This is a genomic window from Streptomyces sp. HNM0574 (assembly GCF_012726235.1).
GTDB lineage: Bacteria > Actinomycetota > Actinomycetes > Streptomycetales > Streptomycetaceae > Streptomyces.
The window spans coordinates 172,119-271,313 of record NZ_JAASAH010000008.1 but is presented as its reverse complement, the minus strand read 5'-3'; the positions used below and the strand labels follow the sequence as shown (position 1 = coordinate 271,313).

The 99,195-nt window shown below is 73.6% G+C and carries 73 protein-coding genes (1 of these 73 cut by a window edge); 33 read left to right on the top strand and 40 right to left on the bottom strand.

Features of this window, described 5'->3' with window-relative positions:
- Positions 1-35 precede the first annotated feature (35 nt).
- From HCC30_RS16575 to HCC30_RS16565, 3 genes are all read right to left on the bottom strand, one after another.
- The gene (locus HCC30_RS16575) at positions 36-1,109 is read right to left on the bottom strand and encodes a lactonase family protein (RefSeq protein WP_169443310.1); all 1,074 of its coding nucleotides are present in this window, start codon (positions 1,107-1,109) and stop codon (positions 36-38) included.
- Between the two features lie 152 nt (positions 1,110-1,261).
- Positions 1,262-2,752: an FUSC family protein gene (locus HCC30_RS16570; RefSeq protein ID WP_169443309.1), complete on the bottom strand. Its 1,491-nt coding sequence runs from the start codon at positions 2,750-2,752 to the stop codon at positions 1,262-1,264.
- A gap of 274 nt (positions 2,753-3,026) precedes the next feature.
- Positions 3,027-3,461, bottom strand: coding sequence for a VOC family protein (locus HCC30_RS16565; RefSeq protein WP_169443308.1), 435 nt, complete (start codon positions 3,459-3,461; stop codon positions 3,027-3,029).
- Between the two features lie 127 nt (positions 3,462-3,588).
- Here HCC30_RS16565 and HCC30_RS16560 point away from each other — a divergent pair, with 127 nt between their 5' ends.
- On the top strand, positions 3,589-4,287 hold the full coding sequence (locus HCC30_RS16560; RefSeq protein WP_169443307.1) for an HAD family phosphatase: 699 nt from the start codon (positions 3,589-3,591) through the stop codon (positions 4,285-4,287).
- Here the strand turns inward: HCC30_RS16560 and HCC30_RS16555 are convergent, their stop codons facing one another.
- Entirely contained in the window at positions 4,288-5,310 is a 1,023-nt protein-coding gene (locus HCC30_RS16555) for a hypothetical protein (protein WP_169443306.1), read from the bottom strand.
- A 97-nt stretch (positions 5,311-5,407) separates the two neighbouring features.
- The gene (locus HCC30_RS16550; RefSeq protein ID WP_169443305.1) at positions 5,408-6,163 is read right to left on the bottom strand and encodes a LysR family transcriptional regulator substrate-binding protein; all 756 of its coding nucleotides are present in this window, start codon (positions 6,161-6,163) and stop codon (positions 5,408-5,410) included.
- A gap of 81 nt (positions 6,164-6,244) precedes the next feature.
- Between HCC30_RS16550 and HCC30_RS16545 the strand changes: the two genes are divergently transcribed.
- On the top strand, positions 6,245-6,637 hold the full coding sequence (locus HCC30_RS16545) for a DUF5997 family protein (RefSeq protein ID WP_169443304.1): 393 nt from the start codon (positions 6,245-6,247) through the stop codon (positions 6,635-6,637).
- A gap of 156 nt (positions 6,638-6,793) precedes the next feature.
- Positions 6,794-7,798, top strand: a complete 1,005-nt coding sequence (locus HCC30_RS16540; RefSeq protein ID WP_169443303.1) for an alpha/beta hydrolase — start codon at positions 6,794-6,796, stop codon at positions 7,796-7,798.
- 25 nt (positions 7,799-7,823) lie between these two features.
- On the opposite strand, the gene HCC30_RS16535 is transcribed toward HCC30_RS16540, so the two are convergent.
- The 8 genes from HCC30_RS16535 to HCC30_RS16500 all read right to left on the bottom strand — a co-directional run bounded on the left by HCC30_RS16535 (position 7,824) and on the right by HCC30_RS16500 (position 15,887).
- Positions 7,824-8,483: a 1,4-alpha-glucan branching protein gene (locus HCC30_RS16535; RefSeq protein ID WP_169443302.1), complete on the bottom strand. Its 660-nt coding sequence runs from the start codon at positions 8,481-8,483 to the stop codon at positions 7,824-7,826.
- Positions 8,484-8,534: 51 nt separating this feature from the next.
- Positions 8,535-9,329, bottom strand: a complete 795-nt coding sequence (locus tag HCC30_RS16530; protein WP_169443301.1) for an SDR family oxidoreductase — start codon at positions 9,327-9,329, stop codon at positions 8,535-8,537.
- Positions 9,326-10,951 (bottom strand): hypothetical protein, encoded by a 1,626-nt coding sequence (locus HCC30_RS16525; protein WP_169443300.1) that lies wholly within the window; start codon positions 10,949-10,951, stop codon positions 9,326-9,328. The genes HCC30_RS16530 and HCC30_RS16525 overlap by 4 nt, the downstream gene beginning before the upstream one ends.
- Positions 10,948-12,798 carry an NAD(P)/FAD-dependent oxidoreductase gene (locus HCC30_RS16520; protein WP_169443299.1) on the bottom strand — a complete coding sequence of 617 codons (1,851 nt, stop codon included), beginning with the start codon at positions 12,796-12,798 and terminating at the stop codon, positions 10,948-10,950. The genes HCC30_RS16525 and HCC30_RS16520 overlap by 4 nt, the downstream gene beginning before the upstream one ends.
- 120 nt (positions 12,799-12,918) lie before the next feature.
- Positions 12,919-13,119, bottom strand: coding sequence for a ferredoxin (locus HCC30_RS16515; protein WP_169443298.1), 201 nt, complete (start codon positions 13,117-13,119; stop codon positions 12,919-12,921).
- Positions 13,116-13,805 (bottom strand): TetR/AcrR family transcriptional regulator, encoded by a 690-nt coding sequence (locus HCC30_RS16510; RefSeq protein WP_169443297.1) that lies wholly within the window; start codon positions 13,803-13,805, stop codon positions 13,116-13,118. The genes HCC30_RS16515 and HCC30_RS16510 overlap by 4 nt, the downstream gene beginning before the upstream one ends.
- A 48-nt stretch (positions 13,806-13,853) precedes the next feature.
- Positions 13,854-15,071 (bottom strand): cytochrome P450, encoded by a 1,218-nt coding sequence (locus tag HCC30_RS16505; protein ID WP_169443296.1) that lies wholly within the window; start codon positions 15,069-15,071, stop codon positions 13,854-13,856.
- Positions 15,072-15,218: 147 nt separating this feature from the next.
- Positions 15,219-15,887: a TetR family transcriptional regulator gene (locus tag HCC30_RS16500; protein WP_169443295.1), complete on the bottom strand. Its 669-nt coding sequence runs from the start codon at positions 15,885-15,887 to the stop codon at positions 15,219-15,221.
- Between the two features lie 137 nt (positions 15,888-16,024).
- Here HCC30_RS16500 and HCC30_RS16495 point away from each other — a divergent pair, with 137 nt between their 5' ends.
- Positions 16,025-16,465, top strand: a complete 441-nt coding sequence (locus HCC30_RS16495; protein WP_169443294.1) for a hypothetical protein — start codon at positions 16,025-16,027, stop codon at positions 16,463-16,465.
- A gap of 3 nt (positions 16,466-16,468) precedes the next feature.
- Here HCC30_RS16495 and HCC30_RS16490 read toward each other — a convergent pair whose 3' ends face one another.
- From HCC30_RS16490 to HCC30_RS16470, 5 genes are all read right to left on the bottom strand, one after another.
- Positions 16,469-18,778 (bottom strand): tetratricopeptide repeat protein, encoded by a 2,310-nt coding sequence (locus HCC30_RS16490; RefSeq protein ID WP_169443293.1) that lies wholly within the window; start codon positions 18,776-18,778, stop codon positions 16,469-16,471.
- A complete protein-coding gene (locus HCC30_RS16485; protein WP_240979639.1) occupies positions 18,775-19,194 on the bottom strand; it encodes a hypothetical protein in 420 nt (139 codons plus the stop codon). Before HCC30_RS16485 ends, HCC30_RS16490 begins: the two co-directional genes overlap by 4 nt.
- Positions 19,195-19,399: 205 nt before the next feature.
- Positions 19,400-21,058, bottom strand: coding sequence for a glycosyltransferase family 2 protein (locus tag HCC30_RS16480; RefSeq protein WP_169443292.1), 1,659 nt, complete (start codon positions 21,056-21,058; stop codon positions 19,400-19,402).
- A 218-nt stretch (positions 21,059-21,276) separates the two neighbouring features.
- Positions 21,277-22,176 carry an FkbM family methyltransferase gene (locus tag HCC30_RS16475; RefSeq protein ID WP_169443291.1) on the bottom strand — a complete coding sequence of 300 codons (900 nt, stop codon included), beginning with the start codon at positions 22,174-22,176 and terminating at the stop codon, positions 21,277-21,279.
- A gap of 48 nt (positions 22,177-22,224) precedes the next feature.
- The gene (locus HCC30_RS16470) at positions 22,225-22,575 is read right to left on the bottom strand and encodes an MmcQ/YjbR family DNA-binding protein (RefSeq protein WP_169443290.1); all 351 of its coding nucleotides are present in this window, start codon (positions 22,573-22,575) and stop codon (positions 22,225-22,227) included.
- 130 nt (positions 22,576-22,705) lie between these two features.
- On the opposite strand from HCC30_RS16470, the gene HCC30_RS16465 reads away from it, so the two are divergent.
- A complete protein-coding gene (locus tag HCC30_RS16465; RefSeq protein ID WP_169443289.1) occupies positions 22,706-23,164 on the top strand; it encodes a hypothetical protein in 459 nt (152 codons plus the stop codon).
- A gap of 73 nt (positions 23,165-23,237) precedes the next feature.
- Here the strand turns inward: HCC30_RS16465 and HCC30_RS16460 are convergent, their stop codons facing one another.
- Both HCC30_RS16460 and HCC30_RS16455 read right to left on the bottom strand, forming a co-directional pair.
- A complete protein-coding gene (locus HCC30_RS16460) occupies positions 23,238-24,644 on the bottom strand; it encodes a Glu/Leu/Phe/Val dehydrogenase dimerization domain-containing protein (RefSeq protein ID WP_169443288.1) in 1,407 nt (468 codons plus the stop codon).
- Between the two features lie 399 nt (positions 24,645-25,043).
- Positions 25,044-25,607 carry an FABP family protein gene (locus tag HCC30_RS16455; protein ID WP_169443287.1) on the bottom strand — a complete coding sequence of 188 codons (564 nt, stop codon included), beginning with the start codon at positions 25,605-25,607 and terminating at the stop codon, positions 25,044-25,046.
- Positions 25,608-25,847: 240 nt separating this feature from the next.
- Between HCC30_RS16455 and HCC30_RS16450 the strand changes: the two genes are divergently transcribed.
- The gene (locus HCC30_RS16450; protein WP_169443286.1) at positions 25,848-26,321 is read left to right on the top strand and encodes a carboxymuconolactone decarboxylase family protein; all 474 of its coding nucleotides are present in this window, start codon (positions 25,848-25,850) and stop codon (positions 26,319-26,321) included.
- Between the two features lie 40 nt (positions 26,322-26,361).
- Here HCC30_RS16450 and HCC30_RS16445 read toward each other — a convergent pair whose 3' ends face one another.
- From HCC30_RS16445 to HCC30_RS16425, 5 genes are all read right to left on the bottom strand, one after another.
- The gene (locus tag HCC30_RS16445) at positions 26,362-26,940 is read right to left on the bottom strand and encodes a GNAT family N-acetyltransferase (RefSeq protein WP_169443285.1); all 579 of its coding nucleotides are present in this window, start codon (positions 26,938-26,940) and stop codon (positions 26,362-26,364) included.
- A 52-nt stretch (positions 26,941-26,992) separates the two neighbouring features.
- Positions 26,993-29,395 (bottom strand): excinuclease ABC subunit UvrA, encoded by a 2,403-nt coding sequence (locus HCC30_RS16440; protein ID WP_169443284.1) that lies wholly within the window; start codon positions 29,393-29,395, stop codon positions 26,993-26,995.
- Between the two features lie 114 nt (positions 29,396-29,509).
- On the bottom strand, positions 29,510-29,923 hold the full coding sequence (locus tag HCC30_RS16435) for a VOC family protein (protein ID WP_206323906.1): 414 nt from the start codon (positions 29,921-29,923) through the stop codon (positions 29,510-29,512).
- A gap of 10 nt (positions 29,924-29,933) precedes the next feature.
- Complete coding sequence (locus HCC30_RS16430; RefSeq protein ID WP_169443282.1) at positions 29,934-30,371, bottom strand: helix-turn-helix transcriptional regulator; 438 nt, start codon at positions 30,369-30,371, stop codon at positions 29,934-29,936.
- Positions 30,372-30,413: 42 nt separating this feature from the next.
- The gene (locus HCC30_RS16425) at positions 30,414-30,860 is read right to left on the bottom strand and encodes a hypothetical protein (RefSeq protein ID WP_206323905.1); all 447 of its coding nucleotides are present in this window, start codon (positions 30,858-30,860) and stop codon (positions 30,414-30,416) included.
- 186 nt (positions 30,861-31,046) lie between these two features.
- On the opposite strand from HCC30_RS16425, the gene HCC30_RS16420 reads away from it, so the two are divergent.
- A complete protein-coding gene (locus HCC30_RS16420; protein WP_169443281.1) occupies positions 31,047-32,261 on the top strand; it encodes a cation:proton antiporter in 1,215 nt (404 codons plus the stop codon).
- 22 nt (positions 32,262-32,283) lie between these two features.
- Here the strand turns inward: HCC30_RS16420 and HCC30_RS16415 are convergent, their stop codons facing one another.
- A complete protein-coding gene (locus tag HCC30_RS16415; RefSeq protein WP_169443280.1) occupies positions 32,284-33,207 on the bottom strand; it encodes a TIGR03564 family F420-dependent LLM class oxidoreductase in 924 nt (307 codons plus the stop codon).
- Between the two features lie 121 nt (positions 33,208-33,328).
- Positions 33,329-33,760 (bottom strand): DUF2000 domain-containing protein, encoded by a 432-nt coding sequence (locus HCC30_RS16410; protein ID WP_240979637.1) that lies wholly within the window; start codon positions 33,758-33,760, stop codon positions 33,329-33,331.
- 49 nt (positions 33,761-33,809) lie between these two features.
- On the opposite strand from HCC30_RS16410, the gene HCC30_RS16405 reads away from it, so the two are divergent.
- Together HCC30_RS16405 and HCC30_RS16400 are read left to right on the top strand one after the other, a co-directional pair.
- Positions 33,810-34,604 (top strand): AraC family transcriptional regulator, encoded by a 795-nt coding sequence (locus HCC30_RS16405; protein WP_169443278.1) that lies wholly within the window; start codon positions 33,810-33,812, stop codon positions 34,602-34,604.
- 366 nt (positions 34,605-34,970) lie between these two features.
- Complete coding sequence (locus tag HCC30_RS16400; RefSeq protein WP_169443277.1) at positions 34,971-36,542, top strand: M23 family metallopeptidase; 1,572 nt, start codon at positions 34,971-34,973, stop codon at positions 36,540-36,542.
- Between the two features lie 120 nt (positions 36,543-36,662).
- Here the strand turns inward: HCC30_RS16400 and HCC30_RS16395 are convergent, their stop codons facing one another.
- The 6 genes from HCC30_RS16395 to HCC30_RS16370 form a co-directional block, all read right to left on the bottom strand.
- Entirely contained in the window at positions 36,663-38,057 is a 1,395-nt protein-coding gene (locus HCC30_RS16395) for a glycosyltransferase (protein WP_169443276.1), read from the bottom strand.
- Complete coding sequence (gene wecB / locus HCC30_RS16390) at positions 38,054-39,409, bottom strand: UDP-N-acetylglucosamine 2-epimerase (non-hydrolyzing) (RefSeq protein WP_169443275.1); 1,356 nt, start codon at positions 39,407-39,409, stop codon at positions 38,054-38,056. Before wecB ends, HCC30_RS16395 begins: the two co-directional genes overlap by 4 nt.
- A gap of 172 nt (positions 39,410-39,581) precedes the next feature.
- On the bottom strand, positions 39,582-40,760 hold the full coding sequence (locus HCC30_RS16385; RefSeq protein WP_169443274.1) for an XdhC/CoxI family protein: 1,179 nt from the start codon (positions 40,758-40,760) through the stop codon (positions 39,582-39,584).
- On the bottom strand, positions 40,753-42,909 hold the full coding sequence (locus HCC30_RS16380) for a xanthine dehydrogenase family protein molybdopterin-binding subunit (RefSeq protein ID WP_169443273.1): 2,157 nt from the start codon (positions 42,907-42,909) through the stop codon (positions 40,753-40,755). Before HCC30_RS16380 ends, HCC30_RS16385 begins: the two co-directional genes overlap by 8 nt.
- Positions 42,906-43,916, bottom strand: coding sequence for a xanthine dehydrogenase family protein subunit M (locus tag HCC30_RS16375; protein ID WP_169443272.1), 1,011 nt, complete (start codon positions 43,914-43,916; stop codon positions 42,906-42,908). The genes HCC30_RS16380 and HCC30_RS16375 overlap by 4 nt, the downstream gene beginning before the upstream one ends.
- Positions 43,913-44,542 (bottom strand): 2Fe-2S iron-sulfur cluster-binding protein, encoded by a 630-nt coding sequence (locus tag HCC30_RS16370; protein WP_240979636.1) that lies wholly within the window; start codon positions 44,540-44,542, stop codon positions 43,913-43,915. Before HCC30_RS16370 ends, HCC30_RS16375 begins: the two co-directional genes overlap by 4 nt.
- Positions 44,543-44,899: 357 nt before the next feature.
- On the opposite strand from HCC30_RS16370, the gene HCC30_RS16365 reads away from it, so the two are divergent.
- The gene (locus HCC30_RS16365) at positions 44,900-45,481 is read left to right on the top strand and encodes a TetR/AcrR family transcriptional regulator (protein WP_169443271.1); all 582 of its coding nucleotides are present in this window, start codon (positions 44,900-44,902) and stop codon (positions 45,479-45,481) included.
- 84 nt (positions 45,482-45,565) lie between these two features.
- Here the strand turns inward: HCC30_RS16365 and HCC30_RS16360 are convergent, their stop codons facing one another.
- Positions 45,566-47,086 (bottom strand): MFS transporter, encoded by a 1,521-nt coding sequence (locus HCC30_RS16360; RefSeq protein ID WP_169443270.1) that lies wholly within the window; start codon positions 47,084-47,086, stop codon positions 45,566-45,568.
- On the bottom strand, positions 47,083-47,721 hold the full coding sequence (locus HCC30_RS16355) for a response regulator transcription factor (protein ID WP_240979635.1): 639 nt from the start codon (positions 47,719-47,721) through the stop codon (positions 47,083-47,085). The genes HCC30_RS16360 and HCC30_RS16355 overlap by 4 nt, the downstream gene beginning before the upstream one ends.
- Before the next feature lie 555 nt (positions 47,722-48,276).
- Between HCC30_RS16355 and HCC30_RS16350 the strand changes: the two genes are divergently transcribed.
- The 17 genes from HCC30_RS16350 to HCC30_RS16270 all read left to right on the top strand — a co-directional run bounded on the left by HCC30_RS16350 (position 48,277) and on the right by HCC30_RS16270 (position 78,194).
- A complete protein-coding gene (locus HCC30_RS16350) occupies positions 48,277-49,116 on the top strand; it encodes an oxidoreductase (RefSeq protein ID WP_169443268.1) in 840 nt (279 codons plus the stop codon).
- 336 nt (positions 49,117-49,452) lie between these two features.
- Positions 49,453-50,649, top strand: coding sequence for a 3-deoxy-7-phosphoheptulonate synthase (locus HCC30_RS16345; RefSeq protein WP_169443267.1), 1,197 nt, complete (start codon positions 49,453-49,455; stop codon positions 50,647-50,649).
- Positions 50,650-50,713: 64 nt separating this feature from the next.
- Positions 50,714-51,103 carry a chorismate mutase gene (locus tag HCC30_RS16340; protein ID WP_169443266.1) on the top strand — a complete coding sequence of 130 codons (390 nt, stop codon included), beginning with the start codon at positions 50,714-50,716 and terminating at the stop codon, positions 51,101-51,103.
- On the top strand, positions 51,084-53,192 hold the full coding sequence (gene pabB, locus HCC30_RS16335; RefSeq protein ID WP_169443265.1) for an aminodeoxychorismate synthase component I: 2,109 nt from the start codon (positions 51,084-51,086) through the stop codon (positions 53,190-53,192). The genes HCC30_RS16340 and pabB overlap by 20 nt, the downstream gene beginning before the upstream one ends.
- Positions 53,189-54,097: an NAD-binding protein gene (locus HCC30_RS16330; protein ID WP_169443264.1), complete on the top strand. Its 909-nt coding sequence runs from the start codon at positions 53,189-53,191 to the stop codon at positions 54,095-54,097. The genes pabB and HCC30_RS16330 overlap by 4 nt, the downstream gene beginning before the upstream one ends.
- A 59-nt stretch (positions 54,098-54,156) precedes the next feature.
- Positions 54,157-55,383, top strand: coding sequence for an aminotransferase class I/II-fold pyridoxal phosphate-dependent enzyme (locus tag HCC30_RS16325; RefSeq protein ID WP_169443263.1), 1,227 nt, complete (start codon positions 54,157-54,159; stop codon positions 55,381-55,383).
- Between the two features lie 94 nt (positions 55,384-55,477).
- Complete coding sequence (gene prmC / locus HCC30_RS16320; protein ID WP_169443262.1) at positions 55,478-57,820, top strand: peptide chain release factor N(5)-glutamine methyltransferase; 2,343 nt, start codon at positions 55,478-55,480, stop codon at positions 57,818-57,820.
- Positions 57,821-57,858: 38 nt separating this feature from the next.
- On the top strand, positions 57,859-61,020 hold the full coding sequence (locus HCC30_RS16315; RefSeq protein WP_169443261.1) for an amidohydrolase family protein: 3,162 nt from the start codon (positions 57,859-57,861) through the stop codon (positions 61,018-61,020).
- Between the two features lie 138 nt (positions 61,021-61,158).
- The gene (locus HCC30_RS16310; RefSeq protein ID WP_169443260.1) at positions 61,159-61,722 is read left to right on the top strand and encodes a GNAT family N-acetyltransferase; all 564 of its coding nucleotides are present in this window, start codon (positions 61,159-61,161) and stop codon (positions 61,720-61,722) included.
- 192 nt (positions 61,723-61,914) lie between these two features.
- Entirely contained in the window at positions 61,915-63,267 is a 1,353-nt protein-coding gene (locus tag HCC30_RS16305; protein WP_169443259.1) for an MFS transporter, read from the top strand.
- Complete coding sequence (locus HCC30_RS16300) at positions 63,264-64,448, top strand: CaiB/BaiF CoA-transferase family protein (RefSeq protein WP_169443258.1); 1,185 nt, start codon at positions 63,264-63,266, stop codon at positions 64,446-64,448. The genes HCC30_RS16305 and HCC30_RS16300 overlap by 4 nt, the downstream gene beginning before the upstream one ends.
- 51 nt (positions 64,449-64,499) lie before the next feature.
- Positions 64,500-65,699 carry an acyl-CoA dehydrogenase family protein gene (locus tag HCC30_RS16295; RefSeq protein WP_169443257.1) on the top strand — a complete coding sequence of 400 codons (1,200 nt, stop codon included), beginning with the start codon at positions 64,500-64,502 and terminating at the stop codon, positions 65,697-65,699.
- Positions 65,700-65,741: 42 nt separating this feature from the next.
- Positions 65,742-66,728, top strand: a complete 987-nt coding sequence (locus HCC30_RS16290; RefSeq protein WP_169443256.1) for a LysR family transcriptional regulator — start codon at positions 65,742-65,744, stop codon at positions 66,726-66,728.
- 265 nt (positions 66,729-66,993) lie between these two features.
- Positions 66,994-71,724, top strand: a complete 4,731-nt coding sequence (locus HCC30_RS16285) for a helicase-related protein (RefSeq protein WP_169443255.1) — start codon at positions 66,994-66,996, stop codon at positions 71,722-71,724.
- On the top strand, positions 71,721-73,235 hold the full coding sequence (locus HCC30_RS16280) for an NERD domain-containing protein/DEAD/DEAH box helicase (RefSeq protein WP_169443254.1): 1,515 nt from the start codon (positions 71,721-71,723) through the stop codon (positions 73,233-73,235). Before HCC30_RS16285 ends, HCC30_RS16280 begins: the two co-directional genes overlap by 4 nt.
- Complete coding sequence (locus HCC30_RS29195) at positions 73,232-76,405, top strand: helicase-related protein (RefSeq protein WP_169443253.1); 3,174 nt, start codon at positions 73,232-73,234, stop codon at positions 76,403-76,405. The genes HCC30_RS16280 and HCC30_RS29195 overlap by 4 nt, the downstream gene beginning before the upstream one ends.
- Entirely contained in the window at positions 76,386-78,194 is a 1,809-nt protein-coding gene (locus tag HCC30_RS16270) for a DUF1998 domain-containing protein (protein ID WP_169443252.1), read from the top strand. The genes HCC30_RS29195 and HCC30_RS16270 overlap by 20 nt, the downstream gene beginning before the upstream one ends.
- 28 nt (positions 78,195-78,222) lie before the next feature.
- On the opposite strand, the gene HCC30_RS16265 is transcribed toward HCC30_RS16270, so the two are convergent.
- Positions 78,223-79,725 carry an MFS transporter gene (locus HCC30_RS16265; protein ID WP_169443251.1) on the bottom strand — a complete coding sequence of 501 codons (1,503 nt, stop codon included), beginning with the start codon at positions 79,723-79,725 and terminating at the stop codon, positions 78,223-78,225.
- A gap of 52 nt (positions 79,726-79,777) precedes the next feature.
- Complete coding sequence (locus HCC30_RS16260) at positions 79,778-80,272, bottom strand: VTT domain-containing protein (protein WP_169443250.1); 495 nt, start codon at positions 80,270-80,272, stop codon at positions 79,778-79,780.
- Between the two features lie 395 nt (positions 80,273-80,667).
- Between HCC30_RS16260 and HCC30_RS16255 the strand changes: the two genes are divergently transcribed.
- Positions 80,668-80,913 (top strand): hypothetical protein, encoded by a 246-nt coding sequence (locus HCC30_RS16255; RefSeq protein WP_169443249.1) that lies wholly within the window; start codon positions 80,668-80,670, stop codon positions 80,911-80,913.
- Between the two features lie 385 nt (positions 80,914-81,298).
- On the opposite strand, the gene HCC30_RS16250 is transcribed toward HCC30_RS16255, so the two are convergent.
- Entirely contained in the window at positions 81,299-81,523 is a 225-nt protein-coding gene (locus HCC30_RS16250; RefSeq protein WP_169443248.1) for an MbtH family protein, read from the bottom strand.
- A gap of 447 nt (positions 81,524-81,970) precedes the next feature.
- On the opposite strand from HCC30_RS16250, the gene HCC30_RS16245 reads away from it, so the two are divergent.
- The 5 genes from HCC30_RS16245 to HCC30_RS16225 all read left to right on the top strand — a co-directional run bounded on the left by HCC30_RS16245 (position 81,971) and on the right by HCC30_RS16225 (position 97,967).
- Positions 81,971-93,445 carry a non-ribosomal peptide synthetase gene (locus tag HCC30_RS16245; RefSeq protein WP_169443247.1) on the top strand — a complete coding sequence of 3,825 codons (11,475 nt, stop codon included), beginning with the start codon at positions 81,971-81,973 and terminating at the stop codon, positions 93,443-93,445.
- The gene (locus HCC30_RS16240; RefSeq protein ID WP_169443246.1) at positions 93,442-95,394 is read left to right on the top strand and encodes a class I adenylate-forming enzyme family protein; all 1,953 of its coding nucleotides are present in this window, start codon (positions 93,442-93,444) and stop codon (positions 95,392-95,394) included. The genes HCC30_RS16245 and HCC30_RS16240 overlap by 4 nt, the downstream gene beginning before the upstream one ends.
- Positions 95,391-96,164, top strand: coding sequence for a hypothetical protein (locus HCC30_RS16235; protein ID WP_240979634.1), 774 nt, complete (start codon positions 95,391-95,393; stop codon positions 96,162-96,164). Before HCC30_RS16240 ends, HCC30_RS16235 begins: the two co-directional genes overlap by 4 nt.
- Positions 96,165-96,213: 49 nt before the next feature.
- Positions 96,214-96,636: a secondary thiamine-phosphate synthase enzyme YjbQ gene (locus tag HCC30_RS16230; protein ID WP_169443245.1), complete on the top strand. Its 423-nt coding sequence runs from the start codon at positions 96,214-96,216 to the stop codon at positions 96,634-96,636.
- Between the two features lie 209 nt (positions 96,637-96,845).
- Positions 96,846-97,967 carry a sulfite oxidase gene (locus HCC30_RS16225; RefSeq protein WP_169443244.1) on the top strand — a complete coding sequence of 374 codons (1,122 nt, stop codon included), beginning with the start codon at positions 96,846-96,848 and terminating at the stop codon, positions 97,965-97,967.
- A gap of 61 nt (positions 97,968-98,028) precedes the next feature.
- On the opposite strand, the gene HCC30_RS16220 is transcribed toward HCC30_RS16225, so the two are convergent.
- Together HCC30_RS16220 and HCC30_RS16215 are read right to left on the bottom strand one after the other, a co-directional pair.
- A complete protein-coding gene (locus tag HCC30_RS16220) occupies positions 98,029-98,538 on the bottom strand; it encodes a hypothetical protein (protein ID WP_240979633.1) in 510 nt (169 codons plus the stop codon).
- Between the two features lie 173 nt (positions 98,539-98,711).
- Positions 98,712-99,195, bottom strand: partial view of a bile acid:sodium symporter family protein gene (locus HCC30_RS16215; protein ID WP_169443243.1) — the 3' portion only. It continues 407 nt past the right edge of the window; the window shows 484 of its 891 coding nt (coding positions 408-891); its start codon lies off the right edge, out of view; the stop codon is at positions 98,712-98,714.

Below are 99,195 nucleotides of genomic sequence, written 5' to 3'. Positions count from 1 at the left end.
CACCGCCCCGCCGTCGTCCCCGCCCCCGCATGCCGTCAGCCGAAGGCGACGCAGCTGGCGGCCGGGGCCGGGACGGAGCCCTCGCGGTGCGGGACGCCGGTCGCCGGGTCGACGGAGAACCAGGTGACGTCGCCGGAGCGTTCCCCCGCCACGTACAGCCACCGGCCGGAGGGGTGCAGGGCGAGGTCGCGCGGCCAGTGGCCGCCGCAGGGGACGGTGGTGACCGCCTCCATGCCGCCGCCCTCCTCGTCGAGCGCGAACACCGCGACGGTGTCGTCGCCGCGGTTGGCGATCCAGAGGAAGCGGCCGTCCGGGGAGAGCACCAGCGCGGAGGGGTAGTTCTCGCCTCCGGGCGGCACCGGGCCCCGGGTGGAGGTCTCGGCCAGCGGTTCCAGCGTGCCGGTTTCTGCGTCCCAACGGCAGGCGGTGACCAGGGAGTTCAGCTCGCCGACGAGGTAGGCGCGCTGCCCGTCCGGGTGGAAGAGCAGGTGGCGCGGGCCCGTGCCCGGGCGGACGCGCAGCAGGCCGTGCGGCCGGAAGACGGGCCCGCCGTCCTCGGAGCGCAGGTCGTAGACGCGTACCTCGTCCGTGCCCAGGTCGGTGGCCAGCAGGCGGCGGCCGGTGGGGTCGGGGACGACGGCGTGCGCGTGCGGGCCCTCCTGCCGGTCGGGGTCGGGGCCCCGGCCCTCGTGGCGGTGCACGACGGGGCGGCCGCCGAGCGTGCCGTCCGCGCGGACGGCGAGCGCGCTCACGCTGCCCGAGCCGTAGTGCGCGGTGAAGAGCCGGCCGTCGGTGACGCACAGGTGCGTGGGGCCCGCGCCGCCGACGGGCACGGGCTCGCCCAGGAGCCGGGGCCGGTCGGGGTCGGCGAGCGAGAACGCCGCCGCTGCCCCGTCCTCCCGCTCGCTGACCGCGTGCAGGACGCCGCCGCCGACGGTCAGGTACGAGGGGTCGGGGACGGCGGAGCCGGTGCGGTGTAGCGGGGTGAGGGCGCCGGTGTGCGGGTCGACGGCGGCGGTGGTGATGCCGTGCCCGCCCGCCGAGGTGAAGGAGCCGATGTGGGCGCGCGTGCCGTCCGGCGGCGTCCGCTGTCCCTGTGCGTCACTCACGGCGTGCTCCTTCCGCAGCGCGTCCCGCGCGTGCCCGTCGGGTCGGTGCGGCCGACGGTAGCAGCGTCACGATCACCGCGCGGGCGAACGCGGGGACGGGGCCGGAGTGGCCGAACTCCCGCGCGGGGAGCGGGAGTCGGCCGCCGCACGGATCAGGCCAGCGGGGAGCGCGGGGCGATCCGGAGCGGCATCGCCAGCTCGGCGAGGGCCTGCTCCAGCCCGTGCAGATGCGCGAGTGCCGACTCGGCGCCGTCCCGGTGCGGCACCTCGGCCGCGGCGGCCTCCCGGCCGTGCCCGGTGCCGCGCGCGGTGAGCGCCTCCACTGCGGCCTCGACGCGGCGGCAGGCGGCGGTCAGCCGGGCGTCGTGCGAGGCGTCCGGGTCGGCCGCGACGCTCGCCAGGCCGCGTACTTCGCGGGCGCACACGTCGAGCAGCGCGAGGACCCGACGGGCCCTGGCCTTCCGGGCGCGGAACGGGGTCAGCGGGTGGACGAGCGGGGCGAGCGTCGCCCGTACCCGGCCGAGCAGCATCTCCAGCTCGGCCGCGTGCGGGGCCGGGTCGCTGCCGTCGTCGCCCGCGAGGCGGGCCGTGGCCTGCCGGGTGGCGGCGTGCACGCTGTGCAGCGCGCGCTGGATCCACGCGTCGTTGGTGGCGTGCGTCGTCACGGGCAGGACGACGGTGACGGCCAGTGCGGCGAAGAGCGCGCCGACGCCGGTCTCGGAGAGCCGGAGGGCCAGCAGGCCGGGGTCCAGCACGCCCAGCAGCCCGTAGAGCATGCTGACCAGCGCCGTCACCGAGAAGATCATCCAGGAGTAGGAGACGGCCGCGGTGTAGAAGATCCCGAAGACGCAGACGGCGGCCAGCGCCGCGGTCGGCCCGGGGGCGCCGTGCACCGGGATCGCCACGAGGAGACCGACCACGATGCCCGTCGCGGTGCCGACCACCCGCCGGAAGCCGCGCACCAGGGTCTCCCCGCGTGAGGTCGTGTTCACGAAGATCCACCAGACCGTGCCGACGGCCCAGTACCAGCGGTCCTCGGAGAGCAGCTGCCCCACGCACAGCGCGAGCCCGCAGGCGACGAGGACCTGTACGGCCTGCCGTGTGGTGGGCCGCTCCAGCCCGCGGCCCGGCAGCGCCGAGGGGACCGCGGCGGGCGGCGTCCGGCGTTCGATCGGCCAGAGCAGGAACCGGGTGACGGCGGCCGCGGCGAGACCGAGGCCGCCGGCCGCGTACAGCTCGGGGATCTGCGCCGGGACGGCGTGCAGGAACTGGACGAGGAAGAAGTTCATGAAGGCGAACGTCCCGAGCGAGTGCCCGCGCGGTCCCCAGCGCCGGGCGTACACCCCGCAGAACGCGACGAGCAGGAACGCGGCGTCGCGGGCCGGGGCGAGGCCGTGCAGCGAGGCGGCGAGCGCGAGGACGGGGAAGCCGGCGAGCGGCAGCAGCGCGGTGGTGATCCGCTGGTCGCGGACGGTCGCGTCGGTGACGGTGAAGAGCGCGAGCAGCGCGGCGAGGCCGCCGGTGATCGACGCGGTGAGCGACAGTCCGCACAGTTCGGCGAGCGTGACGCCGAGGCCGATGCCGAACACCGCGCGGAGCGCGACGCGCAGTCTCGAAAGCCCCGGGTCCGGAGCAGTGAACATCCTCTTCACGGCGTGAGCCGCCCCCCTTGCGGTCGGGCTCGCCCCGCCCGCGCGGCCGTCCGGGGTGGTGGACGGGAGCGGGCACGACGAAGGCGCCGCGGTCCGGAGCGGCCTCGTCGCCGTCCGGCGCTGCGGCGCCGAAATCTCGTGGAGGTGTCCAGGATAAGCACCCGGTACCGCACCGTCTCAACACCCGGACACCGGACTGTGCCCCTGGTCACGGCCGCACCACGGGACACACGTGCCCGCTTCCGCCCATACCGCGCGGGGTGCGTCAGACGGCGAAGACCTGGGAGTCGTCCGCGAACGCCTTGAACTCCAGCGCGTTCCCCGCCGGGTCGCGCAGGAACATCGTCCACTGCTCGCCCGGCTGCCCCTCGAAGCGGACGTACGGCTCGATCACGAACGCGGTGCCGGCCGCGCGCAGCCGGTCGGCCAGCGTGCGGAACTCGGGGACGCCCAGGATCAGGCCGAAGTGCGGGACGGGGACGTCGTGCCCGTCGACGGGGTTGTGCACGGGCTGCCGGCCGCCGCCGGGCGCCAGGTGGGTCACGAACTGGTGGCCGTGCAGGTTCCAGTCGATCCAGGTGCCGGAGCTGCGGCCCTGCTCCAGGCCGAGCACCTCGCCGTAGAAGTGGCGGGCGGCGGCCAAGTCGTCGACGGGGACGGCCAGATGGAACCGGGGCATCGCGGAGCCGGGACGGGACATGGGCAGTGGGTTCCCTTCGTGGAGACGCCGCCGTGCACCCGCAGCATGTCCCACGGGCGCGGGCCGCCGCCACACCCCCTCGCCCCCCGCCCGCCGCGTCCACCGGTCCGCTTGGCACCCTTGTCGCATGAACCACAGCCCCGGTGACAGCTCCGCGACAGCGGTGATCTTCGACCTCGACGGCACCCTCGTCGACAGCGAGCCGAACTACTACGAGGCGGGCCGTCACGTCCTCGCCGCCCACGGCCACCCCGGCTTCACCTGGGCCGACCACACCCGCTTCATCGGCATCGGCACCCGCGAGACGCTGGCCACGCTCCGCGCCGAGTACGGCATCGAGGCCCCGGTCGAGCAGCTGCTCGCCGAGAAGAACGAGGCGTACCTGCGGCTGGCCCGGGAGTCGACCGAGGCGTTCCCCGGGATGCGGAAGCTGGTCGAGCGGCTGCACGCGTCCGGGCACTCGATGGCCGTCGCCTCCGGCTCGTCCCGGGCCGCGATCGAGGCCGTCCTGGCCGGAACCGGTCTGGACGGGCTGCTGACCCTGCACGTCTCCGCCGAGGAGGTCGCGCACGGCAAGCCGGAACCCGACGTCTTCCTGGAGGCCGCGCGGCGCTTGGGCGTCACGCCGGACCGGTGCGTCGTCGTCGAGGACGCCCCGCCCGGCGCCGACGCGGCCCACCGCGCCGGAATGCGCTGCATCGCCGTCCCCTACGTCCCCGAAACCGCCACAGCCCCCGAGTTCACCACCGCGGGCCTGCTGTTCCCCGAGGGCCAGCCCGCCTTCGACGCGCAGCGGGCCTACACCTGGATCGCCACGGGGACCTGATCACGCCCGCAGGCAGCGGGCGACATACGTGAGGTGCTGCCCGGTGCCCGTCCGGAGCCACATTTCGTGATTGCCCGCGCCGCCCGTCCCCTCGGCACAGTCCCGCAGCCAGGTCTCGGCGGGGCCGGCCGCCGGGCCGCGGAAGCCGGGGAGTGCCAGTAATCGCCGGGCGGCCTCGCGGTTGTGGGCCTCCCTGCCGTTGAGGGTCCTGGTGAAGACGTAGGTCTCGTCGGTGGTGCAGCGCAGCATGCCCCAGCGCGACCGCGCGTTCCCGTCCTGCGGGTCCCGGTCGAGGGCGTCGACGGGCTGGATGCCGTAGTCGCCGTAGCCGAGCGGGGCCGGCGCGGCCCGGCCGGCGGCGAGCTCGCGCCACAGGCGCCATTCCGTGCGGGGCGTCTCGTGGAGACCCGGCATCAGCATCTCCTCGCCGACCCGGGGGATTCCGCCGCCGATCGTGACGACGGTGCGCCACGGGGCGAGGGGGACGAGGTCGGCGAGCGCGCGGAGTGCCTCCTTCCCGGCCTCGGTGCGTTCCGGGAGGACGGCACCGAGGTCCAGGAGCAGGTCCACGTCCTCGCCCCGGGCCCGCGAGAGCAGCTCGCGCACCTTGCCGGTCTCGCCGTCGTCCCATTCCCGGGGCACCGGCACGCGGACGCCGAGCCCGTCGCCCGCGTGGTGCGCGGTCTCCAGCGCCAGGGCCTGCTGCGGGGCGGGGCGCCCGGGGCCGGTCACCGGGCGCAGCGGGCTGTCCCGGCTCGTGTCGCTCAGCAGCGGGCCCAGGGCGCGGATCTGCTCGGCGTCGGCGAAGGGCGCGTCCAGCCAGGCGGGCCGGTGGCGCTGGACGGTGGTCACCCGCCGCAGGTCCTTGCCGACGGCGCCGGTGAGTGCTTCGGCAGCGAGGGTCCGCGGCGGCAGCACCCACAGCGGGAGAACGGCCCGCCGCGCGTCCGGCGGGAGAGATCCGTAGGCGCGGGCGGCGTGCCTGCGGGCGGGAAGTACGGGGACGTACAGCGGACCGGACATCGGCTCCCCCTCGGCACCGAACACCTTTCCCTGAGGTCAGGGTGGCGGTTCGGTGCACGGCCGGGAAGAGCGCGTTCCGGACACGGTCCGGGGCGGTTCAGGACCTTCGGCGCGGCTTGTTGCGGCGGGTGGGACCGCCGCGGGTGCGGGAGCCGGGCTTGGCTCCGGTGCGGGGGGTCTGCTTGCGCTGGGTGCCGGTCTTGGCGGTCTTCTGCCCGGTCCGCTTCTCCGGCTGGGCGGCGGGGCGGCCGCGGGTGCTGTTGACGGTGCGGCCGCGCACGATGCCGATGAAGTCCTCGACCCGGTCCGTGGTCGCGTTCTCCGGCCAGGCGAGGGCGACGGACGAGGTGGGCGCGTCCGTGACCGGGCGGTAGGTGAGGTCCCTGCGGTGGTGGAGGCGGGCGAGGGACTGCGGGACGACGAGCAGGCCGATGCCCGCGGCGACGAGTTCGATGGCGTCCGCCGTGGTGGCGGGCCGCTCGAACGCGGGCTGCCCGGGGGGCCGTTCCCAGTCGAAGACGTCGTCCAGCGGGTGCAGCACGATGTCGTCGGCGAGATCCTCGCAGGTCACCTCGTCGACGGCGGTCACCAGGTGGTCCTTGGGGACCACCACGACCGTCGTCTCGGTGTAGAGCGGGATGGCGCTGAAGTACGTCCGGTCGACGGGGAGCCGGACGAGGCCCGCGTCGGCGCCCTGCTCCCGCAGCACGTCCGGTGCTTCGGCGGGGGGCACCTGGAGGAGCTCCAGCGGGACGTCGGGCAGCCGCTCGTTCCAGATGCGCACCCATTTGGCGGGTGTCACTCCGGGGACATACGCGAGCCGGAACGAGGGGGGTACTTCCGAGCCTGTCACGCCGCCAGCGTACCGGCCGTGGCCGGCGAAGCCGCAGGCCCAGGTCACGGGCACCCGCGCACGGTCGATACCCTTGACGTCATGACGTCGCAGAAGACCACCCAGACCATGAAGCCCGCGACCGCGGCGAAGAAGCTGGGTGTGTACCTCCAGGCCACCCCCGCCGAGTTCCAGGAGGGTGTCGTCTCGCGCGACGAGTTGAACGCGCTTCAGGCCGATCCGCCCGAGTGGCTGCGGGAGCTGCGGGCCAACGGCCCGCACCCGCGTCCCGTGGTGGCCTCGAAGCTGGGCGTCTCCATCTCGGGTCTCGCGCGTGGCGGCATCACCGAAGCGCTCACCACGGAGCAGATCGACGCGCTGAAGTCGGAGAACCCGGAGTGGCTCCAGAACGAGCGCGCCACCCAGGCCGAGGTCCGCAAGGAAGCGATCCGGCTGAAGGAGAAGAAGGCTCAGCAGAGCCAGGAGCAGGACTGAGCCACGAACGGGCCCTCCGCGCCCGGGCTTTGACCTCGCTCCGACCCTCCCCCTGGCTTTGCCGAAACGGCAACTTCGCTCGCCGGGACGCGGCCTCCGCCGCATGATGGCCGTCACCGTCCCCCGCGGGGGGACCGGGACGCGGGAGGGACAGCGATGACGTCAGGACGTACCCCGTCGACGGGCGGGCAGGGCACGCCGTTCACGCACCGGCTGGTGGCCTCGCCGGCCGGGCGCACCCATCTGGTGGAGGCGGGTTCCGGGCCGCTGGTGCTGCTCGTGCACGGCTTCCCCGAGTGCTGGTACGCCTGGCGGCATCAGCTGCCGGCGCTGGCCGCCGCCGGGTACCGCGCGGTGGCCGTCGACGTCCGCGGCTACGGCCGCTCCTCCCGTCCCGCCGCCACGGAGGCGTACCGGATGGTGGAGCTCGTGGCGGACAGCGCCGCCGTGGTGCAGGCGCTGGGCGAGCGCGAGGCGGTGATCGTCGGGCACGACTGGGGCGCCGGCATCGCGGCGCACTCGGCGCTCCTGCGGCCCGACGTCTTCCGCGCGGTGGGCCTGCTCGGCGTCCCGTACACCCCGCCCGGCGGGCCGCGGCCCAGCGAGGTGTTCGCGGGGATGGGCGGCGAGGAGGAGTTCTACGTCTCCCGCTTCCAGGAGCCGGGGCGGGCCGAGGCCGAGATCGAGCCGGACGTGCGCGGCTGGCTCGCGGGCTTCTACGCGGCGCTGTCCGCCGGCACCATGCCAGGACCCGACGCGCCCAGCCCCTACTTCGCCGACCGGGACGGCACCCTGCGCGACCGCTTCCCCACCGGCCCGCTGCCGGACTGGCTGGACGAACGTGATCTGGACGTCCTCGCGGGCGAGTTCGAGCGGACGGGGATGACCGGGGCGCTCAACCGCTACCGGAACATGGACCGGGACTGGGCGGACCTCGCCGGGTACGCGGGCGCCCCCGTCACCCAGCCCTCGCTGTTCCTCGGCGGCGGTCTGGACGCGTCGATGGCCTGGCTGGCCGGGGCCGTCGAGGCGTTCGGGGAGACGCTGCCGGGGCTGGTCTCCTCGCACGTCCTCGACGGCTGCGGGCACTGGCTCCCGCAGGAGCGGCCCGCCGAGGTCAGCCGTCTTCTGACCGACTGGCTCGCGGCCCTGCCCGGCTGAACCGCCCGCCCGGCGTCCGGGTCCGCTACCCGAGGTGGAAGAAGGGGGCGCGGTGCTCGGAACCGTCCGGGAGGTGCCAGCCCGCGGTGATCCGGCCGCGGGCCGCGCCCGCCGCCTCCGCGTAGCGCTCCTCGCCGAGGACGCGCGCCACGCCGACCGTCAGCGGACCGGACCCGTCGCCCGCGCGCAGCGTGATGCCGGTGCCCTGGCCGTCCTCGGTGACCCCGTCCGCGACGGAGCCGGGCCGGACGGCCGGGCCGGTGAGGTGGCGGGCGACGGACGGGTCGGGGGTGCCGCTGACGCTCTGCTGCTGCGGTTCGGCCTCGCCCCGGAACAGGGCGAGCAGCCGCTCGACCCAGACCGGGTCGTGGGCCCCGTCGTACACCCAGCGGCGGCCGAGCACGCCGTGTTCGGAGGTGCCGATGAGGCCCTCCTCGGCGCCGTCCAGCGGAGCGCCGCGGTAGGTGACCGGTACGTGGTACGCGACGGGTTCCGGGCCCGAGACGTCCGCGACGACCATGAACTCGAGGCCCACCTCGCCCTCCGGGTCGTCCAGCCGGAAGCCGCCGGCCTTGACGGGCTCGGGGCCGGCGGCGGTGCCGCGGTACCACGGGCGGGTGGGGAGCCAGGTGGCGAGGAGCTCCAACTTGCCGGGGTTCATGGTGGTGTTGTGGATGACAGCCATGCCGCGTGAACGCCCGCGGGCCCGGCGTGATTCCCGGCGCGGGCGTGCACGTCAGACGGCCGACCAGCCGTCGTCGACGGGGAGGACGGCGCCGTTGACGAACGAGGCCGCGTCGGAGGCCAGGAAGACGATGGCCGCGGCCTGTTCGTCGGCGCTGCCGAGGCGGCCGATGGTCGCGCCGATCAACCCGCCGATCAGGGGCGGGCCTTGGGCGTCCGGCGCGGCGTCGACCCGGATGCCGGTGCTGGTGGGGCCCGGGGCGACGGCGTTGGCGCGGATGCCCTGGGCGCGGTAGGTGACGGCGAGGTTCTTCACCAGTCCGGTCACCCCGTGCTTGGCGGCGGTGTAGGCGGCCCCGGCGGCGCCGCCGCGCAGCCCGGCCTCGGAGGCGGTGAAGACGACCGAGCCGCGTCCGGCGGCGAGCATGTGCGGGAGGGCGGCGCGGGTCAGCAGGAAGGGCGCGGTGAGGTTGACGCGCAGGACGCGTTCCCACTCCTCGTCCGCGGTCTCGCCGAGGGCCGACATCCGGTCCATGATCCCGGCGTTGTTGACCAGGACGTCCAGCCCGCCGAAGGTCTCGACGGCCGAGGCCACCACCCGGTCCACGACGGCCTGTTCACTCAGGTCGCCGGTGACGGCGAGGGCTGTGCCGCCCGTCCCGCCGATCTCCTCGACGGCGTCCGCCGCACCGTCCGCGTCCAGGTCGGCGACCAGGACGCGGGCGCCCGCGAGCGCGAAGCGGAGCGCCGTGGCCCGCCCGATCCCGGACGCCGCGCCGGTGACCACGACGCTCCGGCCGGCCAGTCCGGTGGCGTCGGGCAGGTCGGTCCCGTGGGTTTCCGTCATGGGGTGTCCTGTTCTCGAAGGGGGCGTTCCGGAGAGGGAGTTGCGGCGCGGGGGGTCAGACGGAGCACCGTGCCCTCGGCGTTGGCGGAGAGGAGCAGGGAACCGTCGGGGGACGCGGCGAGGCCGGCGAAGGCGCGGGGCAGTCCTGGCATGCCGTGGGTGAACAGTGCGGGCGGGTCGTCCGCGTCGGTGGGCCGCGGCGGGCCGACGGCCAAGTCCTCGGCCTCGACGCGGAGTTCGCCCGTACCGAGGGAGACGGCCAGCAGCCGCCGGGCGCCGGACTCGACGGTGAAGAGTTCGTCGCCCAGCACGGCGAGGCCCTGCGGCGCGTCGAGCCCGTCCGCGAGGGTGACGGGGTGTCCGTCGTCGAGGCGGAGCAGGGCGCCGCGCCGCTCCTCGCTGACGTAGGCGCGGCCCGCGGCGTCGACGGCGACGTCCACGGGGCGGTCGAGTCCCTGGGCGAGGACGGTGGTGGTGTCGTCCTCGTGCAGGGCGAGGACGCGTCCCGCGTCCGTCTCGGCGATCAGGAGGACACCGTCCGCACGTGCGGCGATGCCCGTCGGCCTGCGCAGGCCGCGCGCCCGGACGCGGGTGCCGCCGTGCCCGTGGCTGCGTACCTCGCCGTACTGGGAGGTGACGTGCAGCCCCGCAGCGTCGGCGGTGACGCCGTGGGCGAAGGGGCGGAGGGCGTGCGCGGCGTCGTCGTCCGCCGCTCCGGCCGGGCGGTGCGCGGGGGTGGCCAGGCGGTAGTGGTCGGCGGCGTGGACGGTGCCCGCGAGGTCGACGGTCACGCCGTACGGGCCGACGGGGCCGCGGGGCAGCAGCTCGCGGGTGCGGCCGTCGGGGTGCAGCTCGGTGATGCCGCCGCTCGCGAAGCTGGAGACGAACATCCGGTTCTCCGCGTCGAAGGCGGCGTTGTCGAGCCCGGGGAGGCCGCTGGCGGTGACCGACCTGGCGCCGCTGTGCAGGTCGATCCGGGTGACCAGGCCGGCCTGCCCCCGGGAGAGGACGAGCAGCACACCGGCCAGGTCGAAGCGGACGGCGACGGGCTCGGGCAGGTCCTCCGCGACGAGTTCCGGCGCGCCGCCGTCCGGCGCGATGCGCCAGACCTGGCCGGTGACCATGTGCGGGTAGTACAGGTGCCCGTCGGGCCCTCGCTGCATCGCGTTCCCGAGTGCCAGCCCGCCGGTGAGGACCCGCGGGGCGGCCGGGCTCTCCGGCTCGCCGCCGTCGGGGAAGAGTTCGAGCAGCCGGCCGTCCGGGCGCATCTCGTTGACGAACAGGCGGTCGCCGACGCAGGTGATCCCGTTCGGCACCCGCACCTCGTCCGAGACCAGGGTGAAGGTGCCGTCCGGGGTGCGGCGCCACACCCGGCCGGGGACGAGGTCGGCGATGTACAGGGAGCCGTCCGCGCCGAAGGCGAGGTCGTCGGGCGAGCGGACGGGGCCGTCCGGCGGGACCACCTCCTCGGTCTCGCCGGTGACGGTGTCGACGGCGGTGATCCGGCCCGCGAGGAACTGCGCCGCGTACAGCCGTCCGTCGGGGCCGAAGGTGATGCCGTTCGAACCCCACAGCGGGCTGGGCGGGTTGAGCCGCTCCACCCGGCCGGTGCGCCGGGTCACCGCTCCCCCGGACCGGCGTCGACGAGGACCTCGCGCATGCCGTCGCCCTCGCGCCAGGCGCGCAGCAGCGCGTGGAAGGCGACGGGGCCGTCGCCGAAGGACTCGCTGCGTTCCCTGGGCATGCCCTCTTTGTTGTAGTAGCCGGGGGTGCATTCGGCGTGGAAGCGGTACAGGTCGGCGGCCTTCTCCCGGATCGTCGCGACCCACGCCTCCTCGGCCTCGGCGCTGGGCTCCACGTACCCGGCCCCCCGGCGGCGGGCCTCGGCGACGATCTCCGCGACGTGGCCGGCCTGTTCGTCGAGGATGTGCACGTAGTTGACCGAGGCGGCGTTCTGCACCGGGCCGAGCTGGAAGAGGTTGGGGAAGCCGTGGGTGCTGAAGCCGTGCAGCGTCCTGGGGCCCTCGCGCCACGCCTCGGTGAGGGTGACGCCTCCCCTGCCGTGGACGGGCAGGTGCCCCGAGGTGACGCCGGAGACGCCGACCTCGAAGCCGGTGCCGAAGATCACGCAGTCCACCTCGTGGGCGACGCCGCCGGCCACCACCGCGTTCTCGGTGATCTTCTCGACGCCGTGGCTGTCGGCGGTGTCCACCAGGTGGACGTTGGGCCGGTTGAAGGTCTGGAGGTAGTGGTCGCTGAACGTGGGCCGCTTGCACATGTACCGGTACCAGGGCTTGAGCGCCTCGGCCGTCGCCGGGTCGTCGACGAGGGCGTCGACCCGGGCGCGGATCTCGTTCATCTTCTGGAAGTCGGCGAGTTCGTAGGCGCGTTCGCGCTCCTCCGGGGGCACGTCGCGGTAGCTGTCGCTGGGGACGAGCTTCTGCTGGAGGCGGGCGCTGCTGGTCCAGCCGTCGCCGACGAGGTCCTCCTCGGTGGGGACGCCGGTGACGAGCGCGAGGAAGTTCTCCCTGCGGCGGCGCTGCCAGCCCGGGGTCAGGGAGGCGGCCCACTCGGGGTCGGTGGGGCGGTTGTCGCGCACGTCGACGGAGGACGGGGTCCGCTGGAAGACGTACAACTCCCGGGCGTCCGCGCCGAGATGGGGGACGCACTGGACGGCGGTGGCGCCGGTGCCGATCAGCGCGACGCGCTTGTCGGCGAGCCGGTGCAGGTTCCCGTCCGCGTCGCCGCCGGTGTAGGCGTAGTCCCAGCGGCTGGTGTGGAAGGTGTGCCCGCGGAAGGTCTCGATGCCGGGGATGCCGGGGAGCTTCGTGCGGCTCAGGGTGCCGCTGGCGGTCACCACGTACCGGGCGCGGAAGCGGTCGCCCCGGTCGGTGGTCACCAGCCACTCGGAGGTGTCCTCGTCCCAGCGCAGTCCGGTGACCTCGGTGCCGAAGAGGGCCTCGCGGTAGAGGCCGAAGGTGCGGCCGATCGCCCGCGCGTGCTGCCGTATCTCCTCGCCGGGCGCGTACCGCCACCGGGGTACGTAGCCGACCTCCTCCAGCAGCGGCAGGTAGATGTACGACTCGATGTCGCAGTGGATGCCCGGGTACCGGTTCCAGTACCAGGTGCCGCCGAAGTCGCCGCCCTTCTCGACCAGCCGGACGGATTCCACGCCCGCCTGCCGCAGCCGGGCGCCCGCGAGCAGCCCGCCGAATCCGCCGCCGACGACGGCCACCTCCACCCGGTCGCGCAGCGGTTCGCGGGGCTCGGCGGGGCCGGCGTACGGGTCCTCGTCGTAGTACCCGAACCGGCCCTCGGCGGGCCGGTACTGGGCGCTGCCCTCCGGGCGGATGCGGCGGTCCCGTTCGGCCCGGTAGCGGGCCCGCAGTTCCTCGGGGTCGAAGCCGAGGCCGGGGTCCGGCGCTGCGGGGGTGCGGGCGTCCTCGGGTGAGCCGGGGGCGGAGGGCATGGGCGTCCTCTCTGTGCGCGGGCGCGCGGTTCTCGGTGGGCGGGCGCGCGGGAGCGGACGCGCCGGGGCGCACGCGGCAGACGTGCGGTGAACGGGCGGCGGGTGGTGGGCGTGCGCCCGTCAGCCGGTCTCGTCGAGGGCGATCGCTCCGGCGGGGCACATCTGGGCGGCCTCGCGCACCCGGGTACGCGGCTCCGGCGCCGGTTCCGGTGCGAGGAGGACGACGACGCCGTCCTCCTCGCGCTGGTCGAACACCTCCGGCGCGGTCATCACGCAGTTCCCGGCGCCGCAGCACAGGTCCTGGTCGACGGTCACCTTCATCGCTGGTTCTCCTTCGGGTGCGTGACGGGGGCCAGCCAGAGGCCGGTGAGCGCGTCGACGATGCCGGTCGCGGCCTGCTGCCAGGACGTGCGCGGGGTGGCGGCGTTCACGGCGAGCGCGCGCTCCCGTTCGGCCAGCATGTGCACCATGACCTGACGTGCCATGTCCCCGCGCTCCACCCGCACTTCGAGCGGCAGGTCGGGCAGGCACCGGTTGAGCCCGTCGACGGCGCGGACGAGTGCGGGCGAGCCGAGCGACTCCTCCGCCATGGCGTCCCGGTACGCGGGATCGGTGCTGATCTGTGCGTAGAAGCGGCCGAACCAGGTGGGCGTGCCGAGCCCGGACAGGTGCCGGGCGGTGGGCAGGACGGTGCAGGCCACCCAGTCGCGCAGTTCGGCCGAGCCCTCGGCGCGTTCGACCATCTCCTCGCGGAGCCGCTCGATCTGGCCGTTGTGCTTGCGCACGACGGCCCGTACCAGGTCGTCCTTGGAGCCGAAGTGGTAGCCGACGGCGGTGTTGTTGCCCTGCCCTGCCGCCTCGCTGATCTGCCGGTTCGACACCGCGGCCACGCCGTGCTCGGCGAACAGCCGCTCCGCCGCCGCGAGTATCGACTCCCGCGTGGCGGCGGCCCGTCCCCCCTTCGCCGCGCCGCGTACCGTCTCGCCGCTCACTGTTCCGCCGCTCATCGCTGTGCCCTCACTGCTTGCCGCTCGCCGTTCCGTCGTTCCTGGCCGTCACCAGCGCACCGGGAGTTCGCTGAGGCCGCCGACGACGAGGCCCTCCAGGAGGGGCAACTCCTCGGCCGGGACGGCGAGTTCCAGGGTGGGCAGCCTGCGCAGCAGCACCTCCAGCGCGATCTGGAGTTCGGTGCGGGCCAGCGCCTGACCGAGGCAGGAGTGGGCGCCGGAGCCGAAGGCGAGGTGCGGGTTGGGGCTGCGGTCCAGCCGCATCTCGTCGGCGCCGTCGAACGCCGCCCCGTCCCGGTTGGCGGCCGCCATGCTGCACAGGACCGTGGTGCCGCGCGGCAGCACCGTCCCGGCGACCTCGGCCTCCTCGCCCAGGTAACGGACCATGCCCAGGCCGGAGTTGGCGTCGAACCGGAGGGACTCCTCCACGGCCGGGCGCACCAGTGACGGGTCGGCGAGCAGCCGCTCCCAGCGGCGGCGGTCGGCCAGCAGCATCGCGACCATCTTGACGGTCATGTTGGCGGTGGTCTCGTGCCCGGCGATCAGCAGCCCGAGCCCGGTGGCGGCCAGCGCGCGGTCGGACATCCGCTCGCCCGCGGAGTCGGTGGCGGCGGCGAGCTCGCTGAGCACGTCGTCACCGGGCCGCGCGCGCCGGTCCGCGACGTGCCCCGCCATGTAGGCGAAGAACTCGGACTCGGCGGCCCGGAACTCCTCCTCCGTGTAGCGCGTGAGGTTGAGGAAGGTGTCCGACCAGCGGGAGAACCGGTCCCGGTCGGCCGTGGGCACCCCGAGCATCTCGCAGATCACCCACACCGGCAGCGGGAAGCCCAAAGCGGCCTTGAGGTCGGCAGGTCGGCCCGTCGCCACCATCTCGTCTACGAGCCGCTCGGCCGTCTCCTCGATCCGGGGGCGCAGCCGGGCCATCCGCCGGGCCGTGAACCAGCGGTTGACCAGCCGCCGCCAGCGCTGGTGCCCCTCGCCGCTCTGCGGAACGGCGGAGGCCATCTCGCTGTTGAACAGTCCGCCCGACTCGGTGGCGCTGACCCGGGCCGCGTCGGGTGCGTCCAGCTGCCGCCCGAACCTGGCGTCGGAGAGCACCCGTTTGACGTCCTCGTAGCGGGTGAGCACCGCGACCTCGTCCCCGCTGGGCAGCTTCCCCCTGGCCACGGGGCACCGCTCGCGCAGCTCGGCCCACTCCCGGGGCGGCTCCAGCGGCCCGGGCGCGGCGATCGGATACTCCAGCACTCGCTCGTCCGTCTCACTCACCGGGCGGCCCCTTCGTGTGCGGCGTCGGCACCTCGTACGCGGTCGAAGTCGGGGCCAGTCAAACGCCGTCGGGTTTTTAAGTCAAGCGCCTGACTTAAACGTGAGACGTGAACCTCCCCGCACAGAAGGGGACTTGAGGGCCGGCCGTCAGCCCTCCAGGGCCGCGAAAGCCGTGCGGAGCAGGTCGCCGAGGACCTCCGGGCGGGCGCCGCCGTCGCCCGGGCCGGTGTGGGCGATGAGGGCGCTGCGGACGGCGCCGACCGCGGCGCGCGCCAGCACGGCCGCACGCAGGGCGCGTTGGGGGTCACCGGCGGGCGGCGACGCGGCCATGCGTTCCGCCAGGACGGCGGCGATGCCGTCCTCGAAGTCCAGGAGCACGGTCAGCACGGGACGGGAGACGCGGGCCGCGAAGCGGGCCGGCGGGCCGCCGTAGAGGGCGGCGAGCCCCGCGCCGTCCGGCTCGCGGGAGAGGGCGAGCAGGCCCTGGAGGACGGCGGCGAGCGGGGGTTCGCCGGCGGGGCGGGCGCGGATCTCCTCCTGGAGCAGCGGCAGGAGGCCGCGCACGTCGGCGAGGACGAGGTCCTCCTTGGAGGGGAAGTAGCGGTGGAAGGTCCGCTCGGTGACGTGCGCGGCGGCGGCGATGTCGCGGACCGTCGTCCGCTCGTAGCCGTACTCCTCGAACAGGCGCCGCGCGGCCAGTTGGAGCGCTTCCCGGGTGGCCGCCTTCTTCTGCTCGCGCCGGCCCGCGCCGGGCTGCTCCCCTCCCGCCGGGCGTCTGCCGGGGGGCTGCTCTTCGTGTCGTCCTGCCGCACTCACGAGGAACGATTCTTACACGCCCCCTACAAGTGTCAGGTGTGACACTTTTTGCCTCCGCGCCATCTCCGGGCCGTGAACTGTCAGTTCTGACACTTTACGGTGAGGGCTCCAGCCCGACGCACGGAGGAACCTTCCCCATGACGCGTACCGAGCCCGCGCCCGACTCCACGTCCGCCGCTCCCCCACCGCCGTTAACCCGGCCCGTCCGGGCCGTCTACGCCCTCGCCGGGCTGGTGATGGGCGTGATGTGGATCCGGGGCGGCGACGAGCCCGCCTGGGAACACGCGCTGCGCGTCCTGGTGCTGGTGCTCGTCGCGCCGCCGGTCGTCCACCTGGTCCGCCGCCTCAGGCAGCGGCGGCGCGGCGAGGCACCCTCGGGCCGTCAACTCCCCGTCGCACGCCTGACGGTGGCGAAGGTCCTGCTCGTCGGGGCCGGGCTCGGCTGCGACTGGCTCCTCGGCCACTGGCTCGCCGAGCCGAGCCGCGCCACGGCCGTCGGCCTGTGCGCCCTGATCGCGGCGGGCGGGCCGAAGCTGCATATCCGCGCCGCGAACTCACGGCGCACAGCGGGCCGTTGACGCTCAGCCCCGGTGCGCCTGGCGGGGGCCCTGGACGTCACGGTCCGGGCAGCCGCCACGGGCGTGCACGAGGTTGCGGCGCGTGGCCACGGTGTCGGGATGGTCCTCGCCCAGTGCCTGTTCGGACTGCGCGACGGTGATCTCGAACAGCCGGACGGCACGCTCCCGGTCCCCCGCCGCCCAGCAGGCGCCAGCGAGGTTGTTGCGGTTGATCAGGGTGTACGGGTGGCTCTCGCCGAGGACCTGCTCGTACTGGGCGAGCGTGACCTCGAACAGCGCGAGGGCACGCTCCAGGTCCCCCGCCGACGCGTAGGCGTGGGCGAGGTGCTGACGGCTGGTCAGGGTGTCGGGATGGAGGTCCCCCAGCACCTCCGCACGCTGGGTGAGGACGGTGGTGAACAGCCGGACGGCACGCTCCGGATCGCCCGCCTCCTGGCAGGCGTAGCCGAGGTTCTTGCGGGTGTTCAGGGTGTCGGGGTGCGTGTCGCCCAGGACCTCTTCGCACCGGGCGAGCGTGGCCTCGAACAGCGACACCGCACGCTCCGGGTCGCCCACTCTCCGGTAGAGGTCCGCGACGTTGCCGCGCGTGGCCAGGGTGCGGGGATGGGAGTCGCCGAGGACCTGCTCGTACTGGGCCAGCGTGGCCTCGAGCAGGGGTACCGCACGCTCCAGATCGCCCGCGAGCGTGCAGGCACCGGCGAGGTTGTAGCGGACGTGCAGCGTGCCCTCGTGCGTGTCTCCCAGAAGCTGCTCGGACTGGGCGAGAGCGGTCTCCAGCATCGGGACGGCGCGCGCCAGATTCCCTGCCGCCAGGTAGGTGGCGGCGAGGTTGCTGCGCGTGGTCACGGTGTCCGGATGGGAGTCGCCGAGGCGCTGTTCGCACCGGGCGAGCGCCGCCTCCAACAGCGGTACGGCACGGGCCCCATGGCCCTGGTCGTCCAGCCGGGACGCGGCGAACTCGTACACCCCGGTCAGCGTGTCCCCCCGGTCCTCCCGTTCTTCGCCGGAGGCCGGTGTGCCGTCCCGGCGCTCCAGCCCGGCCTCACCGGAGGCCAGAGCGATGAGGTGGGGCGTGAGGGCGTCCCACTGGGCCTCCGTGGGCGCGTCCCCGCCCGGGGGCGGAGTGAGCCCGTGGAGCACGGCCCGCTCGGCGTACTCGCGCCCTTCGAGCCGCCGGGACGCGCCCGGAGAGCCGGTGTCCCGCGGCGCGCGCAGGACCGTCTGGACGAGGCGGTGCATGCCGACGTGGGTGCCGGTGTCGGTGACCATGCTGTAGGCGGCCAGCGTGCCGATGACCTCGGCGACCTCGTCCGGGTCGACTCCGGGCGGGGTCACGAGCGTGTGCGGGACGGCGTCCGGGGCGAGCCAGGCGAGGAGGTACAGCAACTCGACGGCCGGCGGCTCGACTTCCTCCAGCGTCCGGAGGGTGATGTTCCAGACCCGGGCGACGCTGCGTTCGGGATCGGTGCCGTCGACGGCCTTGCCGAGCTTGGGCTCCAGCCGGCGCCGGTAGCGGGCCAGGCTGATCCCGCGGTTCCGGGCGAGGTAGGCACCGGCCTGCTTGACCGCCAGGGGCAGATGCCCGAGGTCGGCCACGAGCGCGCGGGCCTCGACCCGCTCCCGCGCGGTGGGTTCGGCGTCCTTGAAGACGAGCCGGCACAACAGGTCGACGGCATCCTCGGGATGGAGACTCCCCAGCGTCAGCGTGGCCGCGCTGTCGGGCCAGCCGGTGGTACGGCGGCTGGTCGCCAGATGGTGGCCCTGGTGGAGCGCGCCGGTGTACGGGGCGAGGTCCTCGGGGTCCTCGACGTTGTCGTAGACCAGCAGCCAGTCCGGATGCCAGGCCAGCCACTGCCGCGCCCATTCCACCTGCGCGCCGCGCTCGGCCGACGCGGCCCAGCCCGGGACGAGGGTGCGGGTGAGGCCGGTGAGCGAGGTCTCGATCTCGTCCGGGGAGGCGGCGTTGAGCCACCAGACCAGGCCGTACTCACCGCGGTAGCGGTGGGCGTAGTGCAGGGCGAGGGCACTCTTGCCGATCCCGCCCAGGCCGCGCACCGCGCCGCTCTGGGTGATGGCCCCCTCGCTCCGGTCGTTCAACACGCGCCGCAGCTCGGCCAGTTCCTCCTCACGGCCCAGGCACAGCGCGGCCGGCGGCAGATTCGACGTCCCCGGTGCCGCGGCCACCCGCTCCGGCGCGTGCAGCGCCTCGGCGGGGAGCACGTCGCCCGTGTAGACGTGGTTGATCCACTGAGCCGCGACCGCGCGCTCCCCGGACGCCTCGATGTGCGCCCCGGTGCCGCCCTCGCCGCTCATGAGGTGTGACCGTCGCCGGTGATGACGGTGCCGATGTGCTGGGCCGCGACCGCACGCTCACCGGACGCCGTGACGTTCACCGTCCCCGCGGCCGGCACCGGCAGCATCGCGGACAGCTGTGCGCGCAGCTCCGGATCGTCCCGCAGCGCACGCCCGAGGAACCGGCCCAGCTCGTCCGAGGCGGACGCCGCATCCTCCGCCCCGGCGGCCTCCGCCACCACGCGCTCCAGCTCCCCGCGGCCCTCCTCGTCCCCGCGCTGCCACACCGTCTGGAGGATCCGCCGCCCCAGGTTCACCGTCGCGTCCGCTGCGGCGTCCTGCGTACGCGTCAGCACCGCGACGCCGTACGCGCTCACGCCCGACGCCACGACGGGACCGGCCTGCTGCACCCACTGTGCGATCTCCGCGGTCATCATGCGCCCCAACTCCCCTCATATTCGGATCAGTTACGTGCCGGACTCCGGGGAACGGGTCATGTCACGCGGGAGTTCCGGGACGGGTGACGGAGCGGGTCCGCGGTGCGCTCCCGGAGCGGCAGGGCGGGCTCCGTGCCCGTCCGCATCGTCCCGCCGGGAGGCGGCGCCGGGAGCGCGTTTGAGCAAGACCAGAGGTTCGGCGCCCTCAGCCCGCCGGTGTGCGGGTGGCGGCCGGCCGACGGGGGCCCGGGAGCCGGGGCTCCGGGCGGGTGGCGGGGGCCTGGAGGGTGAGGCCGGGGAGTGTGCGTGCCGTGCGCCAGCCGCCGCAGCCGAGCTGGAGGCGGACCTCCCAGGTGCCGGGGGCCAGCGGCCCGCCGCGGTCCGCGGTGGCCGGGTCGACGGTGAACTCGGCCTCGAATTGCGGGACTTGGGGCTCCGGCCGCCCGGGTGCCCCGCCCGGACCCGTGGGCCGTCCGGCCGCACGCCGCAACAGCCCCACCACTCGGGAACGCAGCCCCCGCGCGGGTGGTGCCTCGCGGGGCCCGGCGGCCAGGCGCCAGGTGGTCTCCACGTTCAGCTCGGTGCCGCTCTCGCGGTGCCGGAGCTGCCCGCGTACGGTGCCGCGCCGTACGGCTCTGGTGAAGTCGGCCGCCCCGGCGGCACCCGGCACGGCGGCGACCCGCGGCGGCAGCCGCAGCCGGAGCCGCTCGGGCGTCCCGGTGAAGACCGGGCCGGACGACGCGCCGCCACCGGCCTTGCGCACCAGCCCGGTCGCGCAGCGGACCGTGAGCCGCCCGTCCGCCCACTCCGCCGCCCGGACGCGCGGACGGTGGTCGACCCGGGCGTCGAACGCGGCGAATTCCTCCAGGAGTTGACGGTCGCCGTGCCGGGCGAGGGCCGCGACGATCCGCAGCCGGGTCGGCAGCGCCGCGTCCGCCTGCGGCGGCAGGTCGGCGGCGAGGGAGGCGACGGCCTCGAACCATTCGGCCCGGCACTCCTCCGGCAGGTCCAGCAGGTTCCTGCCGGTGATCCGGTCCAGCGCCTTCTTGCCGTACCACTTCGCCGTCAGCCGGTTGCGGTGCCGGCCCGGCGGGACGCAGGTGTCGGGCGCGTCGAGCACGTCGAGGACACGCCGGACGCTGTCGATGTACGGGCCCGGCTCGATCGGCCGGAAGCTGATGTTCTGCCGCGCGTCGCCCGGGTGCCGCACCCAGTGGTAGCAGGTGTGGTCGTGCACAGTGGCGACGCGGTCCGTGAGCAGGTACGCGCGCAGCATGAACAGGTGGTCCTCCAGCCGGACCGGCCCCTCGGCGAAGCGCAGCCCGTGCCGGACGAGGAAGCCGCGCCGGAAGAGTTTGTGCACGGTCATGGCGGCCAGCAGCGCGGTGTCCTGCCGCAGGTCGGCGGCGGCGCGCGGCTTTTCGAACAGCTCGCGCGGAACCTTCCGCCCGTGCCCGGCCATCCGCCCGGCGACGATGTCCGCACCGGTCTCCCGCGCCCGCGCGTACAGCCGCTCCAGCGCCTCCGGCGCGAGCCAGTCGTCGTCGTCGACGTAGTGCACGAACTCGCCCCTGGCGGCGTCCGTTCCGGCGTTGCGCGGCCTGCCGGGCCAGCCCGAGTTCGCCATCCGCAGGACCCGCACGGTGTCCCCGGCGCCACGGGCCGCGATCTCCTCCTCCAGTATCCGGACGGTGTCGTCCGTGGAGCCGTCGTCCACGTACAGCACCTCGAACTCCGCACGCGGCAGGGTCTGTTCGAGGAAGGACCGCAGCCCGGTCAGGACCTTCTCGCCGGTGTTGTGGGTGGGGACGACGACGGTCACCCTGACCGGCGCCTCCGGGGACGTCTGGGATGTGGTGTCCACGGGAACCTCTCGCACGCATCGCTCGGTTCGTCCGTGCCGCACAGAGGTGCCGCACGGCGCTCCACGCCTCTTCGCCACGCGGCACATCTCGGTCTCATGACACCTCTCCTTCGCTCACTCGCGGGTGGGGCGGCCCTGTCCGGGGCATGCCCCGTCCGGTGGTCAACTCCCGTGCCCTCACAGGGAGTTCACGGGTCTCACACGCGGACGCCCGCGCTTCAGGCCGCCGGACCGTCCTCGCCCGGCACCGCGTACGCCCGTGCCATCACGCAGTCGAACTCGACCACGCGGCCCGTGGTGTCCTCGCGGGTGACCGGGTACATGCCGGTGACCTCGAAGCCCTCCTGCTCGTACGCCGCGATGGCGTCCGTCATGCGCGGGCTGCCCTCGTACAGCCGCAGCGCGGCCACCTCGGACTGCATGCCGACGAACTCGCCGAGGCGCTCGCCGCCGCCCGCGAAGACCTCCAGGTCGAAGCCCTGGGTGTCCATCTTCAGGTAGGGGCGCGGGTCGGCGAGCCCGGCCATCGCCTCGTCCATGACCTCGTCCAGCCGCCGGATGCGCACCTCGGCCGTACTGGTGTCGGCGAACCTGCGGTACCGCCGCTGCCCGTAATCGCTGGGCTTCAGCAGGGAGTTCATCGTCTTCCAGCCGAGGTGCATCTGCTCGGTCGACGCCTTCCGGCCCAGACCGCAGGCGTACACCCGCCAGTCCGGGTCCTGCTCGGCGGCCGCCCGCAGCCGCTCGCAGCTGTCCGGGACCGGCTCGAAGGAGACGATCCTGCCCCGGTACCCCTGCTTGCGCAGCTGCTTGCCGTACTGGCCCTTGTTGGCGCCGACGTCGAAGACGCAGTTCACCTCGTACCGGGCCAGCAGCCCGGCCACGTGCCGGGCGCACAGGCGGCTCGCCGTCGCCTTGTCCAGGCCCCACGGCCCCTGACGCCCCACGACCGGCGCGGCCGTGGCCCGTCTGCCGCCGACCATCCACGCGTCCGCGCCCACCTTGCGAGCGGACAGCCCGCCCCGCCGCGCGATCACGGCGGCACCGGGCCCGAGGTCGACGACCTGCACACCCATCCTGGGCAGTGCACCGAGCAGCTTCCTGAACACCGTTGCCATTGCCGCGAGGCTAATCACGCCGCCCGCGCCGCCGTCAACAGCCGCCGGTCACCCGGGGGATTCCCGGCCCTCGGAGGGCAGCAGCCGCTCCGGTGCGGCCTGCCGCCAGGAGTCGGTGACGATGTCGCGCAGCTCGTCCAGGTCGTCGAGCGCCGCCAGCCGCACCCGGACCCACGCCGAGGACGCCTCGTGCGCGGCCACCCAGAACTTCTCCGGCTCGGCGAGCACCAGCTCGTCCCGCTCGTGCCGGGGGCACTTCACGGCCATCGAGGTCTCGGTCTCGGGCAGCGTGACGAACATCTTGCCCGCCACCCGGAACGTGGGCATCTCCCAGGCGATCTTCTCGGTGGTCTCCGGAAGCGCGAGCGCCGCGCGCCGTACGTCGTCGGATGTGATCACCCGCCGAATCTACCCGAGCACCCGAACCCCGGCGCCGCGTCCGCGATTTGCCCGTCACATCCGCAATCCTCGCGGGTGCGGGCCGGGGTCCGGCGTTGCCGTCCCCACCGCCGCTGCCGATAACGGGCGGATGGGAACGGACCCGCCCCTCGCCCTGTCCCGGGCCTTCGCCCGGCTGCGCCCCGGCGGCCTGCTCTGCCTCCAGGAACCCGACCTCGCCGCGCCCCGCGCGGCCCCGCCGATGCCGACGTGGGAACAGGCCCACGGCCGGCTCCTGGAGACGATGCGCAGGGCCGGCGTCGAGGCCCGCATGGGGCACACGCTGTTCGCCGCCTTCCGCGCGGCCGGCCTGCCGGACCCGGAGATGCACGTCGAGTCGGCCGTACGGTGCGGCGAGCGGGCCGGCCACGCCGCGCACCGCCGGGCCGACCTGCTCGTCGCCACCCTGCCCCTGATGGAACGGACCGGCGTCACCACCCGGGTACAACTCGCCCCCGACACCCTGGGCGACCGCCTGGAGGCCGAACTCACCGCCCACGACGGCATCGTGATGCTCGGCCCGCTGTCCGCCGCGTGGGCCCGGGCGTAGCCGCCCCCGAAGCACGGTGCCCCGCGGCCGGACGGGTCCGGTCGCGGGGCACCCGGTGCCTGCGGGCGGCGCGTCAGGCGCGGCCCGCGTCCGGGTCGGCGGGGCCCGACCAGTACGCCGGGTACGCGCCCGCGGGGTGGCGGCCGGTGTCCACCGGCTCGTCGACCGGCGCGGCCGACCCCGGGAAGACCGCGGCCGCCTGCTCCGCACCGGCCTCCGGCCCGAGCCCTGACCCGATCTCGTCCGCACGCGGCGCGCCGCTGTACAGGTCGCGGAAGGCCACCGCGCCGCCGTACTCGCCGATCAGGCGCGCCGAGTTCTCCTTCGCGAACTGCACACCCGCCGTACGCACCGAGGTGCCGGTCCGTGCGGCCCGGCGCATCAGGTCCGCCACGAGCGGGCGGAGCTGCGCGGACAGCCTGCTGCACGCGCCCGCGGGGCTGACGACCTCGCCGAGGATGACCCACCAGGCCCCGGCCGCCGCACCGGTGTTGGCGATGAAGTCGGGGATCACGGTGACGCCCCGCTCCAGCAGCCGCCGCTCGGCGCCGGGCGTGGTGGGCACGTTCGCCGCCTCGACGACGAGCGAGCCGCGGATCCGGTCGCAGTTCTCCTCGGTGATCGTGTAGGAGACGGCCGCGGGGACGAGGACGTCGACGTCCTGGTCCAGCCAGGCGTCGCCGGGGAGCTCCACGTCGTCCTCGCGCAGCGCCGCGCGGTCGATGACGCCGCCGGAGCTGCGCGCCGCGAGCAGCCGTTCCACGTCGAGGCCGCGCCCGGTGTTGAGGACCAGCCCCCTGGCGTCCGTGATGCCGACGATCCGCACCCCGGCGCGCGCCAGGTACAGCGCGGTGGAGCCGCCCATCGCACCGAAGCCCTGGACGACGGCGCGGGCCCGCTCGGCGGGACGGCCGCGGTGCTCCAGCGCGGCGAGCGCGGCCTCCGCGACGCCGTAACCGCCCACGAGTTCCGAGAGCTTGAGTCCCTCCGTCCGGGTGGCGAATGCCTGCCGGATGCGGGCGCGCACATCGGCCTCCACCGGGGAACGCACCACGGCGGCGTGAAAAGAGGTCTCGCCGAGGCCGACCCGCGCAAAGGCGCGGTCGAGCTGCTCCTGCTGCGTTCCGAGGTCTCCCGCGGTCACCCAGAACCGTTCCAGGAGCGGAAGCACGCCCTGCAGGAAACGCTCCCGCACACCGTCGGCGCGCGGGTCCTCGGAGTCGAAGTCGATACCGCCCTTGGCGCCGCCGACGTGAATTCCGTAGGCGCCCATCTTGAGGGTCATCTCGCGGGCGAGTTCGCCGACTTCGCCGAGGGTGCAGCCGGGCCGCATACGGAGTCCGCCGGTGGCGATTCCCGTCACCAGCTGGTCGATGACGACGAACCCGCGTGCCGGTGTCTCCGCGTCGCGCCACGTGACCTGCAGGAAGGGTTCATGCTCAAGAACCTGCAACGGCGTCTCGACAGCAATTTGCGTCATTGGGCACTCACCCTTTCCAGTCACTGATAGGCACTTGCTCTCACGTGCGGCAATTGCACGGCGCGAACCGGAAGACCGGCAGCCGGGACCGCTTACCAGAACTGCACAGAATTCATCCACCGGTTCAGGCATTTACGCGCACGCACGCGCGTCCGTCCGGCTTCAGGGCAGGCCGAACGGCGCCCGCAGGGCGCGATTGAGGGACCCTCCAGAGGGGATTTCGCGGAATTACGCAGAGAACGCACCGTATCCGGTTGCGTTGTACGTAGCGCCTACTGTGAGGTCGCACACATCCCTTGTCAAGGCGTCCCTTGACGCGGGTTCCGGGCCGGTTTTAGGGCCCCTGCCAGCGAATTCGAACAGAACGCAAATGCGATTCGGCCCCGGTGGCCGGAACCGTCAGGAGCTCTCGCCCCGCTCCCCCGCAGCGCGCCGGAGACAGGCCGAGAGGTGGTGCTGCAGGGGCTGTCCGACGGCGGCGAGGTCGTGGACGAAATCGAGCGTGTCCCCGTCGGTGACGGTGTAGCGGCGGCGGGTGGCGTCGACCTCCTTCGCGGTGGGCGCCAGCGCCACCCGGTGGGTGGTGAGGTCGACGCCGCCGTCCCCGGCCTGACCGGCCAGGATCTCGGCGACACCGGTGGGCTGGGTGATCAACGCCTCGACGCGGCCGCCGGGTTGCAGCCGCCACCAGCCGCTCTCCCGGGCCGAAGGCCGCAGCGCGGCGCCGTCGGGGCCGAGCAGCCAGGAGCGCGCCTCGTAGCGGAGGAAGGGGCGGCCGTCGTGGCTGAAGGTGACCTCCTGCGCGTAGGTGAAGTCCTCGGCGAGCGTCGGGTACCCGCCGCTGCCCCGGCCTTGCCACGTCCCCAGGAGCCCGGTGAGCGGGGCGAGCAGGGGGTGCGGCGCGGGGGCCGCGTCCGCGGCGAAGGCGTCGGGGAAGGGGAGTTCGGCGGCGGGTTCGAACATCGGGGTGCGCTCCTGGGTGCGGTACTGCGGTCCGGATTCCGGGTGCAGCCTAGGCAGTCGGGGGCACGGTCCCGGACGGCGCCCGGGAGGTCCGGCGCGCGGGCCGGATCCCGTCCGTGTCACATCCCGCCGGGGCGTTCCGTCGTTACGGGTGTCAGTCACCGGAGTCCGTCACACCCGTGCCGGTCACAGGGATGCCGGCCGGGGAAGGCCGGCACCGACACTGCGAAGGAGAGCGCCATGCACGCCCGTCTGAACCTCTTCGGCGACCCGGTCGCGGCCGCGGCGGTGAAGCACGTCATCGCCGCGTCCAAGGAACTGGAGGGCGCGACGCTGCCGTCCGCGACCCGTGAGCTGGTGCTGCTCCGCGCCAGCCAGATCAACGGCTGCGGCTTCTGCGTCGACATGCACTTCAAGGACGCGGAGCACGAGGGCGAGAGCGCCACCCGGCTCAACATGGTCGCCGCCTGGCGCGAGGCCACCGTCTTCACCGACGCCGAACGCGCGGCCCTGGAGCTGGCCGAGCAGGGCACCCGCATCGCCGACGCGGCCGGTGGCGTGTCCGACGAGGTCTGGGCGAACGCCGCCGAGCACTACGACGAGAGCCAGCTCTCCGCGCTGGTGGCGCTGATCGCCCTGATCAACGCCTTCAACCGGATGAACGTCCTGGTCCGCCAGCCCGCCGGCTCCTACCGCCCCGGCCAGTTCGACTGACCGGCGCCCGCGCCGCTCCCCGTGACGGGGGCGGCGCGGCTCACGGGCCCCGGAGGTCGAGGCGCATCAGGACGCGGGGGTGGCCGGCCAGGACCGAGGTGGTGTCCGCGGCGTGGACGAACCCGGCGCGCTCGAAGTTCTTCCGCAGTCCGGCGTAGGCCATCGTCAGATCGACCCGGGCCGTGCCGTTGTCCACCGGGTACGCCTCGACCACCGGCGCCCCGTACGCCCGCGCGAACTCGGCCGCCCCGGCGATCAGCGCGTGCGAGAGTCCCTGCTTGCGGTGCCCGGGGCGTACCCGGACGCACCACAGGGACCAGACCGGCAGGTCGTCCAGGTGCGGGATCTTCCGGCTGTGCGCGAAGGCCGTCTCCGCGCGCGGGGCCACCGCGGCCCAGCCGACCGGCTCGTCCCCGTCGTACGCGAGCACCCCGGGCGCGCGTACGGCGCGGCACAGGTCCGCGACGTACGCGCCCCGGTCCGGGCCGCGCAGCGAGGTGTTGAGCCGCGAGGGGAGCCGGTGGCTCAGGCACCAACAGACGTTCGCCCCGGGCGACTTCGGGCCGAGCACGGCGCGGACGTCGGCGAAGACCGAAGCGGGCCGCACCTCGATCGTCATGGCTCCACGATGGCACGGCTCGCGGCGTGGCGCCGCCGGTCCCCCGGGGCGGTCAGGGCGCGATGTAGGCGGCGAGGTGTTCGCCGGTGAGGGTGGTGCCGTCGGCGACGAGGTCGGCGGGGGTGCCCTCGAAGACGACCCGGCCGCCGTCGTGTCCGGCGCCGGGGCCGAGGTCGATGATCCAGTCGGCGTGGGCCATCACGGCCTGGTGGTGCTCGATGACGATGACCGACTTGCCGGAGTCGACCAGCCGGTCGAGCAGCCCGAGGAGCTGTTCCACGTCGGCGAGATGGAGTCCCGTGGTCGGCTCGTCGAGGACGTAGACCTCGCCCTTCTCGGCCATGTTGGTGGCCAGCTTGAGGCGCTGCCGCTCACCGCCGGAGAGGGTGGTGAGCGGCTGGCCGAGGGTGAGGTAGCCCAGCCCGACGTCGGCCAGCCGGCCGAGGATCTTGTGCGCGGCCGGGGTGCGTGCCTCGCCGGCGCCGAAGAACTCCCGCGCCTCGGCCACCGGCATGGCCAGGACCTCGCTGATGTCCCGGCCGCCGAGGTGGTGCTCCAGCACGGACGCCTCGAACCGCTTGCCCTCGCACTCCTCGCAGGTGGAGGCGGTGCCCGCCATCATCGCCAGGTCGGTGAAGACGACCCCGGCGCCGTTGCAGTTGGGGCAGGCGCCCTCGGAGTTGGCACTGAAGAGTCCCGGCTTCACACCGTTGGCCTTCGCGAACGCCTTGCGGACCGGGTCGAGCAGTCCGGTGTACGTCGCCGGGTTGCTGCGCCGGGAGCCGCGGATCGGGCTCTGGTCGATCGCGATCACGCCCTCGTCGGCCCCGGCGGCGGCGACCAGCGAGCCGTGCACCAGCGAGCTCTTGCCGGAGCCCGCGACGCCGGTGACGACGGTCAGCACCCCGAGCGGCACGTCCACGTCGACGTCCCGCAGGTTGTGCGCGTCGGCGCCGCGTACCTCGAACACCCCGGTGTGCTCGCGCACTTCGGGCTTGAGGGAGGCCCGGTCGTCCAGGTGGCGGCCGGTGAGGGTGCCGCCGGTGCGCAGGCCCTCGACGGTGCCCTCGAAGCAGACGCTGCCGCCCGCCGTGCCGGCCCCGGGGCCGAGGTCGACGACGTGGTCGGCGATCGCGATGACCTCCGGCTTGTGCTCGACGACGAGCACCGTGTTGCCCTTGTCCCGCAGCCGCAGCAGCAGGTCGTTCATCCGCTGGATGTCGTGCGGGTGCAGGCCGACGGTGGGCTCGTCGAAGACGTAGGTGACGTCGGTGAGGGAGGAGCCGAGGTGGCGGATCATCTTGACGCGCTGCGCCTCACCGCCCGACAGCGTGCCCGCGGACCGGTCGAGCGAGAGGTAGCCGAGGCCGATCTCGACGAACGAGTCGAGCGTGTCCCCGAGCGTCGTCAGCAGCGGTGCCATGGACTTCTCGTCGAGTCCGCGGACCCACTCGGCCAGGTCGCTGATCTGCATCGCGCAGGCGTCCGCGATGCAGATCCCGGCGATCTTCGAGGAGCGGGCCGCCTCGCTGAGCCGGGAGCCGTCGCACTCGGGGCAGGGCTGGAGGGTGACCGCGCGTTCCACGAAGCGCCGGATGTGCGGCTGCATCGCCTCGCGGTCCTTGGAGAGCATCTGCTTCTGGATCCGCACGGCCAGGCCCTCGTACCAGACGTTGACGCCCTCGACCTTGACGCGGGTCGGCTCGCGGTACAGGAAGTCCTGCCACTCCTTCTCGGTGTACTTCCGGATCGGCTTGTGCGGGTCGAGGTAGCCGGCGCCCTGGTAGATCCGGCCGTACCAGCTCTCGGGGGTGATGCCGGGCACCGTGACCGCGCCCTCGGCCAGCGACTTGGAGTCGTCGAAGAGCTGGGTGAGGTCGAAGTCGGAGACGGTGCCGCGGCCCTCGCAGTGCGGGCACATGCCGCCGGTGCGGGAGAAGCTCACCTTCTCGGTCCTGCGGTCGCCGCGTTCGACGGTGATCGCGCCCGCCGCCTTCACGGAGGCGACGTTGAAGGAGAACGCCTGGGGCGAGCCGAGGTGCGGGGTGCCCAGGCGGCTGAAGAGGATGCGCAGCATCGCGTTGGCGTCGGTGGCGGTGCCGACGGTGGAGCGGGCGTCGCCTCCCATCCGCTGCTGGTCGACGATGATCGCCGTGGTCAGCCCGTCGAGGACGTCGACCTCGGGGCGGGCCAGGGCCGGCATGAAGCCCTGGAGGAACGCGCTGTAGGTCTCGTTGATCATCCGCTGGGACTCGGCGGCGATCGTCTCGAACACCAGCGAACTCTTGCCCGAGCCCGACACCCCGGTGAACACCGTCAGCCGGCGCTTGGGGAGCTCGATGTGGACGTCCTTGAGGTTGTTCTCGCGCGCGCCGTGCACGCGGATCAGGTCGTGGACGTCGGCGGCGTGCGGGGCGCCCGCCTTCCGGCCCGCGCTCCCGGTGGCCCTGCTCATCTGCTCTCCCTTTCTCACGGTCCCTCACGCCGTCTGCCGGCACCGAGCGTACGTCCGCCCCCGCGCCGCCGGGCCCCGGACGCTGTCGTCCGCCGGGGCCGGGCGGGCACGGGCTCAGTCGCGGGGCTGGTTGAAGCGGAGCATGTTGCCCGAGGGGTCGCGGAAGGCGCAGTCGCGGACGCCGTACGGCTGGTCGACCGGCTCCTGGAGCACCTCGCCGCCGGCCGCGCTGATACGTTCGAAGGTGGCGTCGCAGTCGTCGGTGCGGAAGACGACGCCGCGCAGCAGGCCCTTGGCGAGGAGTTCCGCCATGGCCTGCTTGTCGGCGGCGGAGGCGTTCGGGTCGGCGAGCGGGGGTTCCAGCACGATGTTCACGTCCGGCTGGGAGGGCGGCCCGACGGTCACCCAGCGCATGCCCTCGAACCCGACGTCGTCGCGCACCTCCAGGCCGAGAGCGTCCCGGTAGAAGGCGAGTGCCTGGTCGTGGTCGTGCACCGCGATGAAGCAGGAGGAAAGCGTGATGTCCATGCGCTTCACGCTACGGGCGGGTGCCGCGTTCTGCTTCTCCATTCCTGACCGGTCCGGCGCCCCGCACCGGCCGCGTCCGGATCTTGGCGACGCACGGCGGGATGGCGGCGCCCGCCTCGTGGCCGCGGGCGCGGTACGCGCTCGGGCTCTCGCCGACCAGTTCGGTGAAGCGCGTGCTGAACGAGCCGAGCGAGGTGCAGCCCACGGCGAAGCAGACCTCGGTGACCGACAGGTCGCCGCGCCGCAGCAGTGCCTTGGCCCGCTCGATCCGGCGCGTCATCAGATAGCTGTACGGCGTCTCCCCGTAGGCGGCGCGGAAGCTGCGGGAGAAGTGGCCGGGCGACATCAGGGCGACGCGGGCCAGCGCGGGGACGTCGAGCGCCTGCGCGTAGTCGCGGTCCATCGTGTCGCGGGCCCGGCGCAGCCGGACCAGGTCCTCCAGGTTCACCCGGCCACGGTCCCACGCGGCCGGGTGCGGCCGCACGCCCGCTCAGCGCGCGGGCCGCGCGGGGTTGCGCTCCATGTCGGTGCAGAGCGCCCAGGCGACGAAGACCGCGATCGCGATGCACACCACGGCCCACACCGGCTGGTACGGCAGCCACATGAAGTGCGCGATCGCCGACAGCGCGGCCAGCACCACACCGGTGGCCCGCGCCCAGTGCGACCCGGTGAGGATCGCCGCGCCGGTGAGGGCCACCAGGACGCCGAGGATCAGGTGAATCCATCCCCAGGTGGTGACGTCGAACTTGAAGACGTAGTCGCCGAGGCTCCCGTACACGTCGTCCTTCGCGAGCCCCGCGATCCCGACGAGCGCCCCGAGCACGCCGTTCACCAGCATCAGCACCCCGGCGAACAGGACGCCGCCGGTTGCCCAGGCGCCGCGCCCGTCGCCCGCCGGCGCCGCTCCCGTACCGCTGCCCCACTGCGTGTCGGCCATGGTGGTCCTCCCTCGGCCGCCCCGGCGCCCGGACGCGGTGCCCGTGCCGGAGCACGACGAACACGACGACTGTCCGGCGCGGACCGCCCGGCGGCGAGCGGCAACGGGCCGTCCGGGTGACGGCGCGCGTCGCCCGCACGGCCCTCAGCGCGTGCGGCGGGGCGGGGCCGCGCCGAGGCTCGGGGCATGACGCATCCGGGCACGCTCGTCCTGATCGTGGCCGTCGCCGTCCTCGCGCCGCTGCTGGTGCACGGGGTGCACCGGTGGGCGCGCATCCCGCTGGTCATCTTCGAGATCCTGCTCGGCATCCTCGTCGGCCCGGACGTGCTGGGCTGGGCGCAGCACGACAAGGTCATCGACACGCTGTCCGAACTCGGCCTGGCCATGCTGATCTTCCTCGCCGGGTACGAGATCGACTTCGCCGCCGTCCGCGGCGGCACCCTGCGCCGCGCGGGCTGGGCCTGGGCGGTCTCGCTGGTGCTCGGTCTGGGCATCGCGCTGGGGCTGACGGGACTGGACGTCTCGCAGAGCGTCGTCATCGGCACCGCGCTGACCAGTACCGCGCTCGGCACCGTGCTGCCGATCCTGCGGGACAGCGGTGACCTGCGCGGACGCTTCGGCACGGTGATGATGGCCTTCGGCGCGGTCGGCGAGTTCGCGCCGATCGTCGCCATGGCGGTGCTGCTCTCCGGCCGGAAGCCCGGGATCTCGTCGCTGGTGCTGCTGGCCTTCGCCGCCGTCATCGCGCTGACCGTCCGGTGGGCGCTGCGGCCGCGTCCGCCGTGGTTCTCCCGGATCGTCCGCACGACGCTGCACACCAGCGGCCAGTTCGCCGTCCGTTTCGTGATGCTGCTGCTCGTCGCCATGCTCGGGCTGGCCCATCTGCTCGGACTGGACGTGCTGCTGGGCGCGTTCGCCGCCGGGCTGCTGACCCGGATCGTGTTCCAGGGCGCGGCGCCGGAGAGCGGTCCCGAGGTGCTCGGCAAGGTGGAGGCGATGGGCTTCGGCTTCCTGGTGCCGCTGTTCTTCATCGTCACCGGCATCGACTTCGACCTGGCGTCGCTGCTCGACGGCGGCCGCGCCCTGCTGCTGCTCCCCGTCTTCCTCGTGCTGTTCCTCCTCGTCCGCGGGCTGCCCGCCTACCTGCTGGCGCCCCGCGACCTGGCACGCGCCGACCGCCGCGCCCTCGCCCTGTACTCCTCGACCTGCCTGCCGCTGGTCGTCGCGATCACCACCATCGGCCTGGACGAGGACGTGCTGGGCAAGGGCGAGGCGGCGGCGCTGGTCGGCGCCGCGATGCTCTCCGTCCTCGTCTTCCCGCTGCTGGCGCTGCGCGCCCGGGCCGGGACGGGCGGGCGCGCGGCGGAGGGCGGGGAGACGGAGGAGGCGGAGGCGTGGTGACGGCGGGCGGGAAGCGGCGGGTTCAGCCCGCCAGTTCGCCGAGGAGGGTCCAGGTGCGGCGGCGGCCGGCGGCGCCGGCGATGTCCGTTCCGGCGAACACCACCTCCGTCGCCCCGGCGTCCCGGTAGCGCCGCACCTCCTCGGCGACGGTGCGCTCGTCGCCGATCACCGCGACGTCGGCCGCCCGCCTGCCGCCGGAGAGCTCGACGGCGCGGGCGTAGGACGGGATCCGCTCGTAGAAGGACAGCTGCTCGGTGACCTTCTCGCGGACGCCGTCGACGTCGTCGGTCACCACCCCGTGCACGAGCGCCACGATCCGGGGCGCGGGCCGGCCCGCCGACTCGGCCGCCGCCGTGACGGCCGGGACGATGTGCTCGGCCAGGGCGCGCGGCCCCGCGAGGTACGGCAGGATGCCGTCGGCCAGTTCACCGCTGGCGCGGAGCGCCTGGGGCCCCATGGCGGCGACGAGCAGCGGCACACCCGCGCCGGCCCCCGGTACCCGCGCGGGGATCGGCGTGCGCGAGGTGATCAGCTCGCCTTCGAAGCCGGAGGCGCCGTGCTCGGTCAACTGCCGCAGGGCGGTGAGGAATTCCCGCAGTCTGGCGACGGGCCGTTCGAACGGGATGCCGAAGCCGCCCTCGGTCAGCAGCCTGGTGCCCAGCGCGAGCCCGAGGTGGTAGCGGCCGTGGGTGGCGGCCTGGGCGGTCTGGGCCTGGGCGGAGACGGTGAGCGGGTGGCGTCCGAAGACGGGGATCGCGGAGGTGCCCACCTGCAGTTCCGGCACCTCCCGTCCGACGATCGCCGCGAGCTGGGGCGAGTCGGCGCCGAAGGTCTGCCCGAACCAGGCGGACCGCAGTCCGGCCGCCGCTGCCTCCCGGGCCAGCTGTACGGTCGCGTCGACCTGGTGTGCGGCGCCGGATGCGTCGAGTGCTGCTCCGATGGTCATGAGGGCGACAACAGGCGGCGCCCGGGGGCCCATTCCGGCCGGCCGTGACGGCCGTCCGGCAGTCGTGTGTACCGGACGTTACGACGAACTCCCCCTGGCGGCGGGCTCGTTGGCCGCGCGGTCAGGGGTGCATGCGGGCGCCCTTGAGGACCTTGTCGACGGCGTTGCGGGGGCCGTGGACGGCGAGGCCGGCCAGGTCCAGGGCGTCGCGGGGCACGGCGCGGACGGCGGCGCGGTTGTCGTGGTCGTTGCCGGTGCTGAAGAGGTCGGCGGTGAACACGGCGCGGGGCAGGGCCCGGGAGAGGGCGCGGCCGTGCGCGGCGGTCAGCGTCTCCTTGGTGCCCTCCAGGACGAGGACGGGCTGGCGGAACATCGGCAGGTACCCGGTGCCGTCGGCGTCCTCGTAGGGTGCGCCGATCAGTTCGGGCAGCTCGGAGCCGAGGCCGCTGACGAGGAAGGCGGTGACGTTCAGCCGCTGCCAGGTCAGCAGGTCCTCGCGCAGCAGCACGGCGATCTTGGTGTCGAAGCGTACGGGGCGGTTCTCGGTGTTCATGATCCGAGACTGCCGACCGGGGCCGGTGGCGCTCTTGTACGTTCTTTGCATGGTGGCAGGGCAGCAGGTCTCCGCGTGGCGTCCGGGAGTTCCCGGCGTCGCGGAGGTCTTCCACGCGCGGTTCACCGAGCACGCGTACCCGATGCACGTGCACGACGTGTGGACGCTGCTGCTCGTCGACGACGGCGCCGTCCGCTACGAGCTGGACCGGCGTGAGCACGGCACCCCGGACGGCACCGTCACCCTGCTCCCGCCGCACGTGCCGCACAACGGCTCGCCCGCGACGCCGGACGGTTTCCGCAAGCGGGTCCTGTACCTCGAACCGGCGCAGCTGGACGAGGCGTTCATCGGCCGCGCGGTGGACACCCCCGACCTGGCCGACCCGCTGCTGCGCCGCCGGGTCGGGCAGCTGCACGCGGCGCTCGCGCGGCGCGGTGACGAGCTGGAGGCCGAGAGCCGTCTCGCGCTGGTCGCGGAGCGGCTCCGCGGCCACCTGCGGCGCGGGGGCGTCCCGGAGCGGCCCTCGCCTGTCGGGCGCGGCGTCGCGCAGGACCTGCGGGAGCTCCTCGACGCGCGGCTGCCGTCGGGCCTGGGCCTGGCCGAGGCGGCGGAGCTGGTGCACGCCCATCCCGCCCATCTGGTACGGGCGTTCACCGGCGCGTTCGGGCTGGCGCCGCACCAGTACCTGATGGCGCGCCGCGTCGACCGGGCCCGGCGGCTGCTGCTGGACGGCCGCTCCCCCGCCGAGGTCGCGACCGCCGTCGGCTTCTACGACCAGTCTCACCTCACCCGCCACTTCAAGCGCCTCACGGGCACCACCCCGGGCCGCTTCGCGCGCGCCTGACCCTCGCTCCGGCCCGGCGGGGTGGGGCGGTATTCGGTCAAGCCGGAAGAACGGCCCATCGCGGAATACTCACCTCCGTACGGGGCGGTATCGGTGGGCGTGGCGAACACCCTGTGAACCCGGGGGCGTCCGGTACCCGGAGCCGACACCTCCGCCGCTCCCCCGCTCACCGGACGGGCACAGGCCCTCCGGCGGCCCTCCGCACCCGCGGGGACCGGAAGTCGGCCCCGCGGATTGACGTGTACGCGGCGCCCTCTGGAGGCTGCCGCTGCGCTCCGCCACCACGCCCCGGGCCGGGGCCCGGCAGGGGCACGGCGGCGGTGCGCACCGGAATCCGGACAGCAGACCGACCAACAGGGGGAACACATGGGCGCGTTGAGACAGACGGACAGCAGGGGCCGGGTGCGCCGGGCCGGGAGACGGCTCCGCTCCGCGCGGCCGCGCAGCACGGCGGTGGCGCTGGTGTCGGCCGCCGCACTGGTCGCCGGGGGGATCGGCTGGGCCCAGGACGGCGGATCCGGGACCTCCGCCCCGGAGACGACGGCGAAGGCCCCGGCGGGCGAGGTCGCGCCGGCCGCGCGGACGGAGCCCGCGCCGACGGCACGGCCGGACTTCAAGGCGCCCTTCCAGTGCGGCGAGAAGGAGTGGACGTACTTCTCCGAGCACGACTATCCCGGGGCCATCGACATCAACTGGCGCTCCGGGCAGGCCGACATGGGCAAGCCCGTGCTCGCCTCCGCCGACGGCACGGTGAACCTCGGCGAGGGCGGCGGCGCCGGGAAGTACGTCGAACTGGACCACGGCGCCGGATGGCAGACCCGCTATCTGCACCTGAAGAGCCAGGGCGTGAAGGACGGACAGAAGGTCAAACAGGGCGATGTGATCGGCGAGTTGGGCGACACCGACGCCGAGGGCTCCCCGCATCTCCATTTCGACCAGCGCCTGAACGGCGAGGGCGTGGAGGTCCACCTGGAGGGCAAGAACCTCGCGCCCTACCCGGACCAGAGCAACCGCAAGCCGCTGACCAGCACCAACTGCCCCGGTGGCGGGGGCGGGGACAACCCGCCGCCGCCTCCGCCGCCGCCCGCGAAACAGGCGACGAAGCTGGAGTACACCGGCCCGGGCAGCGTCGCCAACGGCTCGCCCGCCGAGGTCTCCGCGCGGCTCACCGCCGACGGCGGGAAGCCGGTGGCGGACCGCAAGGTCAGGCTGACCCTCGGCGGCGGGGACACGGCACAGAGCTGCGAGGGCACCACCGGCGCCGAGGGCGGGGCCACCTGCCGGATCGACACGGCGAAGCAGCCCCTGAACGGGGAGGGCACGCTGCCGGTGCGCGCGGAGTTCGCCGGGGACGGGCAGTTCGAACCGTCCAAGGCCGACGCGCGGGTGAAGCTCGCCCACGTCACCGGCCGCGCCACCGGGCTCACGGTGAAGTCGCCGCTGCCCGGGCTGGAGGCCGTCGGGCCGGCGCCCGACACCGGTGACGTCAGGTCGGCGGACACCGGCCGCCAGGCGCCGCCCTGCGCGGCGGAGGTGCGGGCCGTGCTGCTCACCGCGGGAACGCTGTGCGCCGAGGTCAACACCCGTCCCGGGCCACTGAGTTCGACGGCCACGGCCTCGGTGGAACGGGTGAAGCTCGGGCTGCCCGCGCTGCCCGCGATCGAGGTGTCCGGGGTCAGCTCCCGGTCCACGAGCACCTGCGAGCGGCAGACCGGCAGCGTCGACCTGGACCTGACCGTCGGCGGCCGGAAGATCGACACCGGCGGAGTGGCCGACCAGAAGGTCGACCTGGGCCTCGGCGGAGCCCAGCTGGTGGTCAACGAACAGGTCAAGGGCCCCGACGGGGCGCTGACGGTGAACGCGGTGCACCTGAAGGCACCGGGCGGCGTGGACGTCACTCTCGCCTCCAGCACCTCCGCGGCCCGCAACTGCACCTGAACCACCGGGCGGTGACCGTACGCACCCGCCCCGCGTCCCCGGAAACGGAGGGGCGCGGGGTGGGTGCGGCTCGGGGAAGAGCCGGCGGCCGCCGCCCGGGACTCATCGCGGGAGGTGTGCTCAACTCCCGCCCGGCCCCGGTGGGTCCTCCGGGAGGGTGGCGTGGTCCGGGAGGTTGGCGTCGAGGGGTTCGCGGGCGGTCTTCGTCCAGCCGGTGATGCCCAGGGTCTGGCGGAGCAGGGAGACCGGGAAGGCGATCCAGGTCAGCCAGGTGTAGGCGAGGTAGGGCAGGACGCCGATCAGGGCGCGGGGCAGCTGCCGCAGGCCCGGCGGGGGCGTCATGGTCAGGGCCGCGATGCCGGGGAAGAAGGCGAGCGCGAGGAGGAAGAGCAGCACCGGCCAGCCCGCGACGAACGGGGTGTCCCGGAAGGCGAAGAAGAACAGCGCCAGCACCAGCCCGAGGCCCATGACCAGTTGGAGCGCGGGCATCAGCAGATAGATGACGGTGTCGACGCGGGCGAGCGGCGACATCCCGCCACGCCCCACACCGCGCAGCAGGGCGACGGACTGCCAGGCGCCCTGCGCCCAGCGGACGCGCTGCTTCACCAGCCGCCGCAGGTTCGTCAGCCCCTGCTGGTCCACCCGGGTCACGACGAGCTGGACGCACCGCCAGCCGGCCTGGTGCATCCGGACGCCGATGTCCTGGTCCTCGGTGAGACGGTCGCGCCACGGGCCGTGCCGGGTGTACGCGGGCATGTTCGCGTCCGTGGCGACGTCGTCCAGCGCGGTGAGCCGGGTGAACTGTCCGTTGCCGCCCAGGTTCGCGGTGCCCCAGGCCGAGCGGCCCAGCTGGTAGACGTACGCGGTGACGCCGAACTCCACGTCCTGCGCCCAGGTGAGGTACCGGCCGCGGTTGTAGATACGGACCAGCACCTGCACGCCCGCGACGCGCTCGTCGCGGGCGAGGGCACCGGCGATCGCGGGCAGGCCGTCGGGGGCGAGGCGCCCGTCGGCGTCGACCACGCCGACGACGACGCGGTCGCGGGGCCAGGAAGCGAACTCGGGCCGGGCCAGGACCTCGTGGCGGATGTACTCCCAGGCGTGGTCGAGCGCGGCCGACTTGCCGGTACGGGCCCGGGGCGGCTCGCGGCGGACGACCTCCAGTCCGGGGGCGTCCAGCCCGGCGAGGATCTCCGGTGTCCGGTCGTCGGAGCCGTCGTCCATCACGAGGATGACCCGGTGCGTCGCCTCCACGGCGTGCAGCCGGGAGACGCTGTCGGCGATCGTCACCTCCTCGTTGAGCGCGGGGACGACGAAGACCCACAGGAAGTCGGACTCGTCCGCCGCGTCGCGGTCCCGGCGCTGGCGCCGCAGTTCGAACCAGGCCCTGGCCATCAGGAACCCGACCGAGAGGAACGTCGCCAGGATCACCGCGAGCAGGAACCACATCAGGACCTGGACGGGGACCGGCAGTCCCGCGTACGGGTCGTACCAGCGCGAGGGTGTCCCGCTCATGACGCGACCGGCCCTTCCTCCGGGGGCCCCGCCGGGTCCGCGAGCCCCTCGGGCACCGGGTCCTGCTCCTGCTCCGTGCCCGGGACCGGCCCGAGGCCCGCCCAGTCCCGCACCCGGTCGCGGTTGAAGCCGGGGCCGAAGGTGGGAGGTGGCGAGGTGTCGAAGGCCAGGCTCTCCAGGGCCGCGACGATGCGCTCGGCGGCCTTTCCGTCGCCGTACGGATTGCGCCGGGAGGCGACGAACGCGTGGTAGACGGGGTTGTCCAGCAGCCGGGACGCGGCCTGGACGATCCGGTCCGGGTCGGTGCCGACCAGTTGCAGCGTCCCGGCCTCCAGCCCCTCGGTGCGCTCGGTCTCGGTCCGTGTGACGAGCACCGGTACGCCGAGCGCGGGCGCCTCCTCCTGGATGCCGCCGGAGTCGGTGACGACGAGCGCCGAACGGGCGAGCAGCCGCGCGAACGGGAGGTACTCCATGGGCTGGACGAGCGAGAGGTTCGGCAGGTCGCCCAGGCCCGTGCGGAGCACGTCGGCGACGGCCGGGTTGGGGTGGACGGGCAGCACGAACCGGACCTCCGGGTAGGCGGTGGCCAGCCGGCGGACGCCCCGGGCGATGCTCTCCAGCCCGGCTCCCCAGTTCTCCCGCCGGTGCGCGGTCACGGTGACGACCCGCGTCTCCTCGTCCTCCTCCAGATCGGCCAGTTCGGGCACCTCGTACGGGACCCGCTGCTCGGCGGCCCACATCAGCGCGTCGATGCCGGTGTTGCCCGGGATGTAGATGCGGGAGATGTCGACGCGTTCGCGGATCAGGTTCTGCGCGTTGCGGCGGGTCGGCGCGAGATGGAAGGAGGCCATCCGCGCGATGAGCTGGCGGTTGAGCTCCTCGGGGAACGGGGACAGCGTGGCGCCGGTCCGCAGCCCCGCCTCCACGTGCCCGACCGGGACCTGCCGGTGGAACAGCGCGAGCGCGGCCGCCGCGGCGCTGCTGGTGTCGCCGTGCACCAGGCAGCCGACGGGGTAGGAGCCCGCGCCGGAGTCGGCCAGGGCGCGGCGGCTGTCGAGCAGCGTCTCGATCCCGTGCAGGACGGAGGCGAACAGCGCGTTGAGGGTGAGCCCGGGGCGGCCGACGCGGAGCCCGGCGTCCACCCGCTGCCCGGCCCGGCCGAGGACACTCTCGACCAGCTCCGCGTGCTGGCCGGTCGACACGACGAACGGCCGCATCCGGTCGTGGCCCCGCAGCTCCCGGATCAGCGGGAACAGCTTGATCGCTTCGGGCCGCGTGCCCACGACGATCATCACGTCACGCACGTCGGACGGGCCGTCGGCCGCGGGCTCGCTGCGCACACTTTCGGACATGCGTTCACGATCGCCCCCGCTCCCGGCACACGCGCCCCGGGCCACCGGCCCGCACGGCGTCGTATCGGCCCCGTCCACGGGGGCCACCGCCGCCGCTCCGCCTCCGGCCCCGCGGCACGAGCCCGGCCCGCCGGGCTCGTCCGTACGGGTGAACGGCGGGCGGGCCGGCGGCTCAGGCCGCGGTCTCGTCCCGGGTGACGGGGTCCGGGCCGCCGGCAGGCGCGGTGGCTCCGGTGCCGGGTCCCCGGTGGATGCGGTCCGTGGTGCCGGTCAGCGGGGTGCCGGTGCCGCCGCGGCGGGCGGCGACGATCTCGGCGGCGATGGAGACGGCCGTCTCCTCGGGGGTGCGGGCGCCGAGGTCGAGGCCGATCGGGGAGCGCAGCCGGGCCAGCTCACGGTCGGTCAGCCCGGCCTCGCGCAGCCGCCGTTCACGGTCGAGGTGGGTGCGGCGGGAGCCCATCGCGCCGACGTACGCGACGGGCAGCCGCAGGGCCTCCTCCAGCAGCGGGACGTCGAACTTGGCGTCGTGGGTGAGGACGCACAGCACGGTGCGGGCGTCGGTGACGGTCTCCCGCAGGTAGCGGTGCGGCCAGTCGACGACGATCTCGTCGGCCTCGGGGAAGCGGGCCCCGGTGGCGAAGACGGGGCGCGCGTCGCAGACCGTGACGTGGTACCCGAGGAAACGCCCCGCGCGCACGAGCGCGGCCGCGAAGTCGATCGCGCCGAAGACGATCATGCGGGGCGGCGGCACCTTCGACTCGACGAGCAGGGTGAGCCCGCCCGGGCAGCGCGAGCCGTCCTCGGACAGCTCGACCGTGCCGGTGCGGCCCGTCTCCAGCAGGGCCCCGGCCTCGGCCTCGGCCGTCCGGTCCAGTTCCGGGCCGCCGCCGAGGCCGCCGGCGCGCACGCCGTCCGGGCCCAGGAACAGGGCGCGGCCCAGGAGCCGGTCCGGGCCGCGCGCCACACGCGCCAGCGCCGCCGGCTCGCCCCGGAGGGCGGCCGACAGCGCCGCGGCGAACACCGCGTGCGCGGGCGTGCCCGCGCGGACCGGGGTGACCAGGACGTCCAGGGTGCCGCCGCAGGTCAGTCCGGCGGCGAAGGCGTCCTCGTCGCTGTACCCGAACCGCTGGAGGACGGACTCGCCGTCCTCCAGCGCGGTCACGCACAGGTCGTACACCGCCGCCTCGACGCAGCCGCCGGAGACCGAACCGACGGCCGTGCCCTCGCTGTCGACGGCGAGGGCCGCGCCGGGGTCGCGGGGCGCGCTGCCGTGCACGGTCACGACCGTGGCGACGGCGAAGTCGCGCCCCGCGGCGGCCCATTCCGACAGCTGCCCGGCGATGTCAAGCATCCACGGCCCCCGGGACCGGCCGCAGCACGCGGTCGGGCCGGATGGGCAGGTGACGGTGGCGCACGCCGGTCGCGTGCCAGACCGCGTTGGCGACGGCGGCCGCCGCGCCGACGATGCCGATCTCGCCGATGCCCTTGATGCCGACCGGGTCGTCGGGGTCCTCGTCCTCGACCCAGTCCGCCTCGATCTGCGGCACGTCGGCGTGCGAGGCGACGTGGTAGCCCGCGAGGTCGGCGCCGTAGAGGCCGCCGGTGGCCGGGTCGCGGAGCGCCTCCTCGTGCAGGGCCATGGAGATGCCCCAGATCATGCCGCCGAGGAGCTGGCTGCGCGCCGTCAGCGGGTTCACTATCCGGCCCGCGGCGAACATGCCGAGCATGCGGCGTACCCGAACCTCGCCGGAGGCGGGGTCGACGGCGACCTCGGCGAACTGGGCGCCGAACGAGTGCCGTTCCTTCTTGGCGAGCGCGCCGATGGCCTCGGCCGAGTCCGAGCGGACGGTGACGCCCTCCGGCGGAACGGGGCCCAGGGCCAGCCGTCCGCGGAGTTCCTCGGCGGCCAGGGTGACGGCCCAGGCCCAGGAGCGGGTGCCCATCGAGCCGCCCGCGATCATCGCGGGCCCGAGGTCGCTGTCGCCGATCCGCACCCGGACCCGGTCCGGGACGGTCTCCAGCGCGTCGGCGGCGACGAGCGTCAGCGCCGTCCGCGCGCCGGTGCCGATGTCGGCGGCGTTGACCCGCACCGTGAAGGTGCCGTCCGGCTCTGCGGTGACGGCGGCCGTGGACGGCACGGCGCCCGAGGGGAAGGAGGCGGCGGCCGTGCCGGTGCCGATCAGCCAGCGCCCCTCGCGGCGCACCCCGGGACGGGCGTCGCGGCCGTCCCAGCCGAACCGGCGGGCGCCCTCGCGGAAGCAGGCGACCAGGTTGCGGGTCGCGAACGGGTCGCCCGAAACCGGGCCCCGCGCGGTGTCGTTGCGCACCCGCAGCTCGACCGGGTCGATCCCGCACCGCTCGGCGAGCTCGTCCAGCGCCGACTCCAGCGCGAACGATCCGGGCGCCTCGCCCGGGGCCCGCATGAACCAGGGGCTGGGCACGTCGAGCCGGACGACCCGGTTCGCGGTGCGGTGGGCCTCCGCGTCGTACAGCACCCGGGAGGGTGCCGCGCCCGTCTCGACGAACTCGAAGACCCGCGAGGTCTGGCTGAACGACTCGTGCTCCAGGGCGCGCAGCCGCCCGTCCGCGTCGGCACCGAGCCGCACGCGCTGGGCCGTGGGGCTGCGGTACCCGGCGACGGAGAAGGTCTGGCGGCGCGTCATGACGACCCGCACCGGGCGGTCCAGCAGCGTCGTCGCCATCACGGCGGCGACCTGGTGGGCGCGGCAGCCCTTGCTGCCGAAGCCGCCGCCGACGTGCTCGGAGCGCACCCGCACCGCGGACAGGTCGAGGGAGAACAGCTTCGCCAGTTCGTCGGCGACCCACATGGTGCCCTGGTTGGAGTCGACGACCTCCAGCCTGCCGCCCTCCCAGCGCGCGGCCGCGGCGTGCAGCTCCATCGCGCTGTGGTGCTCCTCCGGCGTGGTGTACTCCTCGTCCACCACGACGGCGGAGGCGGCGAGTTCGGCCTCGTGGTCGCCCTTGTCCGTCGGGTCGCCGTCGGGCGCGTACGCCTCCGGGTGGTCCGGCGAGAAGCCGGCGTCGTGCGGCTCCTCCGCGTAGCGGACGACCAGCGACTCGGCGGCCTCCCTGGCCTGTTCGGAGGTCTCGGCGACGACCAGCGCCACCGGCCAGCCCAGGCAGGGCACCCGGTCGTGCTGGAAGACGGCGGCGGTCGGGTCCGGCGCGCCGATCATGCCGGTGTAGTCGGTCTCGACGCGGGGCGCGTTGCCGTGGTGGACGACGGCGAGGACGCCGGGCATCTCCCGCACGGGTCCGTCCTCGACGGCGAGGACGCGTCCGCGGGTGACGGTGGACAGCACCAGCCAGCCGTGGGCGAGTTCGGCGAACGGGATCTCGCCCGCGTAGCGCGCCGCGCCGGTGACCTTGTCGTAGCCCTCCACCCGGGTGGTCGCGGTGCCGACGGCGCGCTGTGCGGCGGCGCCCGCCGGTTCCGCGCCGCTCGCGGTGGTGGTCGTGCTCGCGGTCGTCGGTGTCATCGTCCGGCCTCCTCGGTGCGTGCGGACTCCTCGGCGAGCTCGGTCAGTTCGGCCACCACGAGGTTGCGCATCAGGGTCACCTTGTATCCGTTGTGCGGCAGCGGTACGGCGGCCGCCAGTTCGGCGTCGGCCGCGGCGGCGAAGTGCGCGGCGTCGGCCGGCTGTCCCGTCAGCTCGCGTTCGGCGGTGGTGGCGCGCCAGGGGCGGGAGGCGACGGCGCCGAAAGCGAGCCGGACCTCGTGCACCCGGCCCTCCCGCACGTCGAGCGCGGCGGCGATCGAGCCGATGGCGAAGGCGTACGAGGCGCGCTCGCGGACCTTGCGGTAGCGGGAGCGCGCGGCGACCGGCGCGGGCGGCAGGACGACGCCGGTGATCAGCGCGCCGGGCGGCAGCGCCGTCTCCCGGTGCGGGGTGTCGCCCACCGGACGGTAGAACGCGTCGAGCGTCAACTGCCCCGGTCCGTCGGCCGTTTCGTAGGTCACCACCGCGTCGAAGGCGGCCAGGGCGACGCCCATGTCGGAGGGGTGCACGGCGACACAGTGCTCGGAGGCGCCGAGGATCGCGTGGTTGTGGTGCTCGCCCTCGACGGCCGGACAGCCGCTGCCCGGGAGCCGCTTGTTGCAGGGCTGGGTGACGTCGGCGAAGTAGCCGCAGCGGGTGCGCTGGAGCAGGTTGCCGCCGACGGTGGCCATGTTCCGCAGCTGGCCGGAGGCGCCGGCCAGCACGGCCTGGGCCAACGCCGGGTAGTCGCGGCGCACTTCGGGGTGCGCGGCCAGGTCGCTGTTGGTGACGGTCGCGCCGATGCGCAGGCCGCCGTCGTCCGTCCGCTCGATGCGGTCCAGCGGCAGTGCGCGGACGTCGACGAGCCGGGAGGGGCGCTCGACGCCGCTCTTCATCAGGTCGACGAGGTTGGTGCCGCCGCCGAGGAAGCGCGCCTCCGGGTCGGCGTCCAGCAGCGCCACCGCGCCGGACACGTCGCTCACGCGCTGATAGCCGAATTCCCTCACGCCACCGTCTCCGTCTTCTCCGTGTGCTCCGGGTTCCCGGGTTCCGCCGGGCTCTTGCCGCTCTCCGGGTGCTCGGCGCAGGTTCCGGCCGCGCGGGCCACCGCGTCGACGATGGACACGTACGCGCCGCAGCGGCACAGGTTGCCGCTCATGCGCTCCCTGATCTCCTCCGCCGTCAGTTCGGGCGTCCCGGCCTCGGGGCGGACGTCCTCGGTGGCGGCGCTGGGCCAGCCCGCGGCGTGCTCCTCGATGACGGCGACGGCCGAACAGATCTGTCCGGGCGTGCAGTAGCCGCACTGGTAGCCGTCCAGGTCGAGGAACGCCTGCTGCACGGGGTGCAGCCGGTCCCCGTCGGCCATGCCCTCGATGGTGGTGATCTCCCGGCCCTCGGCCGCCACCGCGAGCTGGAGGCAGGCCACGGCCCGGCGTCCGTCGAGCAGCACCGTGCAGGCGCCGCACTGCCCCTGGTCGCAGCCCTTCTTGGTGCCGGTCAGGTCGAGCCGCTCGCGCAGCGCGTCGAGCAGGGTGGTGCGGTGGTCGACGGGCAGCGTGTGCTTCTCACCGTTGATGTTCAGGGTGACGGAGCTGGACGTCCCGGTGAACGTCGTGGTGGCGGATGGGTCCATGATCGGCCTTCTTTCGCGTTTCCGGAGCGCGTCGGAGCGACGGCCCGGCAGCCGGACCGCCGGGAGCGGCCGTGCAGGGCGAGACGGTGCGGAGGCGTGCGAACGGTCTGTGCTGAGGCGTACTCGGTACTGAGGCGTACGAGCGGGTCGGTGCGGGACGTACGGGAAGCTGGTCTGGCGGGTGTGCGGCACGGGACGGCGTCCGTACCGTCGGGAATGACCGGTCACGGTGGTCACCGGCCGCACACGAACCGCTAAGGTGAACCTAAGCGGACAGTTGTCCACTGCCAGGAAAACCTAGCGGACAACTGTCCGCTTGAACAAGCTCGTTCCGGCCAACTCCGGGAAGGAGGACGGGTGCAGCACCACAAGGGCGCCCCTCAGCGCTCGGACGCGCAGCGCAACCGCGAGCGCATCCTGGAGGTCGCGACGGCCGAACTGACGCGCGCGGAGAACACCCCGCTGAGCACCATCGCGAAGAAGGCCGGCGTCGGACAGGGCACCTTCTACCGCAACTTCCCCGACCGCGAGGCCCTCGTCCTGGAGGTCTACCGCTACGAGGTGCAGCAGGTCGCCGACGCCGCCGACCAGCTCCTCGCCACCCGGGCACCGGACCGCGCGCTGCGCGAGTGGATGGACCGCCTGGCCCGCTTCGCCATGACCAAGGCCGGGCTGGCCGACGCCATCCGCCAGGCCACCAGCGGCCCCGCCTGCCTGGAGAAACCGCGCTACACCCCCGTCACCGACGCGGCGGGACGCCTGCTGCGCGCGGGCGAGGAGGCGGGCACCATCCGCCCCGGCGTGACGGCGGACGACTTCTTCCTCGCCATCGCCGGGCTCTGGCAGGTGGCCCCCCAGGAGGGCTGCCACCCCCGCCTCACCCGCCTCCTCGACCTCATCATGGACGGCCTGCGGGCGGGGGCGCGGGGGCGGGGCTGAACCACCAGCCGGAAAACGCGGCAGAGCCACGGATCACCAGAGGTGACCCGTGGCTCAACAGGCGGTGGTTCGGGCGCGGTTGCTTCAGGCGCGCTTGCGGAGGGTGACGGCGGTGGCCGCCGCCGCGGCGATCAGGAGGGCCGCGGCCACCGCGCTGGTGACGTGGATGCCGTCGACGAAGGCGGTGTGCGCGGTGTCGAGGAGCGTGGCGCCCGCCTCGTCGGAGAGGCCGGCGGCCGCGCTCTCGGCGCCGCCGAGGGTGTCGCGGGCCGCCGTGAGCGCGGACTCGGGGACGCCGGGGGCGCTGTCGAGTCCGGAGCGGTAGGAGGCGGAGAGGATGCTGCCGAGGACGGCGATGCCCAGGGCCGCGCCGAGTTCGTAGCCGGTCTCGGAGACGGCGGAGGCCGCCCCGGCGCGGTCCTCGGGCGCGGCGGAGAGCACCGCGTCGTTGGTGAGGGTCTGGGTGAGCCCCATGCCGAAGCAGATCAGCGCGAAGCCCCCGGCGGCGGTGAGGACGCCGGAGTCCGGCGGCAGCAGCATCAGGAACCCGAAGCCGGTGGCCATCAGCACCAGCCCGGCGGTGAGCACGGCGCGCAGACCCGCGCGCTGCGAGGCGCCGACGGCGAGGAAGCCGGCCGCGATGGCGAGCAGCATGCCGGGCAGCAGCACCAGTCCGGCCTGGAAGGGCGAGATGCCGAGGACGATCTGGAGGTACTGGGTGAGGAAGAACAGGGCCCCGATCATCGCGAAGAGCGTGACGAGGTTGAGCCCGACGCCGACGCTGAACTTCGGCTCGGCGAACAGCCGTACGTCCAACAGGGGCTCGTCGCGGCGCAGTTGGCGGCGTACGAAAGCGGTTCCCGCGGCGATGCCGACGGCGAGGCAGGCGAGGGGCAGCGGCGCGGCGCCCTCCTCGGCGAGCTTCTTGATGCCGTAGACGAAGGGGAACATCGCGGCGACCGACAGCAGCACGCTGACCGGGTCGATGGCGCCGGGGCGCGAGGCGCGGGACTCGCGGACGAGCACCGGGGCCAGGACGAGGATGAGCAGCGTGACGGGCGCGTTGATCAGGAACAGGGAGCCCCACCAGAAGAACTCCAGCAGCGCGCCGCCCAGCAGCGGCCCGAGCGCCGAGCCGGCGGAGAGCGCGGAGGACCAGACGGCGATGGCCAGCTTCCGCTGCGTCTCGTCCGGGAACATGCCGCGGATCAGCGAGAGCGTCGAGGGCATGAGGGTGCCGCCCGCGAGGCCGAGCAGCGCCCGCGCGGCGATCATCACCTCGGTGCTGGGCGCGAACGCGGCGGCCACCGAGGCGAGTCCGAAGCCGAAGGTGCCGAGGAGCAGCAGCCTGCGGCGGCCGATGCGGTCCCCGAGGGCGCCCATCGTGACCAGGAGCGCGGCCAGCATGAACGAGTAGATGTCGACGATCCACAGCAACTGCCCCGCGTCCGGCGAGAGATCCTCGCTCAGGTGCGGGACGGCGAAGCCGAGGACCGTCATGTCCACGGAGATCAGCAGCACGGGCAGGGTCAGCACGGCGAGCGCCGCCCATTCGCGCGGACCGGCGAGGGCGGGTGCCGACGCCTCGGGAGAGGTCTGGGTCATGTTCCTGTCTCGTGGGAGTGGGGTGTGCGTGCGGCGTGACCCGTCGCCATGAGGGCGAGGTGGACGCGGTCGCGCGCGCCGAGCTTGGACATCAGGCGGCTGACGTACTTCTTCGCGGTCAGCGGGCTCAGGTACAGGCTCTCGGCGATCTCGGCGTTGGTGCAGCCCTGTCCGACGAGGTCCAGCACCTCGCGTTCGCGGTCGCTGAGCAGGGCCGTGCGCGCGTCGGCGGGCTCCTGCCGGGCGCGGGTTCCGGAGCGGATGCCGCGTACGTACTCGGTGATCAGGCGGCGGGTGTGCGGCGGGTCGATCCAGGAGCCGCCGGCGGCGACGCTGCGGATCGCGGTGAGCAGGACCTGCGGCTCGGTCTCCGCCGCGAGGTATCCGGCGGCGCCGCGGGTCAGGGCCTGGAAGAAGGAGTCCTCGTCGGCGTGCGTGGCGTAGGCGAGGACGCGGGTGTGGCGCAGTGCCGGGTGACCGGTGATCCGCTGGGTGGCCTCCAGGCCGTCGGTGTCGGAGAGCTGGACGTCGACGAGGACGACGTCGGGGGTCGTGCCGAGCGCCACCTCGACGGCCTCGCAGCCGCTGCTCGCGTTGCCGACGACCTCGATACCGGGGGCCGATCCGATCAGCATGGCGAGAGCCGCGCGTGTTGCGGCACGCGGCTCTGCGACAACGACGCGAATGGGCAAGATTCCCCCCGAAGGAAAGCTGTGAACACCAAAGAAGAGTAAAGAGATCCTTCTCGGGAGTTCAAGGCGGTACTTGCCGAAGTGGCAACTCCGGCTGCTGTGGAGGGACTTGTTCCCGTGGCCGCCCCGCCGCCCGCACACCGGCCGCCGCGCACTCCCCGGCACCCCTCCGGCCGGCTCACCGTTTGTCCTCCGGGGAGGACCGCCGGACCCCTCGACCCGGTACGCCGGGGGACATCACCTGTCGCCCGCGGCAGCTACCGGGCCCTCCCGGCGCTGTCTACGGTGATGATCGATCACAGGGCGAACGCCCGGATCGGGACGGTGACAAGCCGGGGACCGACACCACCCCGGCCGGACACCGTCGCGGAGACACCACACGGATCGACACCATCGGGTACGTGTGCCGTGCACGGCCGTCCCGCCGCACCCGGCGGGACGGAACGTCACGCGCACCCGGGTGCGCTGCCGCCCCGCGGCAGTGAATGGGGGAGAGTCATGGACCCGAAGGCAGCCGACTCCACGTCGGCGGACTCGGAGACAGCGGGCCCGAGCGCAACGCCGGACGGACTGCACGGCAGGACCGCCGTCGTCACCGGCGCGGGCCGCGGCATCGGCCTGGCCGTCACCCGCGAACTGGTGCGCGGGGGCGCACAGGTCGTCGGCGGCGCCCGGAACCCGGGCCCGGAGCTGACGGACCTCACCCCGCACGCGCTCCCCGTCGACCTGAGCACGCCCGAGGGCCCGGACCGGCTCGTCTCGTACGCCTTACGGGAGCTGGGCGGCGTCGACGTCCTCGTCAACAACGTGTCCGGCACCGCGCCGCAGGAGGGCGGGTTCCTCACGCTCGACGACCGGGCCTGGCAGGAGGAGTTCGAGGCCACCTTCTTCAGCGCCGTACGCGCCACCCGCGCCGCGCTGCCCTCCCTGCGGGAGCGCGGCGGGCACGTGGTGACCATCGGCTCCGTCCACGCCCGGCTTCCTCTGCCCGACGTGGTGGCCTACTCGGCCGCCAAGGCGGCGCTCACCTCGCTCGGCAAGGCCCTGGCCGAGGAGTTCGGGCCGCTCGGCGTCCGCGTCAACACCGTCTCGCCCGGACTGGTGCGCACCGGTGTGTGGACCGCCCCGGGCGGCCAGGGCGAGAAACTCGCCCGCGACACCGGCGTCCCGCAGGAGTCCCTGGTCAGCCAACTGCCCGCAACGGCGGGCGTCTCCACGGGGCGGATGGCCGAACCCGAGGAGGTCGCCGCGCTGGTCGCCTTCCTGGTCTCGGACGCGGCCCCCAATCTGCACGGCGCGGACCTGGTGCTGGACGGAGGCATGCTCAAAACCGCCTGAGCGGACGGCCGTCGCCCGACGGGAGCACGGGACGTACGGTCCCGCGCGCCCCGCCCCCTGCTCGCACACCGTACGGCAGCCGCCGCCCCGCGATCCGCGCCCGCCCGCCGAAGTCCCGTCCCGCCCACGACCGTTCGGGCCGGAACGACCGCGTGGGCCCCGCACGCCCCCCCGACTCCCCCGCCTCCGGCCCCATTCCTGCTCGTTCTCCCGCTCGCCGCCGCCCGTCCCCCTGCCCGCCCGCCACGTCAGCGTCGACGCCGCGGGCCGGCACGCCGCGGCGCGGGCCGCTTCGGAACCTCCCCTCCCGTCGGACGACTTGGAGCCTCCACCGTCATGACCAGCGACGCGTCCTCGACGCCTGCCCACACCGCCCCCACCCGTCCCGCCGCCCAGCAGCCCGCGTGGCCCGACCCCGACGCCCTCGCCGAGGTGGTGCGCGAGCTCGCCGTCCTGCCGCCGCTGGTCACCGAGGAGGAAGTGACCGCGCTGAGCGGCGAGTTGGCGGAAGCCGCCCGGGGCGAGCGGCTCGTCCTGCACGGCGGCGACTGCGCCGAACGGTTCGAGGACAGCGACCGCGACACCGTCCTGCGCAAGGCGGCCCAGCTCCGCGGCCTCGCCACCCGGCTCCGCGAGGGCGCCGGGGCACCCGGGGTGACCGCCGTCGGACGGATCGCCGGGCAGTACGCCAAGCCGCGCAGCGCCGACCACGAGCCCGGCCCGGACGGCCGGAGCATCCCCAGCTACCGGGGCGACGCCGTCAACGCGGAAGCCCCCGACCCCCTGCTGCGCGTCCCCGACCCGCGACGCCTGCTGACCGCCTACCACAGCGCCCGCCGCGCCCTGGCCGCCCTGCGCGAGAGCGCGCGGGGCGAGGAGGCCGCCCAACCGGTGTACGCCTCCCACGAGTTGCTGCTCCTGGAGTACGAGCGGGCGCTCTTCCGCAAGGGCCCGGGCGCGGCCCTCGCGACCTCCGCGCACTTCGGCTGGATCGGCGAGCGGACCCGCGGCCCGCGCGACGCGCACGCGGACTTCGCCTCGGCCGTGCACAACCCCGTCGGCGTGAAGCTCGGCCCGGCCACCACACCGGACGAGGCACTGGCGCTGGCCCGGCTGCTCAACCCGGAGGCCGCCGAGGGGCGCCTGAGCTTCATCGTCCGGATGGGCGCCGAAAGGGTCACCGCGGCCCTCCCGCCGCTGGTACGCGCGGTCGCCGACGCCGGCGTCCCGGTGGTGTGGCTGTGCGACCCGATGCACGCCAACACCTACCGCGCGCCCGGCGGCCGCAAGACCCGCGCGCTGCCCGAGATCCGCCGGGAGATCGAGGGCTTCGTCCGGGTCCTCCGGACGCACGGCGCCCACCCCGCCGGGCTCAGCCTGGAGCTCACCCCGGACCCGGTGACCGAGTGCGTCGAGGGCCCCCGCGAGCGCACCGGCGCCGGCGACTTCCCCGACTACCGCTCGGCCTGCGACCCCCGGCTCAACCCGGAGCAGGCGACGGCCGCCGTCGACGCCTTCCTCGACGCGCGGTGAGCCACCGCCCCGGCCACCCCCGAACAACCCCCGCCCCCATCCACCGACCCCGAGGTGACGGCACATGAAGACCGGCGACGCGCCCGCTCCCGACCCGCTGCTGCGGGAGCTGCGGCAGGACCTGGACGCCATCGACACGATCCTGCTCAACGCCCTGCTGCTGCGGCACCAGGCCACCCGCCGCGTCGGACGGGTCAAGGGCGACCGGGACATCCCCGTCATGCAGCCGGACCGGGTCCGGGTGGTGCTGCGGCGGGCCACCGAGTTCGCGCTGGAGCACGGGATGAGTCCGTCGGCGCTCCAGGACGTCTTCACCACGCTCATCTCCGACGCCTGCCGCCGGGAGGAGGGCGAGCCCGCACACGCCGGGCCCGCCGAAGCCGGGCAGGCCGCTCAGGACCGCATCGAAGCACTCGTGGGGAGCATCGAAAACCGTGCGCACACTGCTGATTGACAACTACGACTCGTTCACCTACAACCTCCACGACCTGCTGCACCGGGTGAACGGCTCGGCCCCGCACGTCGTCACCCATGACACCCCCTGGGAGCGGATCGACCTCGACGCCTACGACGGCGTCGTCATCTCCCCCGGCCCCGGACGCCCCCAGCGGGAGCGCGACCTGGGCATCTCCGCGCGGGCGCTGGAGCAGACCCGGGTGCCCGTACTGGGCATCTGCCTGGGCCACCAGGGCATTTCGCACGCGGCCGGCGCCCGGGTCGGGCACGCGCCGGAGCCGATGCACGGCCGCACCTCGTCCGTGCACCACGACGGGCAGGGCCTGTTCGCGGACATCCCCTCGCCGTTCACGGTCGTGCGGTACCACTCGCTGGCCGTCACCGACCTGCCGCCGGAGCTGGAGCCGCTGGCCTGGACCGCCGACGGCGTGGTCATGGGCGTCAGGCACCGGAACGCGCCGCAGTGGGGCGTGCAGTTCCACCCCGAGTCGGTGCTCACCGAGCACGGGGCCGAACTGCTGCACAACTTCCGCCACCTCGCGCTGAACGCCGGGAGGAGCGGCGAGGAGGACGCGGGCACCCCGTACGCCGGTGCCGTCGCCGTGCCCGAACGGCCGCGCTACCACGTCGAGTTCCGGCGGGTCGAGGCCCACCCGGACACCGCGTCACTGTTCCGCGCGGAGTACGGGGAGTCACCGCACGCGTTCTGGCTCGACAGCTCCCGGCACGACCTGGACACCAGCCGGTTCACGTTCCTGGGCGACACCTCCGGGCCGCTCGCCGAGCACCTGTCCTACGACGTCACCGAGGGCGCCTGGACGGTGCACCAAGGCGGGCGGAGCAGCACCGTGCGGGAGGACTTCTTCGGGTACCTGGACGCGCGGCTGGCCGAGCGGTCCGTGCCGCACCCGCCGGGCCTGCCCACCGACTTCAACCTCGGCTGGGTCGGCGCCCTCGGCTACGAGCTGAAGGCCGAGACCGGCGGCAGCGCGCACCACACCTCGCCGCTGCCCGACGCCCAACTCCTCTTCGCCGACCGGGCGATCGTCGTCGACCACCACGAGCGGTGCAGCTATCTGCTCTGCCTCACCGACACCGCCGCACCGGAGACCGTACGCGCCGGCGCCGAGTGGTTCAGCCACGCGGCGGCCGCCGTCGAACGCCACACGGCCGCGCCGCTCACCGTGGAGCCGGAGGCCCCGGAGACCGGCCCGCGGTTCCGTTTCGACCAGCCGCGCACCGCCTACCTGGGCAGCGTCAAGTCCTGCCTGGACGCCATCCGGGACGGCGAGTCCTACGAGATCTGCCTGACCAACACGGCCGAGGCGGCCCCGCTTCAGGCCCCGCTCGACTCCTATCTGCGGCTGCGCTCGCTGAGCCCCGTGCCGTTCGGCGCCTATCTGCGGGCCGGGGACACCTCGGTGCTCAGCGCGTCCCCCGAGCGGTTCCTCCAGGTGCGCAGGGACGGGCATGTGGAGTCCAAGCCGATCAAGGGCACCAGGCCGCGCGGCGGCACCGCGGAGGAGGACCGCGCCGTCCGCGCGGAGCTGGCCGCGAACCCCAAGGACCGCGCCGAGAACCTGATGATCGTCGACCTGCTGCGGAACGACCTGAACCGGGTCTGCACCGTGGGCAGCGTGCACGTCCCCACGCTCTTCGACGTGGAGACGTACTCGCACGTGCACCAGTTGGTGAGCACCATCGCGGGCCGGATCGCGCCGGGGCGCACCGTCGTCGACTGTCTGCGGTCCGCCTTCCCCGGCGGATCGATGACCGGTGCGCCGAAGGTGCGCACCATGGAGATCATCGACGAGCTGGAGCCCCGGGCGCGCGGCTACTACTCCGGTGCCATCGGCTGGATCTCGCTGTGCGGCGCCGCGGACCTGAGCATCGTCATCCGCACCCTGGTCAACAGCGCCCAGGCGTGCACCTTCGGGGTGGGCGGCGCCGTCGTCACCCTCTCCGACCCGGAAGACGAGCACGAGGAGACGCTGGTCAAGTCCCGCGCGATGCTCGCCGCGCTGAACGCCACGACGGAGGAGCAGGGCACGGACGGCCCCGGCGGCACGGCGGGAGAGCTGTCGTGACGCGGGCCGTCGTGCTCGGGCACGGGAACGTGGGCGGACTGCTGGCCGGGCTGCTGGCCGCGTCCGGCTGGGAGACCGTCGCCGTGGACGCCTCGCCCCCGTCCGGCGAGCCCGCCGCGGGCGCCGCGGGGCACCCCCGGGTGCTGCACGCCGACGTGACCGCCGCGCCGCCCGGGGTGCGGGAGGAGCTGGCCCGCGCGGACGTGGTCTGCGTGGCCGTGCCCGAACGTACGGCGCTGGCCGCGCTGGACGTGCTGGAGCGGCACACCGCGCCGCACGCGCTCGTCGTGGAGACCCTCTCGCACAAGGCGCGCTTCCAGGCCGCCGCCGAGCAACGGCTCGCGCCGCGCCCGCTGTTGAGCCTCAACCCGCTCTTCCACCCGTCCCTCGGCTGGCGGGGGAACACCGTCACGGTCTCCGGTGTGCGCGAGGACACCGCCGCACACGCGCTGCTGGAGCTGATCGACGGGGCCGGCGCGCGGGTGCACCGGATGAGCCACGCGGACCACGACCGGTGCGTGACCTCCGTGCAGGCCGTGACGCACGCGGCGGTGCTGGGCTTCGCGCAGGCCCTGCCCCGGCTCGGCCTCAGCCCCCAGGACGTCGCCGCCTGCGCCGCGCCGCCCACCCGCACGCTGCTCGCGCTCGCCGCGCGGCTGCTCACCGCCGACCCCGAGACGTACTGGGACATCCAGGACTCGGGCGCCGGCGCGGACGCGGCCCGCACCGCGCTGCGCGGCTCCCTCGCGCACCTGGACGAGACCGTCGGCGCGGGCGGGGAGGACGCCTTCCGGGCACTCTTCGGCGAACTGCGCGACTGGTTCGACGGCCACCTCGACGGCTCCGCCGAGGACGCCGCGGCACTCTTCCGCACCCTGCTCGACCACGGCGGCACGGACCCGTAAACCCCCTGCCCGCCACACCACTTCGGAACGTCCCCTCGGAATCTCACCAGGAGGTGCCCATGAACGAGGCGCTGTCCAACCGGATATCCCGCCGCTCGGACCAGACCACCGACATGTACGACCGCGCGGTGCGCGCCGGTCTGACCGGCCACACCATCACCCGGCGCTCCGGCAAGACCGTGACGCTGGACGACGGGAGCGCGTGCGTCGAGTTCGTCTCCTGCTCGTACCTCGGTCTTGAGGACCACCCGCGGCTCGTGCACGCCGCCCGCACCGCGCTGGAGCGGTACGGGACGCACTTCTCCTCCTCCCGCAACAGCGTCGAACCCGTCGAGGTGCGGCAGCTGGAGGAGCTGCTCGGGGAGATCTACCCGGGCATGCACGGGCTGGTGTTCAACTCGGTCAGCAGCGTCCACCTGGGCCTGCTGCCGCTGCTGGGCGCCGGCGTGCTGCCCGGCTACCCGATGGGCCCCGGCGGCCCGCTGTTCGTCGTCGAGCGCACCGCGCACGCCTCCATGCAGGCCCTGCGCGGCGTCCTCGAACAGGTCGGCCCCGTCACGCGCTTCCGCGTCGAGGAGCCCGACTCGCTGACCGCCGCGCTGGAGCAGGCCCGCGCCGAGCGGCGCACCCCCGTCCTGCTGGTGGACGGCATCGGCTCGATGGGCGGGCTGATCGACGTGGCCGCGCTGTGGGAGGCGGCCTCCGCGTACGGCGGGTACGTCTACATCGACGACGCGCACGGCATCTCCATCAGCGGCCGGAAGGGCGCCGGTTACGCCTTCGAGCAGCTGGGCGGGCACCTGCCGCCCGGCGTGCTGCTGGTGGGCTCGCTCTCCAAGGCCTTCGGCGGCTCCGGCGGCTTCGTCCTCACCCACGACGCGGCGGACGTGACGGTGCTGCGCCGCGAGGCCAACCCGATGGTGTTCGGGCACTCCAACATGCTCACGCACGTGGCGATCAACGCCGAGTCCGCGCGCATGCACGTGGACGGCACGGTGGCCGGGCTCCAGGACGAACTGTGGGCCAACGTCGAGCTGTTCGACAAGGTCCACGGCGGCGACCGGCTGGTCAACGCGGGCCAGCGCTCGCCGATCCGCGGGCTGGCCATGGAGACCGAGGAGGCCGCCTTCGAGGCCGCCGTCCGGATGCGGGAGGCCGGCGTCCTCTGCTTCCCCGTCTTCTACCCCGTGGTGGCGCGCGGGACGGGGCTGCTGCGCTTCGCGCTGTCCTCGAAGCACACCCGCGAGCAGATCGAGTCCACCGCCGAACACCTCGGCTCCGCGTGACCGGCACCGCGCCGCACGTCACCACCGCACAGCGCTCCAGCGCACAGGGCTTCACCCCACCGGACTTCACCACCGCATCCAAGGAGTTCCTCCGATGAAGGACAGCACCACTCAGGACACCGCCCAGAAGGGCTTCGACGCGATCGTCGTCGGCAACGGCGCCCTCGGCTCCTCGCTCGCCGTCGAGCTGGCCCAGCGCGGCCACTCCGTCGCGCTCGTCGGCCGCGCCCACCGCCCGTACGCCGCCTCCACGGCCGCGGGTGCCATGCTCGGCTGCTTCGGCGAGGTCACCACGGGGCTGCTGGAAAGCTCCTACGGGCAGGCCAAGTTCGACCTCGACCTGCGGGCCAAGGACCTGTGGCCCGAGTGGCTGGAGACCATCTCCGGCTCCGCGGCCGACAGCCGGGACATCCTCACCGCGCGCGGCACCACCGTGCTGCTGAACACCGTCGGCACCGGCACCATCGACACCGGCAACTACGAGGCGATCCGCGCCACCCTGGAGAAGCACGACGAGCCGTACGAGACCGTCGACCCGGACGACGTCGACTGGCTGGATCCCGACCCCAACTCCCGTCCCCTGAAGGCCCTGCACATCCCCGGTGAGCACGCCGTCGACTCCGGCCGGCTGCTGCACCGGCTGGAGGAGACCGCACGCCGCCTCGGCGTGCACCTCGTCGACGCGCAGGCCACCCGCGTCCTGGTCGACGGCGACCGCACCCGCGGCGTCGTCCTGGACAACGGCGAGACGCTCACCGCCGGGCAGGTCGCGCTGGCCGGCGGCGTCGGCTCGCAGACGCTGATCGACTCGGTGCCCGGGCTCGGCGACTGCATCCCGCGCCTGGTCGCCGGGTACGGCGTCTCCGCGATCGCCAGCACCCACGACGGCACCCAGCCCGAGTCGGTGATCCGCACCCCCAACCGCGCCTTCGCCTGCGGGCTGCACGTCGTGCCGCGCGGCATGGCCCGGGTCTACATCGGCGCCACGAACATCATCAACCCGCGCCCGCTGGCCGACCCCGTCATCCGGGACCTCAACTTCCTGCTGGAGTGCTCGCACCGGCAGATCCGCCGCAACCTGTGGTCCAGCCAGGTCACCAAGGTCAACGTGGGCAACCGGCCGGTCTCCCTGGACGGCTACCCGCTGCTGGGCGAGACCCCGTACGCCGGACTGTGGATGATGACCGGCACCTACCGGGACGGACTGTTCCTCTCGCCGCTGCTGGCACGGGAGTTCGCGCTCCGCATGGCGGGCGGAACGCCCGAGCTCGACCTCGACGCGTTCACGCCCAGGCGGCGCCCGCTGGAGGGTGTGAGCCGCGAGCGGGTCATCGACACCACCGTCGAGCACATGCTGGCCACCGGCTACGAGCACCACTGGAACATCCCCACCGACTGGCAGGAGTACCTGGAGGCCGACCTGCGGCCGATCTACGCCAACTGGGCCGACGAGATCGACACCGATTTCACGCCGCCGCCCGAGCTGCTGGCCTCCTCCCGGCTGCACCCGCAGATGGTGCGCTGGCTGCGCGACTACTACGCCAACTGCCGCTCCGCCTTCGGCACTCCGGGCGCCGAGTCCGGGCAGACCCTGGGCGGGCACCTCACCGCCGCCGAGGAGACCCTGGCCGGCGCCGGCGTCTGGGCCCCCGGCGCGGACGCGCTCGCGCTGGCCGCGCACGTCAGCGGCGTCCCCGCGGGCGAGCTGGACCCGAACGCGGTCCTCGACGACGGGCAGGCCGCCTCGCTGCGCGAGCTGGTGCGCCGCCGCGCGGAGCGGGAGCCGCTGGAGTACCTGACCGGCAGCGCGCAGCTGTTCGGCCTCGAATTCCGGGTCGGCAAGGGCGTGTTCATCCCCCGCGTGCACTCCGAGGCCATGGTCGAGACGGCCCTCGCCGCCTGCGGCGCCGAGCAGCCGCGCACCGTCGACCTGTGCACCGGCTCCGGCGCGCTGGCGCTGTCCGTCGGCAAGCTCCGTCCCGGCGCCGAGGTCACCGGTGTCGACATCTCGGAGACGGCGCTGGAGTGCGCCCGCGAGAACGCGGAGCGGCTGCGCGAACAGGTGCCCGGGAAGGTCGACTTCGTCGCGGGCGACGTGGCCGACGCGGGCCTGCTGTCCGCGCTGGACGGCACCGTCGACCTGATCACCGCCAACCCGCCGTACGTGCCCGACCGGCTGCACATCCCCGCCGAGTGGGCCGTGCACCAGCCCGCCGAGGCGGTCTACTCCGGCTGGGACGGTCTGGACGCGCTGCGCTCGGTCGCCACGGCGGCGGCCCGGCTGCTCACCGCGGACGGCGTGCTGGCCGTGGAGCACTACGACGCCAAGGTGGACGAGGTCCTCGACATCCTCCGCCGGGCCGGTTTCGCCTCCCTCACCAGCCACACCGACCACGACGGCTTCCCGCGCTACGTGATCGCGAAGCGCTCCGCGTAACCCTGTCCGACCCGCACCACCACGGTGGAGACCCCCGCATGACACCTTCCTGGACACCCCGGGTTCCCGGGCTTTCCCGGCCTTCCCGACGCACCCTGCTCAAGACGGGTGTCGTGCTGGGCGGCGGGGCCGCGCTCGAACTGGGCGGCCCCGCCGGTGAGGCCCCGGCCGCGAGCCGGGGCCTCGTGGTCCGGCAGGCCACCAACATCGCCCTCAGCTGCCATCCGGCCTCCGGCCGGCTCGTGTTCGACGCGCACAACGTGCTCTGGCTGCTGCCCCTGGAGGGCGGCACCGCCACCCGGCTCACCGACGATCTGGAGGACGCCACCTGGCCGTCGTTCTTCCCCGACGGGAAGCGCGTCGCCTTCCAGTCGTTCCGGAACGGCAGTTACGACATCTGCGCCGTCGACCTCGCCACCGGTGAGGTGGAACGTCTCACCGACGGTCCGGGGTACGACGTCGACCCCGCCGTCTCCCCCGACGGCACCCGCATCGCCTACGTCTCCGACACGGACGGCACCAGCGCCGTCTGGGTGCACGATCTGGCCGAGGGGCGCTCCCGTCCCGTCGCCGGCACCGACGACGAGGACGCGTACCGCTCCCCCACCTGGCACCCGGACGGCCGGAGCCTGGCCTGCGTCGCCGGTGAAGTACGGCTGGACACCGTCGACTTGAGCTCGGGGCGACGCAGGACCGTGCACACCGCGCCCGAGGGCCACGCCCTGCGCGGCGCCTCCTACGGGCCCGGCGGGCAGCTCGCGCACATCGCCACCGCCGGGCCCGAGGCCACCCTCCGTCTCGACGGCAAGGCGCTCACCGAACCGCCCGAGGAGCCCGCGCCGTTCCCGCCCGGCTGGCTCTCGGAGGACGAACTCGTGCACGCCGGCGCCGACGGCCGCATCGTCCGCCGCCGCACCGGAGCGCCGGACGCGACCGAGGCCATTCCCTTCGCCGCCGCGCTCGCCCCGCCGGGCACCCCGCCCGCCATCGGGCAGCCCGTGAGCCCGCCCCGGCGGGCGCGGGCGCTCGGGCTGGCCGGGCCCGTGCTGTCGCCCGACGCCTCCGCCGTCTGCTTCCGCGCGCTGGGCGCGCTGTGGCACCTGCGGCTGGACGGCTCGGGCGGCTCCGAGGCCGAAAAGGCCGTGGACGACGGCTACTTCGCCGCCGACCCGTCCTGGTTCCCGGACGGGAAGTCCGTCGCGTACTCCAGCGACCGCACCGGGGTGCCCAACCTCTGGAAGCACACCTTCGGCTCCGCCGGCGGGGACGAGCAGCTCACGGACCTGCCGAACGGCGCCGTCGCGCCGGGCGTCGCGCCCGACGGGAAGCGCGTCGCCTACCAGGACCAGGCGGGTGCCACCTGGGTGCTCGACCTGAAGACCCGCGACTCCCGCCGGATCGCGCCCGCGAGCGAGCAGCCCGGGCGGCCGTCCTGGTGCCCGGAGAGCCGCCGGGTCGCCTGGGCGGTGACCGCCCCCGTCTCGGCCCGGGACGCCAACGGCCACCACCGCGTCCAGGTCGTCGACACCGCGAGCGGGAAACGGTCCGTGCACGCCGTCGCGCCGCACCGCTCCCTCGCCACCCGCGGCGACGACGGTCCCGTGTGGAGCCCCGACGGGCGCTCCCTGCTCGCCGTCGTCGACAGCCTGGTGCACCGGATTCCGGTCGCCGCCGACGGCACCGTCACGGGCGAACCCGTGCCACTGTCCGAGCGGGTCGCGGACGCGGTGTCGGTCTCCGCCCGGGGCGACGTGCTGTTCCTCTCGCTCGGCGAACTGGTGCTGCTGCCGCACGGACCGGCCACCCGCGCCACCACGTACACACCGCCGCTCACCTGCGTCCAGCGCCCCGCGCCGCCGCGCACCGTCATCCGGGCCGGGGCGCTCTGGGACGGGCGGGCCGCCGGGTACCGCCGCGACGTGGACCTCACCCTGGAGGACGGGCGGATCACCTCGATCACCCCGGCACGACGCGGCACCGAACCCACCGTCGACGCCTCGGACCGCACCGTGCTGCCCGGCCTGATCGACGTGCACAACCACTGGCACCTGCGCGGCCGCCAATGGGCAGGACGGCAGGGCCCGCTGTGGCTGGCGTACGGGGTGACCACCAGCCGCTCCACCGGCGACCCCGCCTACCGGATGGCCGAGACCCGCGAGTCCCTGCACTCCGGCGCCGCGGTCGGGCCGCGCTATCTCGGCTCGGGCGAGCCGCTGGACGGGACGCGCTGCCACTTCGGGTTCATGCGCTGCGTCTCGTCCGCCGAGCAGCTCGACCGGGAGCTGGAGCGGGTCCTCGCGCTCGACTACAACGTCGTCAAGTCCTACCAGCGGCTGCCGGTGGGCCTGGAGCGGCGGCTGGTGCGGCGGCTGCGGGCCGCCCACGTGCCCGTCGTCTCGCACTACTTGTACCCGGCGATGGTCACCGGGCTGAACGGGATGGAGCACACCGGCGGCGAGAACCGGCTCGGCTACTCCCGCACGCTCAGCTTCGCGGGCGGCCGCACCGCCGAGGACACCGTGCAGCTGCTCAGCCGCTCCCACATGTGGGTCTCCTCCACGCTGCTGTTCGCGCACGAGATGTTCCTGGAGAGCTCCGACCTCGTCACCGACCGGCGCACCAGAACCCTCTTCCCCTCCTGGGAGTACGCGGCGCTCAAGAAGCAGGTGGAGGCGGCCGGGAGCGAGGACACCGCGCTGGACCGCGCCTGGACCGAGGGCGACGTGGACCTGCTGCTGCGGGTGCACCGCGCGGGCGGCACCGTCGTCGCCGGTACCGACGCGCCGCTGGACAACCCGGGCATCGGCCTGCACCAGAACCTGCGCGCCATGGTCAAGCACGGCTTCTCGCCCCGCGAGGCTCTCACCACCGCCACCGGCAACGCGGCCCGCGCCCTGGGCGCCGAGGACGAGCTCGGCACCCTCAGGGCCGGGGCACGCGCCGACCTGCTGATCGTCGACGGCGACCCGCTGCGGGACATCACCGCCGCCGCACGCGTCGACCGGGTCTTCGTCGACGGCCACGGACACCGGATACCGGAACTTCTCGCCCCCTACGAGAAGTCCGCCGGCTCCGGCACTCCGGCGGCCCCCGCCGCGTTCACCACAGGGGCGGCACCGGACGGGACGGGGTCCCTCGCCGGCACCGGATGCTGCCGCCCCCGCCCCGGGACGCCGCCGGCGCGGACGGCCAGGGCGTGACCCCAGGCCGGCCCCCTCGACTCCCCCGTCCCCGGCACAGAAAGGGCACCACAGGAACCACCGTTTGAGCACCCGCACGCACGACCACGCACCACACCGCGGGTTACCCCGCGCCCACTCCCTACCGAGGAACTCCGAATGATCGAAATCGTCGACCCCGTCAAGACCGAACGCCTCGCGCTGCGCCCGTTCACCGAGGCCGACGCGGAGGACATGCTCGCCTTCGAGTCGCTGCCCGAGGTGGCGCGCTACCTGTTCAACGAGCCCCGCACGCCCGAGGACAACGCCAAGGAACTCGCCACCCGCCAGGGCCAGACGGCGCTGCGCAAGGAGGGCGACACCCTGATGCTCGCCGTCGAGCTCGACGGCACCGTCATCGGCTACACGCTGCTGGTGTGGCTCAGCGAGGAGCACAAGCAGGGCGAGTTCGGCTACGTCCTGCACCCCGCGCACCACGGCAAGGGCTACGCCACCGAGGCGTCCGTCGAGATGCTGCGCATCGGCTTCGAGCAGCTCGGGCTGCACCGGATCATCGGCCGCTGCGACCCGCGCAACACCGGCTCCGCCGCCGTGATGGAGCGCATCGGGCTCCGCAAGGAGGCCCACTTCGTCGAGTCGGAGATCTTCAAGGGCGAGTGGGGCGGCGAACTCCACTACGCCATGCTCGCCACGGAGTGGCAGAACTCCCGCTGGTCCAGCTGACCTTGGCAGATCCTTGCCCGGCCCCGGTCGCCCGTGCGGGCGGCCGGGGCCGTCGGCGTCCAGGGCCCCGCTGTTCGGCCACGGCTGTCACCGTGGCACGGATTTCCCGCCTTGTCCCAGGCCACGGCGTCGCCGAGGTTGGGGGGCGGCGCAGCACCCGTCGACGAGGACGGGGCGCCGAGGGAGGATCACATGGCAACTGCCGGCACCGGGGCGCCCGAGCTGTCGCCCACCCGTGCGGACCGCAGGGCCTGGGGCGTCGTCGTCCTGCTGTTCGTCTTCTTCACCCTCAACTTCGCGGACAAGGCGGCGGTCGGGCTGGCCGCGCCGCAGATCCGGGAGGAACTGGGGCTGAGCGCCGGGGAGTTCGGGCTCGTCGGCAGTGCGTTCTTCTGGCTGTTCGCGGTCGGCGCCGTGGCCCTCTCGGCGGCGCTGTCGTGGATCTCGTACAAGTGGGCCGCGGCCCTCCTGATGCTCACCTGGGTCGCCAGCATGCTGCCGCTGACGGTCCCGACGACGTTCGGGGTGCTGCTCGCCTCCCGCATCGCGCTGGGCTTCTTCGAGGGTCCGGCGCACGCCCTGTGCCAGAGCGTGGTGGCCGACCGGTTCCCGAAGGAACGGCGGGCCTTCGCCGGGGCCGTGGTCAACGCGGGCTCCTCGGTGGGCCCCCTGCTCTCCGCTCCGCTGCTGACCTGGGTCATCGTCACGTACTCCTGGCACGGCGCGTTCCTGGCGCTGATCCTGGCGGGCCTGGTCTGGCTGGCCGTCTGGCTCCGGTACGTCGAACGGCAGCCGCTGCGCAGGCGGGCCGGGAGCGGGCGCACCCCGGAGGGCGAGGAGGACCCGAACGGGCACCTGGACGTGCCCTTCCTCCGGCTGCTGCGGCTGCCCAGCTTCTGGGGGCTCAGCCTGCTGTCCTTCGCCGGGTACCTCATCACCTCGCTCAAGGTCTCCTGGCTGCCCGCCTTTCTCGGCGAGGGCCTCGGCTACGGGGCGACCACCGTCGGCTGGCTGGTCACCGTGCCCTACGCGCTGGCGGTCGTGGTGCTGCTCGGCGCCGGGTACCTCTCGGGGCGGCTGCTGGCCCGGGGGCACAGTTCGCGGGTGGCGCGCGGTCACCTCACCGCGGCCCTGATCGTGCTCGCCGGGCTCAGCATGATCGCGTTCTCCCGGATCGACTCGGGACCGGTCCAACTGGTGCTCGTGGTCTGCACGTTCTCGGTCAACAGTGTCGCCTTCTCGGTGGCGTTCGCGGGCGCGTCCGACTTCCTGCCGCGGCACCGGCGCGGGGCCTTCTTCGGCTGCGTCATCGCCGTCTACAGCGTCGCGGGGATCGTCGCCCCGTACGTGCTGGGGCTGATCGTCGAGGCCGGGCCGACGGTCTCCGAGGGGTACGCGAACGGCTTCCTCGCCGTCGGCGTCACCATCTGCCTCGCCGCAGCCCTCGGCGGCCGCCTGCTCGACCCGGAGGCGGCCCGCAGACGGCTGGAGGCCGAGACGGCCCGCCGCGGGGCCACCGAAACCGCCGACAGGAGGACGTCATGACCGGGGAAGCGCCGCTCGCCGGGTTCCGGGTGGTCGACCTGGGGCAGTACATCGCCGCCCCCGGCGCCGGCCAGCAACTCGCCGACCTGGGCGCCGAGGTGGTCAAGGTGGAGAGCCTCGCGGGCGACCAGGCACGGTCCGTCGGTCCGTTCGGCCAGGCCATGCTGCACGCCAACAACCGCGGCAAACGCAGCCTCGCCGTCGACCTGCGGCGCCCCGAGGGACTGCGGGTGCTGGACGAACTGTGCGCCGCCTCGGACGTCCTGCTGCACAACTTCCGCAACGGTTCCGCCGACCGCCTCGGCATCGGCCCGGAGCGCACCCGGGACCGCCACCCGCATCTGGTGTACGGCTTCGTGTCCGGGTTCGGCAGCCGGGGCCCGTCGGCCGCGAGGGCAGGGCTGGACATCGCCGCCCAGGCCGAGTTCGGGATCATGCACACCACCGGCGAGGCCGGGCGCGAACCGCAGCGGGTGGGCTTCACCGTCGCCGACGTGCTGGCCGCGAACGCGCTGGCCTCCGGCGTCCTCGCCGCCCTCCTCCGGCGCGCCCGCACCGGCACGGGCGGGATCGTCGAGACCTCGCTGATGGAGGCGGTCGTCGCGGCGCAGGCCACCCAGTGGGCCGGCTACCGGCTCACCGGGGAGCCGCCCCGCCGCACGGGCAACGGGCAGCCCGCGGTCGCCCCCGCCGCCGACCTCGTACGGACCGTCGACGGCGCCGTCGTCGTCTCCGCCTACACCGCGGCCAAGTGGTCCGCGCTGTGCGCCGCCATCGGCAGACCCGAGCTGGAGACCGACCCGCGCTTCGCGGACAACGCCTCGCGGGTCGCGCACCGGGCCACGCTGAAGGACGTCCTGGACGAGGCACTCGGCCGGCTCACCCGCGCCGAGGCCGTCGGACTGCTCACCGCGCACGGCATCGTCTGCGGCGCGGTGCGCTCCTTCGACGAACTCGCGACGGACGCCGACCTGGCCGCCTCGGGGCTCCTCGTCGACCTGACCGGACCGGCCGCCGACGCCCCCGCCGCGCCCTGCCGCCTCGACGGCACCCCGCGCGGCCGCACCTCGCCCGCGCCCGCGCTGGGCGCGCACACCCGCGAGGTCCTGCGCGAACTCGGCCGCGAGGAGGCCGAGATCGACCGCCTGGCCGCCGCCGGAGTCGTCGGCGAGAGCCCCTGACGCCTGCCGGCCCACCATCCGCCCGACCCGACGCACACCGAGGGAGCACCCATGACCCCGCCCGCCGATCCCGGCCTCACCGACCTCGACTTCGACACCTACCTGCGCCGCGTCGCCGCCTTCACCGACGAGGAACTCATCCCCGGCGAGGCGGAGATGGCCGCCGCCGGGGAGGTGCCGGAGCGGCTGGTACGGCGGATGGCCGGGCTCGGACTGTTCGGCGTCTCCATCCCCCGGGCCTACGGCGGCCTCGGGTGGAGCATGACCCAACAGGTGCTGCTGACCCTGGAGTTCACCCGGGCCTCGTGCGTGTACCGGTCCCGCTTCTCCACCGTGATCGGCCTGTGCTCGCAGGCCGTCCTCGACCACGGCACCGAGGCGCAGCGGCGGGAGATGCTGCCGGAGATGGCCGCGGGACGCCGGGTGACCTCCTTCGCGCTGACCGAGCCGGAGGCGGGCTCGGACGCCACCAACGTCCGCACCGTCGCCCGGCGTTCGGGGGACGGCTGGGTGCTGGACGGGGAGAAGCGGTACATCACCAACGCCCACTGGGCCGACACCCTGCTCGTCTTCGCCCGCACCGACGAGGGGAACGCGCGGGAGATCTCCGCCTTCCTCGTCGAGCGCACCGCCCCCGGCGTCACGACGCGGCTGCCCGAGCAGATGAACGGCCACGCCGAGGGCCCGGTCGCCGAGATCGGACTGGACGCGGTGACCGTCCCCGGAGACCGGCTGCTCGGCGGCGTCCCCGGCACCGGGCTCAAGGCGGCGATGCGCGGGATCAACCACGCCAGGCTGCACGTCGCCGCGACCTGCGTCGGCCAGGCGACGCGGATGCTGGAGGAGGCGACCCGGCACGTCACCCGGCGGCGGCAGTTCGACGCGCCGCTCGCCGACCTCGGCGTCGTCCAGGCCGAACTGGGCCGCTGCTACGCGGAAATGGAGGCCGGACGCGCGCTCACCCTGGACGCGGCCCGGGCCTTCGACGCCGGCGAGGTGCCCCGGCAGCGGATCTCCGCGGCGAAGCTGTACTGCTCGGAGATGGCCGGCCGGGTCGCCGACCGGTGCGTGCAGCTCCTCGGCGGCGAGGGCATCGTCGGCCCGCACCCGGTCCCGCGGATGTGGCGTGACGTGCGTACGCTGCGGATCTACGAGGGCTCCTCCGCCATCCACGAGCGGAACCTCGGCCGCGCGATGATCCGCTCGGTCTCCGCCGAGGGGGTCCTGCCGGACAGCTACCGGGTCCGCTGAGCCCGGCCGGGGACGGGCCGACGACAGGAGGGGAGCGCGCCGATGGAGCTGCGCCAGCTGGAGTTCTTCCTGGCCGTGGTCGAGCACGAGGGCCTGAACCGGGCCGCGCAGCGGCTCTACGTCTCGCAGCCCACCCTGTCGCAGGCGATCCAGTCCCTCGAACGCGAGCTCGGCGTGTCCCTGTTCCACCGCGCCGCGCGCCGCAGTCTGACGCTGACGTCGGCGGGCACCCTCCTCGTCCCGAAGGCACGCGCCGTGCTCGACGGTGTGGTGGCCGCACGGGACGCGATGAGCCGCGCCCGTGACGTCAGGTCGGGGTCCGTCGCGATCGGGACGATGCCCGAGATGTCCAGCGACGCGGTCGCCTCGTGGATCACCTCGTTCCGCTCCCGGCACCCGGACGTACGGCTCGACGTCGCCGAGTCGCCCGGCGCGGGCGCGCTGTGCGCCGAGGTCGTGGCGGGGCGGCGCGAGCTGGGGTTCACGACCAGACCGGTCCCGGAGGACGGCCTGGACTTCGTCGAACTCGGCGTGCAGCGCCTGCTGTTGGTGATGCCGCCGGGCTCGCCCGCGCCGGAGGACGGGCGGCTGCCGCTGGACGCCGTGGGCGGCCTGCCCCTGACGGTGTGCGCCCTCGCCCGGCGGGAGAACGACCGGGTGTGCTCGGCGCTGCGCGAGTTCGGCGTCGAGCCGCGGCTGACGGCGAGCATGCCGAACCGGCACGCCCAGCTCACCCTCGTCCTCGGCGGCGGCGTGCACGCCTTCCTGCCGCTCCGGATGGCGGTGCAGGCACGCCGCCTCGGCGCCGTGGTCGTGGAGACCGACCCGGTGGTGTCGGTCCCGTTCGGCATCGTGCACCGCCACGCCGCCCTGAGCCCCGCCGCCGAGGAACTCGTCCACGAGTGCCAAACCACCCTCACCGCCTGGTACACCGCCATCGACCACCACCGCACCGAAGGCACCCCCCTCCTCGACGCGGCGGACCGGGCCTACGGGGAGGTGCACCCGACTGCGCGGGGCGGGGAGTGACGGCGGCGTCGGCTCTCCATTCCCTCGGCGGGGCAAGCCCCTCTGCCGAACGTGAACACGTTCGCCACAAACTCCGTTCTTCCGGGTCGAGTTACCGATCTGACAGCAAGAGACGGTTCCCGGCGGCTGCAGGTACTACAGTCCGTTGCACGCCGGTGCGAGACGTGACGCACCGTCGGAGAAGACAGCGATCGACATTCAGGAGCCAGTAGGTGCAGGTCTGGCGGCGGTGCATCGCGGGGACGGAAGGCGAGGCGGTGCAGACGTGACGACGAAGAGTGCCCGGTGGGTCCCCGACACGGGGTTGGTACGTGAAGTCGAGAATCTTTTCGGACGGGCGATCGATTCATATCGAGCGAATCCGCACCTGATCACGGAACACGCCAACCACGAGGAGTCCATCCGGGTCGGCGGCTATTCCAACCGCACGCTTCTCGAGCTGGTCCAGAACGCGGCCGATGCGATGTCCGGGGCCGAGGAGCACGAAGAAGGAGCCGGTCGCGTCGAGATCGTCCTCGACCTCGGGCAGCAGACCCTGTACTGCGCGAACGCCGGACGCCCCTTCTCCCGCAGCGGTCTGACCTCCATCGCTCACGCGCACCTCAGCGGCAAGCGGGGCGACGAGATCGGGCGGTTCGGTCTCGGATTCAAATCGGTGCTCGCCGTCAGCGATGCCGCACAGGTCTTCAGCCGATCCGTTTCCTTCGAGTTCAACTCGCCCTCGGCGAGGGAGAAGCTCGCCGAGGTCGAGCCGACCGTCAAGAGGTTCCCCGTCCTCAGGACCGCGACCCCTCTCGACGCGGCGACGGAGTTCGACAAGGACCCGATCCTGGCCGGGCTCGCGGAGTGGGCCTCCACCGTCGTCAGACTGCCGCACGCCGCGAAGCTGGACAACCTCAGGAAGGAGATCGAGGAATTCCGTTCGGAATTCCTCCTGTTCGCCGGCGCCGTGCGCGAGGTCCGACTCCAAGTGCTCGGCGGCGAGGAGGAGTTCGTGACGAGCCACGTGTCACGGGACCTCGGCGACGGCAGGTTCCGGATCGAGCGTCCGGACGGCGACCACGACGAGTGGTACGTCGAGAACCGGATGCATCCGCCCAGCTCCGAGGCCCGGGCCGAGGTCGGCGAAGCGGTGTCACGTGACCGCGTGAAGGTGACGGTCGCCTTACCCGCTCGCCGCGGCCAGCTACGGACGGGTGAGTTCTGGTCGTACTTCCCCCTCCAGGACAGGACGTCCGCCTCCGCCCTCTTCAACGCTCCCTGGAGCGTGAACGACGACCGCACCACCCTGCTCGAGAACACCTACAACCGAGAGATCCTCGTCGGTCTCTCCGAGATGTTCGTCGACATGCTGCCGAAGGTCTCGTCCGAGCACGATCCGGCCGCGCACCTGGACTACATGCCGGCCCGTGGTCGTGAGACCCACTCGTTCGGCGACGAGATCCTCTGTGCCCACGCCCCGTACACCGCGGCGAAGCGAGCACTGATCCCCGACGCGACGGGTGCCCTGCACGCTCCGTCGGATCTCCGTCCGCTGGACTTCGCTCTCATCGGCGAGGCCGACAGCAAGGACCACGAGAGATGGATCCGGTCCCCCAACACCGGTGACGACGTCCCGCACTGGCGTTGCTACGCCAACAACCAGCGCATGGCCCGGCTGCGGCAACTCTTCATCCGCAGCGTGTCCTCCGCGTTCCCGGACGGACGGTTCAGGGACGAGGCGAAGGCACTCGACAACGTCCCCAGCCGAGGCATCCACTCCTGGCTGCGCGAGTGGGCCACGGGGAACGACATGAGCTCCGCCGAGCAGGCTCTCGAGTTCGTCCTGATGAACCCGAAGATCAAGGACATCCGGTCCGCGAAGGTCATTCCGACGACCGGTGAGATGCGGTCCCTGAAGGACTGCAAGGAGGTGTTCCTCGAGCGGGTCGACGACCTAGACATCGAAGGAGCGAGCTTCGTCCACCCGGAATTCCTGGCGCGCCCGGGAGTCGAGAACAAGCTCGTCGCACAAAGGTTCCGGAAGCTGGACCCGCTCGCGATCCTCGAGGCGAGGCTGGCCAAGCTCTCCAGGGCACCGGAGGACCCGCAGGAACATTCCAAGTTCTGGGACGCCGTCCTGGAAGTACCCATAAACCAGGCGCAGAAGGTCGTGTCCCGCGACCGGACGGGCAGCCTCAAGGTACCGACCCGTGACGGCGGCTGGGCCCGCCCCTCCGACGTGCTGGACATCGACGGGCTCGGAGAACTCGCCCCCGAACGGCTGTTGGACCGGACGAGGTGCACGGCACAGATCGCGCACACGGCAGGGACCATCCACCTTCCCGTGCCCGCGTACTCGATCGAGGACGAGGTCTGCTTCGAGGAGTACTGCCGGTACGTGACGGGCGAGCTCAACCGGAGTCTCGGCCCCGGCGAACGCCGTGTGGAACGGATCGAGTTCGACAGGAACGAGGGTCCCGGCCCCTTCTCCGTCCTCCTCATGCTCCAGGAGGCCCAGGCCCCCGACCACATCCGTGAGACGTGGACGGCCCAACTCCTCAAGTTCGACGAGGGCGAGTGCTGGGCCTGCGAGGACGTCGACACGCAGCAGACCCACCGGGTCGTCCCGCCGGTCCGGTGGGCGGCGATGCGTGCGGGGCTGCTGAAATCGAGCCGCGGTTCACGGGCCCCCGGCCAGGTCGTCTCCGCGTCGCTCGTCGAGTACGCACCGCTGCTGCCCCTCTTCCGCGGACCGCGCCACGTGGAAGACGCGCTGCAGCTGCCGAAGGACTTGGACGAAATCCCTGCCGAGGTGCTGCGCGAGGCGCTGGAATCGGAGGTCTTCTCCTCGGACGTCAAGAACAGCACGCTGACGACGTTCGTACTCGCCGCCGGCAGGGGCGCGTTCCCCGACGGCCATCCGGACCTCGTCCCCGCACGCGTCGGCCGCGGCATCGAGGCGCGGCGGCCCGACACGGTGTACCTGGCGACGACCACCGAGGAAGCCGCGTTCCTCGGTTCGCGGCACAAGCCGTACCTCTGGGCGGACCAGGAACAGGCGGACGCACTCGTCAGGGAGGTCGGATGTCGCCGTTTCGAGGAAAGCTTCTCCTTCTCCCTGCTGGTCGAGGGGCAACAGCACCCGGAACGCGTCATCGACCTGTACCCCGGGCTCCGTTCGACGTTCGCCGTCGAGAAGGTCAGGGACGCGACCGTGGCGAAGGCGGTCCACGTCGTGAAGCGGATCACCACGGACGACGGGGCCGAGGACAAGTCTCTCGACTGGCACCTCGACGGGCCGACGCTCGTGGTCCGAGCGGACCTCGACAAGAGGCGTGTCCTCGAGTGCCTCGGCGAGGCCTTCGATCTCAGGCTGTCGAACGCCGACTTGAGCAATGTCCTCCAGGTGGGCATCGACCGGAAGCTGGAGCAACAGCGACGAGCCGCCCGTGCCGCGTCCACCGACACGGAGCGCCTGGAGGCCTACTTCGGTGACGACACGCTCAAGGAGACCCTGCCGAAGGGACTCTGGCAGGCGCTCGAGGCGCAGAACCTGGTGGACCACTCCACGTCCGTCGCCGAACTCTTCCTGACCGTCTACGGCAGCGACTCGATCCGGCTCCTCAAGGACCAGTTCAGCGACGAGGGGTACACGGACGTTCCGCAGGAGTGGGCGGGCAGGACGCCGACGATCGACTGGCTCCGGAGGATGGGGTTCGGCGCCGCGTACACCGGACGTCGGAACCAACGCCAGGACGACGAGTTCGTCGTGCCCGGTGCCGTGCGGCTCAACCCGCTGCACGAATTCCAGAAGACCATCAGCCGGCGCCTGCGGACCGTGCTGACCCTCCCGGGAACGGACGGACCCGCGCAGAAGGGCCTGGTCGAGCTTCCGACGGGCGCGGGGAAGACCCGGGTGGCCACCGAGACCGTCCTGCGGCTCTTCGTCGACGGCGGTCTGAGCGGAACCGTGCTCTGGATCGCGCAGTCGGCGGAGCTCTGCGAACAGGCGGTCCAGACGTTCAGCACCGTCTGGAGGGGGCTCGGTGACGAGAGCCCGTTGACGATCGGTCGGCTCTGGGAGAACAACACGGTCCACGAACCGGACACCGAGTTCAGTGTGATCGTGGCCACCGACGCCAAGCTCGAGACGCTGCTCGACAACCCGGCGTACGACTGGCTGACCCGGCCCTGTGCCGTCTTCATCGACGAGGCGCACCGTGCCGGCGGGTCCAAGCGCTACACCGGCATCCTGAAGTGGCTCGGTGTCGACGGCCGCAGCTGGGAGCGTCCCTTGGTCGGCCTCTCGGCCACCCCGTTCAAGGGAACGGCCGACCACGACGAGCAGACCAGGGAACTGGCGGCCCGGTTCGGCAAGCACAAGATCCAGGCCTTCGACGAAGGCAACGCGTACGACGAGCTGTCGCGCATCGGCGTCCTCGCACAGGTCAGGCACGAGGTGCTGCCGGGTGTCGACGTGGACCTGGAACCGGGAGAACTGGAGCACCTGAGCACCAAGGGCAAACTCGAGCCCCGGGTACTCGATCGCATCGGCCGGGACCAGGCACGGATGAAGGTACTCGTGAACCACATCATGAGCCAGGACCCCCAATGGCCCGTACTCGTGTTCACACCGAACGTCCTGTCCGCCCAGGTCCTGGCCGCGACGCTGCGCTGTCGACAGGTCGAGGCGGCGGCGGTCAGCGGACAGACCGGACGACAGGAACGCCGCGACGTCATCGAGCGGTTCAAGAAGGGAAAGATCCGCGTTCTGGCCAACTGTGACCTGCTCATCCAGGGGTTCGACGCCCCGGGTGTCCGCGCTCTCTACATCGCGAGGCCGACGTTCAGCCCCAGCGCCTACATCCAGATGGCAGGCCGTGGGCTACGGGGCCCGCTGAACGGCGGCAAGGAGGAGTGCCTCATCGTGGACGTCGCCGACAACTTCGGTGCAGCCAACGACTTCCTCGGCTATCGGGCCTACGAGGACCTCTGGACGGAGCGGGGAGCATGATTCTCATCCCGGATCTCGCCGAGATCGAGAAGGCCGCCACGAGCGAAGCCGAGCGTCGGGTGGCGCGGCTGTTGGACAAGGTCGCAGGGCCGCGTGACGCGGCGGCCTTCCACTCCGTCGGCCTCCGGAGCCACGCGGTCAAGCAACAGAGCGAAGCGGACTTCGTCGTGCTGTGGGACGGCGTCGTGATCCTCCTGGAGGTCAAGGGAGGAGGCGTGGTGAAGCACAACGGCGTCTGGTACAGCGTCGACCGCCACCGCGACTGGCACAAGTTGCGCGAGTCGCCGATGGACCAGGCGCAGTCGGCCGTGCGCGCGTTGCGCAGCATTCTGCGTGAGGAGGGCATCGGCTGGTTCGCGGACGAGGCCGTCGTCGTCACGCCGGACACCGACGGCCTTCCTCCCGCCATCGACTGGAAGGGCAGCCACTGGTGGGCGAAGGAGCAGATGACGGTCGCCGCGATGACGGACGCCTTGGACAGAGTGGCCGGGGGAGCGAAGCAGGCCCCCTTCGGCGTCAAGGTCGCCCGGCCCGACTCCCTTCGGTCCCGCCTCTTCGGTGAGTTCGCACGGATGCCCGTGATCGATGCACAGCGCGGCGCCGTCCTCGAGGAGCAGAACCGGGCGACCGACGGGCAGGCCCGGGTTCTGGCGTCGCTCTCGCGCAACCCGAGGCTGCTCGTCTTCGGTGGTGCGGGTACCGGAAAGTCCCTGGTGCTGGCCGAGGGCGCGAAACAGGAGGCGGGCGAGGGCAGGTCCGTCCTCGTCACCTTCCATTCCCCGTCGCTGGTCGACTTCTTCGGGCCACGGATCGAGGGGAGGGACATCGACCTGCTGCCGTTCGCGAAGCTCTCCGGTGACAAGCAGTACGACGTCGTCTTCGTGGACGAGGCGCAGGACCTCATGAACTGCGACGGCATGGACGCACTGGACGCCGTGATCCGCTCGGGCCGCTCGGGCGGGCGTTGGAGGATGTTCCTCGATCCCAACAACCAGGCACGTGTGGACGGCGACTTCGATCCCGAGGTCTTCGAACTGGTCCAGCCGGAGGCACTCCAGTTCGACCTCGACCGGAACGTCCGCAACACCCGTGCCATCGTCCACGTGGTGCAGGAGTACCTCGGTGCCGACATCGGCGACCCGGGCATCGTGCACGGTGACCGGGTGGAATGGCACTGGGAGAAGCCGGCCGACGTGACGGCGGCCCAGGAGTTGGCCCGCGAACTCGTGTCGAACGGGGCACGCCGCGAGGACATCTGGATCATCAGCGTCACCGCCGACGAGGCACCGCGAAGGAACGGGTCCGGGTTCCTCGTGACGAGCCCTCGGTACGCCAAGGGTCTGGAGGCCGAGCACGTCATCGTCTGTGACCTGCCGCGGACGTACGACGACAGAGAGCTGGCCGCGTTCTACGTGGCCGTCACCCGAGCCCGGGTCGCGCTCCACGTGATCGCGTCGAAGGACGACAAAAAGCGGCTCCAGGAGCTCGTTCGAAAGCAGGTCGGCAAGTGACCCTCACGACGGCCCAGGAGAAGGCCCTCGAACACCTCCACGCGTCCTACGTCGGGCCCGAGGCCGGCGACGAGGAAGTCACGACGAACTTCCCGCACCGGCAGTACGCCGTCGGCATGCTGTTCCCCGTCGACAAGGAGCGCCACGCGTCCCGTGACGCCGACGAGGCGGGCCAGGAGCTCTCCGCCGACGTCCCGGAGGGCGATGTGGAGGAGGGCGGCTCCGACGTGCCCCTGGCGGAGGACTGGCGGCCCTCGTCGGTCGCGCTCTCCTTCGTCACGGACGGCGACTCCGTCCACGTCGACTTCTCGTGCGGCACCTACGCCTCCGTCGACACGGACGGCCCGCCGAGTTGGCGTCGAAGCCCGTACCACGTGCCCGACCTCGTACTCCGCCGGAACCAGCCCCCCGAATCGCTGACCGTGGGGAACGTTCCCGTCCAGATCGGCTCCCGGTGGCGCTCGCTCCGGGGCGATTCCTTGGTCACGGTGCACGTCCGGGTTCTCGCCGAGAGCGAGCAGGACGAGCGGATGGACATCGCCGGAATGCTCTTCCAGGTCCGGCTGGCGGTGACCCCCGCCGAGGGCGCCCAGATCCTCGAGTACGACACGACGCGGTCGTTCGACACCGACCCGGAGTCCGCGGAGCTGCGCCTGCGCTACCGCAACAGGCGGAGTTACGCGGTCGGGCACGGCATGGCTGCGAACTGGGAGTTCACAGCCGGCCGCTGCACCGGGGTCTTCCTCGACCCGATGCCCTCGTTCGTCGTGCCCGCCGTGGAGACCACCGGGTTCGACGAGGGGACGGCCGAGTCGGAGGCCCTGGAGCTGGAGCACCTCCAGCAGATCGACACGGACCCCGACACGGTCCTCCGGTCGTTGGACGCCTTCGTGGACGCGTTCGCCGCCTGGACGTCCGAACAGCTCGACCGGGCGAAGGGCTTCGACGAGGGCGGCAGGACGGCGACCGACATCGCCGAGCGTTCACAGGTCGCCGTCGACCGCATGCGGGAGGGGGTGCGTCTGTTGCGCGATCCGGAGCGTCAGGAGCTCCGGACGGCGTTCTCGCTGGGCATGAAGGCCATGCGGTTGCAGATGCGGCAGGCCGCGATCAACCGCGGAGAGGGGGAAGCCCGGGAGCCTCGATGGCGACCGTTCCAACTCGGCTTCCTTCTCGTCTCGTTGGCCTCCACCGTCGATCCGACGCACGAGGACCGGGAGGTCGTCGACCTCGTCTGGTTCCCCACCGGTGGCGGCAAGACGGAGGCCTATCTCGGTCTCGCGGCGATCGAGATCTTCCGCCGCCGACTCGTCCACGACGTGGCCGGCGGCGGAACTGCGGTGATCACCCGCTACACCTTGCGTCTCCTGACCTCCCAACAGTTCCAGCGCGCTGCGGCGTTGATCTGCGCGATGGAGCGGCTGCGTGCCACGGACCCCCGGGTGAAGGGGATGGTGCGGTTCTCGATCGGTCTCTGGGTGGGCAACGAGGTCACTCCCGGATCGCGCTCGGAGGCCCGGAACGCGCTCGAGCGTCTGTTCAAGGCCGCCCGTCCGGAAGAGGCCAACCAGTTCCAGGTCGAGAGCTGCCCCTGGTGCCTGACTCCCCTGGTGCCGCGGGCCAAGAGCAACAGGCCGGACGACTACGGCATGCGGCAGGTCGGAAGCGACGTGATCCTCCATTGCGTCGACACGTCGTGCCCGTTCCGGGAAGAGCTGCCGTTGGCCGTCGTCGACGACGTCCTGTACGACGATCCGCCCACGATCCTGCTCGCCACCGTCGACAAGTTCGCGCGGCTCCAGTTCCGCCCGGAGGCGGGGACGCTGCTCGGGATCGGGACCGTCTCCGAACAGCCGTCCATGGTCATCCAGGACGAGCTGCATCTGCTCTCGGGCCCGCTCGGCACCACCGTCGCCGTCTTCGACGCCGTCATCCAGCTCCTGTTGAGCAGATCCGGCACGAGCCCCAAGGTCGTCGCGTCGACGGCCACCATCCGCGCGTCCGACGAGCAGGTCCGAGGACTGTACGGGCGTGAGGTCGCGCTCTATCCGCCGTCGGGCCTCGACGACGACCGGACCTTCTTCTCCCGCCCGGTGGAGAACGGCGAGGGACGGCTCTACGTCGGTCTCATGCCGCAGTCCGTCTCCCAGCCTTCGGCCGTCATCTCGGCGGTCACCCCGCTGGTCGAGATGCCGGCGGCGCTCGCCGCCCGGGCCCCGTCCGCCGCGTCCCGCGACGCGTACTGGACGCTGGTCATGTATCACAACAGCCTTCGGGAGCTCGGCCGGACGGGCACCCTGGTCGTCGACGACGTCAACGGTCGGCTGGAGCCGCGCGCCGGCCGGCTCGGCCTGCCACTGCGTCCCGTCGGTGCGGGCAAGGTCCTGGAGCTGACGAGCCGCCGTGGGGCCGAGGAACTGCCGAAGGACCTCCGTGCGCTCCGGGTCAGGGCCGACGAGTCGTCGGACGCCGTCGACGTGGTCCTCTCCTCGAACATGCTCTCCGTCGGCATCGACATCCCGAGGCTCGCCCTGATGCTGATGGTGGGGCAGCCGAAGACCACGGCCGAGTACATCCAGGCGACCAGCCGGGTCGGGCGTGGCGACACCAAGGGCATCGTCGTCACGCTCTTCAGGTCGAGCAGGGCCCGCGACCGGTCGCATTTCGAGACCTTCCGCGGCTACCACGAGGCCCTCTACCGCAGCGTGGAGCCGACGAGCGTGACACCGTGGTCGCTGGCCTCCCGCGAACGGTCCCTGGGCGGCGCGCTCGTCGCGCTGCTGCGGCATTCGTTCACCCCGCTCGCGGAGAACGACGCGGCCGGCGGTTTCGACCTCGAGGACGACCTCGTCGGCGAGGCCGTCAGCGGCCTGGTCGAGCGGTTCCTCGAATACGTGACCCGTGCGGACGGTCTCGAGGCGGAGGAGACGCGCGCTGCCGTGTGGCGCCTGCTGAAGGATTGGCACCGCAGGGCGGCCGACGCTCGCGAGTCGGGGGAGTCCTTCCACTACGAGCGGCGGAATCAGGAACAGGCGGCCCTGTTGAAGAGGTTCGGCCAGCCCGGCGAGGGGTGGCTCGTCGGGGACTCGATGCGGGACGTCGAGAGCAACGTGGCGGTCGAGGTCCAGGAACCGCAGGAGGAGGTGCACCGTGGAGAGGATCAAGCATGATCTGCGTCTCTCCGAGGCGATCTCGCCGTTCGGTGTCGGAGCGATCGTCGACGTGCGGGGGGAGTCCCTCATCGCGGCGGACACGTCGTGGTGGGACAAGAAGTTCGCCCCGGAGGTCAGTTGCGAGCGACTGACAGCCCGTCTCGGAGCGGGTGTCCTGCGGCAGCCTCCGACACACGCGGGTCACTCGGGCAAGGACACCCCCTCGTTGCCCTACTGGCGGTTTCCCGCCTGGCGGTTCTGCGAGCGCTGCGACAAGCTCTCGAAACTCACCGGGAAGAAGAAGGGCAGGTGGAGCAACACCTGTGACTGCGACGGCCTGCTGGTACCGATGCGCTACGTGGCCGTCTGCGAGCAGGGCAGCCACATCCAGGACATCAACTGGTTCGCGTGGGTGCACCGTGGACGCGCGGCCCGCCTGAACGAGGAGGTCCGTTTCTGCCGGGACTACAAGTCGCTCAGGTTCAAGCGGCTGGCCGACCGTGGTGAGGGTCTCGCGGCCCTGAACGTCAAGTGCCACGGCTGCGGTAACGCTCGCAGTCTCGCGGAGCTGGTGACGAAGGGGGCTCTGCAGCGGGACGGGATCCGGTGCACGGGACGGCAGCCCTGGGAACCGGAGAGCTCCGTCAAGAAGCCCTGTCCCCACCAGTTGCTCGCCGTACAACGTGGTGCCACGGGCAACTACATCGCGAAGAAGATCTCGGCCCTCGACATCCCGGAGGAGCGGCCGAGATCCGCGGAGATGACGGACACGATCCGCGGTCACGTCTTCTTCGAGAAGGTCGTGTCGGACAACGGCGGCCCCCAGGCAGAGATGGTGGCCGAGTGGATCGCGGACGAACTCCCGGACGGGGTGACCGCGGAGGACGTCCTCGCGGCCGCTCGTGGGGAGGAGAGCGGGACCGAGGAGATGCTGCTCGACCTCAAGGACGGCGAGTGGGCGGCCTTCCTCAAGAAGCTCGACGGCGGACCGGACGGCACGGGAAGCGACTTCGTCGTCGACGGGTGGCGCTTCGAAGGCGTCCCGGCCCCGCCGAGCCTGCTCAGCAGCATCAGCGGCATCGGGCAGGTGCGCCGGGTCCGTGAGGTCCGCACGCTGTACGGGTTCCGCCGCCAGAACGCGGACGCGGCGATCGTCAAGGCCGACCTGGGCCCGGACCAGTGGCGTTGGCCCACCTATCCGGCGATCGAGCTGTTCGGTGAAGGGATCTTCCTGCGGTTCGACGAGGAGACGCTCGCCGCCTGGGAGGCGCAGCCGGACGTGCAGGCACGCGCCGGCGTCCTCAAGCAGCGCAGGGCGGGCACTCCGTGGGCGGACCAACTGGACGTTCCCGAGCCCCGGTACGTCGCGCTGCACACGTTGGCCCATCTGCTGATCCGTCGGCTGGCGTTCGCGAGCGGTTACGCGTCCGCCTCCCTGCAGGAGCGGATCTATGCGAACTCGGACCGTACGGACAACACCGCCGGCATCCTGATCTACACCGCCGCCGGTGACGCGCAGGGAACGCTCGGAGGGCTTGTCCGACTCGGAGATCCCGACAAGTTGATCCCGCTCCTGGTGGCCGCCCTGGACGACGCGGACTGCTGCTCCAACGACCCGGTCTGCATCGAGAGCGACCGGCAGGGGTCCTCGCAGCTCAACCTGTCGGCCTGTCACGGTTGTTCGCTGGTGAGCGAGACCTCCTGCGAGACGGGGAACCGGCTTCTGGACCGCCAACTGCTCCTGGGCGGCAGCGAGGTGAGGGGGCTGCTGGACGACGTCCTGGAAGAGGTACGCCGGATCGGCTGATTGCTCCGGACCGGCCTGCGTCCCCCCGTCACTCCCCCCGCCCCACCCCCGCCCCCTCCTCCGTCTCGTCAGAGGGGGACGGGTGGTGGAGGGGTTTGGAGGTGACGAGGGTGGCGGCGAGGAGGGCGCCGAGGACCATGACGCCGACGGCCAGCCAGGTGGCCTGGTTGAAGCCGTGGACGACGGCCTCGCGGGCCATTTCGCGGCGCATGCGGGGCTCGACCGGGTGGTCGCGGATGTAGTTGCCGGTGATGCTGGTGGCGACGGTGTTGAGCAGGGCCGTGCCGATCGAACCGCCCACCTGCTGGGCGGTGTTCACGGTGGCCGAGGTGACGCCCGAGTCGTGTGCGGCGACGCCCTGGGTGGCGGTCGAGATGACGGGCATGAAGGTGAGGCCGAGGCCCAGGCCGAGGAGCAGTTCGGCCGGGAGCAGGTGGCTGACGTAGCTGGAGTCCACCCGGAGCTGGGTGAGGATCAGCATGCCGCCGGCCGCCATCAGCATGCCGGGGGCCATCAGCAGCCGCGGCGCGACGTATGGGAGCAGGCGGGCGGAGATCTGGGTCGAGCCGAGGATGATCGCGCCGCTGATCGGCAGGTAGGCCAGGCCGGTCTGCAACGGTGAGTAGCCGAGGATGCCCTGCATGTAGTACGTCAGGAACAGGAAGACGCCGAACATGCCGATGGTGGCCATGCCCATCGTCAGGAAACTCCCGGCCCGGTTGCGGTCCTTGACGATGTGCAGCGGCAGCAGGGGCGTACGGGCCCGGCGCTGCCAGAGCACGAACAGCACCAGGAGCAGCACGCTGACGCCGATCAGCGCCAGCACCAGGGCGTCGCCCCAGCCGCGGGGTTCGGCCTCGCTGACGCCGTAGACGAGGGCGACGAGGCCGCCGCAGCCGAGGATGACGCCGGGGATGTCCAGCCGTGCCTCCGCGTGCCCCGGCCGGTCGTGCAGCAGCGTCAGGGCGCCCAGGACGGCAACGGCCGCGATGGGGATGTTCACGTACAGGCACCAGCGCCAGTCCAGGTACTCGGTGAGGACGCCGCCGAGCAGTAGCCCGATGGCCGCGCCGGAGCCGGCGACGGCGCCGAAGACGCCGAAGGCCTTGCCGCGCTCCCTCGGGTCCGTGAACGTCGTGGACAGCAGCGAGAGCGCGGAGGGCGCGAGGAGCGCGCCGAAGGCGCCCTGGAGGGCGCGGGCGCCGAAGAGCATGCCGGGGCCCGCCGCCGCCCCGCCGATGGCCGAGGCCACGCCGAAGCCGATCAGCCCGATGATGAAGGTGCGTTTGCGGCCGACGTAGTCGGCGACGCGGCCGCCGAGCAGCAGCAGGCCGCCGAAGGCGAGGGTGTAGGCGGTGATCACCCATTGCCGGTTGGCGTCGGACATCTCCAGGTCCCGCTGCGCCGAGGGCAGCGCGACGTTCACGATCGTCGCGTCGAGGACGACCATGAGCTGCGCGAGCCCGATGACGACCAGGGCCCACCACCGGTGCGGGTCCTGCACCGGCCCGCCTGCCCGCGAGTCCGACATAGGTTTCAGAACAGCACGGAACGCGGCCTCCGGCATCCGCGCGGGGTGCGCGTCAGGATTCGCCGGCCGCGGGCTCGGGCTCCGGGGCCCGGTCCGTGCGCGCGGCCCTGCGGCGGCGGTAGGCGATCAGGCCGCCCGCCGCGAGGACGAGGACGGCGATCCCGGCCACGCCGAGCGCCGCGTGCTCCGCGAAGAGCCTGCCGAGCATCTCCAGGGCGCCGATCCCGGCGGTCGCGTAGAGCAGCGCCCAGCCCGCTCCGCCGACGAAGAGCGCGGGGAGGTAGCGGGTCAGCGGCATGCGCATACTGCCCGCGAGGAAGTTGGCCGCGGTCTGGAAACCGACAGTCAGGAAGGAGACGGCGACGACGGGCGCGCCCCAGCGCTGGATGGCCCTCTCGACGCGCTGGAACTTGGAGGCGGAGATCCGTTCGGCGAACCGGCTGCGCCGGGCACCGGCGGCGGCGAGCCGGCCGACGGCGAAGGTGCCTCCGGCCCGCAGCAGGACGATGACGTACAGGCCGGCGGCCGTGAGCAGGACCTTATCCACGAGCCCTCGCCCCCGCGCCCTCGATGTGGTCTGCCGCACCCGTCGCCCGCTGCCGCGGGGCTCGCCGTCGCGGGCCCTGGACGGGCACGAGCCTGGTCTCCATACCTCACCTGCGTCTGGTTCTGCCGGTTCCGCCCCCGCGTCCGGGCCGGGTTCCGGGCTGCCGGTCCTCGCAGAGTACCGCCGTGCCCCGGGCCCGCCGGGCTCGGCCCCTCGGCGGAACCGTCCGGCACTGCCAGGTTAAGCGAACAGATGTGCCTCTCGGGGGCTCCCGGTGGCCGGGCGGGACCGGTGAGCGATTTTTTTCGGAATCACTGTCCGGAACGGTGTAAGGATCGGGCGGTTCCGCTCTCTCCCCGGGTGCAAGACGTTCACTTCCCCCGAGGAGAACCCCCATGCACCCCTCCCTGACGGCGCTCCTGAACCGCCGCCCCGGCCGGCCGGCGGCCCTCCCCTGCGACGGCCTGGTGCACGACGACGCCGCCCTCGTCCGGGCCGCGCGAGGCGCGCTGACCCGTACCGAGCAGATACGGCGGGTGGCGGCGACGCTGTGCGGCGCCGACGTCGGCTGGGCGTGCGCCCGATGCACGCGCCGCGCCGAGCGCCTCCTCCCCGGACTGGTCGGCGAGCTCGTGCCATGACGGACGCGAAGGCCGGCGGAGACCGGGTTCACGCGGAGTTCGCGCGGGATTTCCCCGGACGATTACGGGACTTGGGACGGGCGTCCGGAGAAGCGGATGACGGGTTTACCGTGCGGGCGGCTTCTTTACCTTCCCCATGGACGGGGAGATGGATGAAGGGAGCACCGAACCGGCGGTTATCCGTCCGTCTCCGGGGCACTCCCCCAAGGACGAGCAGCTACCGGAAATGCGGCACCGGGCGGGCTCGCGGAAGGCATCGGTGAATACCGGCCCCGCGGGCCCGCTCTGTGCTGTCACGCACCTTTTTCCTGCGGGTCACCTCAGCTCCCGGGCCGCGGCCGATTTCCGCCCGGTGAACATTCCTCCGCAGCCCCCGGAACCGGCGTCAGTCCGCGTGCGCACCCTCGGCGGCCCGGGCCAGGCCGCGGGGGCGCATGTCGGTCCAGTGGGTGTCGATGTACGCGAGTGCCGTCTCGCGGTCCGACTCCTCCAGCGCTGCCCGCCATCCCGCCGGGACCTGGGCGAACGAGGGCCACAGCGAGTGCTGCCCCTCGTCGTTGACCAGGACCAGGTAGGTGCCGTCCGGGTCTTCGAAGGGGTTGGTGCTCATCCTGTTTCTCCTTGCGCTGAGTCGGTCTCGGTGCGCACGTTCCTTCCCCCGCCGGTCGCGGTCGACGCATGACGCGTCCGGGAAACGGCGAAGAAGCCCGGAGAAGTTCCGGAGGGAAGCGCGGAACGGGAACGGTACCGCGCCCGGAGCGGCGTGAACCGGCCACCCGCTACGCGGTTTTGGCCACGGGGACAGCGTACGGGCCGGGCGGCAGAGCGAGTTCACCGGAATTCGGTTCCGCTTCCCACTCGACCGCGTCGCGCCGGGGCGGAGCAAGTAAACGTGAGATAGCGCATATTGCCCTCCCTTTACCGTTCCATTGCCTGCCGTGTTTCGATGGTCCGGTCCACTCCTTGATCAATCTTCTTGGTCCCTCCACCCACATCCGCCCACATCCGACGGCAGTCGCCGACCGTGCCGGCAAGACCGATGGGGATGCGCACACTGATGCCCGAAAACCTCCCTGAACTGCCCCTGACCGACGCGCAGCTGGGGGTCTGGCTGGCGGAACGCTCCGAACTCAGCCGGCCCGGCGCCTACCAGTGGGCGGAGTACCTCGTCCTGGACGGCGGGACCGACGCCGCGCTGCTGGCCACCGCGGTCGCCCGCGCCGCCGCCGACTGCGAGGCCGTCAACGTCCGCTTCACCGAACCGGCGGAGGCCGGGGCCGCACCCGTGCAGCACCCCGTCCCGGAGCCCCAACACCCCGTCGAGGTGGCCGACTTCCGGGACGCGGCCGACCCGGAGGCCGCCGCCGGGGAGTGGATGCGGGACGCGCTGGCGAAGGCCGGGGGCGTCGGCGACGGGCCACTGTTCCTCGGGGCCGTGCTGCGGGTGGCGGACGAACGGACGCTGGTGTTCCACCGGGTGCACCACATCGCCCTCGACGGCGCCGGCATGGCGCTGTTCGCCGAACGCGTCGCCGAGGTCTACACCTGCCTGCACGAGGGCCGCCCCGTCCCGGACAGCGGCTGGACGGGGCTGCGGCCCCTGCTGGACACCGAGTCCGCCTACCGGCAGTCCCCCGCACACGCCGCCGACGGCGAATGGTGGCACGAACGCCTCGGCGGACGGCCGGAGTTCCTCAGCCTGGGCACCCACGCGGCCCCGGCCGACAGCACGTCGCTGCGGCTGACGAGGACGCTCACGGACGAGGAGTTCACCGCGCTGCGCGAGGGCGCACGGCGGCTCGGGCACCGCTGGACGCGGCTGTTCACCGCCGCGACGGCCGTGTACCTGCACGCCGCGGCCGGCAGCCGGGACGTCGTGCTGAGCCTGCCCGTCGCCGGCCGCCCGGCCGAACTCGCCCGGACCGTACCGGCGATGACGGCGAACGTGCTGCCGCTGCGCCTGCACGTCGACCCCGCGGCACCGCTGGCCGAGCTGCTCGACGGGGTCGGCGGCGAGCTGCGGCAGGTGCGCGAACGGCAGCGGTACCGGGGGGAGCGCCTGCGGCGGGCCGAGCAGGGGCCCGAGGACGGGCGGAAGTTCTTCGGCCCGGTGCTCAACATCCAGCGGTTCGACCGGCCGTTGCGGTTCGGCCCGGTGACGGCGACCGTGCACAACCTCCAGGCGCCGCCCTCCGAGGACCTGTCCGTCGTCGCCTACGACCGCGGGGACGGCGGGCTGCGCCTCGACTTCGACGCCAACCCGGCCAACCACGACGAGGAGCTGCTCCGGGACGTCGCCGACCGCTTCCTGCACGTGCTGCGGCAGCTGACGGCCGCCGGCCGGGACACCCCGACGGCCCGGATCACGGCGGCCACCGAGGAGGAGCTCCGGCACACCGCGGCGCTGGGCACCGGCGACGGCCAGGCCCCCGCGCCCTCCCGCACCGCCGTCGGCCGCTTCGCCGAGCAGGTACGGCGCGCCCCCGACGCGCCCGCGGTCCGTTCGGCCGCGACCGGGGAGCGGCTGACGTACCGCGAACTGGACGCGCGCAGTTCGGCGCTGGCCGCCGCGCTCGCGGAGGCGGGCGCGGGCCCGGAGCGGACGGTCGGGCTGCTGCTGGAGCGGTCGCCGGAGCTGGTCGTCGCGGCGCTCGCGGTGCTGAAGGCGGGCGCCGCCTATGTGCCCCTGCAACAGGACGACGCGGTGGCCCGGCAGGAGGCGGTGCTCTCCGACGCGGGTGTGGAGCTGCTGGTCACCGACGGGGAGACCGCCGAGGACGGCGTGGTCGCGCTCGCGCGGGAGCGCGGGGTGCCGCGACTGGACGTGCGGACGGCGGGAGTTGAGCCCATGGAGCCGCTTTCCGTGGCACCGGAGGGGCTGGCCTGCGTGATGTTCACCTCCGGCTCCACGGGGCGCCCCAAGGGCGTCGCGCTCACCCAGGGCAACCTGGCCGGGCTCGCCGCCGACCGGTGGTGGACCGAGGGCGGCGCCGACCGGGTGCTGCTGCACTCGCCGCACGCCTTCGACGCGTTCAACCTGGAGGTGTGGGTACCGCTGCTCACCGGCGGCGAGGTGGTCGTCGCCCCGCCCGGGCGGCTGGACCCGGCCGCGCTGGCCCGGATCACGGCGGACACCGGCCTCACCGGAGTGTGGCTCACCGCGGGGCTGTTCGGGGCACTCGCGTCCGAGGACCCGCGCTGTCTAGCGGGGCTGCGGCAGGTGTGGACGGGCGGTGACGTGGTCTCCCCCGCCGCGGTGCGCGCCGTGCGCGCCGCGCTGCCGGGGCTCACCGTCGTCAACGGCTACGGGCCCACCGAGACCACGGTGTTCGCGACCCGGTACGCCACCCCGGACCTTCCGGAGGACGCGGGTGTCGTCCCGGTCGGCACGCCGCTGGACGGCAAGCGGGTGCTGCTGCTCGACGACGCGCTGCGCCCCGTGCCGCCCGGTGCGGTGGGCGAGGTGTATCTCGGGGGCGTCGGCGTCGCGCGCGGCTATCTGGGGCGCGCGGGCGCGACGGCCGAACGCTTCGTGCCCGACCCCACGGGCCCGCCCGGGGCCCGCGTCTACCGCACGGGCGACCTGGCCCGCTGGAACCGCGCGGGGCGGCTGGAGTTCGCCGGCCGCTCCGACGGGCAGCTGAAGCTGCGCGGCTACCGGATCGAGACGGGCGAGATCGACGCCGCGCTGCTGGCCGAGCCCGGCGTACGGCAGTCCGCGACGGTCCTGCGCGAGGACCGGCCCGGGGTGCGCGCACTGGTCAGTTACGTGGCCGCCGACGCGGACGTGTGCACCGGGGAGCTGCGCGAGGCGGTGGCGCGGCGGCTGCCGCCGTACATGGTCCCCTCGGCCGTGGTGGCCGTGGACCGGCTGCCGCTCACCCGGAACGGCAAGCTCGACCGGGCTGCCCTGCCGGCGCCGGAGGCGGACGGGACGGCGGCCCCCGCCGCCCCCGCCGGCTCCGTGGAGAGCCGGCTCGCCGGACTGTTCGGCGAGGTGCTGGGCCTGCGCGAAGTGCCCCTGGACGGGGACTTCTTCCGGCTCGGCGGGGACAGCATCAAGGCGATCCAGCTGGCAGGCGCGGCGCAGCGGGCCGGGCTGTCCGTGGCCACCTCCGACGTGTTCCGGACCCCCACCGTCTCGGGCCTGGCCGCCGGCCTCGGGGACGCACCGGCACCCTCGGCCGGGCGGCCGGGCGGGGCGTGGGCCGCGGCGGAGGACGACGATCCCACGGTGCCGCTGACGCCGGTCATGCACTGGCTGCGGGAACGCGGCGGTCCCGTCGACGGGTTCGTGCAGTCGCTGACGCTGCGCACTCCGGCGGGCATCACCGCGGAGCAGCTGCGCACTGTGGTGCAGGCGCTGGTCGACCACCACGGCATGCTGCGGCTCGCCCTGCGCGAGACGGACGGCGTGTGGTCGCTCGAAGTGCTGCCCCGGGCGGACGTCGCACTCAACGGCCCGGAGGACGGTCCCGACCCGGCGAACGGGCAGATGGTGCACGCCCGTTGGCGCGATCACGGGCCGGAGAAGGCCGGGGAACTGACCCTCACCGTGCACCATCTGGCCGTCGACGGGGTGTCCTGGCGCATCCTCCAGGAGGACCTGCGGACCGCGTGGGAGGCCGTGCGGCACGGGCGCACCCCGCGCCTCCAGCCGGTCGGCACCCCGTTCCCGCAGTGGGCGCGGGGGCTGGTGCGGCATGCCCACCATCCGTCCGTGCAGGCCGAGTTCGGCCGGCTGCGGGAGCTGCCCGCCGACCCGCCGCTCGCCGCGCGGCCGCTGGACGGCGCGACGGACACCGAGGCCACCCGGCGCCGGCACACCGTCCCCCTGTCCGGCACGCTCACCGCGCGGCTGGTGGAGGACGCGACCGAGGCGTTCGGCGCCTCGGTGAACGACCTGCTGCTGACCGCGTTCGCGCTGGCCGCCGCCGACTGGCGGGAGGGCCCGGACGCGCTCCTCGTCGACCTGGAGGGGCACGGCCGCGAGGAGTTCGCCGAGGGGCTCGATCTGTCCCGCACGGTGGGCTGGTTCACCAGCCTGTGCCCCGTCGCGCTCGATCCCGGCTGCTCCTGGGCGGACGTCCGCACCGATCCGGCGGCGCTGGACGGCGCGGTCGCCGCGGTGCGCGCCCGCGTGCGGGATTCCGGGCGCGCGGGGCTCACGTACGGGCTGCTGCGCCATCTCAATCCGCAGACCTCTCCGGCGCTCGCCGCCGGGCCCGCACCGCAGTTCGCGTTCAACTATCTGGGCCGGTTCGACGTCGGCGGCGAGGACGGCGACTGGACGGTGCCGGAAGGCTCCCAGGGGCTCGGCCCGGGCGCGGGCGGCGGGCTGGCGATGGGGCACAGCGTCGAACTGGACGCGCTGATCACCGACGGCGCGGACGGGCCACGGCTGGTGGCGCACTGGTCCTGGCCGGGCGAACTGCTCCCCGAGGACCGGGTTCCGCGGCTCGCGGACCGGTGGTTCGACGTCCTGGAGGCCCTGGTGCGCCGGGCCCGCGCCCGCGCGACGGGCGAACTGCCGCTGCCGCCGCTCGCGCAGGGCCTGCTGTTCCACTCGCTGTACGACCACGACGGCACCGACCCGTACCTCGTCCAGTTCGTCTTCGCGCTGGACGGGCCGCTCGACACGGACGCGCTCCGCGGCGCCCTGCACCGGCTGCTGCTGCGCCACCCCCAGCTGTCCGCGGGCGTGCGGCACGGACCGACGGGGCGCCCCGTCCAGGTGGTGCCCGCCGAATTCGCCGTGGACTGGCAGGAGATACCGGCGCACGAGGACCTGGAGCACTTCCTCGCCGCCGACCGCGGGCAGCGGTTCGACCTCGCGCGCCCGCCGCTCGTCCGGGCCGCCCTCCAGCACCACGGGGAGGCGCGGCACACCTTCGTGCTGACCACCCACCATCTCCTGCTGGACGGCTGGTCGATGCCGATCCTGGTCAGGGAGCTGTTCGCGCTCTACGCGGGACGGGAACTGCCGCCCGCGACCCCGTACCGCGACTTCCTGGACTGGCTCGCGGCCCGCGACTCCCGTGCGGACGAGGACGCCTGGCGCGCGCTGCTGTCCTCCGTCGACGGGCCGACCCTGGTCGGCACCGCCGGACGGCGCGGTTCCGCCGCGCCCCGCCGCACCGCCGACAGCGAGCTGGACGCGGCCACCAGCGCCCGGATCGACGCGCTCGCGCGGCAGCACGGGCTGACCTCCAATGTCGTCGTCCAGCTGGCCTGGGCCGTCCTGCTGGGCGCGCTGACCGGCCGGGACGACGTGGTGTTCGGTGCGACGGTCTCGGGCCGTCCGGCCGAACTGCCGGGCGCCGAGGACATCGTGGGCCTGCTGATCAACACCGTCCCGGTGCGGGTCCGTCTCGACCCGCGGCGCCCCGTCGCCGAGTGCCTCGCCGAGCTGCGGGCGCAGCAGCTGGCCATGCTGGACCACCAGCACGCCGACCTGAGCCTGCTGAAATCGGTCACCGGACACGCCGAACTCTTCGACACCGTCGTCGTCTTCGAGAACTACCCGATCGACGAGGACGCGCTGCGCGAACTGGTGCCCGGACTGGGCCTGCGGGACGTGCAGGGCCGGGACGGCACGCACTACCCGCTGACGCTGATCGCCGTGCCGGGGCACGACGGGCTGCGGCTCCGGCTCGACCACAGCACCGAACTGTTCGACGGGGAACAGGCCGACCGCCTCCTCACCCGCCTGGGCACTCTGCTCGACCGGATCACCGAGCACCCCGGGGCACCCCTCGGCCGGCTCGGCCTGCTGCTGCCGGACGAGTCCGAGCAGGCGCCGGAGCCCGCCGCGCAGCCCCAACGGGGCGGTCTGCCGGGCCTGTTCGAGGCCCAGGCGCGCAGGCGGCCCACCGCGCCCGCCGTCACCTGCGGGGCGGTCACCCTGTCGTACGGGGAGCTGAACGCGCGGGCCAACCGTCTCGCGCGGCTGCTCGTCGAGCGCGGCGCCGGCCCGGAACGTCTGGTGGCGCTGGTCTTCGGGCGTTCCGCCGACCTCCTGGTCGCGGTGCTGGCCGTGCTCAAGTCCGGCGCCGGGTACCTGCCCCTCGACCCGGCGGCACCGGAGGCACGCACACGGCGGGTGCTGGACGACGCGGACCCGGTGCTCGTGCTGAGCGACCGCCCGGTCGCCGGGACGCGCCCGGCGGTCCTCCTCCAGGACGACGACCCGGCGGCGCACCTGCCCGCGCACGACCTCGGCCTCGCCCCGCACCCCGACAGCACGGCGTACGTCATCTACACCTCGGGTTCCACGGGCGAGCCGAAGGGTGTCGTCGTCTCGCACCACAACGTCGAACGGCTCCTCGCCGCCGCGGACGCGCGGTTCGGCTTCGGCGAGGAGGACGTGCACACGCTGTTCCACAGTTACGCCTTCGACGTCTCCGTGTGGGAGATGTGGACGGCGCTGGGCCGCGGCGGCCGCCTGGTGGTGGTGCCCGAGGACGTCGCCAGGTCGCCGCGCGAACTGCTGGCCCTGCTGGCGCGGGAGCGGGTGACCGCGCTGAGCCAGACCCCGTCGGCCTTCTACCCGCTGCTGCGGGCGGAGGCGGACGATTCCGGGGAGGTGCCCGCCTCCTCGCTGCCCGACCTGCGGTTCGTGGTGTTCGCCGGGGAGCCGCTGGACCTCTCCCGGGTGCGCTCCTGGACGGCTGCCGACCGTCCCGCGCTGGTCAACATGTACGGGATCACCGAGACCACCGTGCACGCCACGCACACCGAACTCACCGACCCCGAGGAGACCGCGAGCGTCGTCGGCACCGCGCTGCCCGACCTGCGGCTCCGCCTGCTCGACCACGCGCTGCGCCCCGTACCGCCCGGCTGCCCCGGCGAGATCTACGTCTCCGGTCCCGGCGTGACCCGCGGCTACGCGGGACGCCCCGGGCTCACCGCGAGCCGCTACGTCGCCGACCCGTGGGGCCCGCCGGGGGCGCGGATGTACCGCTCGGGGGACCTGGCGCGCCGCCGGGCTGACGGGAGCCTGGAGTACCTGGCCCGGGTCGACCAGCAGGTGAAGATCCGCGGCTACCGGATCGAACCCGGCGAGATCGAACGCGCCCTGGAGACCCACCCCGGGGTGGAGCGCGCGGTCGTCCTCGCGGATGAGGACGCCGACGGCGGCAGGCTGCTCTGCTACGCGGTGCCCCACGGCGAGCCCGACCCCGTCGCACTGCGGGAGTACGCGCGCACTCTGCTGCCCGCGCACATGGTGCCCGCGTTCGTCCTCCTGGTGGAGGAGATCCCGCTGACCGGGAACGGCAAGCTCGACCGCCGGGCCCTGCCGCGCCCCGAGTCCGCGCTGCCGGTCTCCCGGCCGCCGGAGACCCCGCCGGAGCGGCTGCTGTGCGCGCTGTACGCCGAGGTCCTGGGGGTGCCCCGGGTGGGCGCCGAGGACAGCTTCTTCGACCTGGGCGGGCACTCGCTGCTCGCCACCCGGCTGATCAACCGGCTGCGTGCGGAGACCGGCGCGGAGCTGAGCATCCGCACCCTGTTCGACGCCCCCGCCGTCGCCGACCTGGCGCTGCGGCTGCCGGAGGGTGCCGGCGCCGAACCGGCCCTCGGCGAGGGCGCGTCGGCCACGGACACCGAGCCGGCCGGAGCGCCGCGTTCCGGGCTGGCCGCTGTGGTCAGGCCCGAGCGGATTCCGCTCTCGCCCGCGCAGCGGCGGCTGTGGTTCTTCAGCCGGTTCGCCGGGCCCAACTCCGTGTACAACATGGCGTTCGCCGTCCGGCTGAGCGGCCCGCTGGCCCCCGGGCCGCTGCGTGCGGCGCTGGGTGACGTGCTCGGCCGGCACGAGAGCCTGCGCACCACCGTCACCGAGATCGAGGGGGAACCGCAGCAGCACATCCGCGCCGCGCGGGAGATGCCGTTCGAGACGGTGACCACCTCGGAGACCGAACTCCCGGCACGGCTGGCCGAGGCGTCCGCGCACGTCTTCGACCTCGGCGGTGAACTCCCCGTCCGCGCCGTGCTGTTCGAGACCGCACCCGAGCGGCACGTGCTGCTGGTCCTGCTGCACCACATCGCCGCCGACGGCTGGTCCCTGGCCCCACTGGCCCGCGACATCTCCTCCGCCTACCGGGCACGGCTCGCGGGCCGCGAGCCCGACTGGTCGGACCGGCCCGGCCGGCCCGCACAGTACGCCGATTACGCGCTCTGGCAGCACGGCGCCGACCCGGGCCCCGGCCTCGCCTACTGGACGCGGCAGTTGAGCGGCGTCCCCGAGACGCTGCCGCTGCCGCTGGACCACGCCAGGCCCGCGGTGTCCGCGCACCGCGGGGAGACGCTCGCCTTCACCCTGGACGCCGGGCTGCACGCGGCGCTGAACCGGCTCGCGCGGGCCACCGGCACCAGCCTGTTCATGGTCACGCACGCCGCCGTCGCCGTGCTGCTGTCCCGGCTCGGCGCCGGTACGGACATCCCCGTCGGCACCCCCGTCGCGGGGCGGCACGACGAGGCACTGCACGAGACCGTCGGCTGTTTCGTCAACACGGTGGTGCTGCGCACCGATCTGAGCGGGGAGCCGACCTTCGCCGAGCTGCTGGAACGGGTACGGAGCACCGATCTGGACGCCTTCGCCCACCAGGAGGTGCCCTTCGAGCAGGTGGTCGAGGCGGTCAACCCGCCGCGCTCGCTGGCCGCGCACCCGCTGTTCCAGGTGATGCTGGCGTTCCAGGAGGCGCCGCCCGCCGGGGAGTTCGACCTCCCGGGGCTGCACGCCGAGCCGGTCACCACGCACGGCGGCGCCTCCCGGATGGACCTGCTGTGGAGCCTGCGCCCGCACCTCGACGCGCAGGGCGCCGAGGCCGGGATCGAGGGCGAGCTGGAGTACGACACCGAACTGTTCGCCCCGGCCTCCGCCCGGCTGCTGCCGGCCCGCCTCGAAGGGCTGCTGCGGGCCGTGGTCGCGGACCCGTCGCTGCCGGTCGCCGGTCTGCCCGTCCTCGTCGCCGGGGAGCAGGAGCAGCTGACCCGCCGGTGGAACGCCACCGCGCGCGAGCTGCCGCCGGGCCCCGGCCCGCGCGGCACCGTCGGCGAACTGTTCGCGGCACAGGCCCGCCGGGTGCCCGGGGCACCGGCCGTGCGGCACGGCGAGACCGTGGTCACCTTCGGCGAGCTCGCCGCGCGGGTGGAGAGCCTCGCGGCGCTGCTGCGGCAACACGGCGCGGGGCCGGGCACGTTGATCGCGCTGGAGCTGCCCCGGGACGCGCGGCTGCCCACGGCGCTGCTCGCCGTCCAGTCGCTCGGCGCCGCCTCGCTGCCGGTCGACCCGGCGCTGCCGCCGCGCCGCGCCGCGTCCCTCCTCGCCGACGCGCGGCCGCTGCTGGTGCTGCGCGCCGCCGAGGCCGAAGGGGACTGCGGGTTCGCCGTCTCCCCCGGCGCGGAGCAGCCCGCGCAGGTCCCGGAGGACACCGCGTACGTCACCTACACCTCGGGCTCCACCGGGCGGCCGAAGGGCGTGATCGTGCCGCACGGGGCGCTGCTGAACCTGGTGCTGGCGCTGCGGGAGAGGCTGGGCGCCGGCGAGGAGGACCGGGTGCTCGCCGCCGCGCCCGCGAGCTTCGACATGTCCCAGCCGGAGGTGTACCTGCCGCTGGTCACCGGCGCCGCGATGGTGCTCGCCGACCGGAACGCGCTGCGCGACCCGGAGGAACTGTCCGCACTGCTGGACCGGCACCGGGTCACCGTGATGCAGGCGACGCCCTCGCTGTGGCAGTCCCTGGTGGCGCGGCGTCCGGAGCGGCTCAAGGAGCTCCGGGCGGTCATCGGCGGCGAGGCCGTCCCCGCCGACCTGGCCGGTCAACTGTCCGGGCTCACCGCCTCGTTGCTGGCCTGCTACGGGCCGACGGAGACCACCGTGTGGTCCGCCTGCCGCCCGGTCAGGACCACCGCCCCGGCCGCGGGCGCCACCGTGCCGCTCGGGCGGCCGATGTGGAACACCCGCGCCTACGTGCTCGACGCCCGGCTGCGGCCGGTGCCGCCCGGCGTGCCGGGCGAGCTGTACCTGGCGGGCACCGGAGTGGCCACCGGGTACCTGCACCGGCCGGGGCTGACCGCGCAGCGGTTCGTCGCCGACCCGTTCGGCCCGGCGGGCGAGCGGATGTACCGCACGGGCGACCTCGCCTCGTGGACGGCCGACGGTGAACTGCGCTTCCACGGCCGCACGGACGACCAGGTGAAGATCCGCGGCCACCGGGTCGAGCCGGGCGAGATCGAGGCCGTGCTCGCCGGGCACGAGGACGTCACGGCGGCCGCCGTCGCCGTGCACGACCGGACGCCCGACGACCGCCGCCTGGTGGGCTACGTCGTCCCCGCCGGCGCCGACCTGCACGCCGTCGGCGCGCACGCGGCCGCGCACCTGCCGGACTACATGCTGCCCGCGCGGCTGGTCGGCCTGGACGAGATGCCCCTCAGCAGCCACGGAAAGCTGCTGCGCGACCGGCTGCCGGAACCAGACTGGGCCCCGGCCGCCGCACCCGAACCGCCGGAGAACCTGCACGAGCACCTGATGTGCGCGCTCTTCGCGGACGTCCTGGGGCTGCCCCGGGTCGGGCCCGCCGACCACTTCTTCGAACTGGGCGGGCACTCCCTGCTGGCCGCCCGGCTGACCGGCCGCATCCGGGCCGAGCTGGGCCGGGAGCCGACGATCCGGAACGTCTTCGAGGCCCCCACACCGGCCGCGCTGCTCCGCCTCCTGGACGCCGAACCGTCCGGACGGACAGCCGGACCGGCACACCTCGTACCGTTCCGCACGGAGGGCACCGCGGCGCCGGTGTTCTGCGTGCACTCGCTCAGCGGCATCAGCTGGCCCTACTCGGGGCTGCTGCGGCACATCGACCGGGAGCACCCGGTGTACGGCATCCAGGCCGAGGGACCCGGTGGCGTCGCCGAACTGCCGGGCTCCGTCGAGGAGATGGCCGAGCGCTACCTGGCCGAGCTGCGCACCGTACGCCCGCACGGCCCGTACCACCTGGTGGGCTGGTCCTTCGGCGGACTGGTGGCGCACGCGCTGGCCGTCCGGCTGCGGGAGCTCGGCGAACCGGCCGGCACGCTGTTCCTGCTGGACACGGCCGTCGGCGCGGCCACCGACCCCGACGAGAGCCTGGACGAGCGCGTCCACCGGCTGCTGCTCACCTCCGCCGGTCTGGACGACGCACAGTGCGCCGCCGAGGGGCACGACCTCGGCGACTTCGGCACCGTCTCCGCGCTGCTGCGCCGGGAGGGCAGCGTGTTCGCGCGGTTCACCGAGGACGACGTCCGCCGTGTGGTCGCCGTCTCGCGCCACAACGCCCGGCTGGCGCGGACCCACCGGCCCGTGCCCTACCCGGGCGAGACCGGCTACGCCGAGGCGGCCGGCGAACGCCCCGTACCGCAGCACGAGCTGTGGCGCCCGTACGCCGCGGGCGGGCTGACCGTCGGGCACGTCGGCGCGGTCCACCACCGGATGCTGCACCCGCAGCACGTGCACGAGGCCGGGGCCCTGCTCCGCGACCTGCTCAGGAGGCACCCTTGACCCGCACCGAACCCCTCCCCGCAGGACGTGCCGCACTGGCCGAACTGCCGCCCGGCGCACGGGTGGTGGTCCGGCTGCCCAACGGCCCGGCGCTCGCCGAGGTACTGCTCGCCTGCTTCGACCTGCGGCTCGTCGCCGTCCCGCTGCCCCCGCGCACCGGGGAGCGGGCCGTAGCGGAGATCGCCCGGCGGGTTTCGGCCACGGCACTCGTGGACCCGGACGGGACGCACCGCACGGGGCTGCCCGATGTGCACACCGCCCCCGAGGACCTGGCCTTCCTCATGTTCACCTCCGGCTCCACCGGACCGCAGAAGGGCGTGATGCTGAGCCGCAGCGCCGTCCTCGGCAACGCGGCCAGGACGGCGGAGCTGCACGGGCTGGCCCCGGACCGTCCGCACGGCACCTGCCTGCCGCTGTACCACTGCAACGCGCTGGTCATGTCACTGCTCGGCACGCACCTCACCGGGGCGCCGCTGGTCCTGCACACCCCCTTCGACCCGGCGGGCTACTTCGCCGCGCTGGACGCCGCCGGGGCCAGGACCGCCTCGATCGTGCCCGCGCTGCTCGCCGACCTGGTGGAGGCGGGCCCCGCCTGGCCGGAGGGGCTGGAGTACCTGGTCACCGCGGCGGCACCGCTGACCGGCGACCTCGCCCGCCGCTTCCACCGCAGGTACGGCCCCCGGCTGCGGCAGGGCTACGGGCTGACCGAGGCCGTCAACTTCAGCTTCACCACCCCCCTGCTCGACGACGCCGCCTTCCGCGACCAGTACCTGGAGCACGCACCCCCGGTCGGCCTCCCGCTGCCGGACACCGAACTGCGCCTGGAATCCGGCGAGGTGTGGATCCGCACCCCCGACCTGATGCACGGCTACTGGCAGGACGACGCCGCCACGGCCGCCGCCCTCACCGAGGACGGCTGGCTGCGCACCGGCGACCTGGGCGAGCTGCGGGACGGGCTGCTGGTCCTCCGCGGCCGCGCCGGTGAACGGATCAACCGGGGCGGCGAGAAGCACTACCCGCTGGAGGTCGAGCGCGGCTGGCGCGAGGCCGGGCTGACCGGCCGGTTCGCCGCGGTGGCCGTGGACGAGCCCGCGCTCGGCCAGGACATCGGGCTGATCGCCACGGACCAGCCGGTCCCCGCCGTCCGCGCCGCGTACGAACAGGCGCCGCTGCGGCCCGCGGTGATCCGCTTCGGCGGGTACCTCGCCACCTCCACCGGCAAGCCCCAGCGCAAGGCGATGGGCCGGGAGCTGACCGCGCTGCGGCTCGCCCCCGCACGGTACGAGCGGCTGCTGCGGCACGCCGCCGCCGTCGCGCAGGACCTGCTGCGCGACGGCGCCGAGGACCCCGGACTGCGCGCGCTGGCGGCCGCGGCCGACGGCGCCCGCGCGCACGAGGACGACGAAGTCGCCCTCGGCGCCCTCGACTTCCTGCGGGACCACTGGCACGCACCCGGGGACCGCCCGGCGGACGGGGAACTGGACCGGGCCAAGGCCGGCTGGCTCCGCGCCCTCCTCACCGCCTGGCCGCTGTCCGCCCACACCGGTCAGGTGGCGGAGCTGGCGGCCGGCCACGGCCACGAGGCGGCGCCCGTACCGCTGGGCACCGAGGCGCACTTCGGGGCCAGTTCGCTGCTCGTCCTGCCGCACGGGCCCGCCCCCGAGGGTCCCGCCTGGGCCCTGGGCCCGCTGCTCACCTTCCTGACCGGCTCCCCCGCCGGCGCCGGCACCGACCGCTGGCCCCGGCTGGCCCGGCTGCGCGAACAGGGCTTCACGGACGTGGGCTGCACCGTCCTGCGCGCCGGACGCCACGACCTGGGCGGCGTCCTCTGGGCGCACCGGGCCCCGGACGGCGGTCCGGGCACAGAAACCGGGCCGCAGGAATCCGGGCCGCGGCCCTCCGAACGTCCGGCTTACGGACCGAACCAGCACACAGGAGCGACCACATGACACAGGCACCGGCCCACACGACGGCCCCCGGCCCCCAGGCCCCCGCCCGTATGAAGCAGTCCCCCGACCACGAGGACGAGATCCTCGACGTCGAACTGCACGAGGACCCGGGCCGCAACCAGCTCACCCCCGTGGTCCAACTGCCGCCCGCCGTCGCCCTGTCCGTCGTCGAATCGCTCGCCGGAGTGGTGCGCCAGGCGCACCGGGCGGAGGCCGCCGACCCGACCCCGTCCGGTGCGCTCAAGCACGCGCAGGAGTTCGAGGAGGGCGACGTGTTCCTGCTCGAACCGCCCTTCGAGGACTTCTTCGCCGACCGCTACCTGATGGACTTCTACGACACCACGGCGCGCGACATCTGCTCCCGCATGCACCTGCACACCGGACTGCGCTTCGTCCGGATGATGACGGGCCCGGACACCACCATCCGCGTCTCCAGCCTCTCCCCCCTCACGGTCCGCGCCGCGACGGGATGGAGCACGCCCCTGCACTCCTTCACCGACGCGCTGCCCGGCACCCCGACCGGCGTGCACCGGCAGCGGCACAACGTGATGGTGCCGCCCAACTCCTGGGTGGACATGCAGATTCCGCGCGGGGTCTCCCACCAGTTCAACGCGGTGGGGCCGAACGCCGTCATCGACTCCGTGCACCCGGAGGAGTCCATCGAGACGCTCCGGGAGGGCATGTCGGAGTACCGGATGATGGCGCAGACCATCTTCCTCGCCAAGGACAAGACCCCCGCCGCCACCTGCGCCGACCCGGACCGCGGCTGACCGGCTCCCCCTGCCGCCCGGGCCGGCCCCGGGACGTCAGGATGGTGCCATGGCTGATTCCTTCACCACCCGCACCGTCGACGTCACCACCGGCACCACGGAGACCGTCCACGACCTCACCGCCACGTGCGCGTCCTTCCTCCGGGAGGCCGCGCACGGCCGTGACGGCCTGTTGAACGTCTTCACCCCGCACGCCACCGCCGGCCTCGCCGTCATCGAGACCGGCGCGGGCAGCGACGACGACCTCCTGACCGCCCTCCACACCCTCCTCCCGGCCGACGACCGCTGGCAGCACCGCCACGGCACCCCCGGCCACGGCCGCGACCACGTCCTCCCCGCCCTCGTCCCGCCCCACGCCACCCTCCCCGTCCTCAACGGCGCCCTGGAACTGGGCACATGGCAGTCCGTCGTCCTCGTCGACACCAACGTGGACAACCCGCGACGGCAGGTGCGGCTGAGTTTTCTGGGGTAGCCGCGGGCGGGCCGGCGGCGCATCTCTCTTACCGGCATGTCCCCGGCGGGGACGGGGCGCTCGGGCGCCACACTCGACGGGAGGAAGCCGGAGGTACCGGTCACAGGCGCCCTCCAGGTGCACGACCCGTCACACCATCCGGTCGAACCGCGCGGTGGCGCTCCGGGCGCGCACGGAGCGCCCCGCACGTCACGGAGGAGAACCGCACAATGAGCCCGCAGAGCAGCTCCGCCACCACGAGGCCGGGCCGGGAGCGTGGCGCCCCGACCGTCGCGGCCCCAGGGCTGGTCAAACCGATCTCGGCGGACGTCATGGAGGACACCGGAACCGGCCTGGACTTCGGTACCAGAGCGGACCGGATGGCGGGCCATCTCACCCCCAACGACCGCTTCTTCGTACGCAGCCACTCCCCCACCCCGCGGATCGACACCGACCGGTGGTCGCTCCGCATCGAGGGCGACGCCGTCCGCGCGCCCGTCACTCTCACCTACGACGACCTGTGGCACGCGTTCCCGCACGTTTCCGTGACGCGCACCATCGAGTGCGCGGGAAACCGCCGGGTCCTCTTCGGGCAGCAGCACGGTCAGCGCATCGCCGGCACGCCGTGGGGGCGGGGCGCGGTCGGCACGGCCGAGTGGACCGGCGTACGTCTGCGCGACCTGTTCGAAGCGGCCCAGATCGCCCCGGACGCCCGCGAGGTCATGCCCGAAGGGCTGGACGCGTGCCGGGCCCGGCGGCCGCTGCCCCTGACCAAGGCCCTGGCCGACGACACCGTGCTCGCGCTGGCGATGAACGGTGAGCCGCTGCCGCCCGACCACGGCCACCCCGCCCGGGTCGTCGTCTCCGGCTGGCTGGGCGCGGCCAGCATCAAGTGGGTGGGCCGGATCGAGGTCTCCCGCGAACCGCTCAACGTGCCCTGGAACACCGAGGACTACGTCCTCATCGGCCCCGGACACCCCGCAGCGGGCCCCGCTCTGGGCACCCCCATCCACGCACTCCCCGTGACCAGCCTGGTGGAACTCGACTGGCCCGCCCGGCTGACGGCACGGCACCGGATCATCCGGGGCCGCGCGTTCGCCGGGGAACACCGGGTCACGGAGGTCGCCTACCGCATCGACCACGGCCCCTGGCACAGGGCCGACCTCACCGGCCCCCGGGAACCGGGCATCTGGACCCGCTGGCAGTTCCCCTGGCACCCCGCCCCGGGCGAACACACCCTCTCCGTACGCGCCACCGACGACCGGGGCAACACCCAGCCGGACCACGTCCCGTGGAACCACCTCGGCTACCTCAACAACCAGGTACTCGCCCATCCGGTCAGCGTCAGGTGAGCACCGGGGGGGGCGTGGGTGAGGGGGCCGTACCGGTCCCTCACCCCAACTGCCGCCAGGCTCAGGGGAAGAGGGGCTCCACCATCGCCTCCCCGGCCACGATCCGCCAGGCTGGGACACGGACGGTCCGTGTCACCACTGCCGGTTTCGCACCCGAACCGCCGGACGGGAGCCCCATCAACAGATCTCCCCGCGCGTGTGTCAGCCGCAGGTGGCGGGCCGGATCAAGGTCGTCCTCCGCCCCTCTGTCGATCAGCACCGCGGTGTTCCCCTCGCCAGCGGTGAACAGCAGGTCAACAGTCTGGCCACCGACAACCGCCGTACGTTCAAGGCCAGTGAACCCACGCCGGCCGAGATAATCCTGAAGCCGGTCCACGAGCTGTTCACCGGTCCCGTCCTCTGTCTCCGCCCCGGGGCCCGGGCAGTAGGCCGTGTCCAGCACCTCCGCCCGCTCGGCGAGGAGGACGGGGAGTCCCGACTGGCCCTGCCAGAAGGCACGACCACCCACCGTGATCAGCTGCGACTTCGCCCGTGTGATCGCGACGTTCCACAGGTTGACCTGGCTCGTCACCCAGTGCGTCGTACGCGGCGGGGTGTTTCCCGTGGCCACCGGGCTCAGCACCATGACGTCCCCGCTGCCCGCGGACGGGGCAAGCGCACAACCGCTCTCGCGACGGCGGCCTGTGGACGAGGCCACCGCCGACGCCCTCGGCACCCTGCTCGCCTCGGAGCTCGGTGGGCCGTTCAGCCGGCGTGGCCCACTGCGGCCGAAGTCGGCTTCCCGGTGCGGGCCAGCAGGCGTCCGAAGAGCGCCGCGACAGGGATCATGAACGCCCCGTAGACCGCCGCAGGTACGGCCAGCGCGCTGCTGTCCAGAACACCCACGGCGATGGTGATCGCCAGGGTCGCGTTGTGGGCGCCGATCTCGAACGACGCGGCGATGGCCTGTGGCCGTGCCACACGCACCGCGCGCGGAACCGCGAACCCCAGTACGAGATTGAGGGCGCAGAACACGAGCACGGCTGGGCCCACATCGGCGATGTATCCGGGCAGTTCTGCGCGTTCGGAGAAGATCGAGCCGAGAACAGCCAGAGCCAGGACCACGGACGAGCCGATCCGGACCGGCCGGTCGAGGGCAGCGGCCAGGGACGGGCGGTAGCGGCGCAGCAGCATGCCCACCGCGACCGGCACGAGCACGATCGCGAAGACCTGGAGCATCTTCCCGAAC

Bases quoted from the DNA above. Each gene is read 5' to 3' on its own strand.
- HCC30_RS16570 (WP_169443309.1), bottom strand. From the start codon at position 2,752: ATGTTCACTGCTCCGGACCCGGGGCTTTCGAGACTGCGCGTCGCGCTC.
- HCC30_RS16565 (WP_169443308.1), bottom strand. From the start codon at position 3,461: ATGTCCCGTCCCGGCTCCGCGATGCCCCGGTTCCATCTGGCCGTCCCC.
- HCC30_RS16560 (WP_169443307.1), top strand. From the start codon at position 3,589: ATGAACCACAGCCCCGGTGACAGCTCCGCGACAGCGGTGATCTTCGAC.
- HCC30_RS16555 (WP_169443306.1), bottom strand. From the start codon at position 5,310: ATGTCCGGTCCGCTGTACGTCCCCGTACTTCCCGCCCGCAGGCACGCC.
- HCC30_RS16545 (WP_169443304.1), top strand. From the start codon at position 6,245: ATGACGTCGCAGAAGACCACCCAGACCATGAAGCCCGCGACCGCGGCG.
- HCC30_RS16540 (WP_169443303.1), top strand. From the start codon at position 6,794: ATGACGTCAGGACGTACCCCGTCGACGGGCGGGCAGGGCACGCCGTTC.
- HCC30_RS16535 (WP_169443302.1), bottom strand. From the start codon at position 8,483: ATGGCTGTCATCCACAACACCACCATGAACCCCGGCAAGTTGGAGCTC.
- HCC30_RS16530 (WP_169443301.1), bottom strand. From the start codon at position 9,329: ATGACGGAAACCCACGGGACCGACCTGCCCGACGCCACCGGACTGGCC.
- HCC30_RS16520 (WP_169443299.1), bottom strand. From the start codon at position 12,798: ATGCCCTCCGCCCCCGGCTCACCCGAGGACGCCCGCACCCCCGCAGCG.
- HCC30_RS16515 (WP_169443298.1), bottom strand. From the start codon at position 13,119: ATGAAGGTGACCGTCGACCAGGACCTGTGCTGCGGCGCCGGGAACTGC.
- HCC30_RS16510 (WP_169443297.1), bottom strand. From the start codon at position 13,805: ATGAGCGGCGGAACAGTGAGCGGCGAGACGGTACGCGGCGCGGCGAAG.
- HCC30_RS16495 (WP_169443294.1), top strand. From the start codon at position 16,025: ATGACGCGTACCGAGCCCGCGCCCGACTCCACGTCCGCCGCTCCCCCA.
- HCC30_RS16490 (WP_169443293.1), bottom strand. From the start codon at position 18,778: ATGAGCGGCGAGGGCGGCACCGGGGCGCACATCGAGGCGTCCGGGGAG.
- HCC30_RS16485 (WP_240979639.1), bottom strand. From the start codon at position 19,194: ATGATGACCGCGGAGATCGCACAGTGGGTGCAGCAGGCCGGTCCCGTC.
- HCC30_RS16475 (WP_169443291.1), bottom strand. From the start codon at position 22,176: ATGGCAACGGTGTTCAGGAAGCTGCTCGGTGCACTGCCCAGGATGGGT.
- HCC30_RS16465 (WP_169443289.1), top strand. From the start codon at position 22,706: ATGGGAACGGACCCGCCCCTCGCCCTGTCCCGGGCCTTCGCCCGGCTG.
- HCC30_RS16460 (WP_169443288.1), bottom strand. From the start codon at position 24,644: ATGACGCAAATTGCTGTCGAGACGCCGTTGCAGGTTCTTGAGCATGAA.
- HCC30_RS16455 (WP_169443287.1), bottom strand. From the start codon at position 25,607: ATGTTCGAACCCGCCGCCGAACTCCCCTTCCCCGACGCCTTCGCCGCG.
- HCC30_RS16450 (WP_169443286.1), top strand. From the start codon at position 25,848: ATGCACGCCCGTCTGAACCTCTTCGGCGACCCGGTCGCGGCCGCGGCG.
- HCC30_RS16445 (WP_169443285.1), bottom strand. From the start codon at position 26,940: ATGACGATCGAGGTGCGGCCCGCTTCGGTCTTCGCCGACGTCCGCGCC.
- HCC30_RS16440 (WP_169443284.1), bottom strand. From the start codon at position 29,395: ATGAGCAGGGCCACCGGGAGCGCGGGCCGGAAGGCGGGCGCCCCGCAC.
- HCC30_RS16435 (WP_206323906.1), bottom strand. From the start codon at position 29,923: ATGGACATCACGCTTTCCTCCTGCTTCATCGCGGTGCACGACCACGAC.
- HCC30_RS16425 (WP_206323905.1), bottom strand. From the start codon at position 30,860: ATGGCCGACACGCAGTGGGGCAGCGGTACGGGAGCGGCGCCGGCGGGC.
- HCC30_RS16420 (WP_169443281.1), top strand. From the start codon at position 31,047: ATGACGCATCCGGGCACGCTCGTCCTGATCGTGGCCGTCGCCGTCCTC.
- HCC30_RS16415 (WP_169443280.1), bottom strand. From the start codon at position 33,207: ATGACCATCGGAGCAGCACTCGACGCATCCGGCGCCGCACACCAGGTC.
- HCC30_RS16410 (WP_240979637.1), bottom strand. From the start codon at position 33,760: ATGAACACCGAGAACCGCCCCGTACGCTTCGACACCAAGATCGCCGTG.
- HCC30_RS16405 (WP_169443278.1), top strand. From the start codon at position 33,810: ATGGTGGCAGGGCAGCAGGTCTCCGCGTGGCGTCCGGGAGTTCCCGGC.
- HCC30_RS16400 (WP_169443277.1), top strand. From the start codon at position 34,971: ATGGGCGCGTTGAGACAGACGGACAGCAGGGGCCGGGTGCGCCGGGCC.
- HCC30_RS16395 (WP_169443276.1), bottom strand. From the start codon at position 38,057: ATGAGCGGGACACCCTCGCGCTGGTACGACCCGTACGCGGGACTGCCG.
- wecB (WP_169443275.1), bottom strand. From the start codon at position 39,409: ATGTCCGAAAGTGTGCGCAGCGAGCCCGCGGCCGACGGCCCGTCCGAC.
- HCC30_RS16385 (WP_169443274.1), bottom strand. From the start codon at position 40,760: ATGCTTGACATCGCCGGGCAGCTGTCGGAATGGGCCGCCGCGGGGCGC.
- HCC30_RS16380 (WP_169443273.1), bottom strand. From the start codon at position 42,909: ATGACACCGACGACCGCGAGCACGACCACCACCGCGAGCGGCGCGGAA.
- HCC30_RS16370 (WP_240979636.1), bottom strand. From the start codon at position 44,542: ATGGACCCATCCGCCACCACGACGTTCACCGGGACGTCCAGCTCCGTC.
- HCC30_RS16360 (WP_169443270.1), bottom strand. From the start codon at position 47,086: ATGACCCAGACCTCTCCCGAGGCGTCGGCACCCGCCCTCGCCGGTCCG.
- HCC30_RS16355 (WP_240979635.1), bottom strand. From the start codon at position 47,721: ATGCTGATCGGATCGGCCCCCGGTATCGAGGTCGTCGGCAACGCGAGC.
- HCC30_RS16350 (WP_169443268.1), top strand. From the start codon at position 48,277: ATGGACCCGAAGGCAGCCGACTCCACGTCGGCGGACTCGGAGACAGCG.
- HCC30_RS16345 (WP_169443267.1), top strand. From the start codon at position 49,453: ATGACCAGCGACGCGTCCTCGACGCCTGCCCACACCGCCCCCACCCGT.
- HCC30_RS16340 (WP_169443266.1), top strand. From the start codon at position 50,714: ATGAAGACCGGCGACGCGCCCGCTCCCGACCCGCTGCTGCGGGAGCTG.
- HCC30_RS16325 (WP_169443263.1), top strand. From the start codon at position 54,157: ATGAACGAGGCGCTGTCCAACCGGATATCCCGCCGCTCGGACCAGACC.
- prmC (WP_169443262.1), top strand. From the start codon at position 55,478: ATGAAGGACAGCACCACTCAGGACACCGCCCAGAAGGGCTTCGACGCG.
- HCC30_RS16315 (WP_169443261.1), top strand. From the start codon at position 57,859: ATGACACCTTCCTGGACACCCCGGGTTCCCGGGCTTTCCCGGCCTTCC.
- HCC30_RS16310 (WP_169443260.1), top strand. From the start codon at position 61,159: ATGATCGAAATCGTCGACCCCGTCAAGACCGAACGCCTCGCGCTGCGC.
- HCC30_RS16305 (WP_169443259.1), top strand. From the start codon at position 61,915: ATGGCAACTGCCGGCACCGGGGCGCCCGAGCTGTCGCCCACCCGTGCG.
- HCC30_RS16300 (WP_169443258.1), top strand. From the start codon at position 63,264: ATGACCGGGGAAGCGCCGCTCGCCGGGTTCCGGGTGGTCGACCTGGGG.
- HCC30_RS16295 (WP_169443257.1), top strand. From the start codon at position 64,500: ATGACCCCGCCCGCCGATCCCGGCCTCACCGACCTCGACTTCGACACC.
- HCC30_RS16290 (WP_169443256.1), top strand. From the start codon at position 65,742: ATGGAGCTGCGCCAGCTGGAGTTCTTCCTGGCCGTGGTCGAGCACGAG.
- HCC30_RS16280 (WP_169443254.1), top strand. From the start codon at position 71,721: ATGATTCTCATCCCGGATCTCGCCGAGATCGAGAAGGCCGCCACGAGC.
- HCC30_RS16265 (WP_169443251.1), bottom strand. From the start codon at position 79,725: ATGTCGGACTCGCGGGCAGGCGGGCCGGTGCAGGACCCGCACCGGTGG.
- HCC30_RS16255 (WP_169443249.1), top strand. From the start codon at position 80,668: ATGCACCCCTCCCTGACGGCGCTCCTGAACCGCCGCCCCGGCCGGCCG.
- HCC30_RS16250 (WP_169443248.1), bottom strand. From the start codon at position 81,523: ATGAGCACCAACCCCTTCGAAGACCCGGACGGCACCTACCTGGTCCTG.
- HCC30_RS16245 (WP_169443247.1), top strand. From the start codon at position 81,971: ATGCCCGAAAACCTCCCTGAACTGCCCCTGACCGACGCGCAGCTGGGG.
- HCC30_RS16235 (WP_240979634.1), top strand. From the start codon at position 95,391: ATGACACAGGCACCGGCCCACACGACGGCCCCCGGCCCCCAGGCCCCC.
- HCC30_RS16230 (WP_169443245.1), top strand. From the start codon at position 96,214: ATGGCTGATTCCTTCACCACCCGCACCGTCGACGTCACCACCGGCACC.
- HCC30_RS16225 (WP_169443244.1), top strand. From the start codon at position 96,846: ATGAGCCCGCAGAGCAGCTCCGCCACCACGAGGCCGGGCCGGGAGCGT.